Consider the following 115,343-nt stretch of genomic DNA (forward strand, 5'->3'; position numbering starts at 1 on the left):
TAAAACCAAAAATCGTACGCGCTGTCAATCAATATGTCTATGAACTTCTTTAGATTCAAATGCCACTATTAATAGCATCCTAAAACTTCGTTATTACTAAAGGAATCGAACCCTATCTCAGCTAGCAAAAACTAACCCTAAACCATTGTAATCTCTTCTATGAACTTCGCTTCTCTCTCAAAGCGGGTGCAAATATACAACCCCTTTTTTATCCACCAAAACTTTTTTGAAATATTTTTAAAAAGTTTTTCCGAAGCTGTCAATGAACATTACTAAACCTAATCATCCTCTCAAATCTCTTCCCCGTTTAGCGGCTGCAAACATACAGCCTTTTTAATTACCAACAAGACTTTTTTAAAGTTTTTTTAATCTTTTTTTAATCTAAAAACTCAACTTACTAATACACCATTACTTACAATTAAAAAAAAATAAAATTATCTATTTTGACACATATATAAGGGGTTCAAAATACTTAATACTTATTTCCAATTAAATATCTACTTATAGTATTGTAAGGATTTTATTATCGTATTATCTTTGCAACTTTAATTTAATAAAAGAGATGATCAAAATTACGTTGCCAGACGGTTCGGTTAGAGAATACGATAGCGGTATTACTGCTATGGGTGTTGCCAAAGATATTAGTGAAGGTTTTGCCAGAAATGTTATTTCAGCAAAGTTTAATGATACCACTATTGAAACCTCTACCCCATTAACCACCAATGGTAACCTTATTCTATATACATGGAAAGACAAAGAAGGAAAAACTGCCTTTTGGCATTCTTCTTCGCATGTATTAGCCCAAGCATTAGAAGAGCTGTATCCTGGAGTAAAATTATCTATCGGGCCAGCAATTGAAAATGGCTTTTACTATGATGTGGATCTTGTAGAAAACACCATTTCAGATAAAGACTTCAAAAAGATTGAAGACAAAATGCTGGAGATTGCCAGAGGTAAGCACGATTTCAAGATGAGATCGGTTTCGAAAGCAGATGCTTTGTCTAAATATCAAACTGAAGGAAACGAATACAAGACTGAGCTTATTGAGAATCTAGAGGACGGAAGCATCACTTTTTGTGATCACGATTCCTTTACCGATTTATGTAGAGGTGGTCATATCCCTAATACAGGAATTATAAAAGCTGTAAAAATCATGAGTGTTGCCGGTGCCTATTGGCGAGGAGATGAAAATAACAAACAGCTAACTCGAGTATATGGTATTTCGTTCCCTAAACAGAAAGAGTTAAAGGAATATCTGGAACTACTAGAAGAAGCCAAAAAAAGAGACCATCGGAAACTAGGAAAAGAATTAGGTCTTTTTACTTTTTCTCAAACTGTTGGTCAGGGACTACCTTTGTGGCTTCCTAAAGGAGCTGCTTTGAAAGAGCGCCTTGAACAATTTTTGAAGAAAGCACAGAAAAAGGCTGGTTACGAAATGGTTTCTACACCACATATCGGTCAGAAAGAACTATATGTAACTTCTGGACACTATGCTAAGTACGGTGAAGATAGCTTCCAGCCTATCAATACTCCTGCAGACGGTGAAGAGTTTTTATTAAAACCCATGAACTGTCCGCACCACTGTGAAATATATAAAAGTCAACCTTGGTCTTATCGAGATCTACCGATACGATATGCAGAGTTTGGTACCGTATATAGATATGAGCAAAGTGGAGAATTGCATGGGTTAACCAGAGTGAGAGGTTTTACTCAGGATGACGCTCACATATTCTGTACTCCTGATCAGTTGGATGAAGAGTTTAAAAAAGTAATAGACTTGGTGCTTTATGTATTTACATCCTTAGGTTTTGAGAATTTTACGGCACAAGTTTCTGTACGTGATCTCGACAAACCGGAAAAATACATTGGCGATGTAGAGAACTGGGAAAAGGCAGAAAATGCTATCATCAATGCTGCTAAGGACAAAGGCTTAGATTTTGTAGTAGAAAGCGGAGAAGCTGCATTTTATGGCCCTAAACTGGATTTCATGGTAAAAGATGCTCTTGGACGCAGCTGGCAGCTAGGAACCATCCAGGTAGATTACAATTTACCGGAGCGTTTTGACCTTACCTATAAAGGAAGTGATAATGAATTACACAGACCGATAATGATCCACAGAGCTCCCTTTGGAAGCTTGGAAAGATTTATTGCAATTTTGTTAGAACACACCGGTGGAAACTTCCCGCTATGGCTTATGCCTGAACAAGCTATTGTTCTCTCTATCAGCGAGAAATATGAAAAATACTCCGAAAAAGTTTTAAATTTGTTAGAAAATGCCGAAATTCGCGCCCTTGCAGATGATAGAAATGAAACGATAGGAAAAAAGATTCGTGAAGCTGAAATGAATAAATTTCCTTATATTATTGTCATAGGTGAACAAGAAGAGAAAGATCAAACGATATCTGTTCGTAAGCATGGCGGTGAAGATTTAGGAGCCATAACAATAGATGAGTTTTCGAAAATTGTAACAAAAGAAATCAATAATACCTTAAAAGCCTTTAATGGCTAATAAAATAAAGTTTAATTAAAAAAATTTAAGTCATAGCAATAAGAAGAAGAAAGTCTCAAAGGCCAGCCAGAATAATCAAAGAAGACGCTCACAGAATCAACAACAAAATTCGAGTTGATGAAGTGAGACTAGTTGGCGACAATGTAGAAGTAGGAGTATATCCTACCAGAAAAGCATTGCAAATTGCAGAAGAGCAAGGGCTTGATCTTGTTGAGATATCGCCCAAAGCGAATCCACCTGTTTGTAAAATAATGGATTACAAAAAATTCCTTTATGAACAGAAAAAAAGAGAAAAAGCTCTTAAAGCCAAAGCAACCAAAGTAGTTATTAAAGAAATACGTTTTGGACCCAACACTGATGAGCATGATTATGAGTTCAAAAAGAAACATGCGATCAAATTTTTGAGTGAAGGTGCAAAATTAAAAGCCTACGTATTCTTTAAAGGACGTTCTATTATATACAAAGACCAGGGGCAAATCCTATTATTAAGGCTTGCTCAAGAGTTGGAAGAGTATGGAAAAGTAGAACAAATGCCTAAGCTAGAGGGTAAACGTATGATTATGTTTATCGCTCCCAAAAAGTAAAGTCAATTCTTGCATGCTCAAGAATTCAAGATAATAAGTGAGATTATAAAACTAAGGATACAATGCCTAAAATGAAAACAAAATCCAGTGCCAAGAAACGTTTTAAGTTGACAGGTACCGGTAAGATCAAAAGAAAGCACGCTTTTAAGAGTCACATCCTGACAAAAAAATCTAAAAAGCGTAAGCTAGCTTTAACGCACTCTACATTAGTGCACAAAAGCGATGAAAATAGTATTAAAGAGCAATTACGTTTGAAGTAATTACAATTTAATCAAGGTTAAAATTAATATAAACCCAGGAGTTAGGCTCTAAAAATTTGATTCGCAAATTATAAGAATCAAAAAACAAACAAAGTGTCGATTATCGGCCGCCTACTACTAAAAAATTTAAAATTATGCCAAGATCAGTTAATTCTGTTGCAAAAAGAGCTAGAAGAAAAAAGGTTCTTAAGCAAGCAAAAGGTTACTTTGGAAGACGTAAAAACGTTTGGACAGTAGCAAAAAATGCGGTTGACAAGGCGATGCAATATTCGTACAGAGACCGTAGAAACAAAAAAAGAACTTTCCGTGCTTTATGGATTACTCGTATTAATGCGGGTGCACGTTTACACGGTATGTCTTATTCTCAATTCATGGGAAAAGTAAAAGCTAACAATATCGAATTGAACCGAAAGGTTCTTGCCGATTTAGCAATGAACAACCCTGAAGCTTTTAAAGCAATTGTAGAAAAAGTAAAGTAATTTTTTTATAACAATAAACAATCTCACTTATATAAAAAACCCGCGAAATACGCGGGTTTTTCATTTTTACAGCTCCCGTAAATACGACTTTTATCGACAAAACCCTTCACTTTGTCTGTAAAAAATGTCAAAAACAAGGATTTTTTCATTATTTTTATCAAAACCCCCAAAATAAAATGAAAAAATCTTACACTACTGCTGTACTGGTATTCTTTGGCACGCCCATAGGACTCTTTGCACAAGAACATTCGGCGCATTCCAGTGACACACTTCAGGCGGAGCAAATATTTGGACTCTTAGAAATGCCCTTTCTAGCAATTGCATTGGTCTTTAGTTTTCTTACCGCCACACGATTAAAAGGCGGAAAATTTGGTTCTGGAATGACCCTTCTTGCATGGGGGTTTGTAGTCATGGCTCTTGGGCACCTTCATATGCAAATTGCGCACATTTTTAATTTCAACATTTTTAAAAATCTTTTTGGGGATACTTTGGGCAACTACATTTGGTTTGTTGCTTTGATCCTTACGTGGGCATTGTCGGCATTGGGCTTTTACAAAATATATAAAGCGAGTAAAATCTAGTAGTGAATGATTCAGTGGCTTAAAAGAATACTCCCCAGTAAAAAAGCCCAACTTCCAAAGAATCAAGAAGAGCAACAAATCGTTGATCTGATCCATTCTTTAAGGAAGAAGATTGACATGTCTTCTATCGACTTCAATCTAGAAAACAAAATAAAAGCTTTCGAATTCCTTTCCCTTCAAAAAAAGATAGAAACCCTACCTGAAACTTATTTATTTCTCGAAAAATATATCATCACTAAAAACTTAGATTCAGAATCGCTTCGAGAAAAAATACAGCATAAGTATCCTTTTCTAAAACAATACCGAAACTTTGAACTATTATTTCACCCAGTCGATGAGCAAGAACTGATATTATGCAAAATTTTTCTGCTACGAGTATTGCAGAGATCTTCAGAGTTGATCGGTAATTTTAATGATCCAAAAATTATTACAATAAAAACATATTTAGAATCTACTTATGATTTTAAAACTATTGATGTTATAAAAGAAAGAAAAAGCCTTCTCGATTTTTCTAATGAAATTTATTCGAAGATAAAAGGCAGTTTAGGCATTAATGCCATCACCAATATTTATCTCAATATTTATAAAAAATACTTTCAGTCTTATCATCTGTTAGAATCTTTCACCTCTATACTCAATGTAATTCCGGAAGAAATCTTATCCAAAGATCTCATCACCTTCCCTAGCAAGCAACAAATGCTAAAAATGTTGCAAAAACAATTATTTAGCCTCGAACAAATAAATGAAAGACTTACAGAAGAGATTATCGAAAGAAAAAAAGTCGAAGAAGAACTAAAGCAAAGCGAGCACCTCAAAACTATTATCTTGGAAACGGCTATGGATGGCACCATCCTAACCAATAGCCAGGGAACGGTTCTCAATTGGAATAAGCAAGCCGAGAATATTTTAGAACTAAAAAGAGAAGAAACTATAGGGAAAAGCATCTATTCTTTGGTTCCTTATAAACTACGTCAACAATTACGGAATAGTTTTGACAACTACATCGCCACCGGAGATGATGATTTGATTAACAAAAGAGTAGAAACCTCGGTAAACAGAAGAGATGGTAGTATTGTATATATAGAACTAACCATTGTTGCTATTGAAACTAAAGACGATTATCTGTTTAATGCATTTTTTAGAGATATTACCAACAAAAAAATCATTGATAATGAGATTAGAGAAGCCAAAGTAATGGCTGAAAAATCCGCCAAAGCAAAATCCGTCTTTCTCTCTAATATGAGTCATGAAATACGAACTCCGCTAAACGTAATTCTTGGACTAACCGGAATTTTACAAAAGAGTGATTTCACGAATCCAATGGTAGATCAAAAAAATCTGGATGGTATTCAATTCTCTGCCGAAAATCTATTGGGTTTGATTAATGACATCTTAGATTTTTCTAAAATTGAAGCTGGTAAGCTTACACTGCAAAAAACAGATTTTAACCTGCATGAATTAATCTCTAACGTTTCTAGAGGTTTCAAAATAAAAGCAGACGAGAAAGGATTGGGATATAAAATGATGATCGAACCATTAGTCCCCAAGTTCATTATTGGCGATCAACTGAGACTTAATCAAATCCTAATCAACCTATTGGGTAATGCCATTAAGTTTACACACGAAGGAGAAATCTCGATAGAGGTGAGCACAAAAAACATGACTTCGGGAAAAGTGGCTTTACAATTCCTGGTAAAAGATACCGGTATCGGTATCCCCGAAGATAAACTAAACTCCATATTCGAGAGCTTTTACCAGGTACACAAGCCAGGTAAAAACAAAATAGAAGGAACTGGTTTAGGGCTTTCGATATCCAAGCAGCTTATAGAAATGCAGGGAGGCAACTTAATTGCCAAAAGCAAACCTGGCAAGGGGTCTTCTTTTGAATTTACTATTGAATATGAAATTAGCATCCTTAAACGAAATCTTAATCATCAAAAAGGCACCGACAATCAACAAAAGCATAACGAATATTTATCAGAATTAAAAGTATTGGTGGTCGAGGATAATAAGATGAATCAGTTTTTCATTCAACAATTGTTATCAAATTGGAATGTAGGTGTTCAAATGGCTGAAAACGGTAAAATCGCTGTAGAATTAGTCGCACAAGAAACCTATGATTTAATTTTGATGGACATGCACATGCCCGTAATGGATGGTCCAGAGGCTGCTGCACTAATAAGAGCTTCCAAAAACCCAAAAATTAGTCAAATCCCAATTATAGCCTGCTCTGCAGATGTCTTCCCCGAATCCAAAAGAAGAGCTACCGAATCTGGAATGGATTTTTATTTAACAAAACCAATAAATGAAAATGAGTTAGAGGAAATTCTATTAAGTTTAAAACCGAATACTCATAACAGTACTATACCTAAAAAAGATCATGCTCATCTTAATTCTACTCCACATTTAGTAGAAAAAAAAGTTTTTCATGATTTATCCTTTCTAAAGAAAACCTTTGACAATGATGCCGAAATCATCCATTCGGTTTTACAAATCTTTTTGGACGCGACACCCACAGATTATCAAAAATTATCTGATGCCATCGCTTCAAAAGATCACACATTAACCCAACAGTTTGCGCATAAACTAAAATCAAGTTTCAAAACTATTGGCTTAACAAACCAAGCTTCACTTCTACAAACCATAGAAACCGCTGCAAGGGAAGAGCAAAAATTTGATTTGATTCAAAAGGAGTTTGAAAACTTGGATGAGTCCTACCCAAATGTAATAGAAGAGATAAAAAAATGTGCAAAAGATTTTACTCCTTCTAACTCCTAACCCATTCTTTTCTGGTCGCTATTCTTATCTTTGCTTTTATGCAAAACACGATTACCAGCTTTCAAAATCCTAAAATAAAATTCCTAAATCAACTTAAAGAAAAATCAAGAGTTCGAAAGAAGGAAGGGCTTTTTGTTATTGAGGGACAGCGAGAGCTTTCCTTAGCATTAGAGGGAGGATACACCATTACACAACTGTACTACTGCTCTTCTATCATTACTTCTGAAACCATTGATACTATTCTGAGTAAAGTTCAAGATCATGTGATGGTATTCGAAATTACTACTGAAATTTATCAAAAGCTTTCTTACAGAACCACAACCGAAGGTATTATAGCTGTAGCGACTTTTAAGAATCTTGATATTCAAGATCTTGTTTTACCATCCAAAAACCCGTTGATTCTAGTTGCCGAAGCACCTGAAAAACCAGGAAATATTGGAGCCTTACTACGCACGGCTGATGCAGCCCAGTTGGATGCTGTATTAATTGCTAATCCAAAAACAGATGTATATAATCCAAACATCATAAGATCAAGTATTGGATGTTTATTTACTACCAATTTGGCTGTAGGTAGCTCTTCTGAGATTATCGATTTTCTCAAAAAACAACATATTACCATATATGGGGCTGCGTTACGAGATGCCGTAGATTATCACATACAAGATTACACCCAGCCAACCGCTATAGTAGTAGGTACAGAAGCCACTGGACTAAGTGATGTCTTCTTGGCCAGTACAGACCAGAATATTAAAATCCCAATGAGTGGAGTTATCGACTCTATGAATGTTTCGGTAGCTGCAGGAATTTTGGTATTCGAAGCCAAACGCCAAAGAGATTTCATTTAGGAAAAGATTATAGTTTTATGTCATAAATAGATTTAAAATCACTACCTTACCCTCTCCTACTGACCCCAAGAAGGATTGAACGACTAATTGCTATAACTAATGACCCCAACCTCGCTGTTTTACTTACTCATTGCCATTATTGTTATTGTCTTTTTAATTGATTCTTTATTGGATATTCTTAATGCAAGACATTATAACGATAAAATTCCTGAAGAACTTTCTGATGTTTATCCCCAAAAAGAATACGAAGATTCTATTGCCTACAAACGGGCAAACTACAAGTTCAAACTAGTTTCTTCTGCTATTTCTTTGGTCATGATGCTCTTGTTCTTTTTTTTAGATGGGTTTGCCTGGGTGGATCGGCTAGCAAGAAGTTTTTCAGACAATCCTGTGGTCGTTGGTCTCATTTTCTTCGGAATCATTATGATCGGAAGTGATATCCTATCCACACCAACGGTATACTATAAAATCTTTGTGATCGAAGAAAAATTTGGTTTTAACAAGACTACCAGAAAGACGTTTATCATCGATAAATTTAAAGGGATTATTATGATGATCATTGTAGGAGGAAGCCTGCTGGCGCTGATCATGTGGTTTTATGAACTTACTGGAAAATCTTTTTGGATATATGCCTGGGCATTGGTTTCAATTTTTACAGTTGCCATGAATATGTTTTATGCCAAATTGATCGTTCCTATATTCAACAAACAAACTCCTTTAGAACCTGGCGATCTGAGAAATACTATAGAAGCCTATTCTAAAAAAGTAGGATTTCAATTAAAAGATATTTTTGTCATCGATGGCTCCAAAAGAAGTACCAAGGCGAATGCATATTTCTCTGGATTCGGTAGTGAAAAAAGAATCACACTCTACGACACACTTATTAAAGATCTGGATAAGGAGGAAATTGTTGCTGTGCTTGCGCATGAAGTTGGACATTATAAGAAACGTCATGTAATCATCAATCTTTTGCTATCCGTTGCACTTACTGGTATTACGCTATGGTTCTTATCACTTTTTATAGCAAATCCTTTATTATCTGAAGCGCTTAAAGTAGATACTCCGTCGTTTCATATTGGTCTTATTACTTTTGGTGTTCTGTACAGTCCTATTTCTGAAATCACTGGTTTGATTATGAATGTGGTATCACGAGCCTTTGAGTATCAGGCTGATGATTATGCAAAAGAGACCTACAATAGCGAAGCACTTATCAATAGTCTTAAAAAACTCTCTAAAAATAATTTCAGCAATTTAACACCGCATCCTGCTATGGTGTTTATCCATTACTCGCACCCTACTCTGCTTCAGCGAATAAGAAACCTGAGAAAATAAATCAATTATAAGTACTTGGTGGTTACAATTCTTAATTGTATTTTTAATTATTATATGCCACAATTTCTGGTTGATTGACAAGAATAGTGAAAGGCACAATTTTTGTCACTATATATCACAAGGGGATATCACACAAGACGCTAAATAGGGCTTTCTTAGAAAACTTTAAGTTATGACCGAAGCTGCTATCGAAGAAGAAAATAAACAGATTGCAAAGCAATACAAAGAGTTGCTTCGTATTAGTTATAGAGATCTTTCTAAAGAAGATAAAAAACTAATACGACAGGCTTTTGATGTTGCTGTAGATGCTCATAAAGACCAAAGACGCAAAAGTGGTGAAGCTTATATCTTTCACCCTATTGCTGTTGCCAAAATAGTGGCTAGCGAAATAGGTTTGGATGCAACATCTATCGCCGCAGCCTTACTTCATGATGTAGTAGAAGATACCGAGTACACCTTGGTAGATATCGAGCAGATGTTTGGAGAAACTGTGGCTCGTATTGTTGACGGACTTACCAAAATTTCTTCCTTAAAAAAGGATAAAGATATATCGCTGCAAGCAGAAAACTTCAGAAAGATGCTACTTACCCTTAATGATGATGTTCGGGTAATTATCATTAAGATTGCAGATCGATTACACAACATGCAAACCATGGATGCCATGCGACCTGATAAGCAAGTCAAAATTGCATCCGAAACCCTATACATTTATGCACCTCTCGCCCATCGAATCGGGCTTTACAATATTAAAACAGAACTAGAAGACCTAGGACTCAAATACACAGAGCCTGAGGTTTACAAAGATATTCTGGAAAAAATAACAGAAAGTAAAGAAGAGCAAGATGCTTATATCAAAAGGTTTTCTGACAAAATTAGAGAAGGGCTTGATAGAGAAGGATTGACCTATGATATCAAAGGAAGGCCAAAGTCTATTTTTTCGATCCGAAGAAAAATGGTAAAACAAAATATTTCATTTGATGAAGTATATGACAAATTTGCCATTCGGATTATTTACAAATCAGATTTTGAAAATGAAAAGTTCATTGCCTGGAAGATCTATACGGTAGTAACTGATTATTATCGCCCCAACCCTATTCGTTTAAGAGATTGGATTTCTCAACCCAAATCCACAGGATACGAAGCTTTGCATATCACCGTTATTGGACCTGATAGTAAATGGGTAGAAGTACAAATACGTAGTGAGCGAATGCATGAAATTGCAGAAAAAGGATATGCTGCACATTACAAATACAAAAATACCGAAGAGAAACAAGACCAGGGCCTTGATGGATGGTTGAACCGCTTGCAGGAAGCTCTAGAGAATTCTGAAGCTAATGCTGTCGATTTTGTTGAAGAGTTTAAACTTAATCTCTATTCCAAAGAAATATTTGTGTTTACTCCCGAGGGGGACCTTAAATCACTTCCAAAAGGAGCTACAGCACTAGACTTTGGTTTTAGTGTACATACCGAGGTAGGTCTTAGAACCAGAGGATCGCGGGTAAACGGAAAATTGGTCCCACTCAGTCATGAATTAAAAAGCGGGGATCAAGTAGAAATCATTACTTCCCCTAAGTCTAAACCATCTTCGAGTTGGTTAGATTACGCTACCACAGCTAGAGCCAGATCAAAAATAAAATCTGCACTTAGAGACGAGAAAAAGCAAATTGCAGAAGAGGGTAAAGTGATCTTAAAACGAAAACTTCGTTCTCAAAAGATCACCATGAGCGAAAAAGTGGTCAACGAATTGGTGCTCTATTTTAAATTGAAAACAAGTCTGGATCTTTTCTACAGGGTTGGTATTGGCACTATAGACAACCAGAAAATCAAGGAATTTGCTACAACTCGAAGTAATGTTTTCATGAATTTTATTAAAAATAGAATTCGCAGAGGAAACGTGAAAGATGTAGACAAAGAAGAAATTACTTCGAAATACGATTTACTAGTTTTTGGTAAGGATTCCGAAAAACTGGAATATAAACTTTCTAACTGTTGTAATCCTATTCCCGGAGATGATGTTTTTGGTTTTATTACCGTAAACGAAGGTATTAAAGTACATAAAAACAATTGTCCAAACGCACTGCAGCTACAAAGTAATTATGCGTACCGTATCATGCCGGCAAAGTGGATCGATTCTTCGCAAGAAGAGTTTAAAGCCGTTATTAAATTGAATGGTATTGATAATATTGGAGTAGTAAATGAGGTAACACAAATCATTTCAAACAATATGCATTTGGCTATCTACAATATGAATTTTGATACTAATGATGGTGTATTTACCGGTAAAATTACTGTTGGAGTAAGAAATAAAGACACCTTAAAAACAGTAATGAAAAATCTTTCCAAAATAAGTGGTATTGATAAAGTAGTTCGTGAATAAAAAATAATGTAACTTTGCGTTTTTGAGCGTATGAGTACTAGAGCAACTACACAAAATGACCAAAATATCGTTAAGAACGTGTTTACCAGTTTCTTAGAAGAAAACGGACACCGTAAAACACCTGAACGATACGCGATTCTACAGGAAATTTATGAAAGCGACGAGCATTTTGACATAGAATCACTCTATATCAAAATGAAAAATAAAAATTATAGAGTAAGTCGTGCTACTCTATATAATACTATCGAACTTCTTTTGGAGTGCAAACTGGTTCGAAAACATCAATTTGGACAAAATCAGGCCCAGTATGAAAAATCATATTTTGACAGGCAACACGATCATTTGATTTTGACCGATACCGGAGATGTTCTTGAGTTTTGTGATCCTAGAATTCAATCCATTAAAAAAACAATAGAAGAAATATTTGATGTGGACATCACTAACCACTCACTATATTTTTACGGAACTAAAAAGAAACCAACTAATCAAGACAACTAATGGCGGTAAATTTATTGCTAGGTCTTCAATGGGGAGACGAAGGTAAAGGAAAAATTGTAGACGTTCTTACCAAAGATTATGATATTATTGCACGATTTCAAGGAGGTCCAAATGCAGGACATACTTTAGAATTTGATGGTATCAAACATGTATTGCATACAATCCCAAGTGGGATTTTTCATGACAAAGCCATTAATTTGGTCGGAAACGGAGTCGTAATTGACCCTGTAATTTTCAAGAAAGAATTAGATAACTTAAATAAGTTCAATCTGGATTATAAATCCAAATTACTTATCTCTAGAAAAGCACATTTAATTTTACCTACTCATAGAATTTTGGATGCCGCTTCTGAAGCATCTAAAGGAAAAGCAAAAATCGGTTCTACGCTTAAAGGAATTGGTCCTACTTATATGGACAAAACCGGAAGAAACGGTATTCGCGTTGGTGATTTAGAGCTTGATGACTGGAAAGAACGTTATCGTAATCTAGCCAACAAACATGAAGCCATGATCGATTTTTATGATGCTAAAATCGAGTACGATTTGGCAGAATTAGAAAATGAATTCTTCGAAGCCGTAGAAACCTTAAAAACCCTGACTTTTATTGATAGCGAAGAATACTTGCATCAGGCACAAAAAGAAGGAAAAACAATTTTGGCAGAAGGCGCACAAGGATCACTTTTAGACATTGATTTTGGAACGTATCCATTTGTTACCTCTTCGAACACCACTGCTGCTGGAGCATGTACAGGTCTTGGAATTGCTCCAAACAAAATCAAAGATGTGTTTGGTATATTCAAAGCATATACGACTCGAGTGGGTAGCGGTCCTTTCCCTACAGAATTATTTAATGATAACGGAGAAACAATGGCTCGTGTAGGTCATGAGTTTGGAGCTACTACTGGTCGACCCAGAAGATGTGGATGGCTTGATTTGGTAGCCTTAAAATATGCAGTTCACGTAAATGGTGTTACCAAGCTAATGATGATGAAAGGCGATGTATTAAGCGGTTTTGATACGCTTAAAGTTTGTACTGCCTATTCTTACAAAGGAAAAACGATCGATCACCTTCCATATAATATTGAACCAGAAAATGTAACTCCAATTTATACAGAGATGAAGGGATGGTCAGAAGACCTTACTCAAATGACTGAGGCTTCCCAACTTCCTAAAGAACTGAATGAGTATATCGCATTTTTGGAAAAGGAGTTAGAAACTCCAATTACTATTGTTTCTGTCGGACCAGATAGAAAACAAACCATCCATAGATAAAACGATATAACTAGTATCATACAAAAAAGCTGCCCTTTCAGGCAGCTTTTTCTTTTATATAACCAAGAAATAAAAATTACCAGGAAGTAATTTCCACATCTTTTTCTTTGATATTCATAATACGTTCCATTTTTTTCATGGTTTTAGGTTTGTTTAAACCTGATTCTGGAAAAGGTACTAATTGCCTAAACCCATAAATATCATCATTACCTTCTCCTCCATCGCGATTACTAGCAAAATAACCTACTTTATTTTCTTCATTAATCACAAATGTAAAGTCATCTTTAGGTCCATTAATCGGATGACCTAGATTGTACGCTTTAGACATAGCATTTTCATCTTGCAATACCATATAAACATCAAGATTTCCATAGCCAATATGCCCATCACTAGCAAAAAACAAATTCCCTTTGTCACTGACAAATGGAAATGTTTCTCTACCTGGTGTGTTAATTTGCTCTCCTAAATTATAGGGAGTACCAAATGTTCCATCCTCAAAAATTTCTACCGCATATAAATCAGACTTACCATAACTTCCAGGCATATCGCTTGCAAAGTATAGCACCTTTCCATCGGCAGACAACGCAGGATGCGCAACCGAATACTCATCGCTACAAAAGGGCAACTCTTCTACATTTACCCATTTCCCATTTTTATTAGTGGCTTTATAAATTTTTAGAAGTACTTCGCCTTCGGCATTAGCACTCCATCTATGATTGACGTAATTATTCCTTGTAAAATATACAGTTGTTCCATCCTCACTAAATACTGCAGAAGATTCATGAAATCTGGTATTTATGTTTCCTTTTACCTTTTTGATGACCTCCTTATCAGATTTATTCGAAGCTATATATAAATCTGAAAAAGGTTGTTTATTTTCTTCATCGTAAGATTTTGAAATACTCCTTGTATTTCTAGAAGAAGAAAACACAAGTTCCTCATTATGAAAGTAGGGAGCATAATCCGAATTTTTGGAGTTGATATTTAAAATATGGAGTTCATATCCTTCTGACTCGATCGCTAATGAAGTAAAACTATCCAACAAATCCACATAGTCATTTGACGTAGCTTCATCTTCTTCTATCAATGTAAAAGTAGATTGGTTATCATCATACTCATAATCAGCAAGATTCTGACGTACCAACTCCAATTGTTTCCCCTGGGAATACAACATCCCACAAAACGAGAAAAAAAACAGCCCCAAATGGTTTTTTCTCAAAAACATATTTTATTTTTTTGTTGAGTGTATTACAACTTTAGTCTCCTTTTATTCAAATACATAACATAGCTTCTCAAAAGGTATTTCCCGTACCTTCTAAAAATTAAATAATTGAATCGTAAAAGAAGTGTCGATCAATACTATCCCCATAGTATTGATTCATGATTTTTTGTTAGCGAAGGACAATTTACTGATACTTAAATATATATAATGTTAAAAAAACCGAAAATTTCAATTTCTGTAAAAAAAACTGCAAACACTCCCCTTTCTTAAATGAGGGACACCCCTTATATATTAGGGTGATAAAGGACAAAAAACTTTCTTGTTTGGGACATTGAAAAAACTAAATTTGATGCAACACCAAAAACAAGAATAAGTATTTACTATTTGAACAATCATTAGATACAATTTTCGTTATTTTGCATACAAATTTGAAATACTTGAAAAATACATTTCTCTATATTGTTTTTTATCTTCTACTGAGTGCTTTATCCTTTGCTCAGGAAGGAAAACCGATCAAAGTACAGTCTGATCGTACCATAAAGGATCAAAACAGATTTCCTGGGGCCACTATCCTGGCCAAAGTAGATGAACAGGTATATATGCAACATGAAGGTATTGAAATCTGGTGTGATCAAGCCATTCATTATAGTGAGGATAGATTCGTGAAAGCCTTGGGAAATGTAAAAATGATCCAAGGGGATACGATTACCATGACTAGCACATACGCAGAATACAATGGGGATACCCAATTCGCATATGCCAGCGAAAATGTTTTTATGGAGACTCCTTCGAATACTTTAAGAACAGACACCTTATTTTTTGATCGATTACGACAACAGGCCTATTACCGTAGCGGGGGCACTGTAAGGGATTCTTCGAACACATTAACTAGTCGTATTGGACGCTATTTTATGGATAGAAAACAATACTCGTTTAATACCGATGTAAAAATTGTAAACCCTGAAAACACTGTAGATTCAGATCGATTGGATTATTATACAGAAAACGGGCATGCCTATTTGTATGGTCCCTCCACAGTAAAGGGAAAAGAAAGTACACTCTATTGTGAGCGTGGATTCTATGACACCAAAGTAAAAACAGGATATGCTATCAAAAATGCGCGTATTGATTATGACAATCGAACAGTTTTTGGAGATAGTATCTTTTATAATAGTGCTATTCAATTTGCTTCGGCTACCAACAACATAAAAGTGCTCGATACTGCTAACAATTCAGTAATCACAGGGCATTATGCTGAAGTTTTCAAAGACAAAGATTCCGTATTTATCACAAAAAGAGCACTTGCCGCTACTTTACAAGAAAACGATTCGATTTATATCCATAGTGACACCTTGATGGTTACCGGAAAACCGGAACATCGAATCATGAATGGGTTTTATGATGTAAGGATTTACAAAAGTAATATGAGCGGTAAAAGTGATTCTATTAATGTAGATCAAACTACTGGGTATACCAAAATGATCGGAAGGCCTATCATTTGGTCCCAAAGAAATCAAATGACTGGAGATACCATAAAAATTATCTCTAACAAAGAGACCGAAAAACTAGATTCATTGCTGGTCTATCAAAACGCATTCTTGGTTCAAGAAGATACTTTAAAAGCTGGATTTAATCAGGTAAAAGGACAAACGCTTTATGGTCTGTTTAAGGATAATGAAATCTATCAGGTTGATATTGATAAAAACACCGAAACTATCTTTTATCAAAGAGAAAGTGAAGGAGAGCTTAAGCTTATTGGTATCAATAAAGTATTATCCAGTTCTATTAAATTGTTATTAGAGCAAAGAGAAATCGTGGATGTTTACTATTATCAAAACGTTGATGGCACCTTGTACCGAGAAATTGATTTGCCAGAGAATGCCAGAGAGTTATCTGGATTCCATTGGCGAGGTGATGAAAGAATTAATAGCAAGGCTGACTTATTTAGAGGTGAAAAGCCTCCTAAATTAACTAAAATAACAGGAATCCCTTTACCAAAAGATGAAGCAGATTTCTTTGATGAGGAAACAGTAAAACGTTTGGAAGAAAGTAAATCAGAAGGCTCTCGCTTGCTGGAGCAAGAGTTAAAAGATGCTGAATTGAAAAAAACCAACGAAGAGTTGGATTCCATTTCTTCTCCTGTTCAGCAAAAAATACAGGAGGAAATTGATACTCAAAAAAAAGACACTAAGAAAAAGAGTTCTTTTATCGATATGGATCTACAACGCACGGCCAGGCAAAGAGACAGTATTACGGTTACTACCCTAAAGCATGTCAAGCAAAAGGATAGCTTGCAAAGGTTATCCAACTATTAATGTAAGACCATCGTATCTTGAAAGAGGACTTTTTCAAATATCAGGCACAAACCACACCTCACCCATTGGCCATGGAAATATCACATGCCGAAGGTTCTTATATCTATAATCGTGCTGGTAAAAGATATTTAGATTTTGTAGCTGGAGTATCTGCATGTAGCTTGGGACACAGGCATCCTAAAGTTGTAGAAGCCATAAAGGAGCAACTTGATAAATATCTTCATGTAATGGTGTACGGTGAGTATATCCAGGAACCAGCGGTAGCATTGACTAAATTACTCGCACATCACCTACCTACTCCTCTGTCAAAAACGTATTTAACCAACTCAGGTACCGAAGCCATTGAAGGTTCTCTAAAATTAGCACGAAGGGTTACCGGACGAAGTGAAATCATTGCAGCAAAGCATGCCTATCATGGAAACACCATGGGATCCATGAGTGTAATGGGTTATGAAGAACGCAAACAAGCATTTAGACCCTTGATACCCGATATCAAATTCATAACGTTTAATAACGAACAAGAACTCGAGCAGATTACTACAAGTACGGCTGGAGTAATTTTGGAAACAATACAGGGTGGTGCTGGTTTTATTACTCCAAGTAATGACTATCTCAAAAAAGTCAGTAAACGATGTCATGAAGTTGGAGCGCTTCTGATACTGGATGAAATACAACCAGGGTTCGGGAGAACTGGTAAGCTATTTGGCTTTCAAAATTATGGACTTACTCCCGATATTGTGGTTATGGGTAAAGGTATGGGAGGAGGACTACCTATTGGAGCTTTTACGGCTTCTGAAGACCATATGAATACTTTACAAGATCAACCAAAACTAGGTCATATTACCACTTTTGGAGGCAATCCGGTTATTGCTTCAGCCGCATTGGCAACATTACAAGAAATTACCGAGAGTGACTTAATGGCAGAAACGCTGGAAAAAGAACAACTATTCAGATCTTTGCTGATACACCCTTTGATTGAAGAAGTTAGAGGAATCGGACTCATGTTAGCTTTTATGACTCCTTCTTCAGAAATTACGAACGAGGTAGTACTACGATGTCAGGATAAAGGACTTATCCTATTCTGGTTATTATTCGAGCCAAGAGCAGTACGCATTACCCCTCCTCTTACTATTTCTACAGCAGAAATAAAAGAAGGTTGTGCCATCATCATCTCTGTATTAGATGAGCTCTTAAAAGAAAGAAAACTAATTAAAAATTAGCATTTTGTCCTCAAAAATGTTATCTTAAAGCTACTATTCCGACTAAACACACAATCCTTACTCTTTTCTAAAAACTCATAGTGACTGACAAAATATGGTCATTTTACAAATGGTACATATTTTGTTAATTAGTTTGTTAAAAACAATTGATTGCTCAAGTTCAAACATGCAATTTCATTTGTAATTTTAATACTGAGGAAATCAATAGTGCGAAAATAAATGAAGTATGGGATGTATTAATTATTCGTTTTTGTTGGGGAAAACAAAATCAGTTTGACTTTACTGTCCATTTATTGAGCATCTTTAATCAACGTGTATGAAATTTAACCACGAAGAAGAAAATAATTTCTCAATTACTCGATATGAGTCTATGCTGAGATCTAATGATGTGAAGTTTTTTGATTCTGATGAATTTGAGTCCATTATCCATCATTATCTTGAAAACGGTAAAATTGCCAAAGCCAAAAAAGCGATCTCTTTAGGACTTTCTCAACACCCATCTTCCGTAAACTTGAAATTACTACAGGTAGAAGTATTGGTTTTTGAAGATCGATTGGAAAAAGCGGATAATTTGCTAGCGCAATTGCACGCCATAGAGCCAGAGAATGAAGAAATCTATATTCAAAAAGCCAATATTTTATCCAAGCAAAACGAACATAAAAAAGCCATAGAATTATTAAACATGGCACTTCAATATACGAATGACCCTGCAGATGTGTATTCATTGATAGGAATGGAATACTTGTTTATGGACGATTTTGAAAATGCCAAAACAAATTTCATGAGATGTCTCGAAGCAGACGATCAAGATTACTCTGCTTTGTATAATGTGATTTATTGTTTTGATTTTCTGGAACAACATGAAGAGGCCATTGATTATCTCAATATGTTCCTGGACAAAAATCCTTATTGCGAAGTAGCATGGCATCAGGTAGGAAAACAATACTTCGATTTAAAAGATTATGAAAAAGCATTAGCAGCTTTTGACTTTGCTATCATTAGCGATGAATATTTTATTGGAGCTTACCTGGAAAAAGGAAAAGTGTTAGAAAAGCTAAACCGCAATAACGAAGCTATAGAAAATTATAGAATCACGCTAGAATTAGATGACCCTACTTCTTTTGCCTTATTGCGTATCGGTAAATGTTTTGAAAAGTTAGGTAATGATGATTTAGCACTTCAGCATTATACCAAAACGGTGCACGAAGATCCTTTATTAGATAAAGGGTGGATTGCAATCACCGATTTCTATATGAGAAAACGCAATTACCAAAAGGCATTATACTATATCAATAAAGCCATCAATATAGACTCAGAAAACGTGTTGTATTGGAAACGATATGCAAAAATCAATAATAAGCTTGCGTTTTTTGAAGAAGCAGAAAGAGGATATCGTAAAGCCATCGAATTAGGTAATTATGAACTAGAAACCTGGAACAACAGATCTGATATTTTACGATTTTTGGGAGAGCCCAAAGCAGCTATTCAAAACCTGCATCAAGCGGTAGAATTCTATCCCGAAAATGCTGAAATTCACTATCGATTAGCCGGGCTGTATTATGAAAACGCCGATTTTGAAAAAGGAGAATTCCATTTGAGAAAAGGACTCGCTACGGATCATGAATATCTAATCGTATTAGAGGAATTATTCGAAAAAGTATACAACCTTACCCTGGTAAAAAATATCGTCTCAGAATACACCAAGTAAAAGAAATAAACACCTTTTTTTCTTCTCGTATTCCATCATAAAAATGCATACATTTGTTTGACTATAACCAAAACAAAAAGAATGCATAGAAATCTTAAGGACTACCTAGTGATTTCGGTTAAAGGGCTAGCTATGGGCGCAGCAGATGTTGTCCCTGGTGTTTCTGGAGGAACCATCGCCTTTATATCTGGTATTTATGAAGAATTAATTGAAACCATCAACTCACTTGATCTTGGTTTCTTCAAAACCTGGAAAAAAGAAGGTTTTCTGGTATCGTGGAAAAAATACAACCTTTCCTTTTTAGTAGCTTTGTTTTTGGGCATTGCTATTAGTATTCTTTCTTTAGCCAAACTCATCAAATGGTTATTGCATAACGAACCCTTATTACTTTGGGCATTTTTCTTTGGTTTGGTAATTGCCAGTATATTCTACATAGGAAAACAAATCACCAAATGGACCCCAAAAGTATGGATAGGAGTCATTATTGCTGCGGTAGTTTCTTATTTTATTACCATAGCAGAACCCTTTGCTTCTCCTGATAGCAATTGGTACCTGATTTTTTGCGGATTCATTGCAATTATTGCCATGATATTGCCGGGTGTCTCTGGTGCTTTTATCCTATTAATCTTAGGAGCCTATCAAACATTTATCGATATTTTAAATCAATTTAGAGACGGTCTTGTAAACTTTGATTGGGAGCTCCTTTACCAAGCGATTCTAAAAATTTTATTGATTGCCCTTGGCGCTATTGCTGGATTGAAATTGTTTTCGAAAGTCCTGAACTGGATGTTCAAAAATCATAAAAACACCACCTTAGCCATTCTTACGGGATTCATGATTGGATCACTTAATAAATTATGGCCCTGGAAGGAAGTACTCTCCTGGCGTACAAACTCTGAAGGAATACAAGTTCCTTTTATAGAAAAAAGTACTCTTCCTAGTCACTTTGATGGAGATCCAAAAATACTCTGGGTAATACTATTTGTAATTATTGGTTTTTTATTAATTTTTACTCTTGAGCGTCTAGCCACAAAAAAGGCCAATTGATATATGCAACAAAGTACCAGAACGATTACAGATAGGATATTTCTTATTATAAAAGGCTTAGCGATGGGAGCGGCTAATAAGGTGCCTGGAGTTTCTGGTGGCGTAGTAGCATTTGTAGCTGGTTTTTATGAAGAATTCATCTATTCGCTGCAAAAAATAAACTTTAAGGCATTTAAACTTTTTACCAACTTTCGGTTCAAAAGCTTTTGGAGATATATTAACGGGCGATTTCTGGGATTATTAATTCTGGGGATGTTGATTAGTTATTTTAGTGTATCCAAAATTCTGGATTACTTAATCATTCATTACGAACTTTATGTATGGGCTTGTTTTTTTGGAATGATCATAGGCTCCATCTACTATATTGTAAAAGATTTTGATGATTGGAGTAAGCGAAACATCCTTTTAATTACCTTGGGAACCATTGTTGGAGTGACTATTAGTCTTTTGGATCCTGCCAAAGAAAACGACAACCTTATTTTTGTTTTTATCTGTGGGATTGTAGGTGTATCCGGAATGACATTACCCGGTTTATCGGGTTCTTTTATTTTAATCCTTTTAGGGAATTATGTATTACTTCTGGTAGACTCTGTTAATGCCTTATACGACACTATAGCTGATCTTGTTCGCTGGGATCTTTCCTTTATAGAAAACGCAAAAAGAATGAGACTATTAAAAGTTTTGGTAGTATTTAGCCTTGGTTCTCTGATGGGGTTAGTGACCTGGTCGCATTTCCTTGGATACGTATTGAAACGTTATAAGACTGCTACTTTTGCAGTGATTATTGGATTTATCACGGGTTCCCTCGGTGTAGTTTGGCCATGGAAAAATAAAATTTACAAAGCAGATACTTTAGGTAATACGTTATTGGATGCCCAGGGAAATCCTATTTTGGACAACTATAACCGCTTTTTCCCAGATGTAACTTCTTTACAAACATATATCGCATTAGTCTATATTTTGGTAGGTATAGGAATTGTACTTTGGCTAGAATGGTATGGTAAAAAAACGATCAAAACTTCAAAATGACAAAAATATACGGACTTTTAGGTAGGGATATCGGGTATTCATTCTCAAGAGGTTTTTTTTCTGAAAAATTCGAAAAAGAACAACTAGATTGCTCTTACCAAAACTTTGATCTCAAACAAATTGAAGATTTCAAAGATATTCTTACTACATCCCATATTTCGGGCTTAAATGTAACCATACCGTATAAAGAAGATGTGATATCTTATCTGGATGAACTTGATCCTGTGGCAAAAGACATTGGAGCAGTAAATGTGATTAGATTCGACAACGATAAACTGATAGGATATAACAGCGATTATTATGGATTTACCGAATCCTTAAAACCTCTCCTACATAGCAATATCAAAAAAGCGTTAATTCTGGGAACTGGTGGAGCTTCAAAAGCCATAGCGTATTCCTTGAATCAGTTGGATATTTCTTACACATTTGTCTCAAGAAATCCCGATTTTAACGAAATGAGTTATAATGAACTCGACGAAGACATTATCCGGGAGTTTAAACTCATCGTTAATTGCACCCCTTTGGGCACACATCCTAATGTTGACAATTACCCAAACATTCCTTACGAATATATAACAAAGGATCATGTTTTGTTCGATCTTATTTACAATCCCAGCGAAACGGTATTCCTAAAAAAAGGAAAAGAAAAAGGTGCACAAACCGCGAATGGGCTGCAAATGTTAATATTTCAGGCACAAAAAGCTTGGGAGATTTGGAACAGCCTGTAAAACCTGATTTTGTCTTAAAATTCTTACTTAATATACATTTGGTTATTCCTAAAACACCCTCAATCCCTTTGAGGTTACCTAATATGTTAGTATCTTAGTGATGTTTAAGCTCAGACAAACAAAAACGTTCGCACAATGTCAACACAGGATAACCTGCCTAAAGCAGATGGAGATAAAGAAAATAAGATAGATATTCTTGAAACAAAGATTGAAGATCCAGTACATCAAGATCAAGAAGATCAGGTGACAACATCAGAAACCGAAGTCCCTGAAAATACTGAATCTGAAATAGCTGATCCTACCTCGAATACAGAAAACGAAAGTACCGAAGAAACATCTGATCAAGAAACAACATCTGCGACCAATGTTGAGCAGGAAGATCATGTCCAAAACCAAATGGACGAAGCTGTAGCAGAACACAGCGAAGACGAAAGCACTCTTGAAAGTCATGATATCGAAAAGAAAGATTACCATGCAATGAGCAAAGAAGAGCTCATTAAAGAGTTACGTTTTTTGGTGAAAAATGAAAAAGTGCAGGCTATCAAAGAACATGTTGAAGAAATCAGAAATGAGTTTAGCGCAAAATTTAACGAAGAAGTAGAACAAAAAAAGGAAGAATTCCTTGCCGATGGAGGTGATATTATAGACTTCTACTACTCTACTCCAGAAAAAAAAGAATTCAACTCTGTTTATTTTGACTACAAAGAAAAACGCAATGCGTATTACCAAAACTTAAAAAGAGATCTTCAGGAAAATCTTAACCGAAGATTAGATCTAATCGAAGAGCTCAAAGGACTTCTGAATGTAGATGAAAATATAAATACAACCTACAATCATTTCAAAAGTATTCAGGAAAGATGGCGTAATGCAGGACCCATACCCCGAGATAAATACAATACGGTATGGAATACCTATCATCATCATACCGAAAACTTTTATGATTTTCTGCATTTGAATCGAGAATTCAGAGATCTTGATTTTAAACATAACCTAGAACAAAAACTAAAAATCATTGAAAGAGCTACAGAATTGGCTCAGGAAACTGATGTGAATAGAGCTTTTAGAGAGTTACAGCTACTTCACAAAATGTGGAAAGAAGATCTTGGTCCAGTAGGTAAAGAATACAGAGAACCGATCTGGGAGAAGTTTAGTGGCCTTACCAAGCAAATTCATGAAAATCGTCAGCAATACTTTAAGGAGCTAGATAAGGTATACGAAGTGAACCTTGAAAAGAAACAAGAAATTATCCAAAAAATCATTGCGGTAGGTTCTGATCATCCAAAGAATCATAGTGGATGGCAACAAAAAATAAAAGAGATTGAAGCTTTAAGGGAAGAATTTTTTAAGGCAGGAAAAGTTCCATCTTCGGTTAACGAACAAACCTGGAGCGAATTCAAAACTGCGGTAAGAGAGTTTAACCGAAACAAAAATGCCTTTTATAAGAGCCTGAAAAAAGAGCAGTTCGAAAATCTAAACAAAAAGATGGAACTGATCAAAATTGCTGAAGATAATAAGGATAATGAAGATTTGAGTACTACAACTCCGTTGATGAAAAAAATTCAAGCGGATTGGAAAAAAATCGGTCACGTGCCACGAAAAGATAGCGATCGTATATGGAAACGATTTAAAGATGCTTGTAATGCCTATTTTGATCGTTTGCATGCCGAGCGAAATGAAGCCAACAAGGAAGAACTGGTAGCTCTCGAAAAGAAACAAGCGCATATTGAGGCCATCTCTTCGCTTAAGCTCGTTGGAGATCCTGAAGCAGACTTACAAACCATAAAAGACAATATTGCACAGTGGAAAACACTAGGTAGAGTGCCTTACAAACACAAGAACATAGAATCCGAATACAACAAAATATTAGACGGGCTTTTTGCACAGCTGAACCTAACTCGTACCGAAACTGAGCTTATCAAATACGAAAACAAACTTAATTCATTATCTAATCAAAGTGATGATAGAGCGCTACGTAATGAGCAGAACTTTATCCGTAAGAAAATTGATGATGTAAATGGTGAGATACGACAGTTGGAGAATAATCTTCAATTCTTTAAAAATGCAAAAGACGACAATCCTCTGGTTCAGGAAGTACAGAAAAACATTGCAAAGCATCGTGAAAATTTAGAAGTGTGGAAAGCTAAATTGAAAAAGATCAAACAATTGTAGCATGCACTGTCCGCTTTGTCAATCACAAAGTCAACTTTTTTCTGAAACACACCAAAGAATATACTATCGCTGTACTGTGTGCGATGGTATTTTTTTAGATCCTTCTTTCCTGTTATCCGAAGAAAAAGAAAAAGAGCGTTATCAATTGCACCAAAACGATGTCAATGACAAAGGGTATCAGAACTTTGTATCTCCGCTCGTCGATGCTGTTTTGAATACTTTTGAAGCAGATGATTTAGGACTAGATTTTGGCTCTGGAACAAATTCAGTAATTACATCACTTCTAAGAAAGAAAGGATATAACATCGAGACTTATGATCCTTTTTTTGATCCGAACACGGATGCTTTAGAACACACCTATGATTATATCGTTTCCTGTGAGGTTATAGAGCACTTTTATCAACCATCAAAGGAATTTGCACGGTTATATTCCCTATTAAAGCCAGGAGGAATTTTATTTTGCAAAACCAATCTCTATTCCTCCTCTATAAATTTCGAATCCTGGTGGTATAAAAATGACGCTACACATGTGTTTTTTTATTCTGACAAAACAGCACAATGGATCAACAAACACTTTGATTATCAAGAACTAAAGGTTCTCAAAGCATATTTTCATCTAAAAAAATAACACTTCTTTTAATTTTTTATACATGTAAAAAAACATGAAGTTTCTGTGATTTATCAACACGAAAACGTTTTCGCATACACGGCCACTCTAACAGCCCTAAGATTTTACCTAAATTGCTAAATCAATATTTATTGACAAGATTAATTATATAATTCACAATTATATGGTTAATTTTTTTACACACAATCAACACAAGGACAACACTAATGAAAAAGTTATTACTCAAAGCGACAGCTATACTTAGCTGTTGCACGGTTTATTTTGTTCCACTTATTACACAAGGACAAACAGATTTCAGAGAAGAAACCATTTACTTTTTGATGACCACCCGTTTTTTTGACGGTGATCAAAGTAACAATGCTCCTACCGAATGGTCTTCGTACAATCCCGACCCTACAATTAATCCTTCAATCACAGATCCCAACGATGTAACTTGGCGAGGAGATTTCAAAGGGTTGATTCAAAAACTGGATTACATCAAAGATCTTGGTTTTACCGCTATTTGGATTACTCCTATCGTTCATAACCGTAGTCCTCTGGATTATCATGGCTATCACGCCTGGGATTTTACCAAAGTAGATCCCAGATTGGAATCTCCTGGTGCCACATTTCAGGATTTAATCAATGAGATCCATGCCAGAGACATGAAAATCGTACTGGATGTTGTTACCAACCATGCAGGAAGGTTTGGAATCAAAGATGTGGCGGAAATTAAATACAATACAGATCCCGATGCAAGCTGGTATGCTCCAGACAATCCCAATTGGGAATATGATGGGTTAACTCCTAATCCCGAAGATGGATTGATATGGAGTAGAGCTAATCTGGCCAAGATGCCACCACCGTACAACCAAAATTTGGCAGCATTTAATTTCCCTAGTAAAGAAAACTATGTAGACACTTCTGATCCCGATTGGTACCACCACTCTGGAAATGGTTTTGCCCAAGGGTTTGATGATATAGAAAATCTATACAATAGAGCATTGGCAGGTGATACTCCAGACTTAAACACAGGTAGTCAAGAGGTTCGAGACTATCTGGTGAATGCCTACGCAACTTTTATTAATATGGGAGTAGACGCGTTTCGATGGGATACTATAAAGCATATGAGTAGAGAGGATGTTATCTATTTCTACGATGCTTTTAAAGCAATCAACCCAGATCTCTTCATTTTTGGAGAAGTCGCGCAAAAAAGGCATGAGTTACACCCTGTAGAGGAGATCAATCCGCACTATTATACCTGGAGAGGAGCCGTAAACAATTCTGCACCTCTTGATATGGCCGTTCTTGATTTTTATGGAGAAGCTACTTTTCATGGTACTTTTGAAGAAGGTCAATCTTTCCCTACGGTAAAAGCAGCAGCTAGATATGACCATCTATACAGCGACCCTTCTACCTTAGTTACCTGGCTAGACAATCATGATTTTGGACCTAATAATGATTGGAATAGACGGTATGGGGGTAGTGATGAAAACCTAGCAGCCTGTATGAATTTCATGTTTACCTGGAGAGGTATTCCGTCGGTATATTATGGTACCGAAATGCGTTTTAAAGCTGGGGAATTTGCAGATATTCATGATGCTTCAGGAATACAACGATCTATTAATGAAACTGGTAGAGCCTACTATGGAGATGTTATTGATCAAGCCTCTAGTCATACCATATATCAACATATCAAAAAGCTAAATGCCATACGTAAAGCTGTTCCTGCGTTGCAAAAAGGAGCATGGAGCTGGAAAGATGCCCCGGGAAATGCTGTAGCTTACAGAAGAGTATATCAAAATAGTGAAGTCGCTGTCGGACTTGCCAAAGACGGAGGTGCTTCTTTTTCAATTTCAGGAATGACAAACGGAATCTATAGAGATGCCGTTACAGGTCGGGAAATTGCAGCTTCTAACGGAACACTAAACTTTTCAGTTACTTCAGGCTCTGCTGGGATATATGTGCTTAATGGTCCGGGATTAATAGGAAGTTGTGGCGGTGGTTTTTTTGAGAATTGCGTTAATGGCCCCTCGAATCCAATAGCAGTAGTGAATCCAAACACAAGTCGTTCTGAGGATCCAATAGAGATCTCTATGGAAGGGCTTGGTGGAGCCGGAGGGCCTTATAATATCTTTTACACTACCGATGGGAGCAATCCGAATGCGTCTAGCATACGATATACAGGACGCTTTACCATAACCGAGTCTACAACCATTAAGGCAGTCGTATTTGACACCAACGGTACTGCATCCGATATTATTACCAAAAACTATACGATTGGCCCTATAGAAGGTCTTCATATTTATTTTAAAAAACCTGCTAGTTGGTCGCAAGTAAATGTGCATTATTGGAACGAATCTCCAGATGTACTCCCTCCTAGTAACTGGCCAGGACCTATAATGACACAAGTAGGCAATTCGGAATGGTATGAATACATTTTTGAAGGTGTCAATAGTACTAATTTGTTGTTTAGTGATAACGCCAGTAATAAAACCCCAGATCTTTCTAGAGATAGAGACGGTTGGTATGATAACGGAACATGGTACGATACCCAACCAGGCGGGAATACAAATACCCCTCCTACTTTGATCATGTCTCCAGAAGGAGGATCTTTTGTTGAAGGCGAAAATGTGACTATAACGCTTACTGCAAGCGATAATAACCCTAGTGGAGTTACTATTTACTACACCACTAACGGTGACGAACCGTCAACTTCTTCCAATGTATACTCGTCTGCTATTACTCTGAATCAAAATACGACCTTAAAAGCAATTGCATACGATAACGAAGGTCTATCGTCTTCTGTAGTTGAAAATACTTTTACCTTTCAGCCAAGTTCAGGCGGTATGACGATCTACTATAAAGGCAATCTTAATACTCCCGAAATATACTTTTGGAATACCAGTCCGGCGGATCTTTCTACAAGTTGGCCGGGAGAATCGATGCAAGATATTGGGAACGGTTGGTTTAGTTATACCTTAGCCAATGTAAATTGTACCAATTTGATTTTTAGCGATAATGGAAGTAATCAAACTACTGATCAAAATCGATGCGGAAACGGTTGGTATTTTAATGGTGTATGGTATGACTCTAATCCCGAAGAGGGAGATAGTGATCTGACTGTATACTTTAAATCGGATACTTTTAGTAACCCATCTATTTATTATTGGAATACTACACCAACTGCACTCACCACTTCCTGGCCGGGAGAGGCGATGATAGAAGATACTGAAGGATGGTACAGATACACATTTGCGAATACCAACTGTGCAAATATCATATTCAGCAATAGTGGTTCTTCGCAAACAGGAGATCTTAATCGTTGTACAGATGGATGGTATTATAATAGTGTTTGGCATGATACAAAACCTAGTACTAGCAAAACAGATGAAACTAGTTTTTTAACCACCTCCTTCAATATCAGTCCTAATCCCGTTGCTGCTAATTCAACACTATCATGGTACACCAAAACCGAAAAAAGTGTGATCACTATAGAGCTTATTAATTTGTATGGTGCTTCAGAAGTAATTTTCGATGCGGTAGTAAAACAAGGTAAACATAGTATTGATCTAGGAAGTAATCAAATACGTTCTTCTGGAATTTATCTTTGCAAAATTACCATCGATGGTCATACACAGATCAAAAAGATTTTTAAACCGTAATCCTTAACATGCCCCCTTTATATATGAAGTTCCCCATCGTTACTATATGATATCGATGGGGAACTATTTTTTTGTAGTCTATATACATTTATAATTTCTTGGCTTCCTCCCAATACACGTCCATTTCTGATAATGTCATATCCTTAAGGCTTTTATTGAGTTCTTTAGCCTTTTGCTCAAGATATTGGAATCGTTTTATGAATTTTTTGTTTGTGCGTTCTAGTGCATCCTCAGGATTAACATTCAAAAACCTGGCGTAATTGACCATAGAAAACATTACGTCTCCAAATTCTGATTCCATTTTTTCGGCATCTCCAACTTTTATTTCATGCTGCAGTTCTTCTAACTCTTCTTTCAACTTATCAAACACCTGATGTGGTTCTTCCCAATCAAATCCTACCCCCGCAACTTTATCTTGAATTCTACTTGCCTTTACTACAGCTGGTAATGATTTAGGCACCCCTTCTAGCACGCTCTTTTTGCCTTCTTTAAGCTTTAAATTTTCCCAATTTCGTTTCACATCTTCTTCATCATTCACTTCCACATCACCATAAATATGTGGATGCCTGTTGATCAATTTTTCACAGATTTCATTGGCCACATCGGCAATATCAAAATCTTGTGTTTCGCTTCCTATTTTTGCATAAAAAACAATATGGAGTAATAGATCTCCAAGCTCTTTTTTTACTTCTTCAAGATCATTATCTAGTATTGCATCCCCTAGCTCATACGTTTCTTCTATCGTAAGATGCCGTAATGACTGTAGTGTTTGTTTTTTATCCCAGGGGCATTGCTCCCTAAGCTCATCCATTATGGTTAATAACCTATCAAATGCCTGTAATTGGTCCTTTCTAGAGTTCATAAGAGTTGTTAGATAGCGAGTTGATCCATTTTGTTTTTGGTATTCTTGAATTCAGATATCATATCCTGAATAATCTCTGCAGCAGGTTTGATATCATGTATCAATCCTGAAACTTGCCCTATTTCGAGCTCTCCTTCTTCAAGATCTCCTTCAAACATACCGCGTTTTGCTCTGGCTCTACCCAATAAGTTTTTTAATTCTTCTACAGAAGGGCCTTTGGTATACAATTCGGCAACATCCTGATAAAACTTATTCTTAAGCATTCGCACCGGTGCCAATTCCTTTAATGTAAGCTGTGTATCTCCTTCTTTGGCATCTACCACCATTTTTTTGAAATCCATATGAGAAGAGGCTTCATCACTAGCAACAAAACGACTTCCTAGCTGCACTCCATTAGCTCCCAAAGCCATAACTGCATACATTGCAGCTCCAGTGGCAATACCCCCAGCGGCAATTAGGGGAATATGTATTTTTTCTTTTACCATTGGGATTAAAGCCAATGTGGTAGTTTCATCTCTACCGTTATGCCCTCCTGCTTCAAAACCTTCGGCCACGATAGCGTCTACTCCGGCATCCTGGGCTTTTAGGGCAAATTTAAGGCTACTCACCACATGAACCACAGTGATTCCCTGATCCTTAAGATGTTTGGTATATGTTTTTGGGTTTCCGGCAGAAGTAAATACAATCTTCACTCCTTCTTCTATGATAATCTGTATAATTTCTTCAAGATTGGGATACAACATCGGAACATTTACTCCAAAAGGTTTACTTGTAGCTTCTTTGCATTTTTGGATGTGTTCTCTCAAAACATCTGGGTACATTGACCCTGCTCCAATAAGCCCTAATCCTCCAGCATTACTCACTGCACTAGCCAGTTTCCATCCGCTCGCCCAGATCATTCCGCCTTGTACTATTGGATATTCAATATTAAATAGTGATTTGATGGTATTCATACATTAATATTTAAAAACCCCAAAGGTATTTAAATCCTTTGGGGTCTCATATAGCTTTATGATTTTTTATGAACTGTGATTACGAAATCACTCCAGAACCTACTAACTCGTCCTCGAGGTACCAGGCTACAAACTGTCCTTCTGTGATAGCACTTTGCGCATTTTCAAAAACCACATACATTCCTGAATCTACCTGATGCAATCTAGCTTTCTCTAAAGGCTGTCTGTAACGGATACGTGCCATTACTTCCATCTCTTCATCTACTTCCAATGAAAGATCTTCTCGCACCCAATGCAATTCTTCGTTTGAGACAAACAATGCTTTTCTGTAAAGCCCAGGATGATCTTTTCCCTGCCCCGTATAAATCACATTAGTAGCTACATCGGTTTCAATTACAAAAAGTGGTTCTGGTGTACCTCCAACAGCTAACCCTTTACGTTGTCCTTTTGTAAAGTAATGAGCTCCCTGATGTTTTCCTACCACCTTTCCTTCAGTAGTTTCATATTTATACTTGGTAGATAAAAACTCTAACTCTTCCACTTTAGAATTGAATTGAGGTATTGTTTTTACATACTTATCTTCTTCTGAAGAAATCTCTATAATATCTCCTTGTTTAGGTTGTAGTTTCTGTTGAAGAAACTCTGGTAAACGTACCTTACCAATAAAGCACAACCCTTGCGAATCCTTTTTCTCTGCTGTTACCAAATCCTGTGCTGCAGCAATTTCTCGTACTTCGGGCTTTAATAATTCTCCTACAGGAAACAATGTTTTGGACAACTGCTCCTGAGACAACTGACATAAAAAATAAGATTGATCCTTATTAGGGTCTTTTCCTGCCAGTAAGCGATGAACTTCTTTCCCGTCTTGTAGGATGGTTTCTTTACGACAATAATGACCTGTTGCCACATAATCTGCACCAAGGGATAGGGCTATTTTCAAGAAAACATCGAACTTAATCTCTCGATTACATAAAACATCCGGATTAGGCGTACGCCCTCTCTCGTATTCGTTAAACATGTAATCTACAATCCTTTCCTTATACTGCTCACTTAGATCTACCGTTTGGAAAGGAATTCCTAGTTTCTCTGCTACTAATAATGCATCATTACTATCATCCAGCCAAGGGCACTCGTCGGAGATAGTAACAGAATCATCGTGCCAGTTTTTCATAAACAGACCAATCACCTCGTATCCTTGCTCTTTAAGCAAATACGCCGCTACACTGGAATCAACTCCTCCCGAAAGGCCTACAATTACTCTCTTCATTTAAAAAACTCTTTGATTTTACGCTATAAAATCGATTTGTTAACTTTTTATACTGCAAAAATACTAAATAAAAAAAGCAATACAGAAGTATCACTTTTTGGTTTTATCTATGGGTGTATATTATAAATCAATACTAGAAATCAACCTCCGTTTTGTAGTGGAAACTTTTTCTGTTCCGTCAATTTCCCGTCGGTATAATATTTCCAGATCCCATCTTTACGATCTCTTTTATAATTTCCTTCGATAATCAAGTTACCATCAGTATCATAATATTTGGTCAACCCATGTAATTGATCATTTTCGTAAGTAAACTCTTTAAGCATTAATCCCTTTTCAGAATAAATTAATCGTTTACCATTTCGTTTCCCGAGGGTATAAGTTGTTTTTTCGGTGAGTTTACCATTGGTGAAATAGGTAAGCTGTTCTCCATGTAATTTCCCTGCTTTGTATTCTTCGGACATCATGATTTTATCGGATCCGTTATGATAATATTTCCATAACCCTACACGATCTTTTAACACCATGTTTCCTTCACTAATGACCTTTCCTTTTTGGCTATAGTACTTAACCAAAACGGTATCATTATTTTTAGAAAATGTCTTTATGGCTGTTGGTTTATTTCCTCCTGAAGGTTTGTAGAATTTGAACTCTCCTATTTCTTTACCATGTTCAAAGGTACCTTCGTAACGGATCTGATCACTATTGTCGTATCGCTTTCGCCATTTTCCATGCCTTTTTCCATCGGCATCGAGCTGATTATATTCCTGTCCGCTTACAGCAATACCAACAAAAGCACAAATACAAAATAAAAACGCATTTCGCATAACTAACTCATTTGGGACTTTATTTCAACGAATGTAATTTCCAAAAAGTATACCAATCTTTCATTTTTTAAAAGTATAAAATATTTCAAAATATAAAAAAGCTCCTCAAAAAAAGGAGCTTTCTATATTACGATTGGTAAGAAACTACTTCTTCTTAGCTTTTTGCTGTTGTTTTTTTTGTTCTTCCGCCTGCTCCATCAATTCTTTCATCTTCTTCTGGAATCTTCCCTGTTTCTTAGGTTTCTTCTTATTCTCCTGGATTTTGGCATGTATTTTATCTTCATCGATAATTACATTTTTGATCACCAACATAATCCCTATTGTAATCAAGTTTGAAACAAAATAGTATAGTGATAATCCACTTGCATAATTATTAAAGAAAAATAACATCATCAGTGGAGACAAATACATGATGAATTTCATATTAGGCATCCCTGGTTGTTGCGTTTGCATGGTTTGCCCCGTAGTCATCATCATATAAATAAAGATCGCTATTGAAGCCAATATTGGAAATAAACTAATATGATCTCCGTAGAACGGAATTTCAAAAGGTAAATTCGCTATCGTATCGTAACTCGATAAGTCATCTGCCCACAAAAAGCTCTTTTGTCTCAATTCAAAAGCACTTGGGAAGAAATTGAATAAGGCATAGAACACAGGAATCTGCATTAAAGCCGGTAAACAACCACTCATAGGATTCACCCCTGCTTTACTGTATAATGCCATAGTCTCTTGCTGCTTTTTCATGGCATTATCCTTATGTTTTTCATTAATCTCTGTAATCTCCGGACGTAGTACCTTCATTTTAGCCTGAGACAAATACGATTTATAAGTTACCGGAGAAAGAAGAATACGTACGATAATCGTTAAAGCGATAATAGCTAAGCCTGGAGCCAAGAAACTTCTTAAAATGTCAAAAAATGGAATAAATAAATACTTGTTAATCACCCCAAAGATTCCCCATCCAAGAGGTACGACCTCATCCAAGTTTCTTTTGTAATCATTCAGGATTCTATAATCTGTTGGCCCGTAGTACCAATCCATTGCGTAATTTAGTTCTCCTCCCTGAAGTTCCAATGGCATGGTAGCAGAAAACTCTTTGGTTACTTTAATCTCTTTATCTGCCAAATCACTAGCATTGGCAATATTTTTTGAGGTAAAGGAAGCGTTCTTAAATGGAGTGTCTGTAAGTAAAATTGAAGTGAAGAAATGCTGTTTAAAGGCCACCCAAGATACATTCTCTTCTTCGTCATCTGTAAATTCTCCCTGACCTAAATAATCGTCTTTATCTCCATCATATTCATATACGATTTCGGTATATCTATTCTCATAGGCAGCACTTTTGGCATGACGCATCCCTTGTAGTTTCCAATCCATATTGATGGACTGACTACTATTGAAAACCTGCTGTAATCCTTGAGATCTAATGGTAAAATCAACCATATACTCATTAGGCTTAAGCTCATATCGGTATTCCAAATACTTTGAATCTGAAACTTTAAGCCTCATAGATAACACGGTATTGTCGCCATTTTTGGTTACCGTTGGTTCAAAAAACAGATCTTTTGTATTTAAGATTCTATTATCAGTAGTTCCAAAATTAAGATTAAAAGAAGCATTCTTACCATCTTTGATTAAATATACAGGAACTGAATCGTAAGTTTTGAAGTTTTTCAGAAGTGCTTCAGAAATGTATCCACCTCTATTATTCACTTTAAGTAGTAATACATCATTTTCGACCGTAGTACTATGATCTTTTGCCGAAGGAAGACTCGCAGAATACGCAAAAGCTCCTAATTGTCCTTTTGCTTGTTCCAAAGCTACCGAATCCTGGGGATTTACGGTAATCGCTTCACTTTGAGTAACAAAATCGGTGGTTTTATTTGGTGTTTGTTGTTGCTGTGCCTCAACCTGTTCTTGTTTGGCTTTTTCTGCCTCAATTTCTTCTGGAGTCGGTTGGTTTAGATAAAACATCCAAATAATGATTCCAAAAATAAGTGCAAATCCAATAATCGAATTAAGGTCAAATTTCTTTTCTTCCATGTATGATATGTATAATTCCCTTTATGCTGAAAAAACAGAAAAGGACTGACTTTACAATTTTATATTACTTTCTATTGTCAATTACCTCGCCAATTCCTAACCCTGTGACACTTTGGCACTTTTAGCACTTTTAGAGTATGCCACAGCTGCTTTTACAAAAGCGATAAAAAGTGGATGTGGGTTGGCCACTGTACTTTTATATTCGGGATGATACTGCACTCCGACAAACCAAGGATGATCAGGTATTTCTATAATCTCTACAAGACCAGTTTTAGGATTTACTCCAGTAGTTTTTAACCCTGCATTTTCCAGTTGCTCCTTGTAATTATTATTGTACTCATAACGATGACGGTGACGTTCTTTGATAGCCGTTTCTCCATAGGCTTCAAAAACCTTACTATCTTCAGTTAACTCACAATCCCAAGCTCCCAGACGCATTGTTCCTCCCATATCAGTAATGCTCTTTTGCTCTTCCATCAAATCGATAACTGGGTCTTCTGTATTTTCATCTACTTCTGAAGAACTAGCATCTTTTAGCCCTAATACATTTCTAGAATATTCGATTACTGCCATTTGCATTCCCAAACAGATTCCAAAAAATGGTAATCCGTTTTCCCTGGCAAATTGCACGGCTTTGATTTTACCTTCAGTACCACGCTCTCCAAAACCTGGAGCTACCAAAATACCATCCAAATGCGCTATCTTTTCTTTGATAGTAGCATCATCTATATATTCCGAATGTATACTTTCTACATTGACCTTTACCTCATTTTCCGCTCCTGCATGAATAAAGGCTTCTAGAATTGACTTATAAGAATCCTGCAATTCTACATACTTACCAATTAATCCAACGGTGATTTCACACTTTGGATTTTTATGTCGTGCTAAAAACTTATTCCAATTTTCCAGATCAGGCGTATTGTCTTCTCGTAAAACCAATTGCTTAAGCACTACAGAATCCAACCCTTCTTCTAACATCAGATTAGGAACATCATAGATGGTAGATGCATCTATAGATTGAATTACCGCTTCCTGTTTTACATTACAAAACAGTGCTAATTTTCTTCTAAGATCATCTGATAATTCGTGCTCTGTACGGCAAACCAAAACATCTGCTTTTATACCACTTTCCATTAAGGTTTTTACACTATGCTGAGTAGGCTTGGTTTTCAACTCCCCTGCTGCTGATAAATATGGAATTAAGGTTAAGTGAATAACAATGGCGTTGGTATCTCCCAACTCCCATTTTAACTGACGCACTGCTTCAATATAAGGTAAAGACTCAATATCACCTACGGTACCTCCTATTTCGGTAATTACAATATCGTAATCTCCACTTTTTCCTAAAATCTGAATTCTTTCTTTAATCTCATTAGTAATATGAGGAACCACTTGTACCGTTTTTCCTAAAAACTCTCCTCTTCGTTCTTTCTCAATTACGCTTTGATAGATTCTACCAGTAGTCACATTATTAGCTTGCGAGGTAGCTCTATTTAAAAAACGCTCATAGTGTCCTAAATCAAGATCCGTTTCGGCACCATCGTCGGTTACATAGCATTCTCCATGTTCGTAAGGGTTAAGGGTTCCTGGATCCACATTAATATAAGGATCTAATTTTTGTATAGTAACCCTGTAACCTCTTGCTTGAAGTAATTTTGCCAATGAGGCTGCAATGATTCCTTTTCCTAAAGAAGAGGAAACACCTCCGGTTACGAAAACATATTTGGTATTAGCCATGTAAACTAAAAATTTATTTGTTGTGCCTAAAATTTTGCGCAAAAATACAAAGAAGTCCCGAAAAGCTACATCGAAAATGAAGCAATATTTAGGAACTTATTCATAATCCATTAACAACTAAAAAAAGAAAAAAGTGATTACAAAAAATAAATCCCGTTTTTCAACGGGACTTAAATGTCTATAATTATTTCACTTTTCAGTTATTCTTCTTCTGTAGTAGCCTTATCTTCTTCAACTTCAGAGAAATCTGTTATCCCTTTAGATTGGAGGATATTGTACCATTGTATTACTTTCTTCATATCGCTTACATATACCCTATCTTCATCGTAATCAGGTAATACCTCAGAAAAATATGCTTCTAATTTGTTTTTGGACTCCTTATGACTGATCGCTTGCTCTCCGTTTTCTTTTTCCTGAATCTTCAGAAAAATTTCGCGTAGTGGCACTTCTTCAGTAAATGTGTAAATCGCAATTTCACTTAGCACGCTAACATTATGTCTGATGCTCACCGACAGTCTTTTCCCGTCGAGTAAAGATTCTGCCAAAAAACCAGTTCTTGTTTGTGCTTTTAATTCATACAATCCTGGTTTCCCTGAAATTGCTAATATTTTATCTAAACCCATAAATTTTATCTTCAAAGTTGGCAAATATCTGTAGTTCGTTTTAAATAATCAAACATTACCAAGTATAAAAATTAGTTATCTTCCTTTTTTCGCTAGAGGAAAACGCATACGGTAATCCGCATTTACTTTTCCTTTAGATATATTTGATAATTTTCCTTTAATCAAACGCTTTTTTAGGCTGGATAGTTTATCCGTAAACAAAATCCCTTCGATATGATCATATTCATGTTGAATCACTCTTGCTGCCAATCCTCCATAAGTCTCTGTATGCTCTTTAAAATTCTCGTCAAAATATTTGATCACGATTGTCTCGTTGCGAAATACATCTTCGCGTATATCAGGAATACTTAAACAGCCTTCTGTAAATGCCCATTCATCATCTTTTTCTTCCAAAATGGTCGCGTTAATAAACACCTTCTTGAAACTTTTTAACTGTTTTGCTTCTTCTTCAGACAATTCTTCATCTTCTGAAAATGGTTCGGCATCTACAATAAATATTCTGATCGGCAGTCCAATCTGCGGAGCCGCCAAGCCCACTCCATGTGCATTATACATGGTCTCAAACATATTTTCAATAAGCTTATCAAGCTCCGGATAGTCTTTATCAATCTCTTTTGCCTTTTTCTTCAATACCGGATCTCCGTACGCTACAATTGGGTAAATCATATGATTCTTGTTAATGTTATAATTATCGATTATACAAATAATCCTGTAGTATAATCGTTGCACTGATTTGATCTACCAGAGCCTTGTTTCTTCGTTTCTTTTTGGATATTCCACTTTCGATCATGGTGTTAAAAGCAATTTTTGAAGTAAAACGTTCATCAATTCTTTTTACCGGGATATCCGAAAATTTCTGATTGAGCTTCTTCAAGAAAGGGGTAATTAACTTTTCACTCTCAGAAGCTTCTCCATGCAGTCTTTTAGGTTCTCCCACCACAAAAAGCTCTACTTCTTCATCTCCCATATACTCTTCTAACCAAGACAGCAAATCTTTTGTATCTACTGTGGTAAGTCCAGAAGCGATGATCTGAGATTCGTCGGTTACTGCAATCCCACATCGTTTCGCTCCATAATCAATTGCCAATATCCTTGCCATATTTTTTTTTGCAAAAGTATGATTTTATTATAAAAAGTCCTTATTTATTAATGGTTTCCTAAAATATGGTTTATCCGTATTTTTTTCGATATAAGCTGTTATATTTACCAAAATTTTTGATCGATGAACCAACTAAAAGAAACTATAGAAAAAGCATGGGATAACAGAGAGCTTCTAAAAGAAGCTGCCACCCAAGATGCCATAAGGCAAGTTGTTAATTTACTAGATGCAGGAGAGCTAAGAGTAGCCGAGCCTATCGAAGGAGGTTGGCAAGTAAATGAATGGGTAAAAAAAGGAGTTGTTTTATATTTCCCTATTCAAAAAATGGAAACGCTTGAGGCTGGAATTTTTGAATATCATGACAAAATACCTCTTAAAAAAGGATATGAAGCGAAAGGTATCCGTGTAGTTCCTAATGCTGTTGCTCGCCACGGAGCTTATATCTCACCAGGAACAATCTTAATGCCTAGTTATGTAAACATTGGAGCTTATGTTGACGAAGGGACTATGGTAGACACCTGGGCAACGGTAGGAAGTTGTGCTCAAATTGGAAAAAATGTTCACCTTAGTGGAGGTGTTGGTATCGGAGGGGTATTAGAACCATTACAAGCCGCTCCAGTAATTATTGAGGATAATGCATTTATCGGGTCTCGTTGTATCGTTGTAGAAGGTGTTCGAGTTGAAAAAGAAGCTGTACTTGGTGCCAATGTAGTACTAACAGCCTCTACCAAAATTATTGATGTTACTGGTGATACTCCTGTAGAGCGCAAAGGAGTGGTTCCTTCTGGATCAGTAGTTATTCCAGGAAGCTATACCAAAAAATTTGCAGCTGGAGAATATAATGTACCTTGTGCATTAATTATTGGAAAACGTAAAGAAAGTACTGATAAGAAAACTTCTTTAAACGATGCTCTTCGTGAATACGACGTTGCAGTATAAGAAGTTAGCTCTATAAAAAAATTGAGCTTGTCTCTGGATAGACAAGCTCAACTATTTTGATCAATCGTATATGAAAATCCTTGTTGTTCAACAGAAAATGATAGGTGATGTTCTCACAAGCACAGTAATTTGTGAGAGCCTTAAAAAAGAGTATCCTGATAGTACTGTTGACTACCTGGTCTATTCTAATGCCAAACCAGTTATCAAGAATAATCCCTTTTTTGATAACATTATCGAATTTAAACAAGAATACAGAGACAGCAAAAAAGCACTCTATCGCTTTTTGAAACAGATTCGAAAAGAAAAATATGACATGGTCATCGACGCATTCGGTAAATTAGAAAGTAATCTGATCGCTTTATTTTCTGGTGCACCAGAGAGAATTTCCTTTTACAAGTGGTACACACAACTTTTGTACACACAAGTTATCCATAGACAATCCAAACCGCTTACCAATGCGAGCACTGCAATCGAAAACAGATTACGATTGATTATTCCTGAACATCGGATAGCTTCTGAAATACTGAAACCTAAAATTTTTCTAGACAAGGAAGAAATAGCAACTGCCAAAGAGTTTTTAGCATCAAATGGAATTAATGTTAATGACCCCTTGATTATGATTAGTGTTTTAGGTAGTGAAGAAAGAAAAACACTACCACCAAAATACATGGCCAAAATAATAGATGAAGTAGCCGGGACCACAGAGGCTAACATTCTGTTTAATTATATCCCTAGTCAGGAAAAAGAAGCTAAGGCAATATATGATCTTACACTACCAAAAACACAGCAACGTATTCATTTTAATGTATATGCAAAAAGTTTAAGAGGTTTTATTGCCATATTATTTCATTGTAACGCTTTAATAGGAAATGAAGGAGGTGCTGTAAACATGGCCAAAGCGCTTGATGTCCCTACTTTTACTATTTTTTCGCCTTGGATCGTAAAGAAAGACTGGAATATGTTTGAGGATGGTGTTGAACATGATTCGATACACCTTGTAGATGTCAGACCTGATTTGTTCACCCAACCACCAAACAAAGCTCTTAAAGACAGAGCTATAGAATTGTATCAACATTTTTCTTCTGAATCTATCATACCGAAGCTGAAAAATTATTTAGTCCAACTTTTCAACAATGACGAATTCAGTTAGCAAAAAAAATAGAAATCAAATTTTGATCTTTCCAGTAATAGCTGGGAACAACAGTATAATTTAGTTATTTTTAAAGACCGAATTTAACACACAGAACATCAACTATGATAAAACTCTCTGGAGTCATCATTACCTTTAATGAGGAAAGAAAAATCGAGGCTTGTCTAGCATCACTTAAAAATGTTGTAGACGAAATTATCGTGGTGGATTCTTTTTCTACAGATCGCACCGAAGAGATTTGTCTTAGTTATGGTGCAACCTTTATAAAACAAGAATTCTTAGGATATAAAGACCAAAAGAACTTTGCTGTTGCTCAAGCTACTTACGATCATATCATTTCTTTGGATGGTGACGAAGCACTTTCGCCTGAGCTTCAAGAATCAATCTTAGCTCTGAAATCGAATTGGACCAAGGATGGTTATTACATGAATCGATTCAATAACTATTGTGGGCAATGGATCAACCATTCTGATTGGTATCCAGATAAAAAACTAAGAGCATTTATAAGAGGTAAGGGAGAATGGACAGGAAATAGAATTCATGAAAAGTTTAAACTATACAATAATAAAGCTAGCGGAAAATTAAAAGGTGATATTTTGCACTGGAACTATCCTACTTACAGTGCTCATAACTTACAAATTGAAAAGTTTTCTTCTATTTCTGCACAATCCTACTATGAGTTAGGAAAAAAAGCGACTTTATGGAACATTCTCTTTAATCCTACTTGGGCGTTTTTTAAAGCGTATTTCTTAAGGTTAGGGTTCTTAGATGGCGTAAACGGATTTATTATCTGTGCTCAAACAGCCAACCTTACGTTTTTGAAGTATATCAAACTGCGAGAAATTATCAAATCGGAGAATCAGAAACCATAGTTTTGTACTTTTTCTTCCAAAAGAAAATTCTTTTTTTCATTCTTATTTTACGATAATATCGATGCTGAAATTCGCGTGTGGACTCCCACATCAAATCGAATATCTCTTTTTCATCTTCTCCTGTACATTTTGCATATTCATTACTCATAATCTCCACCATAAACTTATGAATAGTTAATTTAGCGAAGTTCTTTACCCTAGTTTCAAAATCCATCTTACCAAACTCCATACGATTTAGGTCCACTAAAAAGAAATCATATCCGTTATCATTACTTTTTATAAGGGTATTCCCCGGAGAATGATCCAAAAAGTTGACTCCATTTACATGAAGTTGATAGGTAAATCTAGTAAAAGCTCTTAATATCTCTTCATGATTTTTTATATCAAAATCTGTGGTCAACTCTCTGTAGGTAAGTTCACAATCCACCAACTCACTAATGTAATAACTTCTTTTAAACAACAAGGGAGTTGTTTGTATTTCGTAAGCTACCGGAAAAGGAGTATTAATTCCTAAGTCTAGCAATTTAGTAGCATATTCAAAAGATCGTTCAGCTTTAGATTTTCTCAAAAACCTGTAAGCAATCTGATTAAAAATATTGGGAATTTTAAACGATTTTATGGTATGCTTTTTATCTTCAATTTCGACAATTTTAATTACGTTACGTTCTGCTGCTCCAAGAACTTCCGTATAATTTTCAAAATTAAGAATAACACCTTTTACTGCAGACTCTAAAGACTTGTATGAAGGGTGAATGATGAATTTACTTAACATACGGACAAAGGTAGGTATTTAAGTTTTTTTAAAACAAGTGCTTGTTTTAAAAAATCCTTCAATAGAATTATGTTACTTTGCAAAACAAATAATTCTTCAACTATGACATATCCTAAATGTTCTTTGGTAACCCCTACTTATAATTGGCCAGAAGCTTTGGAGTTATTACTTTTAAGTATAAAAAATCAAACCCACCTCCCAGATGAAGTAATTATTGCCGATGATGGTTCCAAAAATGATACTACTGCTCTTATTAAAAAAATGCAAAAAGACTTTCCAGTTCCATTGCATCATATTTGGCATGAAGATAAAAAAAACAGAAAACCTGCTATTATGAATAAGGCAATAGCGAGTGCCAAATATGAATACATCATTGAAATTGATGGAGATATTATTATGCATGAAGATTTTGTGAAGGATCATCTATCCTTAGCTCAACAAGGTACTTTTTTGTATGGTAGTCGGGTAAATATTCAAGAAAATTATTTGAATACACTTTTTAAAACAAAGCAGACAAAATTTAATTTCTTTTCCAAAGGAATCAAAAAAAGAGGAAGAACTATTAGAATCCCATTTTTGGCTAATTTATATAAAACCGAAGACAAGAGATCATCAAAATTACGGGGTTGCAACATGTCTTTTTGGCGTTCTGATTTCTTGAAAGTTAATGGTTTTAATGAGGCTCTTACTGGCTGGGGAATTGATGACAGTGAGATGATTCAACGGTTAATCAATATGGGAATAAAGGGTAGAAGATTAAAGTTCAAAGGTCTTGTATATCATATTTATCACAAAGAGCAAGACAAAAGTCATATCCATCTTAATCAGGTTATAGAGGACGAAACTACAAATAAGAAAATTACCTATATAGAAAAAGGAGTAGATCAGTATCTTTAAATTAATTTAAGACTTCACGGTATACTTTAAAGGTTTCGGCACCTAGTTTCTCGGTGGTATATAGATTTAGAAAATTCTGAAAAGAGCGTTCTGAAAAGGTACTTTTTAACTCATGATCTTTAATCAACACCTCAATTTTGTCTGCTAAAGATGCATAATCACCTACAGAGGTCACAAAACCATTTTCTCCATCGGTAATTGCCTCGCCTACTATACCTACCCTGGTAGAAACAACGGCTACTTTTTTATAAAATGCCTCTAGAACCGTAGTAGGCCCACCTTCTCGTTCTGAAGTCATTAAATATATATCAAACTGAGGTAAAAATGAGGATGCTTTTTTTCTAAAACCGACAAATGTAATATACTTTTCGAGCCCCAGTGCTAACACCATGTCTTTAAGTTCTTGAGTGCGTTTTGAAAATTCTCCCATTTGCACAAGATGTATATCTTTTTGATGCTTCTCGTTAACTAAAACATCTAAAGTTTTAATCAGTGTTTTAAGATCTTTCGCCTTGGTATGATTTGCAATATTACCGATAACTTTAATCTCTTCTGGCAAATTTAGTTCTTCTCTGATATTAGATTCCGCCTCTCTACTCACATCCTCAACCTGAACTCCATCATACACCACGCAAAGTTTTGAATGATTTTTCACATACAACACCTCTCTAAAGTGCTCATAAACCACTTTGGAAACACATAATATCTTATCAATGTTTCTATAATTATACTTCTGCTTACTCAAAAAACTTACTTTTCGACTCACTCCTTTCTTAGAAAAAACTGTTTTTGTTTTTAACCCCTTCAAAAGGTCTGTCAACACGTAACCTGTAACAGAGTCGCTTGTATGCAAATGCAAAAGATCAAAACTATGAGCTACTACTGCTTTTTTTAGTGATTCCCTATACCCCTTTTTATGAGGTTTTATATATGGGATGGCAATTACCTGGATATCTAAGTTTTGCACAATTTCAAAAAGAGGTGTACTCTCATAACAAAATAAAGATTGAACAACATTATATTTTTTCAACTCCTGAATTAAGTATATAAGTTGTTGTTCATTGCCTCCCCAACTGCGGGCTCCAGATATATGTAAAACCTTCATAAATTAAGATACGGATACATTGACAAATATATAGTAATTTTGAGGCATCCAAAAAATAAAAAATTAACCCATGGCGGATCAAAATATAGAAATCAGTAATACAATTTCAGTTTTAAAAAAAGGAGGCATTATTCTCTACCCAACAGATACTGTTTGGGGTATCGGTTGTGACGCAACAAATGCCGACGCTGTCGATAAAATCTTTGCACTCAAAAAACGAGCAGAAAGCAAATCTATGATCTGTTTGGTAAGTGACTTTAAAATGCTACAACAATATGTGGAAGAAGTACCTGAGGTGGCTTATGACATCTTAAAACATGCTGTAAAACCCACTACAATTATTTATGACCGACCGCTTCGTGTTGCAGAAAACCTCATCGCCCAAGACAACACATTGGCTATTCGCGTAGCAAGAGATCCTTTTTGTGGGAAGTTGATCCGTAAATTCAAAAGACCTATTGTATCTACCTCTGCTAATCTTAGCGGATCTCCTACTCCAAAAAACTTTAAAGAAATTGACAAAGCTATTTTGGAAGGCGTAGACTATGTCGTAAATTTGTCCTTACAAAAAAAGGGAGTAAAACCTTCTTCGATTATTAAAATCGGAAACGACAGTACTGTAAAAATTATCAGGAAGTAAATTGATTCATGTCTGAAGATAAAACGTTTAATCAAGCCTTACAAAACCCCATTTTTAAGACCATTGCTCAAGCTGCAGGGAATCTTAAACTCGATTGTTATGTAATTGGTGGATTTGTAAGAGACTATATCCTCAAAAGAGGTAATCCAAAGGATATTGATATTGTTGCTGTAGGAAGTGGTATACAATTAGCTCAGGAAGTATCTCGACTTTTACCCAACCAACCCAAAGTACAGGTTTTTAAAACCTATGGTACGGCAATGCTCAAAACAGAGGATTTAGAGGTAGAGTTTGTTGGTGCCCGCAAGGAATCTTATGCAGCCCATAGTCGAAATCCAATAGTAGAAAATGGGACTCTGGAAGATGACCAAAACCGTCGTGATTTTACAATCAACGCACTCGCCATTTCACTTTCTGAAGCAAATTTTGGAAACCTTCTCGACCCTTTTAATGGGATTGAAGATCTAAGTTCCAAAATCATTCGCACGCCTTTGGATCCTGACATCACTTATTCTGATGACCCATTAAGGATGATGAGAGCAATTCGTTTCGCTTCTCAATTGCATTTCAAAATAGAAGAGCAATCGCTAGATGCTATTACAAGAAATCAGGAACGGATCAAAATAATCACCAAAGAACGTATCGTCGAAGAAATCAATAAGATTTTATTAAGTGATCGTCCTTCTGTAGGATTCAAATTACTTGAAAAGACAGGGCTTTTGCAATACATTTTACCCGAATTGATCGCGCTAAAAGGCATTGATGAAATCGAGGGACAACGACATAAAGACAATTTCTTTCACACACTAGAAGTAGTAGACAACATCGCCGAAAACACGGATGATCTTTGGCTAAGATGGGCAGCTTTGTTGCACGATATCGGAAAAGCTCCCACCAAAAAGTTCAGCAAAAAAGTAGGTTGGACGTTTCATGGACACGAATTTGTTGGGTCCAAAATGGTGTTTAAGCTTTTCAAAAGATTGAAAATGCCTTTGAATGAAAAAATGAAATTCGTTCAAAAAATGGTGCTAATGAGCTCCCGACCTATTGTTATTGCTTCAGATGTCACTGACTCTGCGGTAAGAAGGCTAGTTTTTGATGCTGGAGACCATATTGAGGAGTTGATGACACTTTGCGAAGCGGATATCACAACCAAGAATCCAAAGCGATTTAAAAAATACCACAATAATTTCAAGATTGTTCGGCAAAAAATGGTAGAAGTCGAAGAACGAGATCATATTAGAAATTTTCAACCTCCCGTTACAGGAGAAGAGATCATGAAAACTTTTAATATCAAACCCTCTCGAGAAATTGGTGTTATCAAAGAAGCCATCAAAGAAGCTATTCTGGAAGGTGAAATCCCTAATGAACATGAAGCTGCTTATCAGTTTATGCTTAGGAAAGGTGAAGAACTAGGATTAGAAAGCAACTAGAAATTAGTTGTACATAAAAAAAGAGTCGCAAAATGCGATTATAGACTATGAAGAAATATTTTAGACCTCTAGTAGTAACATCAATTATTTTTATATACTTAATCATTATTGCCGGTGCTGTAGTACGAATGACAGGATCTGGAATGGGATGCCCAGACTGGCCAAAGTGTTTTGGATATTACATCCCTCCTACCGAAGAAGCACAAATACAATGGCAACCCAATCATGAGTATCAAAAAGGATTCATCGTGATTGTAGCTAATGAACTACGTATCGCTCCAAAGGATTTTACTTCGGGGCAGACTTTTGAGGAAAACAATTGGGAGCGATATACTAAACATGATTATGCAAAATTTAATGTTTTGCATACCTGGATAGAGTATATCAATAGATTAGCATCTGTATTATCTGGAATCCCAATTTTATTGATGTTTTTCATTTCTTTTACCTTCTGGAAAAAAAACAAACAGATTCCAATACTGGCTTTTATCATTATCATAGCTATGGGGTTTCAAGCATGGCTGGGCAAAGTCGTAGTAGATTCAAATTTATTACCGCTCAGAATAACTATTCATATGATAATGGCATTTGTGATCCTTGCTATTCTTATTGTCTTGTTATATCAAATTAGACCCAAAAATCTAGCTATTACCTTTTCTTCTACTTTCAAAATTGTTTTATCAGTATCAGTACTGCTTACTTTAATCCAGGTAGCTCTAGGCACACAAGTTCGACAACATATCGACGAACAAATAAAATTGGTAGGAGAAGCACAAAAATCACAATGGTTGAATCCTCCCACAATCATGTTCTATGTACACCGATCTTTTTCCATATTGGTTGTATTGATAAACACCTGGTTGTTTCTGCAATACAAAAAACTAAACCTGGATATCACTAAGATGATTTGGGTACTAATTTTTATAGGACTGGAAGCGCTTACAGGAATCTTAATGTACTATTTTGATTTTCCGTTCTTATCGCAACCCATACATTTGGTATTAGCCTCTTTACTGTTTGGAGTGCAATTTTTTATTCTTTTAGAAGTTTTTAGATCAAAGCCTATTGTTGAAAAGCAGTAAAAACTACATTGTCAAAATCCAAAATTTGTCACAAACTTGTTTGTATCTTTGCAAACCTAATTAGTCAATAATGATTTATCGTTTTAGAGTTATATTAGACACCGAAGAGGATGTTTTTAGAGATATTGAAATTGAGCAAGATGCTACCTTGGAGCAATTTCATAATGTGATCACGCAGTCTTTCGGTTTTGATGGCACCGAAATGGCTTCTTTTTATATCAGTGATGAGCAGTGGAATCAAGGAGAAGAAATCTCGTTGTTTGATATGAGTGATGGTATGCAGCCTATCCGATTAATGAATGAAACCACTTTGATCGATGTAGTGCATGAAGCGTCTCCAAAACTGATCTATATTTATGATTTTTTGAGCATGTGGACATTCTTGGTAGAACTTGCCGAAATAGCCGAATATGAAAGTGGAAGAGAATATCCGAATATCATGTTTGTACATGGCCAAATACCAGACCAGGCTCCTGATAAAGAATTTACTGCTGATGATTCGGATATGCTAGACGATGATGATCGAGAAGACAGTTTTCTAGATCTTGACGATTATGATGAGCTTGGTTTTGACGAACATTGGAATTAGAATTACACAACCTGAAAAGAAAAAAGTATGATCAATTTATATAGCACGCAGATAGAATCTCTTTCTGTTCATAAAATTGGAAACAAAAGTAGAAACGAGAACATTTTCCTATCTGATTCTCCTTATACACTAAATGATGAGCTTACCGCACTATTGAAAGAGTATTTTTTCAAACCATTCAGAGAAAAAGAAGAAAATTATTTTCAGTTTGCTAATGAAGTAGACATAGAATTTAATCCTCTATATAAAATCACTAGCGAAATTTTTGACAATCCATCTTCGGTGCACGAAAAATCCAAAAGAATCGCTTCTTTGTTATATGAGCAGTCTCAGCACCCTCATATCAAAAGTGGAGAAGTCTATGTGACCTATTTGGACAACCTGACCATTGATCAAGAAAAGGTAGATGCTATTGGGATTTTCAAATCAGAATTAAAACACGATTTCCTCCAATTTGCAGAAAAAGAAACGGATATCGAATTATTGATTCAACAAGGTGTAAATCTGAATAAATTAGATAAAGGCTGTCTAATTTTTAATCATAAAAAAGAAGAAGGGTACAAAATCCTTTCTGTGGATTCCAACAAGTATGACACAAAATATTGGCTAGAACATTTCTTGGGAGTTGAAGCTTTTGCTGACGAGAATTTTTACACCAAAAAGTATATGAAATTTTGCCAGGATTTTGCCAAAGATGTGATTCTTCCTGCCGAGGATAAGAAAGAGGAAGTAATGTTTATGAATAGAGCGGTAAATCACTTTGCCAAAAATGATGATTTTGAAGAAACTGCTTTCCTAAATGAGGTGATTGACAATCCTGATCTAATCCCCGAATTCAAACATTACAAAGTAGAAAAGGCACCAAAATACCAGATCGAAGACCTTACCTCCTTCCCTATTGCGAATAATGCGGTTACCGCGGCTCGTAAAAAAATGAAAAATGTAATCAGTCTGGATACCAACGTACAGATAAAGATGGATTTTATCAATCCCGAATCCGCAGAGAAGTTTGTAGAAAAAGGATGGGACGAAGAAAAACAAATGTACTACTATCTGGTATATTTCAACAAAGAGCAAAAAACCTAATATACTGTGGAGTATATTCTGGTAGGAATAGTAGCATTGTTAGGTTCTGGACTCACTTTCTTTTCGGGCTTTGGGTTGGGAACCTTATTAATGCCAGTATTTGCTCTATTTTTTCCAATTGACATTGCGATAGCGCTGACTGCAATCGTGCATTTGTTGAACAACTTATTCAAACTTACTTTAATCGGAAAAGCAGCACATCTCAAAACCATACTTAAATTTGGGATTCCAGCTATACTTTTCGCCTTTTTAGGCGCTTACCTTCTTGGAAAACTTACAAAAACGAATCCACTGTACACCTATCATATCGGGGACTCAGAACACGAAATCACTTGGGTAAAAGTCTGTATTGCTTCTCTTTTGATTTTCTTCTCATTCTTTGATTTAATTCCAAAATTGAAACGGTTAGAAATAGACACCAAACACTTACCAGTAGGGGGAGCTCTTAGTGGATTTTTTGGTGGTTTATCAGGACATCAAGGGGCGCTTCGAACAGCTTTTTTGATTCGAGCAAAATTATCCAAGGAGGCTTTTATTGCTACAGGAGTTGTTATCGCCTGTTGTATTGATGTCTCCCGAATTTCTATCTACGCACAAGATATTTTTGAGTTAAAAAACCAACTGGATTACCCCATGCTACTCACTGCTTCTTTAATGGCATTTATTGGGGCATATATCGGCAATAAATTTCTACAGAAAATCACCATTAACACCATTCATACTGTTGTAGGAGTATTATTGATCATCTTTTCTATTCTGCTAGGTATTGGCATTATTTAATGAAATGATGAACAAATCTTCTGTTTTATCAACATCATACATTGTCTAAGTATACTTTTATCTATTTTCGCTCCCTTTCTGAAATCAGAGTAACATTTTAGCACTTCGTAACACTTAACTATATAAACAACTAAAGTCGATCTATCACAATGAAAAAACTAGTCTTTTTACTTTCACTTATAGGTGTTAACTTGATAGTAACAGCTCAAGATCAAACCGTAAATGGAAATTTAACTATCAATAACGGCGGAATACGTTTAAAATCATCAAACGTTTCCGACCCTTATAATTTCATATCTTTTGGTGATACCAACATAACCAAATGGCTTATTGATTATGGAACTGGAGCTACCCAAGATTTTAGAATTTTAAAATACAATTCTCAAAACAGCGCATCTACCTTTTTGAATTTAGATTTTGCAAACAATCAATTCGAAATTCTAAATAGTAATGTAGGTATAGGTACTAATAATCCAACATCCAGATTTGTGGTTCAGTCCAATTCGGGACAAACCGAAAGTTTAGCTATGTTTAAAGTATCTGATGCGTCATCAGATTATTTTCAAATAACTAATGCGACTGGATCCCCCAATCAATTCATTCCATTAATAAAAGGACATCATGTGTCAGACAATAGGTATTCACTGCAAATTTCAGGAACTACTTCTGAAGCAAATGATGTTGGTGGTAATGCTCTTGTGAATTTTGATGCCAGAAGAACCAATGCCCCTATACAAACACGTCCTTTATTTACATGGACGAGTTACACTACCAAAATGATGACAATGAAATCCAACGGTTATCTTGGTATTGGCACCACTAATCCCAGAACAAAATTAGATGTTGTAGGTGGAGTAAGATCTTCATATTCCAACGATCGACATGTGACACTATTCAATTCAGGAGATGGAAATAGCTACATGAATATTGTTGGAGGCTCAGGGTCATCACGATTTGGATTTCAGGTTGATGGTAGCAGTAAAATGTCTATCATGAAAAATGGAAATGTAGGTATTGGCACTTCTTCCCCTGATGCAAAACTAGCAGTAAAAGGAAGAATCCATACCCAAGAAGTTAAGGTAGATCTAAACGGTGCCGTAGCTCCAGATTATGTTTTCCTGGAAGACTATGATCTTAAAACTATCAAGGAAGTGGAAAACTATATTGAAAAAGAAGGGCATTTACCTAATATCCCCTCTGCCAAAGAAATGGAACAAAGCGGAATCGAATTAAAAACTATGAATTTAAAACTATTGGAAAAAATTGAAGAGCTAACACTCTATATGATCGAGCAAAACAAAAAAACCGAACTTCTTCGACAAGAAATTGTTTTGTTAAAAGAAAAAAACAAAGAATTAGAAGAAAAAATAAAATAATATAGAAATCTGACAAATAAAAACCTGAGTATAGTTACTCAGGTTTTTTTATACCATAAACATTACTACCGATCCAATAGGTTTTTCATGTTTACATTCTCATAATTACGTCGCACAAAATCCAAGGCCGTTTTCAAGACATCTCCCATAGATTCACTCCTCCTGAATTTAAGATCTAATGTAAAATTATAAAGATGTTCCCGCAATTCTTCTAAGTTCTCGGCTGTAGAAATATGATCTGCACACATGCATTCGATCAGGTTCTCATACCGCGACCTTGAAGCCAACACTCGTTTTGCCAGAATAGAGCGTTCTTCTTTTTTGTATTGTTCTATAGAGTTAGGTTGTAATTTTTTCATTACAATATCCACCATACTGAAGTTTTCTTTAAAAAACTGTGGTTGATACACCTTTAACTTACCTTCGTAGCACTGTTGATCAAAATCGATTGCTCTGATTTTATATTCCACATGATCAAAATCATGTATAGGGATAATCACATAGTTGTAGGAACGCATATCCCCCAACAACCGCATTTGGCAACGCTCATTAAACTTCACAAACTCTTTGGCGATCTGCGATTTGGCCTGATCACTTAAGTCTGGTAAGAAATCTTTAATAAAAACATCCCCTGGGATACCCGCGATATGCTCTTCGATCAACGTATTTTTATAGACCAAAAAGTTAATCCGATTAGGAGAGAACATATGTTCTAACTCCAATCCATAAATACGAGAGGCATCTGCTTTCTTTACGTAAATATAGGTATAGTTGTCATTCAGTATATTTCTCACCTTTACTCGAAAAGGCTTAGAGTTACCAAATGTACAGTAATCGATGGCATCAATATTCAAAAATTCGATAGCATCCTCATTTCCATCAGAGTGCAATATCGTATACACTTTTTTTAAACTGGATTCGATCTCTGGTCGTTCATGCTCCTCATAATAAACGCGCACCCAAAGCGTATCTTCATCATTGCTATCATACACCACAACAGACCCTGAAAAGCGTAACAAATCATCATAAAATACAGGAATTTTGATTTTACGATTGCATTGCTTTAAATACGCATCAAGTGCCTCACTTATAGGGTACGTAGGTTTCTTTTTCGACATTAATTTTTCATCCATAACCATCTGTCATTAGTACGGAGCAAGGTACGAATAACAATCTTGAAACACCAAAAACGCAATATCATAACCTTAAGTCTGTAACAAAAAACCAAGCCAATCGTCTACTTTAATATAACCGCCAAAAAAGAAAACCATTGGAAAACATACTCACATTAAATAATCTGACCAAAAAATTTGGCCATATTACTGCTGTAAAAGATCTTTCTTTTTCAATAAAAAAAGGTAATGTATATGGTATTTTAGGTCCGAATGGAAGTGGAAAATCTACCACGTTAGGTATTGTACTCAATGTTGTCAATAAGACTTCTGGGGATTTTACCTGGTTTGATGGAAACACATCTACACACCAAGCCTTAAAAAAAGTTGGAGCGATCATAGAGCGTCCAAACTTTTACCCGTATATGACTGCAGCTCAAAACTTAAAACTCGTTTGTCAAATCAAAGAAGTTCCTGCGGACAAGGTTGAAGAGAAATTAGAATTAGTAGGATTACTGGATCGTAAGGACAGTAAATTCAGAACATTTTCTTTGGGTATGAAACAACGCCTGGCGATTGCATCAGCCTTATTAAATGATCCTGAAATTCTAATCTTAGACGAACCTACCAATGGGCTTGATCCTCAAGGAATACATCAAATACGAGAAATCATAAAAAAGATAGCCTCGCAGGGCACAACCATTCTTTTGGCTTCTCACCTTTTGGATGAAGTAGAAAAGGTATGTAGTCATGTAGTAATCATCAGAAAAGGGATTAAATTGTATTCTGGCCCAGTAGATGAAATGAACGCCAGTCATGGCTTTTTTGAATTAAAAAGCAATCAAAATTCTGTTTTAAAAGAGTGGTTATCAAAACAAGATAATTTCAAAAGTTTTAAAGAAGAAGGTGATAAGATTATCGCTTTCCTTGCGCATGAGTTGGATGAAGAAAGTCTGAATAGGCAATTATTTAAAGAAGGCATCGTGCTTACGCATTTGGTAAAACGAAAAGAAAGTCTCGAAGAACAATTCTTACAATTAACCAACAATTTAAACTAGAAACATGTTACGATTACTCAATATAGAATTTCAGAAATTAAAGTATAACAAAGCGGCAAAAGTACTTACGATCACATATTTTGTACTTATTACCGCTATTGCACTAATTGCTTCTTACGAATTTAAATTTGGTGGAGTTAATTTCCGTTTGGCAGATCAGGGGATCTTCAATTTCCCATATATATGGCATTTTAACGCCTACATTGCAGCTTGGCTAAAACTATTTTTGGCTATTGTGATTGTATCCATAATGGCGAATGAATATACCAACAGAACCCTTAAACAAAACTTAATTGATGGCTTAAGTAAAAAAGAGTTTCTCGCTTCAAAATTTTTGACAGTACTCGTATTTTCATTTATATCTACCTTATTCCTATTTCTGGTATCTTTAATTTTAGGATTGATTTTTTCAGACTACAATGAACCTTCAATCATTTTTTCTGGGTTAGAATTTATTTTTGCCTACTTCTTAAAGCTAGTTGGGTTCTTTTCATTTTGTATGTTCTTGGGAATACTTATCAAACGATCAGCATTTGCTTTGGGATTCTTGATATTCTGGCAAATCATAGAGCTGTTATTCAGGCTAGTTTCAGGATTGTTTAAATGGAAATTCGAAACGGATGTTATCGATAAAATAATTCCATTCCTTCCATTAGACAGTATGAGCAATTTGGTCAATGAACCTTTTAGCCGACTAAATTTTATCCAATCGGCGGCTAATCAGTTAGGAGAAAATTTCCAAAGAGATTATGCCGTACATTGGTACGAAATACTAATTGTACTGGTATGGACTGCCATTTTTGTGAGATGGTCATACGTGCTACTTAAAAAGAGAGATCTATAAATATCGTTGACTCGTTTGAGCCGAGTCGATGAGATCATTACTTATTTTTCTTTTTTTATTTACTGCTAATACCATTACAGTTTATAGTCATGGAGAGGCAAACAATTGATATTTTGTGGCAAAACACTGGGAGAAGTTTTAACACGACACCTCCCAGCACATTAACTGATGAAAGAATAGACATCTTAGAAGGCTGTATTACCATCTGGGATCGATTTAATAACATAATGCAAAATGGTACTGGGCCGAAGGGAGACTCATACCTTATGCAGAATATTGGTTTAGAGTAGAGTTAGAAGATGGTAGAATAGTTACCGGAAGTTTCTCCTTAATTCGATAAATCTATACCTTCTATTACGTATCTTTATCTTGCAAAAGAACGGATACATGAAGTTTAAGTTAGAATCAGAATTTAAGCCCACTGGGGACCAACCGGAAGCTATCAGACAGTTAGCAGAAGGGATAGAAGCAGAAGAAAAATATCAAACCTTATTGGGAGTTACAGGATCGGGAAAAACCTTTACTGCTGCCAATGTTATACAAAAAGTACAGCGGCCAACTTTGGTTTTGGCACATAATAAAACACTGGCCGCTCAGCTCTATTCTGAGTTCAAACAGTTTTTCCCGGATAATGCTATCGAGTATTTTGTGTCTTACTATGATTACTATCAACCCGAGGCCTACATTCCTACTACAGGAACTTATATAGAAAAGGATCTGTCTATCAATGATGAGATCGAAAAAATGAGATTAAGCACTACCTCATCATTACTATCAGGAAGAAGAGATGTTTTGGTGGTAGCGTCTGTGTCCTGTTTATACGGTATCGGTAATCCAGCCGAGTTTCAGAAAAATGTGATCTCTATACAACGAGGGCAATTTGTATCGAGAACTGCACTATTACATCGACTGGTGCAAAGTTTATATTCCAGGACTGAAGGCGAATTTAAGCATGGTAACTTCAGGATTAAAGGAGATACGGTAGATATTTTCCCGGGATATGCAGATGATGCCTATAGAGTTCATTTCTTTGGAGATGAAATCGAAGAAATTGAAGCTTTTGATGTGCAGACCAATGAGGTAGTCGAAAAATATGACCGCTTAAACATCTATCCGGCCAATATGTTTGTCACCTCTCCAGAGGTTTTGAATAATGCTATTGATCAAATTGCTCTGGATCTTGGAAAACAGGTAGAATATTTTAAAGATATCGGAAAACATCTTGAAGCCAAACGGTTGGAAGAACGTACGAATTTTGATCTTGAAATGATCAAAGAATTGGGCTACTGCTCGGGTATAGAAAATTACTCTCGTTACCTCGATGGACGAGAACCCGGAACTCGACCTTTCTGTTTGTTGGATTATTTCCCTGATGATTATCTAATGATTGTAGATGAAAGTCATGTTACTATACCGCAAACTCATGCCATGTATGGCGGAGACCGGTCACGAAAAGAGAACCTGGTAGAGTTTGGATTTCGATTACCAGCAGCAATGGATAACAGACCTTTGAAATTCGAAGAGTTTGAAGCATTACAAAATCAGGTGATCTATATCAGTGCTACTCCAGCCGACTATGAACTACAAAAAAGTGAAGGAACCTTTGTAGAGCAAATCATTAGACCAACCGGATTACTTGATCCAGAAATTGAAGTTCGACCTAGTTTGAATCAAATTGATGACTTGATTGAAGAAATGCAGCAACGTATCGATAAAGATGAGCGAATTTTGGTGACTACGCTGACCAAAAGAATGGCAGAAGAGTTAACCAAGTATTTGACTCGAATTGATATTCGATGTAGATATATCCATAGTGATGTAGATACTCTGGAACGCGTAGAAATCATGCAAGACCTTCGAAAAGGGATTTTTGATGTGCTGATCGGGGTGAATCTATTACGCGAAGGTCTGGATTTGCCAGAAGTGTCCTTGGTAGCTATACTAGATGCCGATAAGGAAGGTTTTTTAAGAAATAAAAGATCTCTGGTGCAAACGGTAGGAAGAGCAGCGCGAAATGTCAATGGTAAAGCGATTATGTATGCTGATAAGATTACGGACAGTATGCAAAAGACCATCGACGCTACAGAATACAGACGTGAAAAGCAAATTGCATACAACACCAAACATGGTATTACTCCAAAGGCAATTAAAAAGAAATTAGACAATGCACTGGCCGGAAAAAAAGTGGAACCATATACCTTTGAGAATGCACCAACTTTGAAAGCTGCAGAAGAAGAAACTGCTTATTACACCATTGAACAATTAGAGACTAGAATTAGAAATGTAAGAAAGGAAATGGAAAAAGCAGCTAAAGAACTCGATTTCATGACTGCAGCACGACTAAGAGATGAAATCAAGATGTTACAGGGGAAAATTCAAGATCAAAAAGTTTAATTTTTGCTTGTAGACCGATTAAAACGACATATTCATGACTATAGAAGAGTTTATTCAAAAAATACCAAAGACCGAGCTTCATTTACATATAGAGGGTACTTTTGAACCTGAGTTGATGTTTGAAATCGCCAAAAGAAATAACAAAACCATTAATTACTCCTCTATAGAAGACTTAAAAAAAGCCTATCGTTTCAATAACCTACAGGAGTTTTTGGATATTTATTATGAAGGTGCTAATGTACTGATCACAGAACAGGACTTCTACGATCTTACCTGGGCGTATCTTACTAAAATACACTCGCAAAATGTAGTACATGTCGAAATCTTTTTTGACCCTCAAACGCATACCGATCGTGGAGTACCTTTTGAAACTGTCATCAATGGGATCTACAAAGCTCTTGAAGATAGCCAACAAGAATATGGGATTACTTTTAAATTAATCATGTCGTTTTTGAGACATTTGGATGAAGCATCTGCTTTCAAAACTCTGGAAGAAGCATTACCCTATAAAGATTGGATTAGTGGTGTGGGATTAGATTCTTCTGAAGTAGGAAATCCACCTTCAAAGTTCGAGCGAGTTTTTGCAAAAGCCCGAGAAGAAGGTTTTATCGCTGTAGCACATGCTGGTGAAGAGGGACCCGCTGAGTATATTTGGGAAGCTCTTGATTTGTTGAAAGTGACCCGAATCGATCACGGGAATCGATGTTTGGATGATGAAAATCTCGTACAAAAGCTAGTAGATTTACAAATACCCCTTACCTTATGCCCGTTATCAAATCTGGAACTAAAAGTGGTACAAGATCTAAAAGAACACCCTTTACCAAAAATGATGGAGAAAAACCTTTTGGTTACTATCAATTCTGATGATCCAGCTTATTTTGGTGGTTATATGAATGAAAATTATCTAGAGACCGCCAAGGCGCTTCAATTGTCAAAAGCTGAGATCGCCACTTTGGCCAAAAATAGTTTTACAGCCAGTTGGCTTACAGATCAGGAAAAGGAAAAGTATATCCATCAAATTCAAACGCTTCTTATCAATAGTTAATTATTGATCAAAAACAAAAAATACTCGAAAGCTATACTGTAGGTTTATATTATATCCATTAAAGGTAAAAAAAACAACTTAATGATGGTAACAATTTATATTCTGAAGACACATATATATTACAACAACCCATCAAACCGATTACAATGATTTCCATCATAAAACTTGTTATTGTTACTATTTTTAATTTTTTTCAATTTTAGCACAATAAAACAACTTATATAATGACCTGTAAAAATATCTTGAGATTTAGTTTTTACTTCATCTTACTTAATAGCTGCTCTGACGATAATAATGTTAACTCTGATAATAATGAAGGTACGATAGATATAACTATCGATAAGAGTTTGGTACAAAAAGGTCCTTTTGTTCAAGGATCTACTATCTCTTTGCAAGAACTTAATGATGATTTAACCTTAAGTGGTAATGTTTATAATACTGAAACCATAGACGATTTTGGCTCGTTTGATGTAAATGCCACTTTAGCAAATGACAAAGTTGATATCTCAGCAACTGGATTTTACTTTAATGAAGTTTCCGGAGAACTATCTAATGCACCTCTTACGTTAAGAACTTTTGTCGAATTCCGTAATAATCAAAAATTAAATTTAAATATACTCACAACAATTGCTAGACAAAGAATCAAATTTTTGATGACCAATGAAAGTTTGGCCTTTTCAGATGCAAAAGAGCAAGCAGAAAAAGAAACCTTAGCCGCATTTAATATCCCACAATCATTGCACTCTGACTTAACTAGTTTTGAAGAAATGGATATCAGTCAAGATAACCAAAGTAACGCTATTCTTTTGGCTATTTCTGCAGTTGTACAGGGCAACAATTCTGTTGCTGAATTAGGGGAGTTCATTTCCAAACTGTCTGAAGATCTTAAAGAAGATGGGGTAATTAGTAGTGACTTATTAAGCGAGGAGATTATAGAAAACAGCAAGCAACTAGACTTTGATCAGATCAAGAAAAATCTCGAGCAACGATTTACAGCGTTAGATGTTCCTTTTTCTATTCCTAATTTTAAGCAGTTTGTGGACTCTGATGGTGATGGGACAGTTAACTTAATAGATGTTGTTCTTGTCGCTCCTCTTGAACTTACTAATAATTCAAAACCCGAATTCGACTGGGAAGGGAGCTCTATTGAAAATACTAAGTATCACTTTCAGTTATCTGATGATGAAAATTTCAATAATTTGCTGATGGATCAAGACGATCTTCAAGGCACTTCCTTAACTTCGGAAGTACTACTAGAAAACAATAAAGCCTACTGGTGGCGGGTAAGTTACACACAGGAAGACGGAAGCGAAAGTTTATGGAATGAAGCTTTTTTCAAATTTGAAATAGATATCGTAGATATCATATCACCACTATTCAACTCAACAGTCCTTGAATCCCCTAGATTTGAATGGGAAAATAATATACTTTCAAACGTCACTTATCAGATTCAAGTTGCAGATGATATTGACTTTAATTCTATCGTTTTTGAACAGTCTAGTCTAACTGAAAGTAATATACAAACTTCTTTAATTTTACAACAAGTTAATCAAAACTACTATTGGAGAGTACGAATAATAGATGCTAATGGTATTCCAGGAACTTGGGTAACGTCTATATTTTATTTTGAAATCCAACCTCCAATCATCAGTGGCAGAATTAGCGATAGTGATTTAAATATTTATGAAATTATATATGATGAACAAAACAACCCAGACTATGTTGGTTTCAATTTAGAAGTAAATATCTCCAATAATCCTGACCTTAATCCAATCATTAAGGAAATTAAAAATCTTGAAGTAGAATTAAACAATACCTATCCCATTTGGAATGCTCCCACCGATGGTTATGGTATATACACTTATCGTGTAAGACTTATTAATCCGGAAGGAATTGCTGGTCCCTGGGCGCTTGAAGAATCTTTTGATATTTATGAACCTGAAGTCATTCTCACCGAAATAGATTTAACATCCTTGAACCCTACAATAAAATGGAGCCATGGAGGCTCAATTCCTACGACCTATAATTACAAAATTGTAATAGCACGTAATGCAGATTTTACCGATATTATTGAAGAATCTATGCAACAGGTTGTCGAAGACACTGCTACTCAATTCCCAAGCTATACTATTATCAACACACTAAATCAAGGAATTCTGTATCATTATAAGGTTAGCATCATCAATCCAGAAGGGGGAGAAATAACATCAGAAGTTTCTTCTTTTGTTATTCAGCTATAATTATCAACAAGAATTTACTCTTTCAAAATATCGCTGACAATTTTGAGATGATGCTTTGTATGGATTTCTATAAATCGTTTTGCTTGTTTTTTATTTAATCGATTAAAAACAGGGTGCTTAAAATGAGACTTTTCATCCAGTCCATCCAGACGATCGAGCTTATCTCTGGCTGTAGCTAACTGTGCTACAATATCATCTGTTTTGATACTATCCGGAGGAAATACCGATTTTGGAGATTGTGCCCTCCCTCTAGGAATATAACCAAAAGTAAACGACAATAATCGAGGCATGTTAAAATTACCTTTATATCTTTCGGGGTCAGAGTTTTGTAAAGTATCACAAATCCCATTTATCACCTTCAAACTATGATCCAAGTGCCATGCCACTGCAACTTTGGACACTTCTTTATTTAAACTATCTCGATGAATCAAGTACTTTTCTATTCTATTTAACTCACTTTTCATAAAGTCTCTTTTTGTAGGTTGCCCCAACACTTTTATTACACCAATAAGCACTAGGCATAACAAAAATACTATTGTTATTGTTTTTTTCATCACTCTTGAATTTTTTAGCATACCACTTTTTCAATCGTTTATAAAATGTGTAGATCAAAAGGAAAATCACTAGTATTATTATCTGTATTTGTTTCATAGTATTATCTATCTCAAAATATAATTCCTCCTCCCTAGGGGGTATGAAGGCAATAAGAAATTGCTACAGGAGAAGGAATTATTTCAAACAAACCTAAATCACTCTTAACCTATACTCTAAAACTGAAATCGATATCCAAAATCAGGAAAAAAACCTATTTGATCTACCTGATCTACTCTATTGGTTAATCTATTATATCGTCTTACAAAAATGTTCTCATTGTTCGTCACATTTTGAAGGTCCACATAGAATTGATGAGATCTTTTTTTGGACCTGCTATTGATTTTATAACCGAATTTCACATCTAATCTGAAATAATCATCATTTTGTTCGCTAAACGCTAAGTCCTCTCGTAATACCTCAAAGCCTGCTTGCTGGGAAGCTTCCAGGTTTACTGGAGTGAAGTATCTACCTCCTGAAAGCGTTAGTTTTGTATCAAAAAACAATACATTTTTACCAGAAACTCCCATCTTAAATTCCTTTCCCGCTAGAAGATTTAAAACATATCCATTATTAAACGGCGTATTTCGTTCGATACCGTCACTCCCTTCGTACTTACTTTCAAAAACAGAGGTAGTTAACAATCCATAATATCCATCACTAAAGAATTTTTCTAGAGTAAGTTCAATCCCCTGATTAAATCCTGTTCCTTCATTTACCAAGGATACCCTATCATTTTGAAAACCAAAATCCGCTCCCTCGGTCAATGACGAATAACTAGAAGGAAAAGGTTCTACCGCAGCATTATCAATGCTTTGATAATACACTTCTACCTTACTTCTCCAGCTATTCCCTAATCTTACATCATATCCTAAAACGAAGTGATTGCTTCTCACAAAATCAAGGTCGACATTACTTTGTACTAATTCTCCATTGATCTCTTCATTCAAAAACAACAAGGGTAATGATACAGGTTGATGATGTAGACCATATCCAAAACTTATACGGTGGTTCTGTCCTGCTTTATAAGAAAGTCCAGCTCTGGGTTCTAATACAAATTGTTCATTAAGTGTACTATATTGCCCATGCAAGCCTGCGTTAAGCGTTAATTTTTCGGTAAGTCTTAGCTGTCCTTGAACATAAGGTTGAACAATACTTAAATTCTCATCTATATCTGTAAATGTGAACAGATCAGGATCACCATCACCATCATTGTCAGGTTGTTCTAAACGGTCGCGTTCTAAAGCTTCGATTTGAAAATTCTCTAATAAAACTCCGGTTCTTAAGGTAGCTTTACGACTCAACTTGGTATTAAAAAGTGTCGAAAAGGTATATCTTGTTTCGGTATTATCCGCCTCGGTATATCGAATAATCCGTTCTTCGGGAGTATCCTTATCGATAAATCGATCCGCAATAAAATCATTAATAGAGAATGATCCTGCAGCAATGGTTCGTAAAAAAGAATTCTTACCCAGATTGATTTGATGTTTTAGCCCCACCACTCCAAAACCGGAGTCCACAAAGGTATTTTCATCCTCTGCAGCAAAGAGATCATCTTCATCTATATCATCTCCCAAGAACTCGATATCTGAATTCCCCAGAATCCCAAAAAGTGATAGACTTCCTAATTTTCCTTTTCCGGAATCGATATTGAATGAAATATCATAATAATTGGGAGTCGCCGAAGTACCTCCGGCACCAACACCCAAAATACTTACCAGCGAATACCTTCCTGCCACCAAAAAAGACCCTTTATTCTTCCCCAGAGGTCCCTCTGCCATAGCTTCTACTCCTGTAAAAATTCCAACCTGTCCAGAAAATTCGTACTCATCCAAATTTCCTTTTCGGAATCCGAGATCAAATACTCCTCCAATCGCATTTCCATATTCTGCAGGAAAAGCAGAAGTAATAAAATCCGAATTCTTCAATAGATTTGGATTTAAAGCAGAAACTGGCCCTCCTGTCGTTCCCAAAGTAGAGTAATGATTTGGGCTAGGTATAGGCACTCCTTCTAATCTCCAAAGTAATCCTACAGGAGAATTTCCTCGAATCACGATATCATTTCTACTATCATCGGGAGCAGATACTCCTGCAAAATTAGCCGCTAGCCGTCCTACATCACTCCTACCTCCAGAGAATCTCGTTACTTCTTCAAGACCAAACTGTCTGGCAGAAACCGAAGTAAGTTTATTGATCGCCTGTGCCTTGCTTGTTTCTGAAGTAATTATTACTTCATCCAACTGATCAAATGACTCGATCAAAGCAACATTTGTTACTGCTTCTTTACCTGATGTCACCACAATGTTTGGTATGGTTATCGATTCAAAACCTATGTAACTTACACGAATGGATTGTCTCCCAAATGGGACTTTTTCTAAAGTAAAGTACCCGTCAATATCAGTAATTACACCATTGACCTGTTCACTATTTAATAACTCGACAGTTGCTCCCACCAACGGGCTTTCTGATTGCTTATCGATAACCAGTCCTTTTATTACTCCTGTTTGAGCTATAGACGAAGTCATGGTCAAAATTGAGATCAACAAAACTATTTTTTTCATAATTTATTTTTTGATTTACTCAAATTTGACTGTTAACTCCCTGATACCAAACTCAAAATCCTTGAATTGCTATTTTTATTTTTGAACCGTAACATTTCATTCTAAACAGAAAAATTATTTATTCATAAGGCGTGTTCCGGATCAAATAGAGATTTATACAATTCAACTGCTAATTCAACAATTGAACTTTAAAATGAATTATTGTTGTTCATGGGTTACGTATCTTTATACATACTAAGAGATAAAGAATGATCACGAAAGAATACACTAAAAAATTTCTAGTCCGCTTTTTGATTATCAACATGATCTATTTTTTGGTCAAGCTGACCATCAATCACGATGATGATGACAATACTCTATTTGATGCTACGGGGATATTTTATTATTTCAGTGCTTTCTTTCTATTAATGTTATCCTGGGAAACCAATGATTGGTTAATAAGAAGAAACTTAAAAAAAGAAGCTCAACGAGGTTTGGACATGTATAATGGGGTAAAGATTCTATCTCTAAACCTTATGATCATGCTGCCCATTGCAGCTTTAATGTATTACCTGGCTATATTTGAATTCAATCAACTTTGTAAGATCGACGTCAACGATCCCTGGTTACGATTCAGGATTGATTTTTTTAGAGCTGCCGTTTTGGGTTTTGCTGCCATACTTTTTAACATGTTCTACTTTGCCTTAAAGCAAAAGAAAGAGCTAGAAAATCAAATGAACAAACTCAAAAAAGAAGTCGTTACCTCCAAATATCGATCTCTGAAAAATCAAATCAGTCCTCACTTTTTGTTTAATAGTTTAAACACATTGACCTCATTAATGTATGAAGACAGAGATTTGGCTTCAGACTTTGTTTCCAGACTGGCTTCATGCTATCGTTATATATTAGACAATCGAGAAGAGGATTTGGTCAGCCTTGAAAAAGAATTGTGCTTTTTGGATTCGTTTATTTTTATGATGAATGTAAGGCATGAAGGTGCGCTGGTTATTACCACCAATGTAACGGTAAATCCTAAAGAATTTGTTATCCCCACCTTATCGTTGCAAATGTTGGTTGAAAATGCTCTGAAACACAATTCCTTTTCCAAGGAAAAACCATTAGAAATACATATTTTTTCGATTGACAAAACAAGTATCGTCATACAAAATAACATTCACATAAGACATCACAAAGAAGAATCCACCAAGCTGGGATTAAAAAATATAAAAAAGAGATATTCATTTTATACCAATCAAAAAGTGGATATCTCTACCGATAACGGGTATTTCAAGGTTACCCTTCCTATCTTACCAAAGCATATGAAAGAAGTTCCTATCATTAAAGTTTCGTAATATGACCGCTATAATCATTGAAGATGAAAATATTGCATCCAGGCGTTTGGCTACTTTAATCGCAGAATTAGCTCCTGAAATAGAAATCGTAGAGAAAATCACCTCGGTAGAAAGTGGTCGTTTGTGGTTTGAATCTAACGCATTGCCTGATCTTATTTTTCTAGACATTCAATTGAATGATGGTTACGGATTTGATATCCTGGATTTTCTGGAAGACCATCCTCCTGTAATTTTCACCACTGCTTATAACGAATATGCTATACGAGGTTTTAAATACAATGGGTTAGATTATTTATTAAAACCCATCGACAAGAAAGATTTGAAGAACGCACTGGATAAATACCGCAAAAACCATTCTCATGCCGCTCCAAAAATTGATGATTTACAATTGGAACGCATCAAAAAGATATTCAATAAGGAGTATAAAAAAAGGTTTATGATCAAGGTCGGCAACCAGTTCAACACTTTTGGTGTGGAGCAAATCGCTTATTTCAAATCTCATGACGGGATGATCTTTTTATACACACATAGCGGTCAACATTATCCTATCGAATATTCTATCGATCAACTTGAGGAGATACTAGATCCTGTACAATTTTTCCGGATTAATCGAAAGTTTATGGTAGCAGTAGCAGCAGTGGTAGAAATACACAGTTATTTTAATAGTCGATTATTGCTCAAACTGAAACCACAAAATGAAGAAAAGGTCATCGTTTCTCGTGAACGTACCTCAAATTTCAAAAACTGGTTGGATTTATAAATCATCTACAGAAAATGCTTTGTACTTTTTCTTAAAACATATTTTTTAAAAAACAAAAAGCGCTCTTTCAAGAGCGCTTTTTAACTAACATTAATCAACTAAATAAAATCTCAAATCAACTTATGAAATCTCAATCAACCTTTTGGGTTGTACTTTTGCTTCTTCTTTTTTAGGGAGCGTAACTAGGAGCACTCCATTTTCGTAAGCAGCTTCAATTCTAGATCCATCGATAGTATCTGGAAGGTTGAAGGACCTTTTAAAAGTGCTGTAACCAAACTCCTTACGTGTATATTTTCCATTTTCCTTGGTCTCTTTTTCAGATTTTGTCTCTGCAGATATGTGTAATACATCATTGTCTAGCTCAATATTAAAATCATCTTTTACAAGTCCAGGAGCTGCCAACTCAACAGAAAAATCATTATCTGATTCTTTAACGTTTACTGCTGGTGTATTGAACCCAATTTTACTCACGTTTGTTCCTCCAAACCAATCTGTATTAAAAAAATCTTCGAAAATAAAAGGTAATCTGTCTGTTCTTTTTATTAAACTCATCGTATTGTATTTTTTAAGGTTAATCTTAATTTCAAATTCACTTTATACATAGCAATTTGAATTCCAATTGATTTTTAATGACATTTTGTCTTGTATTTAACATTGAACAATGACAAAATGGCGTTTTTACTGAATTATCGACATAAAAAAACCTATTACATAGGTAATAGGCGTCACTTATTATGCATTGAAGAAGTTAACTTTTGCAGTCCAACTGGTTTACATTATGTAAAAACTTTAAAGATTCTCCTTTTTCGATTTTCATTCTTCCAAACTTCAACGGTATGAATTTGATTGGGACTTTATCATAAAAATCATCTCTGTTTAAACATGCACCAAACTTCTCTTTCAGTTCAACAAAACTCTCTTCATTTTTCTTATCACCTGAATCATATATTCTTTTTTCACTTAATATTTTATATTCCTTATCCAATATTACATAGCGCTCTCTTTCTTTTACAACCCCTCCATCTGGTGTTGCCATATCATTGAACAAGTAATAATACCCTAATATATAATTATCGTTGTAAGCAATAATTCTACAGAGTTTTTCAACCTTGTTATTTTTGTTATATACAGGAACATATAACCTTTCCCCATCAATTACTTTTTCTATTTTTTTTACTTTGATAGATTTTGATTTTCGTCCAAAAGCTGCAGAATCCCCATCGATTTTTTTATACTTCATTTTATAAATATAAGTAATGCTTCCATGGGCATTATTTGAGATTTTTTCGCCAGGTACAATTTTAATTTTTTCTCCTTCCTTTGTCAAAATATAACTTCCTCCCTGCTGTTGAGCTATTGAAAAAAAAGACACCAGTAGCAGTGCTAACAAGAACATGTTTTTCATAATGACTATATATTTTTAATTATAAAAACGACTAAAAATAGAAATCAACTCCTGTGGAGGAATTACTTTATTAGGGTAATCATGCATGCGTTCGAGCACAGTATCTATGGCCTCTGGCCGTAACCCCATATGCAATCCAATTTCTTTTATTTGATGTATTTCTGTAGGAGACGCCTCCTGATCAATATTCATCAATAGTACTAATCTATGGAACTGAAGAATCCGCTGAGATTCGGGATGTAAATTCTTTTTCTCTACAGCATTCTTATTCAATTCATCAATTTCTTCTTTACTTATTCCTAACTGACTAGCAACTGCTAGAATAAAATGGTACTCCTGTTCTTTGAAATCTTTATCTGCCTTTGCAAACTGAATCATTTCAGAAAGCAGACTTAACTTTTCTTCTTTATTATGCATTAACCGTTTACTTTTTGTCGAAATTACTAAATTTCAAATTATATTTACAACATTGACATAACAAACATAACATTCTTCAAAACTATGCCTCTTACTAACAACGATATATTCAAAAAACTTAGAGTAGCCCATAAACTCAGGGATGACGACATCGTAAAAATATGTGCTTTGGTAGATTTTAAAGTAAGTAAAAGTGAACTTGGCGCTTTTTTCAGAAATGAAAATCACCCAAAATATAAGGCATGTGGTGATCAGATTCTTCGGAATTTTTTGAATGGATTAATCATTCATCTTAGAGGTCCTATGCCCGACAAAAGGAATACCGATACTAATAAAAAGGAGTAGCAATACACCACGATTGCTGGAAGTACTAGCAAAAGAAATTACGTTTTACAGCACATAACAGTTCAAATACTCAATCAAAACATATGCTCACAACCGCTCAAAAACAACAATATAGAGAAGAGTTATTTCGCCACTTAGACGGTATTGTAGTTGTTCCTATCGCATATTCATTATCAAAAAATAAGGTTACCGATTATCTATTGGAACACCAAAAAGTTACAATCTCACAGATTGCTAAAGATCTAAAAGCAAATGAAGGGTATTTGAACGTAGCTCTACGTATATTAGGAGCGCAAGGCTGGCTGACCTATTCTGCACAAGACAATAATGTGACTATTGCTACCAACAAAAAATCACAAATAGCCTTTTCCTTGTTTTCTACCTATAAAGATGTTGTTGAATTGTTAGCATATTCAGGTCAATTTCATCCTCGCAAATTTGAACTCAAGCCTTTTCATAAACTTGAAAAGCTATTTGATCAATATAAGAATCGATTTCATCTTACCAAAAGCTCTGATGAACAGCTTAACCAAATACAAGATCAAATCTTAAAGCATATTGAAGGAGTGCTGGTAGGACCTACAACAGTACACCTTGGTATGGGCGGAATGTTTCACAAATATTTTATGGAAGCTTCCTTTAGTGCGGATGAATACCATCGTTTTCCTGATAGTTTTGACACCATTCTTACTTTCCTATCTCATTTAGGATGGTTTAGCAAGTCTAATGACAACTATACTTTTACAGAAAAAGGGCTCTTTTTTGCCAAGAGAGCTTCGGCATATGGTGTAACCGTTTCTTACATTCCAATGTTTCGGCAAATGGACGACTTATTATTTGGGGATCCCAATGTGTTGTGGAACACACAAAGTGAAAATGAAACCCATGTTGACCGTGAGATGAACGTTTGGGGAAGCGGAGGTGCACATGCTACTTACTTCAAAAAAATTGATGAAATCATCATTAGTTTATTCAACAAACCTTTGGACGAACAACCCAAAGGAATTTTGGATATGGGATGTGGTAATGGAGCTTTTTTGATCCATCTGTTTGAAGTGATCGAGTCAAAAACATTACGCGGAAAACACCTTGATGATTATCCATTGTTTTTGGTTGGCGCCGATTTTAATAAAGCAGCCTTAAAGGTAACCAGAGCCAATCTTATACAAGCAGATATTTGGGCCAAGGTAATCTGGGGAGATATCAGTGACCCCGATTTACTACAAAAAGATTTAAAAGAAAACTATACCATCGAATTAAAGGATTTATTATCCGTTAGAACATTCCTGGATCACAACCGTATCTGGGACACTCCTTCCTCAAAATTAGACGCATCAAGCATTTCTACAGGAGCATTTGCTTACAGAGGCAAAAGACTTCATAACAATGATGTAGAACGCAACCTAAAAGACCATTTCTCAAAATGGAAACCATATATTGAGAAGTTTGGCCTAATTGTTATTGAACTACATACCATTGCTGCAAGTTTAACAGCAAAGAACCTAGGAAAAACAGCGGCAACTGCCTATGATGCTACGCATGGCTTTTCTGATCAGTATATTCTTGAAATTGAATCGTTTCTTAAGGTGATCGACGAAGTTCAGCTGAAAAGTGATGAAAAGTATTTTTCTAAATTCCCAAATTCCGAATTAGCAACCGTAAGTATCAACTATATCATCGGCAAATAACCTATATCCTCGTATACTGGCTAATCAACTCTTTATGATCGGGAAATGTTTCGATTAAAGATTTTCTATTTGCCAGTTCAAAATCATCGAAATCAAAACCTGGAGCAACGGTACATCCAACCAAGGAAAAACTATCTTCATCCTTAACGCTGGAAGCAAACCAAGAACCTGCAGGAACAACATATTGCGGCAATTCTCCATTATCAAAATTTATCCCCAAGGTTTGCCGGTGATAATTTCCATCAGGATCTATGACATGCACATATAGAGAAGAACCTGTATAAAAATGCCACATTTCATCCTGTTTGATCCTGTGGAAAGCGGAAAAATTTTGAGAAGTCAACAAGAAGTAAATCCCAGTACAATAATTTCTATCTCCGGTAAATTCATCTCCCAATACACCTCGAGGTATAGCATTAGTACTCCTATAAGTTTCTTTATAAAAACCACCTTCAGGATGCGGCTCCATGTTTAAGCTTTCTACTATTGTTTTGATATCTTGTTTCATAGTATTTAGGTTACAAAAAAAGCGGCCTAAATAGCCGCTTTATATTATTAGAAAGTGATGCTATATTATGCCAAAACTTCCTGTACTTTGTCCGCAGCTTCCTGGAACTGTACAGCACTTTGCACATCAAGACCACTGTTATCAATCAATTCTTTTGCTATGTCAGCATTTGTTCCTTGTAATCTTACAATGATTGGAACATTGATCGCATCTCCCATGTTTTTATAGGCATCTACTACCCCTTGAGCAACACGGTCACATCTTACAATACCACCAAAAATATTGATCAATATAGCTTTTACATTTGGATCTTTCAAGATTATTCTGAAAGCTGTTTCTACACGTTTTGCATCAGCTGTACCCCCTACATCCAAGAAGTTTGCAGGTTCTCCTCCAGCTTGCTTGATCAAATCCATAGTAGCCATTGCTAAACCAGCTCCATTTACCATACAACCTACGTTTCCGTCTAGGTCGACATAGTTTAATCCTACTTCTTTAGCTTCAACCTCGATAGGATTTTCTTCACGAATATCCCTCATGTCAACATAATTCTTATGTCTATACAATGCATTATCATCCAAAGTCACCTTGGCATCAACCGCCATGATTTTATCATCACTAGTTTTCAAAACAGGGTTGATTTCGAATAAAGAAGCATCAGATTTCACATAAGCAGTATATAAAGCCATTACAAACTTCACCATTTCCTTAAATGCTCCACCGCTTAAACCAAGATTAAAAGCAACACGTCTTGCTTGAAAAGGTAAAATTCCAACGGATGGATCAATCTCTTCAGTAAAAATTAAGTGTGGTGTCTCTTCAGCCACAGTTTCGATATCCATACCACCTTCTGTAGAGTACATAATCATATTACGTCCAGTAGTTCGATTAAGCAATACCGACATATAGAACTCATCTGGTTCGCTATCACCAGGGTAATACACATCTTCTGCCACTAGTACTTGATGTACTTTTTTACCTTCTGCAGAAGTTTGCGGAGTAATCAAATTCATCCCGATAATTTGCTCTGCAATCTCTTCAACTTCCTTCAAATTTTTAGCAAGCTTTACTCCTCCACCTTTTCCTCGTCCACCTGCATGAACTTGAGCTTTAATAACATGCCACCCAGTACCTGTTTCGGCAGTTAGTTGTTTTGCTGCAGCAACTGCTTCGTTTGCATTTTGAGCCACAATTCCTCTTTGGATACGTACTCCAAAACTGCTTAATATCTCTTTACCCTGATATTCGTGTAAGTTCATTTGTTCTTATTTATTACGTTTATCAACAGATCTTAATAGTGTATTAAGAGCTGTAAAATTACCTTTTTTAAGGAGTTCCAAAAATAGGAAAAGTGAAGATATTGTGCCAATCTTTTTTAGAGTAAAAAAAAGAGAAAATATCACATCTTAAAATCATCAAAATCCAGGGGATCAAAATTCTTAAAATGGCCATTCATTTTGATCACCTCTTTAGCCCTATTCATCTCTCTTACAACGGGTATGGTAATTTTGAGATGACCTATCAAATAATTTAATCGCTCGAGTTCACTACGCAGCGTGAGCATGTGATATTCTTGATGCAAAGCCAAACCAACCTTATGAGCGACCTGATAACTTACAAAAGGAATATCAAAAACAGGAGGGTTATCAATTGTTAACTCTACATAAAGGATCGCTATATTTTTAAGTAATTCTTCCTGAAGCTCTTGGGCACTGCTGCTATTATCATCAAGATACTCTACCTCACCTCCTACATACAATTTACCAGGATACTCATGATAAAATTCTTTGATACGAAAAATTCGTTGCCCCATACAAACAACATCTGTTTCTCCGTTTGGATACCTTTTTGCAACTTTTTGCAATTTCACCTCTGTTCCGTATTCTAATTTTTTATCGATAAACGTCGGAACTCCAAAGGTGATACCTTCTTCTTCGCAATCAGCAATTAATTGCTGATATCTTTTTTCAAAAATATGAAGTGGTAATCGTTCTCCGGGATAAACTACTAATTGTAATGGAAAAAGAGGCAACATGTTTTTTTCTTAAAATTACTAATTACTCCTCGTTATCCTGCTTAAACAGCCGTTAAAAATCTTAAAATATACTTAAGCAATAGATTTTTTTGCAATCCCCTATCGATTTGTATTTTTTTATTGATAATTTCGTAGGCTTAAATTGTGACACAATGACAAATGAACATTTATTAGCAGTAGCCAGAGAGCACGGGAGTCCAGTTTATGTATATGACTCCGAAAAAATTATCGCACAGTACAACCGCCTTTCTAATGCCTTTAAGAAGGTCAAACGGGTAAAGTTGAACTATGCCGTAAAGGCCCTTTCTAATATTGCTATTTTAAAGCTAATAAATTCGTTGGGCGCAGGTCTAGATACTGTTTCTATACAGGAAGTACAATTGGGATTAAAAGCAGGAGTGCAACCAGAAGATATTATTTTCACACCTAATGGCGTTTCTTTACAAGAAATTGAGGAAGTATCTGCGTTAGGAGTACAAATCAACATCGACAATCTTTCTATTCTTGAGCAGTTTGGTTCTAAACACCCTAACACTCCGGTCTGTATCAGAATTAATCCTCATGTACTTGCAGGAGGAAATAGCAAAATCTCGGTAGGACATATCGATAGTAAATTTGGGATATCCATTCATCAAATCCCACACATTTTAAGAATTGTAGAAAACACCAATATGACTATCAATGGTATCCATATGCATACAGGTAGTGATATTTTGGATGTTGAGGTATTCCTGTATGCCAGCGAAATTTTGTTTGAAACCGCTAGTAATTTCAAAGACTTAGATTTTATTGACTTCGGAAGTGGATTTAAGGTACCTTATAAAGAAGGAGATATAGAAACCAATATCGAAGAGTTTGGAGAAAAACTAACTAAACGTTTTAACAGTTTTTGCAAGGAATACGGAAAAGAGTTGACGCTTGGTTTTGAACCAGGAAAATTCTTGGTAAGTGAAGCGGGTTATTTTTTAGCCAAAGTGAATGTTGTAAAACAAACGACCTCAACAGTTTTTGCAGGGATCGATAGTGGATTTAATCATTTAATCCGACCGATGTTTTACAATTCTCACCACGAGATCGTTAATGTTTCTAATCCCGATGGAAGAGAACGTTTTTACTCGGTTGTAGGATACATCTGCGAGACAGATACCTTTGCTACCAACAGAAGAATTTCTGAAATCACCGAAGGTGATATCATTGCGTTTAAAAACGCAGGCGCTTACTGTTTTTCTATGGCCAGCAATTACAATTCTCGTTATCGACCAGCAGAAGTTTTATGGTATAATGGAGAAGCTCATTTAATTCGTAAAAGAGAAACTTTTGAGGATCTTACAAAGAACCAAGTGGATGTAGATTTATTTTCACAAGTTACCGAATCTGCATAATCAATAAGCAGTGATATCAATATATAAAATGCGTCTTTTCAAAGACGCATTTTTTTTATTCCTTTATTCCTGATTGTCGTATCCCAAAATCTTCTTTTTCTGTACCTTTATAAGGATTCAAAACACAAGTTATCATGAAAAAGTTACAATGGAATTCTTTCACCAAAAAGATCTACATCAAGGCCAACAGCGAAGGACTATATCGTTTATGGGGTACTGAAGAAGGTATTACTTCATGGTTTCTAAAAAATGCCACATATCAAAATTCTGATGGAATAAAACGAAATCCAACCGAGCCTATTCAAAAAGGGGATACCTATACCTGGCAATGGCACAATTGGGATGGTTCTGAGAGCGGAAAAGTTTTGGAAGCAAATGACAGGAATTATATAGAGATTTCTTTTGAGTCTTCGAAGGTTTCTGTTGAATTAGAGGAAAGAGAAGGCATCACTCTAGTGACTTTGAAACAATTTGACATCCCTGTAGACGACGATAGCAAACTGAACATACATCATGGTTGTAGCAATGGATGGACATTTTGGTTAGCAAATCTGAAGGCTTTTGTAGAACACGGTATTCTGCTTAACGAAACAGAAATAGACCTAAGAAATCAGGAATTGGCAGGATTTCAATTTGTGAACATGTGATATTACATATTTCTAATATTTCTTACCAAATATTCTAAACCGTTTACTTTAAGTTCGTAAACTGTTTGCATCTGTTGCCCGAGTTTTCCCTTTGGAAATCCTTTATTCTTATACCAAACAATATAATACTCCGGAAGGTCGATGAGATATCTATCTTTATATTTGCCAAAAGGCATCTTGGCATTGGCCAAGGCTATCAGAAAGTCTTTTTGAAGTTGTGTGTTCAATTATTGGTAAGCGTAGGCTAAATTAAGATTGAATGTTATTCGTACTCGCGATAAAACCACATTAAGGTTTCTACTTTTTTCTGCCACTTTGCTTGAGCCTCCTTATTTTTAGAATGTTCAGTCTCTTCATCATATCTTTCCTGCATATTAATTCTCATGCGTTCTACAAGCTTATACATTTTGTTCAAATCTCTACGTATATTGCCGCCCGCATCATACTCTTTCAATCTTTTCCTCATGATTCTAGCGTGAAGCTCTGATATATCGAAGTGCAATTGCTCATGAGCTAATAGGTAATCTGACATTTGACCTCTTTTAACCCACGACAAGGAAGGGTAGCAAAAACTATCTACCTGGTAATCCAATTCTATGTCTCCTTTATCTTTCCCATAAGACCATTGATAAGTTATCCCCGTATTCACACTTGCATCAAAGTGACTTGTGGAATGGGGTCTGCCTCTAAAATCCGACCAAGCCAGCTCGCTTCTTTCCGTATACGAGAATTTCCCCACATAGCCATTATTGTTACCGGCAAAAAGTAAAAATAAAATAACAATAAAGTTTTTCATCATAATTGTAACAATTATGCCCAACCAAAGTTATACTTCTTCCGTTTTATACCGCTGAAGAGACAATATGGGGCAAATATTGCTTGCTCTGTATAAAACAGCCTTTTTGTGGATTCCAAAATGCTTTGTATCCCAATAATACCGTGCTTTTGAAATCTAATTTGGATAAATTTCCAATTGTATTCCTTACAATCAATTATAGTGCCAAGAACCTTAGAACAATCTGTGCGATCTCATCTAAGATAACCTTAACAGTATCAAATATATAAAAAAATACATTTTTTTTACAGGGAAATTTTAATTTTTATTAAGAATCAAATAAAAATTTCCCAATTCGTACAAGTAACTATTTTGAAGATCAGGTTATTCTACTACTTTGAGCTTCAGGTCATCTTCAAATTTTATAAGGTAAGTTGCTTTATTATAATATCCTCCTAAGGGCTTTTTTGCATAGTTAAATTTATTCTCTACGTACTCGGTAGTTCCTTCAAAAGAAACAGCATGATAAACATCATCTGCCGTACCTAATCTCATAAGAACGTCATAAGCTATATCAAACCCACGTACTGCCCAATTATTAGGAAACACGCCATATCGCTCTTTGTACTTCTTTTCAAAATCAGACACTTTTCTAGTATTTTTTTCCCCTTCTTCTTCATCCTCATCATCAAACTCTTTATCCACAGATGGGTAATGCATATGCAGTTTGGATAAGTGCTCATTTTTAATATTATCATCATCAAAAGCACTGTTTTTGTCAGTAGTAAACAACGTTATTTTATGACTCTCTGCCTTGGCATTTAGCAAAGGAATAACATTACTAATCATAGCCACATCACTCGATTCCAGGAAAACCCAGTTTGGTTTATTTTTATCTAACACCTTATTAAGATGTACTTCATACAAATAATTCCCTTCCTCTATTTTGGCAACCTTAGCTCCTGGGAATTTAGCTGCTAATTTCCCGTTAATTTCTTCGTACTTTTTACCTTGTTGCACGATAAGAACAATATTTTTATCGGTAGTATCTTTTTCTACAAAAGAAATTATTTTTTCCTGTAACATTTCGTTAGAAGGTCGGGTCTGGAAGAAATTGTCATACAAATTTGATTCCCTTCTTGAAGCAGGAGAAAACACCGGAGTATTGTACTTTTTTAACTCTGCAGCTACTACTTCTAAGTTAGATTGATACAAAGGACCAATAACTACATCGGTATCATCAAAATTGTTTTCCTGCAAAATTCTTTTGATATGCACGCCATTATTATTCTTATGCGTATCATATACATTTAATTCTGTAGTAATCCCCCTTGCCTTTGCAGAATCGATCGCCATCAAAACACCACTGTATAGATCTAAAGAAATCCGTAAGCTTTGTTTATTCTTTAATTGTTCTTCTATTTCCTGCCTAGCATTCAAATCCAAGGTATCTACACTAAACGGAAGCATCACTGCAATTTTCTTAGGTTTAAAATTGTACAGTTTACTGCTCAAATCTATATATCGTTCTCCTCTTATTACATCTACACTTAAGGTATCTACAGGTTTTTGCTCCGGAATTGTAATTACCATTCCTGCCTTTAATCCATCTTTGATATAAGGATTCATTTTCAACAGAGAATCTGCCGAAATATCCAACCTTCTTACCAAATTAAACATCGTCTCTTTTGGAGGTATTTCATACAATTGGAATCCAGGTTGCAAAGAATCTTTTAGAGAAACAAAAATGGTTGTAGGAACCGTAATCTCCATCCCAATTGGAAAATTAGGATCCATATTTGGGTTCATCTGCTCTAATTCACTCATGGTAATCCCATGTCGTCTAGCAATACCAAATTTGGTTTCCTTAGGTTTTATCACATATTTTGTCGTTCTGGACAATCGAGAATCAACACTATCTATAACGGTTTCCTGAACTTGTTTTTTCTCATAAACCGGTATTCTTAATTTGTCTTTCTTCTTAATTTGCTCAGAATACAATCGTTTATTGAATTTTTTGATGTCCTCTACTGTGATATCATATTTTTTTGCAATCCCATACAAGGTTTCCTTTCTTTTTACCTTATGTGTAATGTACCGAACCACCTTTCTATCTTCCGGATCTTCTGCCTTTAAACTATCCAAAATCTCTTGTTTGTTTCCTTCGGTATTCTCAATGCTTGTTTCTTCCTTCTTTTCGGCTTTTCCTACATTAAGAATTTGACCAACATTAATGCCATTTACAGCTTCTGGATTTAGTAAATAGATAGTTTCGACAGTAATTTCATATTTCTTGGACAGGCTATACACCGTATCGCCTTGCTCAACTACATGAGTCTTGTATTCTTGATCATCTGTAATTGGGATAGCCAAAATCTCTCCTTCCTGAATACCATCTTTGGCTGTAGGATTGATCTTGTAAATGGCTTCTGGAGTAGTATTATACTGCTTTGCTATTCTGTATACATTTTCTCCTTTTACAACAGTATGACTCTTATATTGCTGCGCATACGAAAACGCCACAAAAAACAGTAAAAAAATCAATAAATACTTTTTCATCTAAACTTATCTTTTGTTTCCCAATTTCAAAAAACCGGAGTATTATAGTATCGTTCTTATTCCCACTCGATCGTAGCAGGCGGTTTCGAACTGATGTCATAGACTACTCTATTAACGCCTTTTACCCGGTTTATTATTGCATTCGAAGTTTTTTGTAAAAACTCATAAGGTAGATTTACCCAGTCTGCCGTCATTCCATCTGTACTTTCTACCGCTCTGAGTGCCACACAGTTTTCATAGGTTCTTTCGTCTCCCATAACTCCAACACTCTGTACAGGTAACAATATCGCTCCTGCTTGCCATACTTTATCGTATAGTCCGTTTTCTTTAAGACCATTTATAAAAATAGCATCAACTTCCTGCAAAATACGAACTTTCTCACTAGTAATATCCCCTAGTATTCTAATTGCAAGTCCCGGACCAGGAAAAGGATGTCTCCCTAATAGCTCCTTATTCATTCCCATAGAAGCTCCTACCCGTCTTACCTCATCTTTAAACAACATCTTTAAAGGCTCTACTATTTTTAGCTTCATATAATCTGGCAATCCTCCTACATTGTGATGACTTTTGATCGTCGCACTAGGGCCTCCAGAGACAGAAACACTCTCTATTACATCTGGATATATTGTTCCTTGTGCCAACCATTTTACATCTTCAATAGCATGAGCTTCATCATCAAAAACTTCTATAAATACGCGCCCAATAGCTTTGCGTTTTTTCTCAGGATCTTTTTCACCAGCTAGGGCTTCCAAAAAGCGTGCCGAAGCATCTACTCCTTTTACGTTAAGTCCCATTCCTTTATACTGCGCCAATACATCGGTAAATTCATTTTTACGAAGTAATCCATTGTTCACAAAAATGCAATACAGGTTTTTTCCTATAGCCTTATGCAGTAGCATTGCAGCTACTGAAGAATCTACCCCTCCAGAAAGTCCCAACACTACTTTATCATTACCCAGCTGTTCTTTTAACTTACTTACCGTTTCATCTACAAATGAATCTGGAGTCCAATCCTGAGCTACACCAGCAATATCAACTAAAAAGTTCTTTAATAACTGTGTTCCATCTTTTGAATGATACACCTCAGGATGAAACTGAATCGCATAGGTATCTTCTTCGTTTATTTTGAATGCGGCATTCTTCACATCATGGGTACTTGCCAAAAGCACACTATTCGTAGGCAACTCTTTAATGGTATCACTATGACTCATCCAAACCTGTGAACCTTCAGAAATATTTTGAAATAGTTCATTTCCATTGATATACGACAAATTTGCTCGACCGTATTCACGAGTATTCGAAGCAGCTACTTGTCCGCCCCCAAAATGAGCGAGGTATTGCGCACCATAACAAATACCAAGTAATGGTTTTTTACCTTTTATTTCGGAAAGATCGGGGTGTGCTACATCGTCTCCTCTAACAGATAGAGGACTCCCGGATAATATCACTGCGCTATATGCGTCAATATCTTTTGGAGGTTTGTTATAGGGATGTATTTCTGAGTAGATATTGAGCTCTCTCACACGACGCCCAATAAGTTGTGTAACCTGTGAACCGAAGTCCAGAATAAGTACCTTGTTGTTTTGCATAGGCAAAAATAAAATTAAATTGATAACCTTGAAATCCTAATCGGTATAATTTTATATCCAACTAGTAATTTTAGAAAAGCTGCAAATATTTTAGATCTTGGCTACACTATTCATAACGTTAAACAGAAATAATTTTATCTTTTATTGCTTTCATTATCAAACCCGCAGTATTCTTCACCCCAAGTTTGCTGATTAGGTTTTTTCTATGCCCTTCTACGGTACGAGTACTTAAAAACAATTGCTCCGCAATTTCGGTAGTAGTGTATTCTTTGGCAATCAATTCCAGCACTTCTAACTCCCGGGATGTGAGTTGGTAATTTTTCCCTATGGCAGGTGGCTTATTGGCTTTATTTTTAAGCCCTTTCAGCAATGCTTGAGACACAAAGGAATTAAAATAAACTCCTTTCTCGTATACCGATCGAATTGCTTCTTCTAATTCTTTTTGGTTCGTATCTTTTAGGAGATATCCATTTGCTCCTATTTCCATGAGATAAGAAGTCATACGTTCTTCTTTATGCATGGTGAGGATAATTATCTTTATGTCTGGAAATGTCTTCTTCAACGCTATCGTGGTATCCACACCATTCATTTCTTCCATTTCCAGATCTAGTAGAATCACATCAGGAACTATGTGATCCAGTTGCTCAAGAAGATCTTTACCACTCACAGCTTCCAATACCAACTGAATGTCTGAGATTTTATTCAACAATGATTTTATCCCTTCTCGAAAAAGGTTATGATCATCTATCAAACCAAGTTTTATTGTTGCCATTTTACGGTGGTGTTAAATTTCAAAATACACTAACATACTATTCTAATTGCCATTCCTTTTTTGGGTTTCAAAAAATTCATGGTACCTGACAAAACCGAAAGTCGACTTTCTATATTCTTAAGGCCCAAGCCTTTTTTATTGGAAAGACCTTTATGATTCAAACCAATACCATCATCCTGATACAATAGAACCAGAGTGTCATTTTCGTGTTTGATTTCTATACCAATGTTCTTAGCTTTTGCATGTTTTAGGGTGTTATTGATTAATTCCTGAACAATCCTGTATAGATTAAGCTCTTTTGGTTTAGGTACTATTTTACTGGTATTATCTTTGAAATCTATACGAATTTTTCCTGTATCATCAATGGTTTGCACCAAACTCTGTAAAGCCTCGATCAACCCAAGTTTTTCTAAAATTACTGGTCGCAAATCCTGAGAAATCCCTCGAACACTTTGAATCATATCATCCAAAAAAGACGTCATCTTATTGGTGATCTCCTCTAACTCTTTTGCAGGCAAGGACGGTGTGATCTGCCCAAAATACAATTTTGTTGTAGTGAGCATGGCTCCAACTTCATCATGAAGCTCTTTGGCTACTCTACTACGTTCTTCTTCCTGGCTTAGGATTGCAGTCTCTAGTAGTTCTTTTTGATAATCTGACTCGATTTTTTGATGTTTCTTCTGCTGTGCAAGCAAACGTCTTTGATAAATAATAAAAAATATAATTACAGATAAAGACAACATAAAAATCACACCCATACCGATGATGATAATCTTCAGTGTAATAGCTTCTTCGGACGCACCCATAGCGCAATGGTATAAAAAATGGTTAATACGATATTCACGATGGCATGCAATCCCCAAAGAATCAAACTAGCCTCAGACACTTCTTTGAACAAGCTGTTATTCATATAAAACAGTATTAAATTGCTAGAAAAATAGATCAAAAAACCGGAGTTGATCCAGAACATAGGATTCGTCTCCAATGCACTATACTTAACCTCTTTAAGTAAAGCATAAAAGTAACTCAAAGCAAAAACAACAACAAGCAATCCCATAAGGGTAGTTACATTAGAATTAAAGGTAAACAAATCCTGAAAAAAAATTGTGTTCAGTATCGCAAACCCGGCAAAACCAACACCAATTATGACAAGGTATTTGACATCAAACACTTTACGTAAAGGTTCTTTGTATATGTTGAGAATTAGAAGAAATTCGATGACCGTATAAAAATGATAAATAGGCAGGTTATTTATTTTTTTATACCACAGTATCCTTGAAATTACCTCAACCAAAAGTGTCACCAAAACCAGGATGGCTAACTTTTTTTGCACAGCGGTCAAAACTTTGGATCTCACCAAAAATATTACCGCTGGAACAAACAACAATATAAAGGCAACCAGAGTTAGGTTCTTAAACATTTGTTCACTCATCTAATCAACAATTAAAATTCGTATATCATGAAATACCAAGTATTATGTACAAGTAGGAGGACATGGTGTAAGATACTCCACCAATGCCTCATCGGGACCGGACATTGTTTCTACTACCCCTTTGAGCCCCATATGATTTTCTTTAACTCCTTTGGTATTAAACCCTAATGTTGGCGTAAAAGAAATCATATCTTTTTTAGAAAACTTGTTCATATCCACTCCTGGATACAATGTGATTCCTGTGATATTACCAAGAATCTCATTTATGTACTTCATAATTTTTTGATCTGTTTCATTTTGATTTCCTATTGAATAATGTAATACCCGAACTCTGGTATTGACATCATTACAATGAAACAAATCATCGATCAAGTGCATATCAATTTCGTTCCAGTTATCACAAATCATTTTCTTGAAGGTTTCCGGAACATACTCTGCTGTCAATCCAACTTTTACGATCGGTATAAATTCAAAAACAAGATCTTCTTTGTCATTGATCATCAAAAAAGGACAAAACGTAACTTCTTCAACATTATCATCCTGTAGCGCCAAACAAATCTTGACATTCTCAATGGGTTGATTAGTTTTTATCTTATTCAACCTTTTAATATCTTCTTTACTCAAAATAAAATGATCCACCCTGTGATGTTGTCCGGTTAGCTTATCCCATTTATGAAAATGTCTTGCTAATTTTAGCACATCTTCTTTACACCAATTATTTCGACAATCTTTGAAATATGTGGTGGTACTTTCCTCTTCTTGTTGTGTGATTGCATTTTCCATTTGTGTGATTTTTAGGAGTTAACTTTTTTCAACATTAAAGCTACTCAAAAAAAACCTTATCAACTAACTATCAATCTATTAACAAGTAATAACCATTACAAAACAAGTATTTTCCACGGTTTTACATTTTCGGTATTTATGGTCTTTTAAATAGCACTTATCTAAAGCAATTTTGGAATGTCGTACAGGTGATCCGTTTAAAGACTGCCATACGCAAAACACATAGATGTCAAAACATAGTAATTAATAATAGACGTATTATGAAAAATCACACAAAAAAAGTACTACTACTTACGTTGTTATCCATATGGATATTGGGATGCAGCAAAGATGATGGAAACGAACTACCACCTCCAACCACTGGAGTAGAAGAACTACCAGGGATAGATCTGGAAGAATTTGAGACAGATCTTGGGGCAATTGGTATTAGCATTAATGCAAGAGACATTGCCAGAAAAGGATATCGACCTACCACTGCAGATATTACAGTTACTGCAACCACTGGCGATTATAGTCAAAAGATACTTTTCGACAAATTTAACAATCTAGCTACTTTATCGTTAAAAAATGAAGATTTGCCCGAAGAAGCCCAAGCTGAACTCAAAGACGGGGTTCCTGTTTCTGTTCGTGTTCTTGATGAAAATGAGAATGAACTAGCCACAAAATCCATCACAAAGCTCTCATTTACCCCTAGCCCATCTGAAGAACATATTCCTGCAGACAACCTCGAAGACCTATATGCAAAAGTAAATCTTCGGGAGGATGTGAGGCACTATGTCCAAATAGTGAATCAGGGCTCAAACAAAATCTACGGAGCGCCTAACTCTATTTTTTTCCCAAATACTGTATTGCTTAATACACCCATAATTGCCAGTAAACTTGCTGATTTGGATTACAATTCTGAAAACACAGAAACCTTTACCACCTATAGATTTGCTGAAGTTCCTGGAGAAGAAGGAGTGTTTACTATTGCTGTTCACAATGGGGATGATATCCATTATTTATATATCGTTCCGGCAAATTCTGAGCTTCGTATTCAAAGCAAAGCTAATTTGATCCGAAATGGAGGCAATAACACTGGCGCGCCTCCAAATTATAAATTCAGGATTGAAAAAGTAGAAGCGGGTTTATATACCATCACTCCAACATTTACAGGTAATCCATTAGTTTTGATTAATGACCGCCTTAACGCTGGCAACACCAATTCCGAACCCGCATATTTTAGGATTTTGTCTTTTGATATTGATTGGGACATACAGCCTATTGAGTCAAAGTTCATGCATCCCATTCTTCCTCCATCGGCAACTTCGGAAGCCTATAACAGTACCTTACGAAATTGTAGTAGTGGAACCTTACAGCAAACTATTGGACGATCAGAATCACTAGAAACCAAAGAAGTTCTGGGATGGGAAGAATCGATGTCAGTAAGCACAACACAAGAGTATTCGGTTTCGGTAACCATAGAAGCAGAAGTTTCTACAAAATTCTTTGGTGCAGGAGGCTCCGTACGAAGTTCAGTGACAGGCAGCTACTCATTCAGTAAATCTCGTACAAACACGAGCACCAGATCCGGTTCTTTTGAAGAAACCAGAACCACAGAAATTTCGACAGAACGCACTCAGGAAGTACCTCCGGGAACTGCCATTACCGTAGCAGATGTATATCAGACTTATGAAAATGTAAGAATCCCATATGTGCAACGCTTCAGAATTAAAGGAAACTATCAAGAAGATGGTAAAGCATTATCCGGAGAAGAAATAACCACTCAATTTGCTTTTAATAGCTTTACAGGAGTGATCACAGATGTGCAAAGTGATTACATCGAAGTAACGGTAAGAGGAACCAACCTCATCAACCGATTAATCGAAACCGAAACCATCTCCAAAGACATCGAAGGAGCCTGTGACAACTAATAAAAAATAGAATATTCATTTCATAAAGACATCTTAACCAAGATGTCTTTTTATGTTCTATGATTTTGGTTAATTTTATAGTACAGAATCTTGACACACTCTCATGACACCAGTTATCTTTTCTTCTATACTACGAGATCTACAGGAAGCTTCCAAAACGGTTGGTCATCCTTTTCGATATTTTACCCTGGGCACATGCAGTATTAATGGAACACCAAGATTAAGGACCGTTGTATTACGGGAGACAGATAATGATCTCAATATGGTTATCTACACCGACAAAAGATCTAAAAAAATAACCCATATCAGAGAACATGATACGGTAAGTTTACTTTTTTTGGATTCGGACCGTTTGATTCAATTATCGATAAAAGCGAAAGCCCAAATTGTAGAAGATCCGCAAATCTTGAAAACCATCTGGGAACAGATTCCTGAAAAATCACGAAAAGATTACCGATCAAAACACGCTCCCGGCGAAGCTATCAACAACCCACAAAACATAGAGTTTTTGGATAAAGACAACTTTTTTACTGCTATAAAACTTATCCCCAGTAAAATTGAATATTTACGACTTAAACGCCCTAACCACCTTCGTGTCTTATTCCGTAAAGAAAAAGGGGAATGGAAAGACTCATTTTTGGTTCCTTAATCGATGATTAATCATCTAACATTTCAAAATGGTAAATTCTCCATCCAAAGGTTGTAAATGTTCTATTAGTGTAGGTACTAATTTCGTTCCGTATTCTAGGTACATTTCTGAAAAGTTGACCGTTCGTTCTTGTAAACTTTGATTAGGAAATAATTCATTTTGCAACACCGTTACGCGTTTAACCTGATCACCTAGTTTGCGTTTTTGTGCTTTTAGCAATCTATTTTCTAGCACATCCAACCCCTTGAGCTGCTTAATTTCCTGAGCTTTTACAGCATTCAAAAAAGTAACATCGGTCTGTTTTGCCAAAGCATACATCTCTTCGAACTGTGCTTGAAGATGTTGACGTTGTGGATCAAAATTGATATCGATATTTGATATTCTACGCACCTTTCTATTAATCAACTCATGTTGCTTCAAAAACAGTTCTTTATCAGAGACATCCAGTTTCTTAATTTTTGCAGCTTGTTTTTCGGTCTGAATAAGTACCGAATTACGCAACAACAACATAGGGAAAGGAACAGCTACAGTTTCAAAATATTTTTTCAATTCCAACCAGTACGCTAACTCTCCTCCTCCACCGATATAACATAAATTAGGTAAAATCACCTCTTGATACAAAGGACGCATCATCACATTAGGGCTAAATCGTTCGGGATAATCCTTAAGTTCTTGCAAAAGTTCTTTCTGTGTCCATTTGATATCTGTCTCATTAACCACATAAGACCCCTCCTCTTCAACAATACGTTCTCGAATGCCCTTATCGAGATAAAACAAATTAATTTCTCTAGGATTAACTTGTACTTTATACCCTAGTTCTTTCAACCTTTCTGTTTGAGGAGTTACCTGCTCATAAGCGGTCTTTTCGGTTAATTCCTTTTCCATATAGGGAACAAAAAGTTGCTTTAGTTCACTATCGTCGCCATCGATAATTACCAATCCATAGGCAGCAAAAAGTTCATTCGCTAAAAAACGAGTGGCTTGGGTTAATGTTTCATGTTCTAAATATGCTTTTTTGAAAAGTGATTTTAGATAATTGGCATTGATACTTGTCCCTATTTCTGAAGCAAAAACCTCAAACACTTTGTCCAAACCTTTGGTATCAAAAACACCAACTGCTCCTCCGTCTTTTCGATTCCATTGTATTTTTTTACCAAATAGATTGAAGTAATTGATTTCATCAAAATCATGGTCCTCTGTAGCCATCCAATACACAGGTACAAAATCATAGTTTTGATACTTTTCTTTTAATTCTTTAGCAAGATTAATGGCAGAAACAATCTTATATAAAAAATACAGTGGTCCTGTAAAAAGATTAAGTTGATGACCAGTCGTAACCGTAAATGTGGTGGGTCTTGTAAGTAATCCCAAGTTTTCTTTGGTTTCCTCAGAACAACCATACCCTTGATATTGTCTTTGGAGTGCATTTACCAAAACTGCTCTATGCTGAGAAGAAAAAGAATCTTGTTTTTCTTTGATCTGATCTTCAAATTCTGAAATTTTCGGAAAACGGTGGTACAGCGATTTCAATTCGGGTTTTTGATCCAGATAATCACAAATCAATGTTGAAAAGTAATTCGTTTCTTTAAACGGAATACACTCACTAGGCATAGAAAACTTTTTTTGAGAGGTTAAATATACATTAGATTGTAATGGTAAATCCTAAATTTTAGTTAATACAGATTATATCCTAAATTTAACTCGGTATTTTACAATTTCTAACTATTAATTCATAAATGAAAAAAACATTCTTCGCGCTATTTGTCGTTTCAGCATTAATAACTTACTCTCAAAACAAAATACAATCTCCAAAAGAGTTTCTTGGCTATGAAATAGGAGAACAATTTACACGTCATGCTGATGTTGTAGATTATTTTCAACATGTGGCAAACCATTCTAGTTTGGTTACTTTTCAATCGTATGGAAAAACCAATGAAAGAAGATCATTAACTTATGCTGTTGTATCATCAGAAGAAAACCTGAATAATCTAGAAGCTATACGCAAAGATCATTTAAAAAACACTGGTATAGTCGAAGGTGTTTCCTCATCAAAAAAAGCTATCGTTTGGTTGAGTTACAATGTACACGGTAACGAAGCTTCGGCAACCGAAGCTGCTATACAAACCCTGTACGAACTAATCACCACTAAATCCGACTGGCTTCAAAATACCGTAGTGATCATCGACCCTTGTATCAATCCAGATGGTCGTGATCGATATGTAAATTGGTATAATGAGGTAAAAGCAACCCCATATAACACCAATCAAGTAGCTGTAGAACATAATGAAAGATGGCCTGGAGGTAGACCTAATCACTATTTATTTGATCTAAACCGAGATTGGGCGTGGGCTACACAAGTTGAAACACAACAACGATTAAAAGTTTACAATCAATGGCTGCCTCATATACATGTAGATTTTCATGAACAAGGGATTAACGAACCGTATTACTTTGCTCCCGCGGCAGAACCATTTCACGAGGTGATTACCCCTTGGCAAAGAGATTTTCAGACACAAATTGGTAAGAACCATGCTAAATATTTTGATGCCGAAGGATGGTTATTTTTTACCCGTGAACGTTTTGATCTGTTATATCCAAGTTATGGGGATACCTACCCTACTTTTATGGGAGCAATTGGCATGACCTATGAGCAGGCAGGACATGGTCGTGCTGGGCTTGGTATACAAACCGACGAAGGATTTGTACTCACTCTCAAGGATAGAGCGCTACATCATACCACTACTGGTCTATCAACCATAGAAATGGCCTCAAAAAATGCAGAACAATTAAATACTGAGTTTAAAAAGTTTTTCACCAATACTAATTTTAAGTACAAAAGTTATGTACTGACTGGTGAGCAAGATAAAATCCAAGCACTTACCAAGCTTTTAGATAGGCATGGGATCAAGTATGGTTTTACCAATACCACAAAAGTTTCTGGTTTTAATTTCCGAACAAATAACCAGAGTAACATTAATACGAATGGCGCATTGGTGGTAAGCACCAATCAACCCAAAGGTACTATGGTAAAAGTTCTTTTTGAGCCTAATGCAAAGTTAAGTACTCCTCTTACTTATGATATTACTGCCTGGAGTATTCCTTATGCATATGGTTTGGATGCAGTGGCTTCTACTTCATTAGTTCCTACTAATGGCACTCCAAAACCTCTCAATACCACCAACACTACTAATACATCAGGTGCCGGGTACATCGCAAAATGGAATAGTATAGATGATGCTCAGTTTTTGGCTGATTTGCTTCAAAAAAATATTAAAGTACGATTTACAGAAAAAGACTTTTCAAATAATGGTAATACATTTAGAAAAGGGAGCTTGATCATTACCAAAAGTGATAATAAAACAGTTGCAAACTATGATCAAATAGTTGTGGATATCGCCAATAAACATCAACGCAAATTACATCCAGCATCAACCAGTTTTGCGACCAAAGGGGTAGATTTTGGATCTCCAGATGTGAAACTAATCAATAATCAAAGAATTGCACTATTAAAAGGTAAATACACTTCCTCTTTGAGCTACGGGGCTATTTGGCATTTTTTCGAACAGCAATTGCAGTTTCCTGTTACTTCTATCAACACAAACTACTTCAAAGATGTGGATTTGAGACAATTTGATGTTTTGATTATGCCAAACGGGTATTATAATGGATACCTAGATAAAAGTACTCTTACTAAAATAAAAAAATGGGTACAATCAGGAGGTAAAGTGATTGCAATTGCAAGTGCTGTAGATGCTTTTTCTAACAAAGATGGATTTGATCTCAAAAAGAATACATCTGAAGACAAGAAAGAGGAAACTACCGGTAACCTAGTCCCTTATGACCAAAGAGAAAGTGAAAGTGTGAAAGGCTTTATCACGGGAAGTATTTTTAAAACAAAAGTAGACACTTCTCATCCTATGGCTTTTGGATATGACGATACTTATTTCAGTTTAAAACTTGGAAGTTCCTCTTATCAATTACTACAGGACGGGTATAATATTTCATATATTGAAAAGCCAGAAAATGTTTCTGGGTTTGCAGGGGAAGACGCATTAAAAACACTGGACAATTCCTTGGTTTTTGGTGAAGCCCGAATCGGTGGTGGTAGTATGATCTACATGGTAGACGATCCTTTGTTTAGATCGTTTTGGGAAAATGGAAAGCTGTTTTTTGTCAATGCCATTTTCTTTGCTAATAATAATAAATTTAGACTCTAACATATTATCAATTAATACAACTCAATGAATATCCTACACATTCCTAAAAAAGCAACATCGATACTACTAGTAACTGCGATATTACTATCGAGTTGTGATAAAAAGAAGGAGACAGCAGAAAGCATGAAAACTGAAGAAACAAAAAATCTACTATTAGAAGAATGGACTGGAGATTATGGAGGTACTCCCGCCTTTGATAATATGAAAGTAGAAGATATCAAACCTGCCCTTGAAAAAGGAATGGAAATCAATCTAAAAGAAATTGAAAAAATAGCAAACAATCCAGAATCACCAACCTTCAAAAATACCATCGAAGAAATGGAACGTGCTGGTCAAGCATTGAATCGAGCCTTTACTTATTATGGTATTTTGAGAAGTAACATGTCTTCAGAAGCTTTTAGGGAGGTCCAAAAAGAAATGGCGCCCAAAATATCTGATTTCAGATCCAAAATTTCACAAAACGAGAAATTGTTTCAAAGAATCAAAGCGGTATATGAAAATTCACAAAAAACACCTTTGGAAACCGACCAGCAAAGAGTGGTGCAATTGGTATACGAACAATTTGCTATGAACGGTGCCGAGCTGGATGCCGAAAAGAAAAAAAGATATGCAGAAATCAACAAAGAATTATCAGGGCTATATACGAACTTCTCGAATAATATTTTGGCAGATGAAGAAGGGTATGTTACTTACTTAACCAAAGATCAACTTAGCGGTCTATCCGAACCTCTAATTAAAGCATATGCCAAGGCAGCAAAAGATCGGGGCGAAGAAGGCAAGTATGCGGTTACTAATACCAGATCATCTATGGATCCTTTTTTAACCTATTCGGACGAACGGGAGCTTAGAGAGAAAGTATGGAAAAACTACTACTCTAGAGGGGATAATGGAGATGATCATGATAACAATGACAATATTTCTAAAATTCTTAAGCTTAGAAAAGAACGCGTAGGTCTTTTGGGATATGACAATTATGCCGATTGGAGATTACAAAACAGAATGGCCAAAAATCCAGAAAATGCGATGACGCTTATGAATGCAGTTTGGCCTGCTTCGATTGCACGTGTAAAAGAAGAAGTAGCTGATATGCAAGCCGTTGTCGATGCTAATGGAGATAAGATTACTATTGAACCTTGGGACTACCGCTACTATGCTGAAAAAGTGCGTAAAAAGAAATATGACCTGGACTCCGACGAGGTAAAACAATATTTACAATTAGATAAACTACGTGAAGCCATGTTCTTTGTGGCTGGAGAGTTATTTAATTTCAAATTTTCAGAAATCACAGAAGGAAAAGTTCCTGTTTTTCATGAAGATGTAAAAGTTTGGGAAGTAAATGACAAGACTACAGGAGAGCACATTGGATTATGGTATTTGGATCCATTTGCAAGAAAAGGAAAACGTTCTGGCGCTTGGGCTACTACCTATAGAAGCCATACAACCTTTGATGGTAAAAAGACGGTTCTTGGATCGAACAACTCCAATTTTGTAAAACCCGCTCCCGGTGAGCCTGTTTTGGTATCTTGGGATGATGCAGAAACATTTTTTCATGAGTTTGGTCATGCACTACATTTCTTTGCCTCTGAAGTGAGATACCCTACACTAAATGGTGGAGTTAGAGATTATACAGAATTTCAATCTCAATTATTAGAAAGATGGTTATCTACAGATAAAGTGATTGATAATTATTTGGTGCATTACAAAACAGGAGAACCCATCCCAAAGACTTTGGTAGAAAAAATTAAAAAGGCAGCTACTTTTAATCAAGGTTTTGCGACTACAGAGTATTTGGCATCCGCTTTAATGGATATGAAATTTCATCTTGCGGATCCGTTTACTATTGATGTAGATAAATTTGAAAGAGAAACCCTAGCCGAACTAAAAATGCCTAAGGAATTGGTGATGCGTCATCGCACTCCTCATTTTGGACATGTTTTTTCTGGAGAAGGATATGCAACAGCCTACTATGGATATATGTGGGCAGATGTACTTACCTCTGATGCTGCCGAAGCATTTGCAGAAGCTCCAGACGGGTTTTATGACAAAGAAGTAGCCGATAAATTGGTTAAATATTTATTTGCTCCAAGAAACGCTATGGATCCTGCTGAAGCTTATAGAAAGTTTAGAGGTCGTGATGCAAATATAGAAGCGTTAATGAGGGACAGAGGTTTCCCGATTCCTAAGTCTTAAAACTCATATACAAATTGTAAAGCCGAAACTATTTGTTTCGGCTTTTTTTATATTTACCAAAACAAGATCAATTTGATATATGAATGATACGGTACGACTGGAGTCTGAAAAAATAATAAAGACTATTGACAAACTTGAAAAAAGAGTTGCCGATCGATTTCCTAATTCGAACTTAAGAAAGATATGTCTTCAGTTTTTGACCATTGCCCAGCAAAGTCAACATAATATCCATTGGATATCGAAACCCAATATCTCGTTACGATTTTTCTCCTATCTCATTATACTTGTAGGGATAGTCGGCTTACTTTATAGTATTACATTAATTGACCTCAAAATTGAAAATACTACATTGGCAAATGTTGTCACCGTCTCTGAAGCTATTTTTAACGACATCATACTTGTTGGTGCTGCTATTTTCTTTTTGGTCTCTTTAGAATCCCGCCTTAAAACCAGAAAGGCTTTAAAATCTCTAAATGAACTTAGAGTAATTGCTCATGTTATCGATATGCATCAACTCACCAAAGATCCCTATGTAAATGATAATCCAGAATCTGCTACCGAACATTCTCCAAAAAGAACACTAACCAAGTTTGAACTACAACGATATTTGGATTATTGTTCTGAAGCAACTGCTTTGGTAGGAGAAGTAGCGGCATTGTACTCACAAAGCTTGCCTGAAGAAGCCGTAGTTAGCGCTGTAAACGAAATAGAAACACTGACAACTGGATTAAGTAGAAAAATTTGGCAAAAATTAATCATTTTGAACAATTAAGAAGCTTTTCAAAACGACTTAATAAAAACAGTTGTATTTTGATCAAATCCAGGTACAAATTTTGTTTTATCAAACCATTATTACATGATAAATTTTAAGTAAAAGCATGGTATTTTTAAGTTACATTTTATGAAGTACACATTCCTTTTAATTAAAACAATTTATACATACAAAGAAACTTCATCGATATTGAATTATTATCGTAAAAAACCTATTTTATTTGACAAATCAATAATTTAAACTCAAAAAAAGGCTCTAATATTAAACTATTGTTAATTTTAATCGTTTTTGCACTTTTTTTAAGTTATCTATTTTTCACTAAAATCAAGCTTTTTTAATCATATTTTTAATCTCATCAAGAGAACCATTACCGTTTTCTAATTCTTATTAATCTTCTTATAAAAATACCTCAATTTACAATTTGATCCCAAAACATTAGTCACAATTCCAAAGGGTATTTTGAACACTATTTTTAGATAATTTTGTCCACGATTTCAAAAACAAAAACTAAACGAAAAAATCTCAATCATGTTAAAAAAATTACCCATTCTACTAGTTGCTATTTTTGCATTCATCGCATGCGAAACAGAAGATTTCGATATTGCACCTGTGCAAACTGATCAAACTAATAATGAAGAAACAGATGTTATTGGTATCGACCCGGATAACGAAGATGTAACTGAATTTTGTATCGTACCACAAAGACTTACTGCCGGAGAAGTGACTACAGAAAAAGCAAATGTAACTTGGGATGCCGAAAACGCTCAAAGTCTTACTTGGGAAATCAGATACGCAGAGAAGCCGGTATCATTAGATGACACTTTTACTGCAATAATCAATGATTCTGAATTGATATCAACTCAAACGAATACGGTAACTATCAATAATCTAAAATCCTCTACAGAATATATTGTAATTGTAAGAACTAAATGTTCTAATACAGAATTTAGCAAGTGGAGTAGTTCTTTAGTAATTACAACTTTATAATACAATACTACAGTACTATTTGAATTAGCCAGAAAAAATAAGTAGTATACACATAAAAAGGAGGTCAATATTGACCTCCTTTTTATGTGTATACTAACGTTTCGGTCCACATAGTTTAAATCATTCTTAGACAGAACGATAATTATAACAAGTTAGTAACTGCAAACATTTCCATGTATAAATAACATACTCCTAACAATCATCAAACCAAAAAACACGTATCTTGAGATGAAAATTTTGTTTCATTTTATGTGATATGACACAGTCGTCGCCAATTCCTACATACGAACTTATTGATCATTCCAAAAAGAGATTACTATTCAATATCCAGAAAATGGAGGATATTTATGATCGCCAAAAAGGAAACGGTAATCAACCGCATCGTCATGATTTTTATACTATCATTTTTGCAAAAAAGGCTTCTGGTATTCATCTTATTGATTTTAACGAATATCAACTCACCAATAATCTTATTTTTTTCGTAAGCCCTGGACAAGTACATCAAATTATAGAAAAAGAGCAATCCAATGGATGGGTCATCACTTTCTCTAGCGAATTCCTGGAAGAGAGTCACATCGATCACTGTTTTATAGAAGACATTAATTTATTTACTGATTATGGGCAATCTCCTCCATTACCTCTTAATCAGCAAGAAATTGATATTTTGAATGCATATAGTCATCAGATGCTAACTACTTTAAGTTCTGAAACCAAATTTAGGATGTCGGCAATAGGGGCTCTTTTGAAACTTTTTCTAATCACCTGCAACAATATATGTACTTTGGAACAAAAAAATCCTCAACAGGTACATGCTGGCACCACTATTCTTAAAGCTTATAAAAATCTGATCGAAAATCATTTTTCCGAATGGCACAAGGTGCATCAATATGCAGAAGCACTACATGTTACTCCCGATCATTTGAACCGTACTATTAAGCTTTTAATTGGTAAAACCGCAAAAGAATACTTACAATCCAGAATTATAATTGCAGCAAAGAGAATGTTGTTCTTCTCGGATCTTAGCACTAAAGAAATTTCATTTGAACTTGGGTTTTCTGAACCCTCTAACTTCAGTAATTTTTTTAAAAAAATTACTGGTATATCGCCTTCTCAATATGGGAAATAAGATACATGTCGGATTTTTATATGTCTATCCAGTGTTCTCGCATTTTCTATTAATCCGAGTATCACCAATTTTGTATTGCAAAATAATTTATAAAAGAAAGGCGATACAATGAAAACAATATTGCATAAAGCAGAAACTCGAGGAAAAGCAAATCATGGATGGTTGAATTCCTACCATTCTTTTAGTTTTGCCAATTATTACAACCCCGAACGCACCAACTTTGGAGCATTACGCGTTCTCAATGATGATACTGTAGCTCCGGGAATGGGTTTTGGAAAACATCCTCATGATAATATGGAGATTATTTCTATTCCTTTAGAAGGTGATCTTGAACATCAGGATAGTATGGGCAATACTACAGTGATCAAAGAAGGAGATATTCAGGTAATGAGCGCAGGAACTGGAGTTTTCCATAGTGAATACAATAAAAATAAAGATAAAGAAGTCAAATTTCTTCAAATCTGGGTATTCCCTAACAAAAAAAATGTTGACCCCCGATATGATCAAATCACATTAGCCCCAGAAAGCCTACAGGGAAACTTGCAGCAAATCCTTTCCCCAAATAAAAGCGATGAAGGGGTATGGGTACACCAGAATACCTGGTTTCATATGGGATCTTTTGAAAAAGGTGAAGCATTTTCGTATTCACTCAAAGATCCAAAGAATGGAGTGTATGCTTTTGTTTTGGAAGGAGACATTACCATAGAAGACCAAAAACTAAACCGACGCGATGGTTACGGAATATGGGATATCGATCAAATAAAACTCCAATCCGATAGCACATCAAAACTATTACTAATAGAAGTACCAATGTCTATTTAAAACATAATAACATGCAACTAGTAGAAAATTTAAAATGGCGTTATGCCACCAAAAAGTTTGACGAGACTAAAAAAGTATCAGCAACAGATCTTGAAAAGATAAAAGAAGCTATTTCCTTATCTGCCTCATCCTATGGGCTACAAGCCTATAAGGTATTGATCATAGAGAATACAGAACTCCGAAAAAAATTACAACCCGCATCGTGGGGACAATCTCAAATAGTAGACGCTTCTCATTTGATCGTGTTTTGCAATTATACCAAAGTACAACCCGAAGTAATCGATGAGTACCTAGAGTTGAAAGCAAATACACAGGGATTAAATGTCGACGATCTATCTGGATACGGAGATTTCATGAAATCTAAAATTGGTAGTTTACCAGAAGATGCTGTCAAAGCCTGGACCGCAAAACAGACCTATATTGGGCTTGGAAATTTACTTGCTGCCTGTGCAGAATTAAAAATTGACTCTTGTCCTATGGAAGGTTTTGAAGCTGAACAATACGAACAAATCTTAGGGCTGAAAGAAAAAGGATTGTCCGCCGCAGTAATTGCAACTATTGGATATCGTTCTAGTGAAGATCCAACGCAAAATAGCAAAAAGGTTCGCAAGCCAATTAATGAATTGTTTGAGGTACTGTAATCTTATAAACATCAAATAAAAAGAAGCTCCTATTGAGCTTCTTTTTATGTACTAAACCATTTATTAATGCATTCGATAGAGAACACAATACCGTAAAATAAGATTACACGATTTCTCCGTATAAATCAAAATCCTCGGCTTCATAAATTTTAACCGTAGCAAACTCTCCTACTTTTAGATAATACTTTGAAGCATCAATGAGTACTTCATTATCTACATCGGGTGAATCAAATTCTGTTCGCCCTACAAAGTAATTCCCTTCTTTGCGATCTACGACAATCTTGAATTCTTGTCCTATCTTTTGTTGATTTAACTCCCAAGAAATCTGGGATTGAATTTCCATAATCTCGTTAGCTCTTTCCATTTTCACTTCTTCCGGGACATCATCTTCAAGCGAAAAAGCATGGGTATTTTCTTCATGCGAATAGGTAAAACAACCCAGGCGTTCAAAACGCATTTCTTTTACCCAATCTCTTAGGGTTTCAAAATCCTCTTGGGTCTCTCCCGGATACCCTACAATAAGTGTTGTTCTTATAGCCATTTCTGGAACTGCTGTTCTAAATTCTTGCAGTAGTTTGGTTGTTTTGGCTTTTGTAGTACCTCTACGCATGGATTTTAGTATCGGATCCGCAATATGCTGTAGCGGAATATCGATATAATTACAAATCTTAGGTTCTTGCTTCATGACCTCAAGAACTTGCATCGGAAAACCAGTTGGAAAAGCATAATGCAAGCGAATCCATTCGATTCCCTCTACCTTAACCAACGCTTTAAGTAGATCTGCTAATTTTCGTTCTTTATATAAATCCAAACCGTAATAGGTAAGATCTTGAGCGATCAAAATCAGCTCTTTTACTCCATCTGCTGCCAGTTTTTCGGCCTCTACTACCAGATCCTCAATTGGAGTAGATTTATGCTTTCCTCTCATTAAAGGGATCGCACAAAAAGAACAAGGACGATCACATCCTTCTGCAATTTTGAGGTACGCATAGTTTTTTGGGGTTGTGGTAAGCCGCTCCCCTATCAACTCGTGTTTGTAATCTGCACCAAGTGCCTTTAATAAGCCGGGTAACTCTGTAGTTCCGAAATATTGATCTACATCAGGAATTTCTTCTTCCAGATCTGGCTTGTACCTTTCCGAAAGACAACCAGTAACAAACACTTTATCAACAACTCCATCTTCTTTTTTCTGCACATACTCCAAAATGGTATTTACAGATTCTTCTTTGGCATTTGCAATAAAACCACAAGTATTGATCACCACAATATTTCCTTCCTCTTCATGAACTACTTCTTTGTTGTTTGCTTTGAGTTGGCCCATCAACACTTCGCTATCATACACATTCTTGCTACAACCAAGCGTTACAACATTGATCTTGTTCTTTTTTAATGTCTTTGTTCTCATATCTTTCAGATAAAGGTGTGCAAAGATACAATGATTAAACCAAGTTTGAACACAAATTGGAGTACAATATGTTAAAGATTGTTAGGCTAATTAAACCTTTTGTATATTAATGAGTCCAAATCTACAAACATTACTACCCTATGAAAAAGGCCTACCTATTATGTGCATTGATTGCTTTTGGCATGCTATCCTGTTCTGAAGATGATAATAGCAATGAACTCCCTCCGAGTTCTCCGGATTTAAGTCAAATATATTTCCCTCCGGTTACTTCCCAGGAATGGGAAAAAGCTTCCATATCTGATTTGGGATGGAATACAGATGAAGAACAGCCTTTGTATGATTTTTTGGAAAATAAAGGTACCAAAGCTTTTATTATTTTGAAAAACGGAAGGATTGTTGTCGAAAAATACTTCAATGGTGGCTCTGCATCTGAAAATTACCCCTGGTATTCTGCAGGAAAAACCCTGACCGCTACTCTTACTGGAATTGCCCAGCAAGAGGGTCTTTTACAAATTGATGAACCTTCTTCATTATATCTGGAAAGTGGATGGGCCAATATCACAGGTACCCAAGAATCACAAATAACCATTCGCAATCATTTGACCATGACTACTGGTTTGGATTATAATGTTGCGAACACCAATTGCACAGATGCAGATTGCCTTACTTACTTGAATGAGGCTGGAACATTTTGGTACTATCACAACGCAGCATATACCTTGTTGACCGATATTGTTTCTTCGGCTGCAAATACGACTTACAACACCTATTTTAACTCTAAAATAGGTAGTCCTATTGGTATGGATGGTACCTGGCTTAGATTAGGATATGCTCATGTATTTTATAGTACAGCAAGAAGTATGGCAAGATTTGGATTACTAAGCTTGAATGAAGGTGCTTGGGATAACACCAATATTTTAACCGATACTCAATATTATGAAGACATGACTTCAACATCTCAAGACTTAAACGCTGCCTATGGCTATCTTTGGTGGCTTAACGGATCATCCAACTACAGAGTCCCTGCATCTGAAACTCAGTTTAACGGAGAACTTATTCCCGATGCTCCTCAGGATTTAATCGCAGGCCTAGGTAAAGACGACCAGAAGCTCTACGTTGTACCTAGTCAAAATCTGGTTATTGTACGCTTGGGTGATAGTGCAGGTGCATCATTTCTTGGCCCCTCTAGCTTTGACAATGAATTATGGCAAAAAATTAATCTATTGATTAATTGATATAATTTGACGGCATTTTTCGCTCTTTAGAAACTTGCTCATACCCATATCCAAACTGAAGTAATTGAGCTTCAGAAAATTCTTTGGCAATAAAGGTAAGCCCCTTTGGCTCTCCTTTTTCAGTATACCCCATAGGAACGGTTAGTGCCGGATATTTTGCAACAGCAGCATATCCAGCATGGTAGTTATTAATAGAGAGCACCGCATCCAGTTGATGTTTATCTATATGTACATCAAAATAAGCTCGTGCCGTTTTTTTAAGGTTTGCTTTGATCTCTTCTAACTCTTCTGCTGTAGTTGGATCTTGCATAATACCTTCAAACAATTGCTGCCCATAAGGAATTCGGATTACAGAATCTGCTCTATTAAACGCAATGGCATCTTCTATATTTTTGATGGTTACCTGAGCTCCTGCATTTTGACTGATATATTTAGGCAAGTCATTTTTCATATCAATATTCAAAATACTCAAAAAACCTGGTAATGGCGTTTGTTCTGGTTCTAATACCACAATCTCACTACCTGCCTTTTTCAGTTTTTCTACAGCTATATTATAAATAGAATCTTCTAATAATCCTTTTATCACTCCAAAACGCTTTCCTTTTACCGTTGCATTCTTGAGTTGATCAACAAAAGTGGCCTCTACTGCTACAGAAGCTTCGTCCTGACTATCTTTCCCTACCAAGGCATCAAAAAGAATTGCATTATCAATTACGTTTTTCGTCATAGGACCAGGAGTATCCAAGGTACTGGAAATAGGAACTATTCCTGATCTACTCAATACCCCAATCGTAGGCTTAAGTCCTACTACCGAATTTTGACTTGAAGGTGATAAAATAGACCCACTGGTCTCTGTCCCCACAGCAGCCACACAATAGTTTGCAGCTACGGTAACACCACTACCCGAACTAGATCCTCCGGATTCAAAAACCATTCTACCGTAAGGGTTCATCGTTTGCCCTCCTACTGCACTATAGCCAACTGGACATCCGGAACACATAAAATACGCCCATTCACTTAGATTAGCTTTCCCCAAAATCAAAGCTTTTTGGTCTAATAGCTTTTTGGTAATAAAAGCATCACCTGTTGTGTTATTTTGCAAAGCAACAGCCCCTGCTGTAGTAATCATTCCTTTGGTATTGATATTATCCTTCAATAAAATCGGCATACCATGCACAGAATGGATATCAATAGTCGATTTATCTACTTGGTCTAACGCTCTTGCTTGTTGTACCACCTTAGGATTCAGTAAAATCACCCCATTAAGAGACAAGTTATTATCACTTTCGTATTTACGTATTCTATAGATATAAAACAATGTGAGATCTTCATAGGTTAGTTTACCGTCGATTATGCTTTGTTGTAATGTTGGAATGTCTTTTTCTAGAATTACATCCTTCAGCGCATTATATTTTTCCGGAGTAAAATAGTCCAGTTCCTGTTCAACTCCCTTCCAAATATTGTTTTTATCATAAACTTTAGAGTTGACCAATTTTAAATGCATCCGTTCCTGTTCTAACTTAAGAGTCTTTGCCAAGTCTGCTGTTTCATCGTAAGATTGCCAAGTTACTGTAGGTTGTTTTTCGACAACAGGTTTAGTTTCCTTTTGTTGTTTACATGCTAAAAAACTAAAAAATACAATTAATAGAAGACCAATCTTTTTCATTAGTAGAGAGTTTATGCTTTTTGTGTTTACCTTATGGTTTCTAAAAATAGGCGTTTACGAAAAGTAATCAATGTTTTTTATTTTTTTTTAACGGAGTATTGATCCAATACTTACTTTTATCCTCAAAATCATTGATTTCAGCCTTAGACAAAGGAGTATACTTATCCATCACTTCATATCCTTCCTGGATTTCCATGTTTGGAAAAACTTCCTGAACAAATATCTCTCTGTATTGATTCAAAAGCAATTTATGGATATCATGCAATACATTACCATGTATATCTTTGATTCCTTTCAACATCAAACCTATGCTTCTAGATAAATGCTTAGATTCTTCATCCGTCATGCCTAATCTTGATGCATCGTCTAATTTGATTTGAATTTGTCGATCGAGTACCAAAAGACTAGTGATAACAACATCCTTTCCGTTGTGTTTCAATTTAGGGCGTTTTAAATGACTAATGGTAAAGTTGGTATTCAATTCATTATTAAAGAAAACATCTAGAATATTTTCTTGCGGACTGTATACTACATTCTCAATTTTAAATTCGGGATCTTTGAATACTTCAAACCTATTATTAAACGTGATATAATTCAAATACATCTTCTCCTCTACACTTTTGTAGGCGATGGTTATCGCATATAACGGAGCGTCTTTAAACGATTCAAATACGGTATAGCTCAATTTATGAATCGCAAAACTCTCTGTATTTACGAATATCTTTCCTGTAGCATAGTGTTGCGGTCCTGAAGCATATGCGTTAGTAGAGAAGTCTATTTCATAAATCGGAATAGTGTCTAAAAAGCGAATTTGATTCAATTCGAATCTATGATTTGCAACAAAATCTTCTCTTAAATTTTCAACAAATGAGAACGATGGTTTGTCGTGGTTTCTCAAAGCATCAGTTAGTAATAGGATATTAAACTCATTTCCTCCAAAGGCAGGAATGATCGTATTCTCTAAATACTTTTTACTGTGATTATCATAGGGAATAGATAAGGAATTGTCTCTTTCAAAATCTTTATTCTCCACATAGCTATACAACACCGTTTGATTTCTTTGATGAGTCATGTTGTCTGTGGCAAAACCAGCATCATATACTTGAATTACACTTTCATTAAGGTTAATATACTCGGGTATGTACTGCCTATTTGACCGAGAGATATATAAACTATCTGCTGGTTGTTGGTAATCCCTGTAATAGGCGATATAGGAAAATGGGGTTAGTGGGTAGTTATTATCAATACTAGCTATTGCCTTTTTTACTATCTGTTTTGCAGATAAGAGTTTCTTCCTTTTTTTCTTTGATTTAAGGGTTACTGTTTCTAACTGATCGACACTTGGAGCAAGATAAATGATATTCGTGTGTTTTTTGTTCAATTCGGAAATTGAAATTTCTCTTGAAACATACCCAATAGAAGACACCTTAATTTTACTGGACATTTCCAAATCCCCAGGCAACCTAAATTGTCCTTTATCATCTGCCACAACTCCTAGATTAGTCCCTACCAATTTTATCGTAGCATAGTAGACCGGAGTTTTGGAATCCTGATTTATTATTTTACATATCAACTGATCTGTACTGATATTTTGAGCATGGATAAGTGATAAAAAAAATATTGAATAGAAAATAATCAAGAGTACTCCCCTACTGTTCATAACCAAATCTTTAATTACTCACCTTAAAATAAAAAAAGAGGTTAAGAAATACTCTTAACACCCTTTCTTTTAACGCTTTAATAACAATATCCTTACAAAATAGGATCAACCACACATTGGGACGATCTATTGAGTCTTATTTTTCTTTAATGGGGTATTCAACCAATATTCATTTTTCCTTTCGAATTCATTGATTTCAGAAGTTGCCAAGGGTGTATGTTTGTTCATCACTTTAACGTCTTCTGGTAAATCTTTTTCCGGAAACACCTCTTGCACAAACATTTCTCGATACTGATTTAATTTAATGTCAGGAGTTTTGTTCAACACATTCCCATCGACATCTTTAATATTCTTAATTTTTAACCTAATTTCATCAGGAAAAGTTTTTTCATTAAAATTAGGTAGAGCATATAACTGCTTTTTATCCAGATAGATCCTTATACGGTCATCCAAAACCACGACTTCTTTTATTGATACCTTCTCTTCTTTATAAGAATATGTCGCTTTGAACTTTTTTTGAATCGGGGCAATGGATGCCTCATCTACTTTTCTATTGAAATAAACATCGTAAAAAACATCTTCCACGTAGAAATATTCATTATTTACATAGAGATCCTTGACATTTAACTTTTTTTCTTTCACTTTGAAATAATCATCACTCTTCACCTGGAAACGATTATTAAATGTGATATAATTCAAATACATTTTTTCACCAATAGGAGCATACTCCATCGTAACTCCATAAAGCATTTTTTTAAACCTTTTTTCGTAAACCTGATAGTTAAGTTTATGGATCGCATAGTTTTCTTTGGCAATAAAAATGGTTCCTTTTGCCACATATTTTCGTCCTGATACGCTTTCTTGAGCCTTGAAAATAATCTCATAAATAGGTTGACCATTGCGATAGCTAACCCCGTTTATCTCAAAGAAGTGATTTTCGGTAAAATTTGCTCTAAATACATTAACAAAGGAAAATGACACCTTATTATGATTTCGAATCGCATTAGTCACATTAAGCACGCTTAACTCATTACCACCAAACGGTGGGATTTTCACATTTTCAAGATATTTTTTTCTTTTGTTATCGTAAGGAACCGACAGGGTGTTATCCCTGGTAAAAGTTTCATTTTTATGATACCTGTAAACCAACGTTTGATTTTGTTGATTATTAAAATAATCGGTACCGAAGCCAGCGTCAAATACCTCTACAATACCCTCGTTAAGGTTGAGATACTCTACATCTTGATTTCTCTTGCGCACTTTTTCATAGGAATCGTCTATTGGTTGTTGGTAATCCCTATAATATGCAATATACGAGGAAGGCTTTCTGGCATGATTGACCGATAGTTTTTTTAATGCTTCGATGACAATTGTCTCAGCATTAGGTAATTTTTCTTTTTTGCTCTCAGTACTTTTTTTGGAAACTAACATTACCTGTTCCAATTCTTCAACATCAGGGAGTAGTTGAATAATATTAACCTGGTCCTTCCGAAGTTCGCTTAGGTAGATTTCTTTGGTTCTATATCCAATCGATGAGATCGTAATCTTGGCCGAAGTGTTTGGTTTGGTATATGCTAAAAGTCTAAACTCTCCTTTATCATCTGCGATTAACCCTTTGTTAGTTCCAGTAAATCTTACAGTAGCATAGTATACTGGGAATTTCGTTTTTGAATCCAAAACCCTACAAAGCAATTCACCACTTTCTATTTGATCTTGAGCATGTACTTCTGACCAAAATACAGTTAAAAAAACAAAACAAAGGATATAACTTTTCTTAAGTAGTTCCATGAAAAATTGATGCGCTATCGGTTAATATTTATTTTCCCTAACAGAAAATTAACAAAAAAAAGACACTTTGACGATTTCAAAGTGTCTTTTTAACTATTTCATAACGCTTTCTCTCTACTTGAAAAAAGAATCTACAAATTCGTATTTATTAAAAACCTGAAGATCTTCTATGCCTTCTCCTACACCAATATATTTTACAGGAATTTGAAATTGATCGCTAATCCCAATCACTACTCCACCTTTAGCCGTTCCATCTAATTTGGTTACCGCCATCGAAGTCACCTCGGTTGCTGCAGTAAATTGTTTGGCTTGCTCAAAAGCATTTTGTCCTGTAGAACCATCCAAAACCAATAACACATCATGAGGAGCATCTCCTATCACCTTTTGCATTACCCGTTTTACTTTGGTCAGCTCATTCATCAAGTTGATCTTATTATGTAATCGTCCTGCTGTATCTATAATAATGACATCTGCATCCTGATTTACACCAGATTGTAAGGTATCAAATGCAACTGATGCTGGATCACTTCCCATCTCTTGTTTTACAATCGGTATATCTACTCGATCTGCCCAAACCTGAAGTTGATCTATTGCAGCTGCTCTAAAGGTATCTGCTGCTCCCAGCACTACTTTCAAACCTTTTTTGTTAAACTGGTATGCTAATTTTCCTATTGTAGTGGTTTTGCCTACTCCATTTACTCCAACCACCATCAGCACATAAGGTTTTTTACCTTCTGGAATTTCGTAATCTGTAGCCTCACCAACATTTGTTTCGGATAGTAACCCTGCAATCTCTTCGCGCAGTATTTTATTCAATTCATCTGTACCTAGGTATTTATCTTTTGCTACACGATTTTCGATTCTCTCTATAATCTTTATCGTTGTCTTGACACCTACATCACTAGTTACCAAAACTTCTTCCAGTTCATCCAAAACATCATCATCAACTTTGGACTTTCCTGCAACTGCTTTACCAAGCTTAGAAAAAAAACTAGTTTTGGTTTTTTCTAATCCTTTATCTAGAGTCTCTTTCTTTTCAGAGGAAAATATATTTTTAAAAAGTGCCATTTCTTCAATTCTATATCATGATTTCTAAAAATCTTTTGCCTTAGCAAAAAGACTGCCTAAATATAAAAAGAAAGAGCCATTTCAATGCAATTGAAACGGCTTCTTTTAAATATCTTTTAACAGGAAATTACTTTTTCTTTAAAAAGTCATTTACAAGTTCTGGAGCCATAATAGATTCTACAAAGGTATACGCTCCTGTTTTTGGAGACTTTACCATTTTGATGGCTTTAGTCAATCTTTTTGACCCTGTTTGTAACGATGCTACTGATTTCTTTGCCATGTCTTATTATTTAATTTCTTTATGAACCGTCATTTTCTTAAGAATAGGATTAAATTTCTTTAACTCCATTCTGTCCGGTGTATTCTTTTTGTTCTTCGTAGTGATGTATCTTGATGTACCTGGCTGACCAGAAGCTTTGTGCTCTGTACATTCTAAGATTACCTGTACTCTGTTACCTTTCTTCGCCATTTCTAATATCTTTTATAAAAGGAGAATTATTTATTTAAGAAACCTTTTTCTCTAGCTTCTTTAAGTACAGCAGAGATCCCGTTCTTGTTTATATTTTTTAATGCCGCAGTAGACACTTTTAGCGTTATCCAACGATCTTCTTCTGGAATATAAAAACGCTTCTTGATCAAATTCGCATTGAATTTACGTTTCGTTTTATTCATCGCGTGAGAAACGTTATTTCCCACCATTGCTTTTTTTCCTGTAAGCTCGCAAACTCTTGACATTTCTTCTTAATTTTGGTGTTATTTCAAAACAGGGTGCAAAGTAACGAATAATTTCCCGAACAGCCAATAATAGTTTTTAAAATTTTCTTCTTTATCAAAAGTTTTTTTTAACCTCCCATTTTTCTTGTAATGAAGCACCTTTTGTAAAACCTTACCTTAAAAATTATCAAAACAATATTTTTTTACTAAAACGCACCAAAAAACGACACAAAACACTATTAATCAACAAAATAAACTTTATTAATTTTAATGCATTCCCAATTTCATCATCATTAAGGGGATTGGTTTCTAGTTAAACAAAATTAGTTTTTTGAAACCTACTATTGTATATTTATTGTTTATTACCCCTAAATCATTTATCCATAATGCCTAATAGTCTTAAGAACGAACTAATAAAAAAACATACTATTGCTAATATAGGTACTTTCTACTATTACGATCATTTTATGATTTCCGAAATTAATGAAGGAGTCGTAGTTGATCTTAAAATGACACTTGAAGTCACCAATACTCTAACTAAGAAATACTACGGCCGAAAAAAACCTTTTGTATACATTACCAATCGAGTTAACTCCTATTCGATGGATCCAACAATTCACTTTGAAACTGCAAAAATACTACCTAACACATTAGGATATGCAATAGTTACTTACGATAAGACCAATACCGATGTTGCTAATCTTGAAAAAGCTTTCTTGAAAATTCCCATACAAATTTTTCATAGCCTCGATCTGGCTGTGCAATGGGCAGAAAGTATTATACCAAAGGATTAACTCTCTTCACACAAAACATAAATAATTACTAATCAGCGATTACCTTGTAATCGATAAATCAATACATTGACTAATCCCCAAATCAAAAAAAGTAAAAACATGTCAGATCATTTAATTGCTAAACACGAAATCAACCTGGGCACATTTTATTTTTATACTAATTATTTTGTTTCAGAAGTTAAAGAAGGTATAACAATATCTCTTGACAAACTTGATGAGATTATACCTTTAGTTTTAAAGTATTATGAAAATGGAGAACCTTTCAGTTATATTTCTAACCGAATCAACTCTCATAGTATTTTACCTCATCAGTACGGTGAATGCCCTTTACTTCACTTAGATAATTTTGTAAGCTACGCGACAGTTACCTATAGCCACCTTTGCAGCAAATCGGTTGAAGTAGAAAAGCACTTTGCTAAAAGACCATTTTATAACTTCTCCAGCCTACAGGAGGCGATCACTTGGGTTCATACCGAATTAGACGACAATAAAAATAAATCTTAGTGCAAGAGGTAAAATATACTAGCAACTTTTTTCAAACGATACATTCTACCAGCTGAAGCGTTTCACTTTTATTCATAAAGTCTTATACGCTTTCATGAGTTTTATATGAGAACAAATAGAGCTTATGTCGATTAGAATGACAGTAAAGTCCAATTCTGACCAGCTTTAATTATTATTACTTATTTTAGAAAAATAAAACAGTTTTTTTTAATGATTGAAAACATTAATACCCCTCTTTTAAATAAACATGAAATTGATATTGGTTGGTTTTATTTTTATGAAAATTTCGTAGTTGGAAATGTCAATCAAGGATTGGATCTTAATTTTGACAGCGGGAAAAAACTCTATGAATTGATCCTATATTATTACAAAGGCATCAAGCCTTTTACTTATATCTCTCAGCGAGTTAATTCTTATTCCTTTAAACCCACTAGAATTCATGGAGTTGAAGAGCATTTCCCTAACTTAAAAGGTTATGCCATTGTAATTTATGACCCTGTGAATTATAAAGTAGCAAAGTTAGAAGAAACCTTTACAAGTATGCCAACTTATGTAACCGATGATTTAGAGAACGCTATTACCTGGTCAAATAAAATTCTTTCAAAAGAAGAAGCTGAAGAATAAAATACTTATCTATTCAGTTCATTTAATAACAGCTCTAGAGATTTATTAACCGTTTTCCCAATAGTTCTTTCTCTATGATTGCTGAAGTTATATTCTTTTGAAAACACTGTTGTTGGAGTAGCAATGGCAATAAAAACCGTTCCTACTTCTACATCACCGTCACCTTTTGTCGGTCCGGCATTACCTGTTGTGGCAATAGCATATTCTGATTTAAATTTAAATTTTGCTGTTTTAGCCATTTCTTCCGCAACTTGAAAACTAGTTACCGAATATTTTTGAATAATATCTGCATCGACACCCAAAATATCAATCTTTGACTGGGTAGCATATGTCACTGCACCCCCTTTAAAATATTTTGAAGCACCCGCATTGGCCGTAAACAACTGCGCAATTCTCCCTCCTGTACAACTTTCAGCAACTGACAATGAAGCTCCTTTTTTAACCAACAACTCTCCTATCCTAACCTCTATAGTTTGATCATCTTCATAACCTACAATAATATCTCCAATGATATGGTTCAGTGCTTCTATTTTTTCTGAAATCGTTTCTTCGAGGAGCTGCTTATCTTTTCCTCTACCGGAGAGTCGTAAACGAACTCTTCCTAAATTCGGTAGATATGCTAGTTTTATAAAATCGGGTAAGCTATCTTCCCAATCCTCAATTTTTGCAGCTATAGCACTTTCTCCCATACCATAGGTCTGCACCGTTTTATGTACAATAAACGGTCGATCAAATCTTTTCTGTAATCTTGGGAGCACTTCGGTTTTCATCAGCCCTTTCATCTCAAAAGGCACTCCTGGCATGGATACCAAAACTGTACCTTGATCCTCAAACCACATCCCAGGAGCAGTTCCATATTGATTCATCAAGACCGTGCAACGACTTGGAACCAAAGCTTGTTTTCGATTTACATCTGAAATAGGCGTAGAAATATATTTAGCAAACAAATCTTCAATATGCTTTAGAACCGCATCATTTTGGATCAGGTGATCATCAAAATACTCACATATTGTGTGTTTCGTGATATCATCTTTAGTAGGCCCTAAACCGCCTGTTATTAGAACGATATCTACTCTGTTCCTGGCTTCTTCTATTGCATTTAGGATATGTTGTCGATCATCACTTATAGAAGTAATTTGATATACATCTACCCCTATTTTATTGAGTTCTTTACCCATAAAGGCAGAATTGGAATCTACAATCTGTCCGATAAGGATTTCATCACCAATGGTAATAATTTCTGCTAACATATTTTTGGAAAGCTACGCGAAATCGACTTTTAAGGAGGCTATAGCCACATTAACGGTAGACACAATCTCGTCTAATACTGCTTTTATTTCTTCTTTTGGCTTATTTGTTTTAGACCATGCCTCAATTTGCTTGATTTGAGATAACAAATCGATATCAAATAACTGAAGATTTGGTTTCATCTTATGAGCGTATTGATAAGCCATCTGTGGATTATCTGCGTCGACTGCCTGAACCATATTTTCAAGATCTGGTGGAATCTCCTCTAAAAAAGTCTGTACCAGAACTGCAATAAATTCGTCATCACCTCCAGATAATTCATTTACATTTTTCAAACTATATCCTTTGCTCATGTATTTTATTTTTATTGAAAAGGTTCTTTATAAACTCTACAAGAAGCTTATCCAATGTAAAGCATCTGCGTTGTAAGAGTTATTTGTAAATATAACATCTCATCCCTACAAACTAAAATATTTATTGAATATTCTGTAAAGAAATAAGATATACATCAAGAAAATCTCATTCTTTATTGTGTGGACATCATCTGAAACTACAAGTAAAACCCTTAAAATTAAAGACTTCTAAATTTTTCAACATAAACTGTTAAAAAATTTGTTAGCCTTATCTAACTTTTTAAATTTGCCCGATCTAATAAAATACTTATTTCATCAAATATGAAACCAATTTTATTCATTTTCACCTTATTTCAGATCAGTATTATAATTGGTCAAACAGGAAACCTTAAGGGAAATACGAATACAAAGGAAGACATCATTCCTTTTGCCAATATCATATTATCAAACGATTCCTTTACCACCTATGCTTCGTCTGATAAAAATGGTGATTTTGAAATTTATGATATTCCATATGGAGACTATTTGATAAAAATAAGTGCGTTAGGACATCAAACCTTAGAGCAAAATATTTATATATCCTCTACTACGAACACTACTGTCACTCAGAAATTCACCCTTGCCGAAGACAGGTTAAATCTGGATCAGGTGGTGGTTAGTGCAACAAGAAATCGGGTAAATCGAAAAAAAGCTCCTGTGGTTGTGAATGTACTAAGCCCAAAGTTATTGGGGGCCACACAATCTATATCCATTTCTGAAGGCCTTAATTATTCTCCAGGAGTGCGGGTAGAAAATAACTGTCAGAACTGTGGGTTTACACAAGTCCGACTTAATGGATTGGGCGGAAGTTATACACAGGTCTTGATAAACAGTAGAGCTGTATTTAGCGCCCTTAATAGCGTCTATGGATTAGAACAAATTCCTACCAATATTGTAGAACGCATCGAGGTGGTGCGAAGTGGAGGTTCTGCTCTTTATGGATCGAATGCTATAGCTGGAACCATTAATATCATCACCAAGGATCCAGTTCTAAATACATGGGAAGTAGGAACCTATCTGGGACTTGTTGATGGAGATACCCCGGATCGATCACTCAATTTCAACGCCTCGCTTGTAAGTGATGATTTGATGTCGGGAATTACTGTCTTTGGGTTGAATAGAGATCGAGAAGAATTTGATGCCAATGGAGACGGTTTTACCGAACTCACTACCCTACAAAACACAACTTTTGGTTTAAAAACGTTTTTAAAACCTTCTGACCGAAGTAAAATCTCCCTGGACTTGACCACCATTAAAGAATATCGTCGCGGAGGAGATCGCCTTGATCTAGCGCCTCATTTTACGGATATTACTGAAGAACTAGACCATGATACTTTTTTGGGAGGCATTACCTATGAACTAGAAAATAAAAAGGGAACCAATAATCTTTCTGTCTACACTTCCGGACAATATACCGATAGAGATAGTTATTATGGAGGGCTTGGTGGTGGACGAACCAGACAAGACAGTATTCTCGCCTTAAATGCCTATGGAGTAACCAAAGACTTGGCTTTGCTTACCGGAGTACAGTTTACTCAAAATCTAAAAAACAACGATATTATTACTACGGGAGTAGAATACAATATCAGCGATACTGAAGATGTAATTGCAGGTTATAACCGATTAATCGATCAACAGGTACATACTATCGGTTCCTATTTGCAATACGAATGGAAACCTACAGATGATTTTACCGCTCTACTCGGCACACGACTAGATCATGTTAATGTTGATGGGAATTATAACATCGGAGGGATCTCCAGGGATGTTTCTGTAACCCAAACCGTATTAAGCCCTCGCATTACCTTATCCTATAACATTCTGAAGTCATTAAAATTCAGAGGTGGTTATGCAAGAGGATTTAGAGCTCCGCAAGCCTTTAATGAGGATCTACATATTTCTTCTGTTGGTGGGGAGCCCCAATTTGTGATTCTATCCGAAAATCTGGACACCGAATTTTCGAATGCATTTACCGCTTCATTGAACTACTCAAAAAACTTTAATAAAATCCAAGCTGATTTTCTCTTAGAAGGATTTTTTACAGATCTCAAAGACCCGTTCACTTTGGTAAGCACAGGAGCTGTTCTCGAAAACGGTTCTATTCTTGAAGAAGTAAGAAATGGATCCGGAGCAAAAGTTTTCGGAACTAATTTTGAAATCGGTATTTCTCCATCCAAAGAATGGCAGTTTCAAATAGGAGGTACTATACAACAATCCGATTATGACGAAAGCCAAATCCTATTCGAATCCGATGGTACTGTAACTGGAGAACAAGATGTGATCGTAGACGAATTTGTACGAAACCCTAATACATATGGCTATATCAATGCATCCTGGATACCGAGCAAACGTTTTAACATAGACCTAACCGGTACCTATACAGGGAATATGATTGTACCAAGAGTAGTTAGCGAATCTGGTTTTTTGGATCTTGTTGATACCGATCCTTTCTTTGACCTAAACCTAAAATTAGAACATCACTTAGATATTTCAGAAAATTTTCATGTAACCTTCAGCGGAGGGGTAAAAAATATATTTAACAGCTATCAGGATGATTTTGATATCGGCCCTCTTCGTGATTCTGATTATATTTATGGACCAGGAACACCTAGAACCTTTTTTATCGGAATAAAATTCGGAAACCTGCACTAGTTATGAGATCAACAAGTATTATATTCTTCTTATGCTTAGCCCTATCATTTGAGGTTGTTGCTCAAAACAGTGAAGCTGTTCGTTGGATCAGTTTTGAGCAATTAGACGATTCTCTTGCGGTAAAACCTAAAAAAGTAATCATTAGTTTCTACGCCGATTGGTGTGCCTACTGCAAAAAAATGGATCGTGTGGTTTACACAAAACCAGAAGTAATCAAAAAAATAAATGAAGAATACTATGCGGTAAAAATGAATGCAGAAAGCAGAGATGCTATCGCTTTTGATGGTGGTATTTTCACCAACAAAACTGAAACATCGTCGAGAAATCCCATCCATGAAATCCCACTGTTATTAGCTTCTAGAGAAGGGCAACCCTTTTCTCTCCCGGCTACTATTTTTCTGGATGAAAGTTTTAACGTAAGAAAGCGATACTTTGAATATTTAAGTCCTAAAAAAATGCTATTAGCACTCTAGCTATTCAACACTTTTATTTCACTTTTATAGAAAACATTTTTTCATCCTCAATATAGCCATCCAAATAATCATTGGCGTCTACCCTCCCAACTCCTGCAGGAGTTCCGGTAAAAATGACATCTCCTATTTTTAAGGTGAAGAACTGAGAAACATACTCAACAAGCTCATCGATTTTCCACAACATCAATTGGGTATTTCCTTGTTGAACGATTTCCTTGTTTTTTTCTAATCTAAAATTGATATCATTCACATCTGCAAAATTATCCTTGGAAACCCAATTACCAATAACAGCAGCCCCATCAAACGCCTTTGCTTTTTCCCAGGGCAATCCTTTTGCTTTCAGCTGACTTTGCAAATCTCTTGCCGTAAAATCAATCCCTAACCCAATTTCATCATAATATTTATGCGCAAATTTTCTATCGATATACTTTCCGAGCTTCTTGATTTTGATCAAAATTTCTACTTCATAATGAATATCATCAGAAAAATCTGGAATAAAGAAAGGTTGTTTTTTGAGTAAGATAGAAGTGTCGGGCTTTAAAAAAACTACAGGATCTGTAGGCTTTTCATTTTCTAACTCTTCTATATGGTCGGTATAATTGCGTCCAATACAAATTATCTTCATCGCTTAATTTAGATATGGAAAGATATTACAGATTCAAACTATTGTTGAGTTTACGAAGTCGAACAGCGGTCAATACTTTTTTGGTATATAAAGGAAAATCTGCATTTTGCAACCAGCCAAAATAACCAGGTTCATCTTCCATTACCCGTTCTACCAATTTCCCTTTATGTTTTCCAAAGGTAAACACTTCTTTACCATCATCATCATAAGCAATAAAACCTGCAAAATCGGCGAACTGTTTTCTCGAACTGAATTCTGAAAGGAATTTAGTACTATTCTCTAATTCTGGATATCTATCCAATTGCGCTTTTAGCACTTCATAGGTTGCCATAGTATCTGCTTCAGCCGAGTGTGCATCATTGAGATCTTTATCACAATAAAATTTATAGGCTGCAGAAAGTGTTCTCTTTTCCATCTTATGATAGATAGTTTGTACGTCTACAGAAACAGTATTCTTCATATCGAAGTCTAGCTCAGCTCTTAACAACTCTTCCGCCAACAATGGAATATCAAAACGATTAGAATTAAACCCTCCCAAATCACAACCTTTGATCATATCATGAACTTTGTTAGCGATTTCCTTAAAAGTAGGCTCATTAGCAACTTTGGCATCATCTATACCATGAACTGCAGTTGTTTCTGGAGGTATTGGCATCTCAGGATTTACTAACCATGTTTTACTTTCCTGAGTTCCATTTGGAAACACTTTTAGGATGGAAATTTCTACAATGCGATCTTTAGAAATATTAACCCCGGTCGTTTCAAGATCAAAAAAACAGATCGGTTTTTTCAAATTAAGCTCCATAAATTGTTCGTGTGATTCCCAAAGATAACTTCAATTATTTAACATTCTTGTAGACCAGCTCTACTTTAACATTTCTAAAAACTATACCAACTTCTCTACAAATACATTATCCGCAAATTTTCTTGTCACGGTTTCGGTAGTATCATTGAATCCTATCCTGATCGATTTGTCAAATTCTCGAATTTCCAACACCTTAATCTCACTACTAAGTGCCAGCCCTATTTCTGATACAAATCTTAAAAAATTAACAGAACCGTCGTTTACAGATACTAATTTACACACCTCTCCTACTGATAAAGAAGACAAGGTAATTTTAGGAACTACCTTATATTCGCCACTAGCATTAGGAATCAACTCCCCATGGGGATCTTTTTTCGGAAAATCCATAAATCGGTCTAACTCATCTACCAGCTTGTAGGATTTGATATGCTCTAATTGTTCTGCCACATCATGCACCTCATCCCAGCTAAAATTTAGGTAGTTATACAAAAACGTTTCCCAAAGCCTGTGTTTTCGAATAAGTCGAACAGCAACAGAACGCCCCTCCTGGGTTAATTCTAACTTTCCATATTTTTCGCTAACCACATATTTTTTTGTTTTTAGCTTCTTGATCATATTGTTTGTAGACGCTGGAGAAACTCCCAAATAATCTGCCAATTGATTATTCCCAACCTTATCAGAGCTATCTTCTATCAACAACTTAAAAAGTGCCTTTAGATAGTCTTCTTCACTTTTTGTTAAATTATTCAAATTTGATTTGTTAGTCATAACTAACTTTTTTAGTTTTGCTACGGTGATGAGACAAAAATACTAAACACAATACAATTATTAGGCATATAATTAATTACTATTAGCGTAGATGTAATTTCTTAAAAAGAATATCCAAATACGCGCGACCTACTCCCTAAATAAAACATAATTTAATTTATTTATTGACTGAAAACAATGATTAAGAAACTAACACTTTTATTTATCTTTTCGACAGTTTTCTTTTCTTGCAAAAAAGAAGTAAAACAAGAAAACCAAAAAGTAAATGTGGTAACCACTACCTCTATGATCACAGATCTACTTCATAATATTGGAGGTGATGCGATAGAAGTAGTAGGGTTAATGGGAAGTGGTGTAGATCCTCACTTATACAAAGCCAGCGAAGGGGATGTGAGTAAGTTGGTAAATGCTGATGTTATATTCTACAATGGACTACATCTGGAAGGAAAACTGGTAGAAGTTTTTGAAAAGATGGAAAATCAGGATATTAAAACCATTCCCGTTGCTGAGAAACTTGATAAAAATACGTTGATTGGTTCTGATTACTTCGCTTCAAATTATGATCCTCATATTTGGTTTAGTATCGAAAACTGGAAAATCATCAGCCAATATGTAGTACAACAACTATCTGCCGCTGATCCAAAAAATGCTACAATATTTGAAACAAACGGAAAAATATACCTAGAAAAATTAAACGAACTTGAAAAAAAGCTAAATTCGACTATCACTACTCTACCCAAAGAAAAACGAATATTAGTCACTGCCCATGATGCCTTTAATTATTTTGGTCAGGCTTATGATTTTGATGTTGTAGGATTACAAGGATTGTCTACTGCTACAGAAGCGGGTGTTCAGGATGTTCAGAAATTAGCGAATTTTATTATTGAAAAAGAAATCAAAGCCATTTTTGTAGAAAGTTCTGTTCCTAAAAGAACTATAGAGGCCTTACAGGCAGCAGTGCGATCCAAAGATCATGAAGTAGCCATAGGCGGAACCTTATTTTCTGATGCGTTAGGAAATCCAGGAACAAAAGAAGGTACATATATAGGTATGTTTGAATACAACGTAAACACCATCATAAATGCATTGAAGTAATGGAAGAAAAAATTGCTGTTCAAATAGATGACCTTACGGTAGCCTACAACTACAAACCTGTGTTGTGGGACATCGATCTAGCCATACCAGAAGGTGTCTTAATGGCAATAGTAGGCCCGAATGGTGCAGGCAAATCAACTTTGATCAAATCCATTTTAAATATTATTAAACCCATAGCCGGAAGTGTTAATATTTACGGAAAAACCTACGACAAACAGCGTTCTTTGGTCGCTTATGTCCCTCAAAAAGGGAGTGTAGATTGGGATTTTCCCACTACTGCACTAGATGTGGTGATGATGGGTACCTACGGAAGCCTGGGATGGATCAAACGCCCTGGTGCTAAACAAAAGAAAGCCGCTCTGGAAGCTTTAGAAAAAGTGGGAATGTTAGCCTTCAAAAACCGACAAATAAGTCAATTATCTGGAGGGCAACAACAGCGAATTTTTTTAGCAAGAGCTTTGGTACAAAACGCTTCTATTTACTTTATGGACGAACCGTTTCAAGGAGTCGATGCTACTACTGAAAAGGCAATTATCAATATCCTAAAAGAACTGAGAAAAGCAGGCAAAACAGTGATTGTTGTTCATCACGACTTACAAACGGTACCAGAATACTTTGATTGGGTTACTTTTTTGAACGTTAAAAAAATTGCTACAGGACCAGTGAAAGATATTTTTAATGATGACAATTTAACCAAAACCTACGGTATTAATTACAAAGTAGCGGTCAATCAATAAGCTATGGCATATGTCAATACCACATATAGATTTACAGGCATTATCTCCTAAATGATGGATTTAAGAGAATACATAACGTTGGTTTTTAGTGATTACACCCTTCGTACGATTACCTTGGGCACAGCAGTGCTTGGTGCTATTTGTGGT

General features: G+C 35.5%; 104 protein-coding genes (1 of these 104 running past the window's edge). 61 read left to right on the forward strand and 43 right to left on the reverse strand.

Annotated features, from left to right (window positions below; genetic code table 11):
• Positions 1–562 precede the first annotated feature (562 nt).
• From thrS to ACXAGJ_RS06080, 11 genes are all read left to right on the forward strand, one after another.
• Positions 563–2,509 carry a threonine--tRNA ligase gene (thrS, locus tag ACXAGJ_RS06030; protein ID WP_474838060.1) on the forward strand — a complete coding sequence of 649 codons (1,947 nt, stop codon included), beginning with the start codon at positions 563–565 and terminating at the stop codon, positions 2,507–2,509.
• Between the two features lie 74 nt (positions 2,510–2,583).
• Positions 2,584–3,093: a translation initiation factor IF-3 gene (infC, locus tag ACXAGJ_RS06035; RefSeq protein ID WP_073320316.1), complete on the forward strand. Its 510-nt coding sequence runs from the start codon at positions 2,584–2,586 to the stop codon at positions 3,091–3,093.
• A 62-nt stretch (positions 3,094–3,155) separates the two neighbouring features.
• Complete coding sequence (gene rpmI / locus ACXAGJ_RS06040; RefSeq protein WP_027394180.1) at positions 3,156–3,353, forward strand: 50S ribosomal protein L35; 198 nt, start codon at positions 3,156–3,158, stop codon at positions 3,351–3,353.
• Positions 3,354–3,487: 134 nt separating this feature from the next.
• Positions 3,488–3,832 (forward strand): 50S ribosomal protein L20, encoded by a 345-nt coding sequence (rplT, locus tag ACXAGJ_RS06045; RefSeq protein WP_073320319.1) that lies wholly within the window; start codon positions 3,488–3,490, stop codon positions 3,830–3,832.
• A gap of 176 nt (positions 3,833–4,008) precedes the next feature.
• On the forward strand, positions 4,009–4,413 hold the full coding sequence (locus ACXAGJ_RS06050) for a hypothetical protein (protein WP_474838063.1): 405 nt from the start codon (positions 4,009–4,011) through the stop codon (positions 4,411–4,413).
• A gap of 6 nt (positions 4,414–4,419) precedes the next feature.
• Positions 4,420–7,191: a PAS domain-containing hybrid sensor histidine kinase/response regulator gene (locus ACXAGJ_RS06055; RefSeq protein ID WP_474838065.1), complete on the forward strand. Its 2,772-nt coding sequence runs from the start codon at positions 4,420–4,422 to the stop codon at positions 7,189–7,191.
• A gap of 38 nt (positions 7,192–7,229) precedes the next feature.
• Positions 7,230–8,036 (forward strand): TrmH family RNA methyltransferase, encoded by an 807-nt coding sequence (locus ACXAGJ_RS06060; protein WP_474838067.1) that lies wholly within the window; start codon positions 7,230–7,232, stop codon positions 8,034–8,036.
• A gap of 99 nt (positions 8,037–8,135) precedes the next feature.
• Positions 8,136–9,368: a M48 family metallopeptidase gene (locus ACXAGJ_RS06065; RefSeq protein WP_474838069.1), complete on the forward strand. Its 1,233-nt coding sequence runs from the start codon at positions 8,136–8,138 to the stop codon at positions 9,366–9,368.
• 172 nt (positions 9,369–9,540) lie between these two features.
• Positions 9,541–11,745, forward strand: coding sequence for a RelA/SpoT family protein (locus ACXAGJ_RS06070; RefSeq protein WP_073320331.1), 2,205 nt, complete (start codon positions 9,541–9,543; stop codon positions 11,743–11,745).
• Positions 11,746–11,775: 30 nt separating this feature from the next.
• The gene (locus ACXAGJ_RS06075) at positions 11,776–12,243 is read left to right on the forward strand and encodes a Fur family transcriptional regulator (RefSeq protein ID WP_073320333.1); all 468 of its coding nucleotides are present in this window, start codon (positions 11,776–11,778) and stop codon (positions 12,241–12,243) included.
• Complete coding sequence (locus ACXAGJ_RS06080; protein ID WP_474838072.1) at positions 12,243–13,514, forward strand: adenylosuccinate synthase; 1,272 nt, start codon at positions 12,243–12,245, stop codon at positions 13,512–13,514. Before ACXAGJ_RS06075 ends, ACXAGJ_RS06080 begins: the two co-directional genes overlap by 1 nt.
• A gap of 76 nt (positions 13,515–13,590) precedes the next feature.
• Here ACXAGJ_RS06080 and ACXAGJ_RS06085 read toward each other — a convergent pair whose 3' ends face one another.
• Positions 13,591–14,739, reverse strand: a complete 1,149-nt coding sequence (locus tag ACXAGJ_RS06085; RefSeq protein WP_474838074.1) for a TolB family protein — start codon at positions 14,737–14,739, stop codon at positions 13,591–13,593.
• Positions 14,740–15,173: 434 nt separating this feature from the next.
• On the opposite strand from ACXAGJ_RS06085, the gene ACXAGJ_RS06090 reads away from it, so the two are divergent.
• From ACXAGJ_RS06090 to ACXAGJ_RS06130, 9 genes are all read left to right on the forward strand, one after another.
• Complete coding sequence (locus tag ACXAGJ_RS06090) at positions 15,174–17,051, forward strand: OstA-like protein (protein WP_474838076.1); 1,878 nt, start codon at positions 15,174–15,176, stop codon at positions 17,049–17,051.
• Positions 17,052–17,068: 17 nt separating this feature from the next.
• Entirely contained in the window at positions 17,069–18,271 is a 1,203-nt protein-coding gene (locus ACXAGJ_RS06095; RefSeq protein ID WP_474838078.1) for an aspartate aminotransferase family protein, read from the forward strand.
• A gap of 316 nt (positions 18,272–18,587) precedes the next feature.
• Positions 18,588–19,979, forward strand: a complete 1,392-nt coding sequence (locus tag ACXAGJ_RS06100; protein ID WP_473281260.1) for a tetratricopeptide repeat protein — start codon at positions 18,588–18,590, stop codon at positions 19,977–19,979.
• 81 nt (positions 19,980–20,060) lie between these two features.
• The gene (locus ACXAGJ_RS06105) at positions 20,061–21,026 is read left to right on the forward strand and encodes a DUF368 domain-containing protein (protein ID WP_474838080.1); all 966 of its coding nucleotides are present in this window, start codon (positions 20,061–20,063) and stop codon (positions 21,024–21,026) included.
• Positions 21,027–21,029: 3 nt separating this feature from the next.
• The gene (locus ACXAGJ_RS06110; protein WP_474838082.1) at positions 21,030–22,055 is read left to right on the forward strand and encodes a DUF368 domain-containing protein; all 1,026 of its coding nucleotides are present in this window, start codon (positions 21,030–21,032) and stop codon (positions 22,053–22,055) included.
• Complete coding sequence (locus tag ACXAGJ_RS06115) at positions 22,052–22,783, forward strand: shikimate dehydrogenase family protein (protein ID WP_474838084.1); 732 nt, start codon at positions 22,052–22,054, stop codon at positions 22,781–22,783. Before ACXAGJ_RS06110 ends, ACXAGJ_RS06115 begins: the two co-directional genes overlap by 4 nt.
• Before the next feature lie 135 nt (positions 22,784–22,918).
• Positions 22,919–24,952 carry a DUF349 domain-containing protein gene (locus tag ACXAGJ_RS06120; RefSeq protein ID WP_474838086.1) on the forward strand — a complete coding sequence of 678 codons (2,034 nt, stop codon included), beginning with the start codon at positions 22,919–22,921 and terminating at the stop codon, positions 24,950–24,952.
• 1 nt (position 24,953) lies between these two features.
• A complete protein-coding gene (locus ACXAGJ_RS06125) occupies positions 24,954–25,580 on the forward strand; it encodes a methyltransferase domain-containing protein (protein ID WP_474838088.1) in 627 nt (208 codons plus the stop codon).
• A 206-nt stretch (positions 25,581–25,786) separates the two neighbouring features.
• Positions 25,787–29,224 (forward strand): starch-binding protein, encoded by a 3,438-nt coding sequence (locus ACXAGJ_RS06130; RefSeq protein ID WP_474838090.1) that lies wholly within the window; start codon positions 25,787–25,789, stop codon positions 29,222–29,224.
• Positions 29,225–29,312: 88 nt separating this feature from the next.
• On the opposite strand, the gene mazG is transcribed toward ACXAGJ_RS06130, so the two are convergent.
• The 9 genes from mazG to ruvX form a co-directional block, all read right to left on the reverse strand.
• The gene (gene mazG / locus ACXAGJ_RS06135; RefSeq protein ID WP_474838092.1) at positions 29,313–30,086 is read right to left on the reverse strand and encodes a nucleoside triphosphate pyrophosphohydrolase; all 774 of its coding nucleotides are present in this window, start codon (positions 30,084–30,086) and stop codon (positions 29,313–29,315) included.
• An 8-nt stretch (positions 30,087–30,094) separates the two neighbouring features.
• The gene (locus tag ACXAGJ_RS06140; protein ID WP_474838094.1) at positions 30,095–31,039 is read right to left on the reverse strand and encodes an NAD(P)H-dependent flavin oxidoreductase; all 945 of its coding nucleotides are present in this window, start codon (positions 31,037–31,039) and stop codon (positions 30,095–30,097) included.
• A gap of 79 nt (positions 31,040–31,118) precedes the next feature.
• Positions 31,119–32,306 carry a tRNA 2-thiouridine(34) synthase MnmA gene (mnmA, locus tag ACXAGJ_RS06145; RefSeq protein WP_474838096.1) on the reverse strand — a complete coding sequence of 396 codons (1,188 nt, stop codon included), beginning with the start codon at positions 32,304–32,306 and terminating at the stop codon, positions 31,119–31,121.
• A 140-nt stretch (positions 32,307–32,446) separates the two neighbouring features.
• Positions 32,447–33,130, reverse strand: a complete 684-nt coding sequence (locus ACXAGJ_RS06150) for a toxin-antitoxin system YwqK family antitoxin (RefSeq protein ID WP_474838098.1) — start codon at positions 33,128–33,130, stop codon at positions 32,447–32,449.
• Between the two features lie 144 nt (positions 33,131–33,274).
• Positions 33,275–35,173: a membrane protein insertase YidC gene (gene yidC / locus ACXAGJ_RS06155; protein ID WP_474838100.1), complete on the reverse strand. Its 1,899-nt coding sequence runs from the start codon at positions 35,171–35,173 to the stop codon at positions 33,275–33,277.
• A gap of 96 nt (positions 35,174–35,269) precedes the next feature.
• Positions 35,270–36,910, reverse strand: coding sequence for a CTP synthase (locus ACXAGJ_RS06160; protein WP_474838102.1), 1,641 nt, complete (start codon positions 36,908–36,910; stop codon positions 35,270–35,272).
• A 200-nt stretch (positions 36,911–37,110) separates the two neighbouring features.
• On the reverse strand, positions 37,111–37,533 hold the full coding sequence (locus ACXAGJ_RS06165; RefSeq protein WP_474838104.1) for a DUF5606 family protein: 423 nt from the start codon (positions 37,531–37,533) through the stop codon (positions 37,111–37,113).
• A 75-nt stretch (positions 37,534–37,608) separates the two neighbouring features.
• Positions 37,609–38,199 carry a peptide deformylase gene (def, locus tag ACXAGJ_RS06170; RefSeq protein WP_474838106.1) on the reverse strand — a complete coding sequence of 197 codons (591 nt, stop codon included), beginning with the start codon at positions 38,197–38,199 and terminating at the stop codon, positions 37,609–37,611.
• A gap of 22 nt (positions 38,200–38,221) precedes the next feature.
• Positions 38,222–38,632 carry a Holliday junction resolvase RuvX gene (gene ruvX / locus ACXAGJ_RS06175; RefSeq protein ID WP_474838108.1) on the reverse strand — a complete coding sequence of 137 codons (411 nt, stop codon included), beginning with the start codon at positions 38,630–38,632 and terminating at the stop codon, positions 38,222–38,224.
• A gap of 123 nt (positions 38,633–38,755) precedes the next feature.
• On the opposite strand from ruvX, the gene ACXAGJ_RS06180 reads away from it, so the two are divergent.
• The 3 genes from ACXAGJ_RS06180 to ACXAGJ_RS06190 all read left to right on the forward strand — a co-directional run bounded on the left by ACXAGJ_RS06180 (position 38,756) and on the right by ACXAGJ_RS06190 (position 41,593).
• The gene (locus ACXAGJ_RS06180; RefSeq protein ID WP_473281288.1) at positions 38,756–39,571 is read left to right on the forward strand and encodes a 2,3,4,5-tetrahydropyridine-2,6-dicarboxylate N-succinyltransferase; all 816 of its coding nucleotides are present in this window, start codon (positions 38,756–38,758) and stop codon (positions 39,569–39,571) included.
• A gap of 70 nt (positions 39,572–39,641) precedes the next feature.
• Positions 39,642–40,721 carry a glycosyltransferase family 9 protein gene (locus ACXAGJ_RS06185; RefSeq protein ID WP_474838110.1) on the forward strand — a complete coding sequence of 360 codons (1,080 nt, stop codon included), beginning with the start codon at positions 39,642–39,644 and terminating at the stop codon, positions 40,719–40,721.
• A 104-nt stretch (positions 40,722–40,825) separates the two neighbouring features.
• Positions 40,826–41,593, forward strand: a complete 768-nt coding sequence (locus tag ACXAGJ_RS06190) for a glycosyltransferase family 2 protein (protein WP_474838112.1) — start codon at positions 40,826–40,828, stop codon at positions 41,591–41,593.
• Here ACXAGJ_RS06190 and ACXAGJ_RS06195 read toward each other — a convergent pair.
• Positions 41,568–42,365, reverse strand: a complete 798-nt coding sequence (locus ACXAGJ_RS06195; protein ID WP_474838114.1) for a lipopolysaccharide kinase InaA family protein — start codon at positions 42,363–42,365, stop codon at positions 41,568–41,570. The genes ACXAGJ_RS06190 and ACXAGJ_RS06195 overlap by 26 nt on opposite strands.
• A 102-nt stretch (positions 42,366–42,467) precedes the next feature.
• Between ACXAGJ_RS06195 and ACXAGJ_RS06200 the strand changes: the two genes are divergently transcribed.
• Positions 42,468–43,262, forward strand: coding sequence for a glycosyltransferase family 2 protein (locus ACXAGJ_RS06200; protein WP_474838116.1), 795 nt, complete (start codon positions 42,468–42,470; stop codon positions 43,260–43,262).
• 1 nt (position 43,263) lies between these two features.
• On the opposite strand, the gene ACXAGJ_RS06205 is transcribed toward ACXAGJ_RS06200, so the two are convergent.
• Positions 43,264–44,367, reverse strand: a complete 1,104-nt coding sequence (locus ACXAGJ_RS06205; RefSeq protein WP_474838118.1) for a glycosyltransferase — start codon at positions 44,365–44,367, stop codon at positions 43,264–43,266.
• 70 nt (positions 44,368–44,437) lie between these two features.
• On the opposite strand from ACXAGJ_RS06205, the gene ACXAGJ_RS06210 reads away from it, so the two are divergent.
• The 7 genes from ACXAGJ_RS06210 to ACXAGJ_RS06240 all read left to right on the forward strand — a co-directional run bounded on the left by ACXAGJ_RS06210 (position 44,438) and on the right by ACXAGJ_RS06240 (position 51,353).
• Positions 44,438–45,007 (forward strand): L-threonylcarbamoyladenylate synthase, encoded by a 570-nt coding sequence (locus tag ACXAGJ_RS06210; RefSeq protein WP_474838120.1) that lies wholly within the window; start codon positions 44,438–44,440, stop codon positions 45,005–45,007.
• 8 nt (positions 45,008–45,015) lie between these two features.
• Positions 45,016–46,440, forward strand: coding sequence for a CCA tRNA nucleotidyltransferase (locus tag ACXAGJ_RS06215; RefSeq protein ID WP_474838122.1), 1,425 nt, complete (start codon positions 45,016–45,018; stop codon positions 46,438–46,440).
• A gap of 47 nt (positions 46,441–46,487) precedes the next feature.
• Positions 46,488–47,522, forward strand: a complete 1,035-nt coding sequence (locus ACXAGJ_RS06220; protein WP_474838123.1) for a COX15/CtaA family protein — start codon at positions 46,488–46,490, stop codon at positions 47,520–47,522.
• A gap of 70 nt (positions 47,523–47,592) precedes the next feature.
• Entirely contained in the window at positions 47,593–48,111 is a 519-nt protein-coding gene (locus tag ACXAGJ_RS06225) for an IS1096 element passenger TnpR family protein (RefSeq protein ID WP_474838124.1), read from the forward strand.
• A gap of 27 nt (positions 48,112–48,138) precedes the next feature.
• Positions 48,139–49,197 (forward strand): nucleoid-associated protein, encoded by a 1,059-nt coding sequence (locus tag ACXAGJ_RS06230; protein ID WP_474838126.1) that lies wholly within the window; start codon positions 48,139–48,141, stop codon positions 49,195–49,197.
• 6 nt (positions 49,198–49,203) lie between these two features.
• Positions 49,204–49,977: a sulfite exporter TauE/SafE family protein gene (locus ACXAGJ_RS06235; RefSeq protein WP_474838127.1), complete on the forward strand. Its 774-nt coding sequence runs from the start codon at positions 49,204–49,206 to the stop codon at positions 49,975–49,977.
• A gap of 149 nt (positions 49,978–50,126) precedes the next feature.
• Complete coding sequence (locus tag ACXAGJ_RS06240; RefSeq protein ID WP_474838129.1) at positions 50,127–51,353, forward strand: hypothetical protein; 1,227 nt, start codon at positions 50,127–50,129, stop codon at positions 51,351–51,353.
• Between the two features lie 65 nt (positions 51,354–51,418).
• On the opposite strand, the gene ACXAGJ_RS06245 is transcribed toward ACXAGJ_RS06240, so the two are convergent.
• A complete protein-coding gene (locus ACXAGJ_RS06245) occupies positions 51,419–52,486 on the reverse strand; it encodes a hypothetical protein (RefSeq protein WP_473281313.1) in 1,068 nt (355 codons plus the stop codon).
• A gap of 137 nt (positions 52,487–52,623) precedes the next feature.
• Between ACXAGJ_RS06245 and ACXAGJ_RS06250 the strand changes: the two genes are divergently transcribed.
• From ACXAGJ_RS06250 to ACXAGJ_RS06275, 6 genes are all read left to right on the forward strand, one after another.
• Positions 52,624–53,523 carry an ABC transporter ATP-binding protein gene (locus ACXAGJ_RS06250; RefSeq protein WP_474838132.1) on the forward strand — a complete coding sequence of 300 codons (900 nt, stop codon included), beginning with the start codon at positions 52,624–52,626 and terminating at the stop codon, positions 53,521–53,523.
• Positions 53,524–53,527: 4 nt separating this feature from the next.
• Complete coding sequence (locus ACXAGJ_RS06255) at positions 53,528–54,367, forward strand: ABC transporter permease (RefSeq protein ID WP_474838134.1); 840 nt, start codon at positions 53,528–53,530, stop codon at positions 54,365–54,367.
• 89 nt (positions 54,368–54,456) lie between these two features.
• Entirely contained in the window at positions 54,457–54,657 is a 201-nt protein-coding gene (locus ACXAGJ_RS06260; RefSeq protein ID WP_474838136.1) for a hypothetical protein, read from the forward strand.
• A gap of 97 nt (positions 54,658–54,754) precedes the next feature.
• Entirely contained in the window at positions 54,755–56,761 is a 2,007-nt protein-coding gene (gene uvrB / locus ACXAGJ_RS06265; protein WP_474838138.1) for an excinuclease ABC subunit UvrB, read from the forward strand.
• 34 nt (positions 56,762–56,795) lie between these two features.
• Complete coding sequence (locus ACXAGJ_RS06270) at positions 56,796–57,806, forward strand: adenosine deaminase (RefSeq protein WP_474838140.1); 1,011 nt, start codon at positions 56,796–56,798, stop codon at positions 57,804–57,806.
• Positions 57,807–58,030: 224 nt separating this feature from the next.
• On the forward strand, positions 58,031–60,046 hold the full coding sequence (locus tag ACXAGJ_RS06275; protein ID WP_474838142.1) for a hypothetical protein: 2,016 nt from the start codon (positions 58,031–58,033) through the stop codon (positions 60,044–60,046).
• Between the two features lie 14 nt (positions 60,047–60,060).
• On the opposite strand, the gene ACXAGJ_RS06280 is transcribed toward ACXAGJ_RS06275, so the two are convergent.
• On the reverse strand, positions 60,061–60,600 hold the full coding sequence (locus ACXAGJ_RS06280; RefSeq protein WP_474838144.1) for a DUF1569 domain-containing protein: 540 nt from the start codon (positions 60,598–60,600) through the stop codon (positions 60,061–60,063).
• A 213-nt stretch (positions 60,601–60,813) separates the two neighbouring features.
• Positions 60,814–63,198: a carboxypeptidase regulatory-like domain-containing protein gene (locus tag ACXAGJ_RS06285; protein ID WP_474838146.1), complete on the reverse strand. Its 2,385-nt coding sequence runs from the start codon at positions 63,196–63,198 to the stop codon at positions 60,814–60,816.
• A gap of 248 nt (positions 63,199–63,446) precedes the next feature.
• Here ACXAGJ_RS06285 and ACXAGJ_RS06290 point away from each other — a divergent pair, with 248 nt between their 5' ends.
• Both ACXAGJ_RS06290 and ACXAGJ_RS06295 read left to right on the forward strand, forming a co-directional pair.
• The gene (locus tag ACXAGJ_RS06290; protein ID WP_474838148.1) at positions 63,447–64,529 is read left to right on the forward strand and encodes a sensor histidine kinase; all 1,083 of its coding nucleotides are present in this window, start codon (positions 63,447–63,449) and stop codon (positions 64,527–64,529) included.
• A gap of 1 nt (position 64,530) precedes the next feature.
• Positions 64,531–65,289, forward strand: a complete 759-nt coding sequence (locus ACXAGJ_RS06295) for a LytR/AlgR family response regulator transcription factor (protein WP_474838150.1) — start codon at positions 64,531–64,533, stop codon at positions 65,287–65,289.
• 120 nt (positions 65,290–65,409) lie between these two features.
• Here ACXAGJ_RS06295 and ACXAGJ_RS06300 read toward each other — a convergent pair whose 3' ends face one another.
• The 3 genes from ACXAGJ_RS06300 to ACXAGJ_RS06310 all read right to left on the reverse strand — a co-directional run bounded on the left by ACXAGJ_RS06300 (position 65,410) and on the right by ACXAGJ_RS06310 (position 67,111).
• A complete protein-coding gene (locus ACXAGJ_RS06300; protein ID WP_473281329.1) occupies positions 65,410–65,841 on the reverse strand; it encodes an Hsp20 family protein in 432 nt (143 codons plus the stop codon).
• A 196-nt stretch (positions 65,842–66,037) separates the two neighbouring features.
• Positions 66,038–66,694, reverse strand: coding sequence for a hypothetical protein (locus ACXAGJ_RS06305; RefSeq protein WP_474838152.1), 657 nt, complete (start codon positions 66,692–66,694; stop codon positions 66,038–66,040).
• Positions 66,695–66,709: 15 nt separating this feature from the next.
• Positions 66,710–67,111 carry a TerB family tellurite resistance protein gene (locus ACXAGJ_RS06310; protein WP_474838154.1) on the reverse strand — a complete coding sequence of 134 codons (402 nt, stop codon included), beginning with the start codon at positions 67,109–67,111 and terminating at the stop codon, positions 66,710–66,712.
• Between the two features lie 84 nt (positions 67,112–67,195).
• On the opposite strand from ACXAGJ_RS06310, the gene ACXAGJ_RS06315 reads away from it, so the two are divergent.
• Together ACXAGJ_RS06315 and ACXAGJ_RS06320 are read left to right on the forward strand one after the other, a co-directional pair.
• Entirely contained in the window at positions 67,196–67,456 is a 261-nt protein-coding gene (locus tag ACXAGJ_RS06315; protein WP_474838156.1) for a DUF1456 family protein, read from the forward strand.
• 83 nt (positions 67,457–67,539) lie between these two features.
• Complete coding sequence (locus ACXAGJ_RS06320) at positions 67,540–69,144, forward strand: class I SAM-dependent methyltransferase (RefSeq protein WP_474838157.1); 1,605 nt, start codon at positions 67,540–67,542, stop codon at positions 69,142–69,144.
• Between the two features lies 1 nt (position 69,145).
• Here ACXAGJ_RS06320 and ACXAGJ_RS06325 read toward each other — a convergent pair whose 3' ends face one another.
• From ACXAGJ_RS06325 to ACXAGJ_RS06335, 3 genes are all read right to left on the reverse strand, one after another.
• Positions 69,146–69,652, reverse strand: a complete 507-nt coding sequence (locus ACXAGJ_RS06325) for a cupin domain-containing protein (RefSeq protein ID WP_474838159.1) — start codon at positions 69,650–69,652, stop codon at positions 69,146–69,148.
• 65 nt (positions 69,653–69,717) lie between these two features.
• Entirely contained in the window at positions 69,718–70,911 is a 1,194-nt protein-coding gene (gene sucC, locus ACXAGJ_RS06330; protein ID WP_473281340.1) for an ADP-forming succinate--CoA ligase subunit beta, read from the reverse strand.
• A gap of 140 nt (positions 70,912–71,051) precedes the next feature.
• Positions 71,052–71,687 (reverse strand): LON peptidase substrate-binding domain-containing protein, encoded by a 636-nt coding sequence (locus ACXAGJ_RS06335; RefSeq protein ID WP_474838162.1) that lies wholly within the window; start codon positions 71,685–71,687, stop codon positions 71,052–71,054.
• Between the two features lie 152 nt (positions 71,688–71,839).
• On the opposite strand from ACXAGJ_RS06335, the gene lysA reads away from it, so the two are divergent.
• Positions 71,840–73,069 (forward strand): diaminopimelate decarboxylase, encoded by a 1,230-nt coding sequence (gene lysA / locus ACXAGJ_RS06340; protein WP_474838164.1) that lies wholly within the window; start codon positions 71,840–71,842, stop codon positions 73,067–73,069.
• A gap of 134 nt (positions 73,070–73,203) precedes the next feature.
• Positions 73,204–73,716, forward strand: coding sequence for an SRPBCC family protein (locus ACXAGJ_RS06345; RefSeq protein WP_474838166.1), 513 nt, complete (start codon positions 73,204–73,206; stop codon positions 73,714–73,716).
• Positions 73,717–73,718: 2 nt separating this feature from the next.
• On the opposite strand, the gene ACXAGJ_RS06350 is transcribed toward ACXAGJ_RS06345, so the two are convergent.
• The 8 genes from ACXAGJ_RS06350 to ACXAGJ_RS06385 all read right to left on the reverse strand — a co-directional run bounded on the left by ACXAGJ_RS06350 (position 73,719) and on the right by ACXAGJ_RS06385 (position 81,626).
• A complete protein-coding gene (locus tag ACXAGJ_RS06350; protein ID WP_474838168.1) occupies positions 73,719–73,943 on the reverse strand; it encodes a DUF3820 family protein in 225 nt (74 codons plus the stop codon).
• 35 nt (positions 73,944–73,978) lie between these two features.
• Positions 73,979–74,515 carry a DUF922 domain-containing protein gene (locus tag ACXAGJ_RS06355; RefSeq protein WP_474838170.1) on the reverse strand — a complete coding sequence of 179 codons (537 nt, stop codon included), beginning with the start codon at positions 74,513–74,515 and terminating at the stop codon, positions 73,979–73,981.
• 360 nt (positions 74,516–74,875) lie between these two features.
• Positions 74,876–77,050, reverse strand: coding sequence for a PBP1 and LysM peptidoglycan-binding domain-containing protein (locus ACXAGJ_RS06360; protein ID WP_474838172.1), 2,175 nt, complete (start codon positions 77,048–77,050; stop codon positions 74,876–74,878).
• Positions 77,051–77,106: 56 nt separating this feature from the next.
• Positions 77,107–78,639, reverse strand: coding sequence for a glutamine-hydrolyzing GMP synthase (gene guaA / locus ACXAGJ_RS06365; RefSeq protein ID WP_474838174.1), 1,533 nt, complete (start codon positions 78,637–78,639; stop codon positions 77,107–77,109).
• 118 nt (positions 78,640–78,757) lie between these two features.
• Entirely contained in the window at positions 78,758–79,411 is a 654-nt protein-coding gene (locus ACXAGJ_RS06370) for a response regulator (protein ID WP_474838176.1), read from the reverse strand.
• A 29-nt stretch (positions 79,412–79,440) separates the two neighbouring features.
• Entirely contained in the window at positions 79,441–80,217 is a 777-nt protein-coding gene (locus ACXAGJ_RS06375) for a sensor histidine kinase (RefSeq protein WP_474838178.1), read from the reverse strand.
• Complete coding sequence (locus ACXAGJ_RS06380) at positions 80,187–80,843, reverse strand: hypothetical protein (RefSeq protein ID WP_474838180.1); 657 nt, start codon at positions 80,841–80,843, stop codon at positions 80,187–80,189. Before ACXAGJ_RS06380 ends, ACXAGJ_RS06375 begins: the two co-directional genes overlap by 31 nt.
• 42 nt (positions 80,844–80,885) lie before the next feature.
• Positions 80,886–81,626, reverse strand: coding sequence for a hypothetical protein (locus tag ACXAGJ_RS06385; RefSeq protein ID WP_474838182.1), 741 nt, complete (start codon positions 81,624–81,626; stop codon positions 80,886–80,888).
• A gap of 260 nt (positions 81,627–81,886) precedes the next feature.
• Between ACXAGJ_RS06385 and ACXAGJ_RS06390 the strand changes: the two genes are divergently transcribed.
• Together ACXAGJ_RS06390 and ACXAGJ_RS06395 are read left to right on the forward strand one after the other, a co-directional pair.
• Positions 81,887–83,539: an ETX/MTX2 family pore-forming toxin gene (locus ACXAGJ_RS06390; protein ID WP_474838184.1), complete on the forward strand. Its 1,653-nt coding sequence runs from the start codon at positions 81,887–81,889 to the stop codon at positions 83,537–83,539.
• Between the two features lie 103 nt (positions 83,540–83,642).
• Positions 83,643–84,188, forward strand: a complete 546-nt coding sequence (locus ACXAGJ_RS06395) for a pyridoxamine 5'-phosphate oxidase family protein (RefSeq protein ID WP_474838186.1) — start codon at positions 83,643–83,645, stop codon at positions 84,186–84,188.
• Positions 84,189–84,203: 15 nt separating this feature from the next.
• Here the strand turns inward: ACXAGJ_RS06395 and bshC are convergent, their stop codons facing one another.
• Positions 84,204–85,799, reverse strand: a complete 1,596-nt coding sequence (bshC, locus tag ACXAGJ_RS06400; RefSeq protein WP_474838188.1) for a bacillithiol biosynthesis cysteine-adding enzyme BshC — start codon at positions 85,797–85,799, stop codon at positions 84,204–84,206.
• Between the two features lie 125 nt (positions 85,800–85,924).
• On the opposite strand from bshC, the gene ACXAGJ_RS06405 reads away from it, so the two are divergent.
• The 7 genes from ACXAGJ_RS06405 (at position 85,925) to ACXAGJ_RS06435 (ending at position 94,943) form a co-directional block, all read left to right on the forward strand.
• Positions 85,925–88,405, forward strand: coding sequence for a M14 family metallopeptidase (locus ACXAGJ_RS06405; RefSeq protein WP_474838190.1), 2,481 nt, complete (start codon positions 85,925–85,927; stop codon positions 88,403–88,405).
• A gap of 24 nt (positions 88,406–88,429) precedes the next feature.
• Positions 88,430–90,595, forward strand: coding sequence for a M3 family metallopeptidase (locus ACXAGJ_RS06410; RefSeq protein ID WP_474838192.1), 2,166 nt, complete (start codon positions 88,430–88,432; stop codon positions 90,593–90,595).
• Between the two features lie 79 nt (positions 90,596–90,674).
• On the forward strand, positions 90,675–91,367 hold the full coding sequence (locus ACXAGJ_RS06415; RefSeq protein WP_474838194.1) for a hypothetical protein: 693 nt from the start codon (positions 90,675–90,677) through the stop codon (positions 91,365–91,367).
• Positions 91,368–91,895: 528 nt separating this feature from the next.
• Entirely contained in the window at positions 91,896–92,354 is a 459-nt protein-coding gene (locus ACXAGJ_RS06420) for a fibronectin type III domain-containing protein (RefSeq protein ID WP_474838196.1), read from the forward strand.
• 256 nt (positions 92,355–92,610) lie between these two features.
• Positions 92,611–93,480: an AraC family transcriptional regulator gene (locus ACXAGJ_RS06425; RefSeq protein ID WP_474838198.1), complete on the forward strand. Its 870-nt coding sequence runs from the start codon at positions 92,611–92,613 to the stop codon at positions 93,478–93,480.
• A 108-nt stretch (positions 93,481–93,588) separates the two neighbouring features.
• Complete coding sequence (locus ACXAGJ_RS06430; RefSeq protein WP_474838200.1) at positions 93,589–94,302, forward strand: pirin family protein; 714 nt, start codon at positions 93,589–93,591, stop codon at positions 94,300–94,302.
• Between the two features lie 11 nt (positions 94,303–94,313).
• A complete protein-coding gene (locus ACXAGJ_RS06435; RefSeq protein WP_474838202.1) occupies positions 94,314–94,943 on the forward strand; it encodes an NAD(P)H-dependent oxidoreductase in 630 nt (209 codons plus the stop codon).
• 103 nt (positions 94,944–95,046) lie between these two features.
• On the opposite strand, the gene rimO is transcribed toward ACXAGJ_RS06435, so the two are convergent.
• Entirely contained in the window at positions 95,047–96,348 is a 1,302-nt protein-coding gene (gene rimO / locus ACXAGJ_RS06440; RefSeq protein WP_474838204.1) for a 30S ribosomal protein S12 methylthiotransferase RimO, read from the reverse strand.
• A gap of 140 nt (positions 96,349–96,488) precedes the next feature.
• Here rimO and ACXAGJ_RS06445 point away from each other — a divergent pair, with 140 nt between their 5' ends.
• Entirely contained in the window at positions 96,489–97,583 is a 1,095-nt protein-coding gene (locus ACXAGJ_RS06445) for a serine hydrolase domain-containing protein (protein ID WP_474838206.1), read from the forward strand.
• Here the strand turns inward: ACXAGJ_RS06445 and ACXAGJ_RS06450 are convergent.
• The 7 genes from ACXAGJ_RS06450 to rpmB form a co-directional block, all read right to left on the reverse strand.
• Positions 97,576–99,249 carry an amidase family protein gene (locus tag ACXAGJ_RS06450; protein WP_474838208.1) on the reverse strand — a complete coding sequence of 558 codons (1,674 nt, stop codon included), beginning with the start codon at positions 99,247–99,249 and terminating at the stop codon, positions 97,576–97,578. The two genes, ACXAGJ_RS06445 and ACXAGJ_RS06450, sit on opposite strands and share 8 nt — an antisense overlap.
• 67 nt (positions 99,250–99,316) lie before the next feature.
• On the reverse strand, positions 99,317–100,909 hold the full coding sequence (locus ACXAGJ_RS06455) for a carboxypeptidase-like regulatory domain-containing protein (protein ID WP_474838210.1): 1,593 nt from the start codon (positions 100,907–100,909) through the stop codon (positions 99,317–99,319).
• 126 nt (positions 100,910–101,035) lie between these two features.
• On the reverse strand, positions 101,036–102,697 hold the full coding sequence (locus ACXAGJ_RS06460; protein WP_474838212.1) for a carboxypeptidase-like regulatory domain-containing protein: 1,662 nt from the start codon (positions 102,695–102,697) through the stop codon (positions 101,036–101,038).
• A gap of 114 nt (positions 102,698–102,811) precedes the next feature.
• Positions 102,812–103,765, reverse strand: coding sequence for a signal recognition particle-docking protein FtsY (gene ftsY, locus ACXAGJ_RS06465; protein ID WP_474838214.1), 954 nt, complete (start codon positions 103,763–103,765; stop codon positions 102,812–102,814).
• Positions 103,766–103,892: 127 nt separating this feature from the next.
• Positions 103,893–104,045, reverse strand: a complete 153-nt coding sequence (locus tag ACXAGJ_RS06470; protein WP_073320536.1) for a DUF4295 domain-containing protein — start codon at positions 104,043–104,045, stop codon at positions 103,893–103,895.
• 6 nt (positions 104,046–104,051) lie between these two features.
• Positions 104,052–104,234, reverse strand: a complete 183-nt coding sequence (rpmG, locus tag ACXAGJ_RS06475) for a 50S ribosomal protein L33 (RefSeq protein ID WP_013070733.1) — start codon at positions 104,232–104,234, stop codon at positions 104,052–104,054.
• A 26-nt stretch (positions 104,235–104,260) separates the two neighbouring features.
• The gene (gene rpmB, locus ACXAGJ_RS06480; protein ID WP_073320538.1) at positions 104,261–104,500 is read right to left on the reverse strand and encodes a 50S ribosomal protein L28; all 240 of its coding nucleotides are present in this window, start codon (positions 104,498–104,500) and stop codon (positions 104,261–104,263) included.
• 365 nt (positions 104,501–104,865) lie between these two features.
• Here rpmB and ACXAGJ_RS06485 point away from each other — a divergent pair, with 365 nt between their 5' ends.
• From ACXAGJ_RS06485 to ACXAGJ_RS06495, 3 genes are all read left to right on the forward strand, one after another.
• Positions 104,866–105,273, forward strand: coding sequence for a hypothetical protein (locus tag ACXAGJ_RS06485; RefSeq protein WP_474838219.1), 408 nt, complete (start codon positions 104,866–104,868; stop codon positions 105,271–105,273).
• A gap of 99 nt (positions 105,274–105,372) precedes the next feature.
• On the forward strand, positions 105,373–105,777 hold the full coding sequence (locus ACXAGJ_RS06490; RefSeq protein ID WP_474838221.1) for a hypothetical protein: 405 nt from the start codon (positions 105,373–105,375) through the stop codon (positions 105,775–105,777).
• Positions 105,778–105,987: 210 nt separating this feature from the next.
• Positions 105,988–106,401: a hypothetical protein gene (locus tag ACXAGJ_RS06495; RefSeq protein WP_474838223.1), complete on the forward strand. Its 414-nt coding sequence runs from the start codon at positions 105,988–105,990 to the stop codon at positions 106,399–106,401.
• 5 nt (positions 106,402–106,406) lie between these two features.
• Here the strand turns inward: ACXAGJ_RS06495 and ACXAGJ_RS06500 are convergent, their stop codons facing one another.
• Together ACXAGJ_RS06500 and ACXAGJ_RS06505 are read right to left on the reverse strand one after the other, a co-directional pair.
• Positions 106,407–107,651, reverse strand: coding sequence for a CinA family nicotinamide mononucleotide deamidase-related protein (locus ACXAGJ_RS06500; RefSeq protein ID WP_474838225.1), 1,245 nt, complete (start codon positions 107,649–107,651; stop codon positions 106,407–106,409).
• A gap of 12 nt (positions 107,652–107,663) precedes the next feature.
• On the reverse strand, positions 107,664–108,002 hold the full coding sequence (locus tag ACXAGJ_RS06505) for an Hpt domain-containing protein (RefSeq protein ID WP_473281421.1): 339 nt from the start codon (positions 108,000–108,002) through the stop codon (positions 107,664–107,666).
• 321 nt (positions 108,003–108,323) lie between these two features.
• Between ACXAGJ_RS06505 and ACXAGJ_RS06510 the strand changes: the two genes are divergently transcribed.
• Both ACXAGJ_RS06510 and ACXAGJ_RS06515 read left to right on the forward strand, forming a co-directional pair.
• On the forward strand, positions 108,324–110,693 hold the full coding sequence (locus ACXAGJ_RS06510; RefSeq protein WP_474838227.1) for a TonB-dependent receptor: 2,370 nt from the start codon (positions 108,324–108,326) through the stop codon (positions 110,691–110,693).
• A gap of 2 nt (positions 110,694–110,695) precedes the next feature.
• Positions 110,696–111,166 carry a thioredoxin family protein gene (locus ACXAGJ_RS06515; RefSeq protein WP_474838229.1) on the forward strand — a complete coding sequence of 157 codons (471 nt, stop codon included), beginning with the start codon at positions 110,696–110,698 and terminating at the stop codon, positions 111,164–111,166.
• 13 nt (positions 111,167–111,179) lie between these two features.
• Here the strand turns inward: ACXAGJ_RS06515 and ACXAGJ_RS06520 are convergent, their stop codons facing one another.
• The 3 genes from ACXAGJ_RS06520 to ACXAGJ_RS06530 form a co-directional block, all read right to left on the reverse strand.
• Complete coding sequence (locus ACXAGJ_RS06520; RefSeq protein WP_474838231.1) at positions 111,180–111,791, reverse strand: fumarylacetoacetate hydrolase family protein; 612 nt, start codon at positions 111,789–111,791, stop codon at positions 111,180–111,182.
• Positions 111,792–111,816: 25 nt separating this feature from the next.
• A complete protein-coding gene (locus ACXAGJ_RS06525) occupies positions 111,817–112,596 on the reverse strand; it encodes an exonuclease domain-containing protein (RefSeq protein ID WP_473281431.1) in 780 nt (259 codons plus the stop codon).
• 81 nt (positions 112,597–112,677) lie between these two features.
• The gene (locus ACXAGJ_RS06530) at positions 112,678–113,364 is read right to left on the reverse strand and encodes a metal-dependent transcriptional regulator (protein WP_474838233.1); all 687 of its coding nucleotides are present in this window, start codon (positions 113,362–113,364) and stop codon (positions 112,678–112,680) included.
• Positions 113,365–113,541: 177 nt separating this feature from the next.
• Between ACXAGJ_RS06530 and ACXAGJ_RS06535 the strand changes: the two genes are divergently transcribed.
• The 3 genes in view from ACXAGJ_RS06535 to ACXAGJ_RS06545 are tightly spaced (at most 54 nt apart) and all read left to right on the forward strand, a layout consistent with a single transcriptional unit that may run on beyond the window.
• The gene (locus ACXAGJ_RS06535; protein ID WP_474838235.1) at positions 113,542–114,459 is read left to right on the forward strand and encodes a metal ABC transporter solute-binding protein, Zn/Mn family; all 918 of its coding nucleotides are present in this window, start codon (positions 113,542–113,544) and stop codon (positions 114,457–114,459) included.
• The gene (locus tag ACXAGJ_RS06540) at positions 114,459–115,196 is read left to right on the forward strand and encodes an ATP-binding cassette domain-containing protein (protein WP_473281435.1); all 738 of its coding nucleotides are present in this window, start codon (positions 114,459–114,461) and stop codon (positions 115,194–115,196) included. The genes ACXAGJ_RS06535 and ACXAGJ_RS06540 overlap by 1 nt, the downstream gene beginning before the upstream one ends.
• A 54-nt stretch (positions 115,197–115,250) precedes the next feature.
• Positions 115,251–115,343 carry the 5' portion of a metal ABC transporter permease gene (locus ACXAGJ_RS06545; protein WP_474838993.1) on the forward strand. Its footprint extends 1,038 nt past the window's final position, so 93 of the gene's 1,131 nt are visible here — the first part of the coding sequence; the start codon lies at positions 115,251–115,253; the stop codon falls past the right edge of the window.

The sequence above is a fragment of the Aquimarina sp. AWH4_224 genome (assembly GCF_056160245.1).

Excerpts from the sequence above, each read along its gene's own strand:
- thrS (WP_474838060.1), top strand. The coding sequence starts at position 563 with ATGATCAAAATTACGTTGCCAGACGGTTCGGTTAGAGAATACGATAGC.
- rpmI (WP_027394180.1), top strand. The coding sequence starts at position 3,156 with ATGCCTAAAATGAAAACAAAATCCAGTGCCAAGAAACGTTTTAAGTTG.
- rplT (WP_073320319.1), top strand. The coding sequence starts at position 3,488 with ATGCCAAGATCAGTTAATTCTGTTGCAAAAAGAGCTAGAAGAAAAAAG.
- ACXAGJ_RS06050 (WP_474838063.1), top strand. The coding sequence starts at position 4,009 with ATGAAAAAATCTTACACTACTGCTGTACTGGTATTCTTTGGCACGCCC.
- ACXAGJ_RS06055 (WP_474838065.1), top strand. The coding sequence starts at position 4,420 with ATGATTCAGTGGCTTAAAAGAATACTCCCCAGTAAAAAAGCCCAACTT.
- ACXAGJ_RS06060 (WP_474838067.1), top strand. The coding sequence starts at position 7,230 with ATGCAAAACACGATTACCAGCTTTCAAAATCCTAAAATAAAATTCCTA.
- ACXAGJ_RS06065 (WP_474838069.1), top strand. The coding sequence starts at position 8,136 with ATGACCCCAACCTCGCTGTTTTACTTACTCATTGCCATTATTGTTATT.
- ACXAGJ_RS06070 (WP_073320331.1), top strand. The coding sequence starts at position 9,541 with ATGACCGAAGCTGCTATCGAAGAAGAAAATAAACAGATTGCAAAGCAA.
- ACXAGJ_RS06075 (WP_073320333.1), top strand. The coding sequence starts at position 11,776 with ATGAGTACTAGAGCAACTACACAAAATGACCAAAATATCGTTAAGAAC.
- ACXAGJ_RS06080 (WP_474838072.1), top strand. The coding sequence starts at position 12,243 with ATGGCGGTAAATTTATTGCTAGGTCTTCAATGGGGAGACGAAGGTAAA.
- ACXAGJ_RS06085 (WP_474838074.1), bottom strand. The coding sequence starts at position 14,739 with ATGTTTTTGAGAAAAAACCATTTGGGGCTGTTTTTTTTCTCGTTTTGT.
- ACXAGJ_RS06100 (WP_473281260.1), top strand. The coding sequence starts at position 18,588 with ATGAAATTTAACCACGAAGAAGAAAATAATTTCTCAATTACTCGATAT.
- ACXAGJ_RS06105 (WP_474838080.1), top strand. The coding sequence starts at position 20,061 with ATGCATAGAAATCTTAAGGACTACCTAGTGATTTCGGTTAAAGGGCTA.
- ACXAGJ_RS06110 (WP_474838082.1), top strand. The coding sequence starts at position 21,030 with ATGCAACAAAGTACCAGAACGATTACAGATAGGATATTTCTTATTATA.
- ACXAGJ_RS06115 (WP_474838084.1), top strand. The coding sequence starts at position 22,052 with ATGACAAAAATATACGGACTTTTAGGTAGGGATATCGGGTATTCATTC.
- ACXAGJ_RS06120 (WP_474838086.1), top strand. The coding sequence starts at position 22,919 with ATGTCAACACAGGATAACCTGCCTAAAGCAGATGGAGATAAAGAAAAT.
- ACXAGJ_RS06125 (WP_474838088.1), top strand. The coding sequence starts at position 24,954 with ATGCACTGTCCGCTTTGTCAATCACAAAGTCAACTTTTTTCTGAAACA.
- ACXAGJ_RS06130 (WP_474838090.1), top strand. The coding sequence starts at position 25,787 with ATGAAAAAGTTATTACTCAAAGCGACAGCTATACTTAGCTGTTGCACG.
- mazG (WP_474838092.1), bottom strand. The coding sequence starts at position 30,086 with ATGAACTCTAGAAAGGACCAATTACAGGCATTTGATAGGTTATTAACC.
- ACXAGJ_RS06140 (WP_474838094.1), bottom strand. The coding sequence starts at position 31,039 with ATGAATACCATCAAATCACTATTTAATATTGAATATCCAATAGTACAA.
- mnmA (WP_474838096.1), bottom strand. The coding sequence starts at position 32,306 with ATGAAGAGAGTAATTGTAGGCCTTTCGGGAGGAGTTGATTCCAGTGTA.
- ACXAGJ_RS06150 (WP_474838098.1), bottom strand. The coding sequence starts at position 33,130 with ATGCGAAATGCGTTTTTATTTTGTATTTGTGCTTTTGTTGGTATTGCT.
- yidC (WP_474838100.1), bottom strand. The coding sequence starts at position 35,173 with ATGGAAGAAAAGAAATTTGACCTTAATTCGATTATTGGATTTGCACTT.
- ACXAGJ_RS06160 (WP_474838102.1), bottom strand. The coding sequence starts at position 36,910 with ATGGCTAATACCAAATATGTTTTCGTAACCGGAGGTGTTTCCTCTTCT.
- ACXAGJ_RS06165 (WP_474838104.1), bottom strand. The coding sequence starts at position 37,533 with ATGGGTTTAGATAAAATATTAGCAATTTCAGGGAAACCAGGATTGTAT.
- def (WP_474838106.1), bottom strand. The coding sequence starts at position 38,199 with ATGATTTACCCAATTGTAGCGTACGGAGATCCGGTATTGAAGAAAAAG.
- ruvX (WP_474838108.1), bottom strand. The coding sequence starts at position 38,632 with ATGGCAAGGATATTGGCAATTGATTATGGAGCGAAACGATGTGGGATT.
- ACXAGJ_RS06180 (WP_473281288.1), top strand. The coding sequence starts at position 38,756 with ATGAACCAACTAAAAGAAACTATAGAAAAAGCATGGGATAACAGAGAG.
- ACXAGJ_RS06185 (WP_474838110.1), top strand. The coding sequence starts at position 39,642 with ATGAAAATCCTTGTTGTTCAACAGAAAATGATAGGTGATGTTCTCACA.
- ACXAGJ_RS06190 (WP_474838112.1), top strand. The coding sequence starts at position 40,826 with ATGATAAAACTCTCTGGAGTCATCATTACCTTTAATGAGGAAAGAAAA.
- ACXAGJ_RS06195 (WP_474838114.1), bottom strand. The coding sequence starts at position 42,365 with ATGTTAAGTAAATTCATCATTCACCCTTCATACAAGTCTTTAGAGTCT.
- ACXAGJ_RS06200 (WP_474838116.1), top strand. The coding sequence starts at position 42,468 with ATGACATATCCTAAATGTTCTTTGGTAACCCCTACTTATAATTGGCCA.
- ACXAGJ_RS06205 (WP_474838118.1), bottom strand. The coding sequence starts at position 44,367 with ATGAAGGTTTTACATATATCTGGAGCCCGCAGTTGGGGAGGCAATGAA.
- ACXAGJ_RS06210 (WP_474838120.1), top strand. The coding sequence starts at position 44,438 with ATGGCGGATCAAAATATAGAAATCAGTAATACAATTTCAGTTTTAAAA.
- ACXAGJ_RS06215 (WP_474838122.1), top strand. The coding sequence starts at position 45,016 with ATGTCTGAAGATAAAACGTTTAATCAAGCCTTACAAAACCCCATTTTT.
- ACXAGJ_RS06220 (WP_474838123.1), top strand. The coding sequence starts at position 46,488 with ATGAAGAAATATTTTAGACCTCTAGTAGTAACATCAATTATTTTTATA.
- ACXAGJ_RS06225 (WP_474838124.1), top strand. The coding sequence starts at position 47,593 with ATGATTTATCGTTTTAGAGTTATATTAGACACCGAAGAGGATGTTTTT.
- ACXAGJ_RS06230 (WP_474838126.1), top strand. The coding sequence starts at position 48,139 with ATGATCAATTTATATAGCACGCAGATAGAATCTCTTTCTGTTCATAAA.
- ACXAGJ_RS06240 (WP_474838129.1), top strand. The coding sequence starts at position 50,127 with ATGAAAAAACTAGTCTTTTTACTTTCACTTATAGGTGTTAACTTGATA.
- ACXAGJ_RS06245 (WP_473281313.1), bottom strand. The coding sequence starts at position 52,486 with ATGGATGAAAAATTAATGTCGAAAAAGAAACCTACGTACCCTATAAGT.
- ACXAGJ_RS06255 (WP_474838134.1), top strand. The coding sequence starts at position 53,528 with ATGTTACGATTACTCAATATAGAATTTCAGAAATTAAAGTATAACAAA.
- ACXAGJ_RS06260 (WP_474838136.1), top strand. The coding sequence starts at position 54,457 with ATGGAGAGGCAAACAATTGATATTTTGTGGCAAAACACTGGGAGAAGT.
- uvrB (WP_474838138.1), top strand. The coding sequence starts at position 54,755 with ATGAAGTTTAAGTTAGAATCAGAATTTAAGCCCACTGGGGACCAACCG.
- ACXAGJ_RS06270 (WP_474838140.1), top strand. The coding sequence starts at position 56,796 with ATGACTATAGAAGAGTTTATTCAAAAAATACCAAAGACCGAGCTTCAT.
- ACXAGJ_RS06275 (WP_474838142.1), top strand. The coding sequence starts at position 58,031 with ATGACCTGTAAAAATATCTTGAGATTTAGTTTTTACTTCATCTTACTT.
- ACXAGJ_RS06280 (WP_474838144.1), bottom strand. The coding sequence starts at position 60,600 with ATGAAAAAAACAATAACAATAGTATTTTTGTTATGCCTAGTGCTTATT.
- ACXAGJ_RS06285 (WP_474838146.1), bottom strand. The coding sequence starts at position 63,198 with ATGAAAAAAATAGTTTTGTTGATCTCAATTTTGACCATGACTTCGTCT.
- ACXAGJ_RS06290 (WP_474838148.1), top strand. The coding sequence starts at position 63,447 with ATGATCACGAAAGAATACACTAAAAAATTTCTAGTCCGCTTTTTGATT.
- ACXAGJ_RS06295 (WP_474838150.1), top strand. The coding sequence starts at position 64,531 with ATGACCGCTATAATCATTGAAGATGAAAATATTGCATCCAGGCGTTTG.
- ACXAGJ_RS06300 (WP_473281329.1), bottom strand. The coding sequence starts at position 65,841 with ATGAGTTTAATAAAAAGAACAGACAGATTACCTTTTATTTTCGAAGAT.
- ACXAGJ_RS06305 (WP_474838152.1), bottom strand. The coding sequence starts at position 66,694 with ATGAAAAACATGTTCTTGTTAGCACTGCTACTGGTGTCTTTTTTTTCA.
- ACXAGJ_RS06310 (WP_474838154.1), bottom strand. The coding sequence starts at position 67,111 with ATGCATAATAAAGAAGAAAAGTTAAGTCTGCTTTCTGAAATGATTCAG.
- ACXAGJ_RS06315 (WP_474838156.1), top strand. The coding sequence starts at position 67,196 with ATGCCTCTTACTAACAACGATATATTCAAAAAACTTAGAGTAGCCCAT.
- ACXAGJ_RS06320 (WP_474838157.1), top strand. The coding sequence starts at position 67,540 with ATGCTCACAACCGCTCAAAAACAACAATATAGAGAAGAGTTATTTCGC.
- ACXAGJ_RS06325 (WP_474838159.1), bottom strand. The coding sequence starts at position 69,652 with ATGAAACAAGATATCAAAACAATAGTAGAAAGCTTAAACATGGAGCCG.
- sucC (WP_473281340.1), bottom strand. The coding sequence starts at position 70,911 with ATGAACTTACACGAATATCAGGGTAAAGAGATATTAAGCAGTTTTGGA.
- ACXAGJ_RS06335 (WP_474838162.1), bottom strand. The coding sequence starts at position 71,687 with ATGTTGCCTCTTTTTCCATTACAATTAGTAGTTTATCCCGGAGAACGA.
- lysA (WP_474838164.1), top strand. The coding sequence starts at position 71,840 with ATGACAAATGAACATTTATTAGCAGTAGCCAGAGAGCACGGGAGTCCA.
- ACXAGJ_RS06345 (WP_474838166.1), top strand. The coding sequence starts at position 73,204 with ATGAAAAAGTTACAATGGAATTCTTTCACCAAAAAGATCTACATCAAG.
- ACXAGJ_RS06355 (WP_474838170.1), bottom strand. The coding sequence starts at position 74,515 with ATGATGAAAAACTTTATTGTTATTTTATTTTTACTTTTTGCCGGTAAC.
- ACXAGJ_RS06360 (WP_474838172.1), bottom strand. The coding sequence starts at position 77,050 with ATGAAAAAGTATTTATTGATTTTTTTACTGTTTTTTGTGGCGTTTTCG.
- guaA (WP_474838174.1), bottom strand. The coding sequence starts at position 78,639 with ATGCAAAACAACAAGGTACTTATTCTGGACTTCGGTTCACAGGTTACA.
- ACXAGJ_RS06370 (WP_474838176.1), bottom strand. The coding sequence starts at position 79,411 with ATGGCAACAATAAAACTTGGTTTGATAGATGATCATAACCTTTTTCGA.
- ACXAGJ_RS06375 (WP_474838178.1), bottom strand. The coding sequence starts at position 80,217 with ATGGGTGCGTCCGAAGAAGCTATTACACTGAAGATTATCATCATCGGT.
- ACXAGJ_RS06380 (WP_474838180.1), bottom strand. The coding sequence starts at position 80,843 with ATGAGTGAACAAATGTTTAAGAACCTAACTCTGGTTGCCTTTATATTG.
- ACXAGJ_RS06385 (WP_474838182.1), bottom strand. The coding sequence starts at position 81,626 with ATGGAAAATGCAATCACACAACAAGAAGAGGAAAGTACCACCACATAT.
- ACXAGJ_RS06390 (WP_474838184.1), top strand. The coding sequence starts at position 81,887 with ATGAAAAATCACACAAAAAAAGTACTACTACTTACGTTGTTATCCATA.
- ACXAGJ_RS06395 (WP_474838186.1), top strand. The coding sequence starts at position 83,643 with ATGACACCAGTTATCTTTTCTTCTATACTACGAGATCTACAGGAAGCT.
- bshC (WP_474838188.1), bottom strand. The coding sequence starts at position 85,799 with ATGCCTAGTGAGTGTATTCCGTTTAAAGAAACGAATTACTTTTCAACA.
- ACXAGJ_RS06405 (WP_474838190.1), top strand. The coding sequence starts at position 85,925 with ATGAAAAAAACATTCTTCGCGCTATTTGTCGTTTCAGCATTAATAACT.
- ACXAGJ_RS06410 (WP_474838192.1), top strand. The coding sequence starts at position 88,430 with ATGAATATCCTACACATTCCTAAAAAAGCAACATCGATACTACTAGTA.
- ACXAGJ_RS06415 (WP_474838194.1), top strand. The coding sequence starts at position 90,675 with ATGAATGATACGGTACGACTGGAGTCTGAAAAAATAATAAAGACTATT.
- ACXAGJ_RS06420 (WP_474838196.1), top strand. The coding sequence starts at position 91,896 with ATGTTAAAAAAATTACCCATTCTACTAGTTGCTATTTTTGCATTCATC.
- ACXAGJ_RS06425 (WP_474838198.1), top strand. The coding sequence starts at position 92,611 with ATGACACAGTCGTCGCCAATTCCTACATACGAACTTATTGATCATTCC.
- ACXAGJ_RS06430 (WP_474838200.1), top strand. The coding sequence starts at position 93,589 with ATGAAAACAATATTGCATAAAGCAGAAACTCGAGGAAAAGCAAATCAT.
- ACXAGJ_RS06435 (WP_474838202.1), top strand. The coding sequence starts at position 94,314 with ATGCAACTAGTAGAAAATTTAAAATGGCGTTATGCCACCAAAAAGTTT.
- rimO (WP_474838204.1), bottom strand. The coding sequence starts at position 96,348 with ATGAGAACAAAGACATTAAAAAAGAACAAGATCAATGTTGTAACGCTT.
- ACXAGJ_RS06445 (WP_474838206.1), top strand. The coding sequence starts at position 96,489 with ATGAAAAAGGCCTACCTATTATGTGCATTGATTGCTTTTGGCATGCTA.
- ACXAGJ_RS06450 (WP_474838208.1), bottom strand. The coding sequence starts at position 99,249 with ATGAAAAAGATTGGTCTTCTATTAATTGTATTTTTTAGTTTTTTAGCA.
- ACXAGJ_RS06455 (WP_474838210.1), bottom strand. The coding sequence starts at position 100,909 with ATGAACAGTAGGGGAGTACTCTTGATTATTTTCTATTCAATATTTTTT.
- ACXAGJ_RS06460 (WP_474838212.1), bottom strand. The coding sequence starts at position 102,697 with ATGGAACTACTTAAGAAAAGTTATATCCTTTGTTTTGTTTTTTTAACT.
- ftsY (WP_474838214.1), bottom strand. The coding sequence starts at position 103,765 with ATGGCACTTTTTAAAAATATATTTTCCTCTGAAAAGAAAGAGACTCTA.
- ACXAGJ_RS06470 (WP_073320536.1), bottom strand. The coding sequence starts at position 104,045 with ATGGCAAAGAAATCAGTAGCATCGTTACAAACAGGGTCAAAAAGATTG.
- rpmG (WP_013070733.1), bottom strand. The coding sequence starts at position 104,234 with ATGGCGAAGAAAGGTAACAGAGTACAGGTAATCTTAGAATGTACAGAG.
- rpmB (WP_073320538.1), bottom strand. The coding sequence starts at position 104,500 with ATGTCAAGAGTTTGCGAGCTTACAGGAAAAAAAGCAATGGTGGGAAAT.
- ACXAGJ_RS06485 (WP_474838219.1), top strand. The coding sequence starts at position 104,866 with ATGCCTAATAGTCTTAAGAACGAACTAATAAAAAAACATACTATTGCT.
- ACXAGJ_RS06490 (WP_474838221.1), top strand. The coding sequence starts at position 105,373 with ATGTCAGATCATTTAATTGCTAAACACGAAATCAACCTGGGCACATTT.
- ACXAGJ_RS06495 (WP_474838223.1), top strand. The coding sequence starts at position 105,988 with ATGATTGAAAACATTAATACCCCTCTTTTAAATAAACATGAAATTGAT.
- ACXAGJ_RS06500 (WP_474838225.1), bottom strand. The coding sequence starts at position 107,651 with ATGTTAGCAGAAATTATTACCATTGGTGATGAAATCCTTATCGGACAG.
- ACXAGJ_RS06505 (WP_473281421.1), bottom strand. The coding sequence starts at position 108,002 with ATGAGCAAAGGATATAGTTTGAAAAATGTAAATGAATTATCTGGAGGT.
- ACXAGJ_RS06510 (WP_474838227.1), top strand. The coding sequence starts at position 108,324 with ATGAAACCAATTTTATTCATTTTCACCTTATTTCAGATCAGTATTATA.
- ACXAGJ_RS06515 (WP_474838229.1), top strand. The coding sequence starts at position 110,696 with ATGAGATCAACAAGTATTATATTCTTCTTATGCTTAGCCCTATCATTT.
- ACXAGJ_RS06520 (WP_474838231.1), bottom strand. The coding sequence starts at position 111,791 with ATGAAGATAATTTGTATTGGACGCAATTATACCGACCATATAGAAGAG.
- ACXAGJ_RS06525 (WP_473281431.1), bottom strand. The coding sequence starts at position 112,596 with ATGGAGCTTAATTTGAAAAAACCGATCTGTTTTTTTGATCTTGAAACG.
- ACXAGJ_RS06530 (WP_474838233.1), bottom strand. The coding sequence starts at position 113,364 with ATGACTAACAAATCAAATTTGAATAATTTAACAAAAAGTGAAGAAGAC.
- ACXAGJ_RS06535 (WP_474838235.1), top strand. The coding sequence starts at position 113,542 with ATGATTAAGAAACTAACACTTTTATTTATCTTTTCGACAGTTTTCTTT.
- ACXAGJ_RS06540 (WP_473281435.1), top strand. The coding sequence starts at position 114,459 with ATGGAAGAAAAAATTGCTGTTCAAATAGATGACCTTACGGTAGCCTAC.